The organism is Clostridium sp. CM028, assembly GCF_030585565.1.
Lineage (GTDB): Bacteria > Bacillota > Clostridia > Clostridiales > Clostridiaceae > Clostridium_AD > Clostridium_AD estertheticum_B.
On sequence record NZ_CP077766.1, the window covers coordinates 807,402 to 922,744 of the forward strand.

Genomic DNA, 115,343 nt, shown 5'->3' on the forward strand with positions numbered 1-115,343 from the left:
TTAATTGGTGTCAAGATATAGTTAGCATTTTTAAACATATCTTTAGTTGCAGCCTTGAGCCCTGATTCTTCTTTTCCAGCCATTGGGTGACCACCGATAAAATCTAAATCATCTCTAAGTTCAATCATAATTTCACTTATTAAATTACTCTTAATTCCAGCAGTATCTGTAATAACTGCTCCACTTTTAAATAAGTTCATATTGTTTTTCACAAAATCTATAGTCTTTTGAGGATAAACTGCAAGTATCACAATATCCGAATTACTAAGTGGTATTTCTGGACTTGTATATCCTTTATCAATAATGTTCATTTCCTCAGCTATATCTAAAACATCTTTATCAATGTCAATAGCCCAAATATTTTTAGGTTTTAATTCTCTTAGTGCCATAGCAAAGGAGCCACCTATAAGTCCTAATCCTACAATTGTAATGTTAAAGTCTGTACAATCCAAATTTACCACCTCTTAAACTATTCTATTTTGTGTTTTTGCAATTACTCTTATGGAATTTACAAGATCCTCAAATTTCTCCGGTTTTAATGATTGTTGTCCATCACACAATGCATTGGTAGGATCGTTATGCACCTCAATTTCAAGACCATCTGCACCAACTGCTATAGCTGCTTTCGCAAGTGACTCTACTAACCACCATTTACCAGCGGCATGACTTGGATCTACTATAACTGGCAAGTGACTAAGCCTCTTAAGTACTGGAATTGCACTTAAATCTAAGGTGTTTCTTGTGAAAGTTTCGAAGGTCCTAATACCTCTTTCACATAAAACTACATTTTGATTTCCTTCAGACATTATGTACTCCGCAGACATAAGAAGTTCTTCAATTGTTGCACTCATACCTCTCTTTAAAAGTATTGTCTTATTACATCTTCCTACTTCTTTTAAAAGATCGAAATTTTGCATATTTCTAGCTCCAATTTGAAGTACATCAGCATATTGCGATATTTTATCAACTAGTTCAACACTCATAACTTCAGTTACTATTGGAAGCCCCGTTATTTTTCTTGCTTCTAATAATATTTTTAATCCTTCTTCCTCCATTCCTTGAAATGCGTATGGAGAAGTTCTAGGTTTGTAAGCTCCGCCTCTTAGAAAATTAGCTCCTGCTAGCTTTACATCTTTTGCAATAGTTATCAATTGCTCTTCACTTTCCACAGCACAAGGCCCTGCAATTATCGCTAGTTCTTTTCCACCTATTATTCTGTTATCTACCTTTATTAATGAATCATCAGGATGAAAAAGTCTATTAGCTCTTTTGTAAGGAGCTTGAACTCTCATAACATTATCAACACATTCCTCTGCTTCAATCTGGCCTGCATTTATTGAACTTGTGTCTCCAACAATCCCTAAAATGCAACAGTTTTCTCCCTGTGTAATAAAGATGGCACAACCTAACCCCTCAAGTTTTTTCTTAATATTCATAATCTGTTCTTGTTTTGCAGTTGATTTCATTACGATTACCATTTAAAATTCCTCCTAAAATATTATTTTGATCTTAGTCTTAATAAGTCATTTAACTTATAAAAAATTATAAAAAAAGGAAGACCCCTTATAATGGGTCTTCCTTTTAAAAAAGGAGAACCCCTATAATGAGTCCTCCTTGCGTACAGACTTAGTTTACTTTCTATAAATCAGCATACGCTGGTATCATAGTTTTATTACTAAACTCATTATTTAAAAAAACCATATATTTTTTTTTGCACAAAAAGTAACTAACGCTAAAATAACGATAGCCCCAGCTAAAATAAAAATATACTTTTTTATTGATTTCCTTAATAATGATATTTTTCATAATAATAACACCTCACAAAAGTTTAAATTAATATCTTCAAATTCTTTAATGTTTAAATGATATAACATGTTAACATGTTTGTCAATGGTCTATTTCTCAAAAATTATAGGAACATAAGTTGATAACTAATTACCAACTTATGTTCCTATAAGAAAATCTCATCTTTACTATTCTTCAGATAAACCCCATAATTCTTGTTTTGACGTTGAAATAGCCATTGCTCCTGCGCTAATTGATTCCATTATATCCTTCTTATTTTGAATCAATCCCCCTGCTATAATTGGTACTCTCACTGCACTTCCTATATTTTTAATAATCTTACTTGCAACCCCAGGCATAACCTCTACAGCATCTGGAATTACAGATTGTATATTTCTTATTCCCGTTTCTAAAGCCAAAGAATCTACTGCAAATATTCTCTGTATAGCGCAGAATCCTAGCTTTCTCCCATTTTTTATATTTGTTGCCCTTGTAGTTATAATTCCATAAGGTTCTCCACATTGTTTTAGAAAAAGCAGCCCTGCATAATCTGCCTTTAATCCTTCTATTAAGTCCACGTGAACAAATACTACTTTGCCCGCCTCTTTAAGGTCCTCACATGTTTTCTTTAAATTTATTATGCTCCCATATAAGACAAACACAATATGAACATTACTAAGAATCACTTTTTTTAAATCCTGCTCATTTCGTATGGCTGCAATAACTGGGTTCTCTATTAATAATTGTTCTAGGTTTTCCAATGATGTACCCTCCAAAAATTTATTTAGGTTTATAAGATATAATTAATTAAATACTATCACATTCTCATTTCTCATTCAAGCAAATTCACATCATTCTGTTGTTGTTTCGAAATTATGTATGTTTTTAATTGGGACTTGTACTTCTTTAATTATTATGTTAGTATGTACTTAAATAAGTAAAGGCGGAGAAAAGAGAGCCTTGATGTATGGGTATTTTATACCTATTAATCAAGGTTCTCTTTTTATTTGCATTTAGGAGGTAAAAGGATGTTTGACGTAACTATTATTGGTGCTGGCATCATTGGCTGCTCAGTATCAAGAGAGCTATCTAAATATAATTTAAAAACATGTGTTATTGAAAAATCTAGTGATGTTGCTTCTGGTACAACAAAAGCAAATAGTGCAATAGTACATGCAGGGTATGATGCTAATCCAAGTACTATTAAGGGAAAATTAAACGCAAAAGGTAATGAAATGTATACAAAGCTTGCAAAGGAATTAGATTTCCCATTTAAGAGGAATGGATCATTGGTTCTGTGCTTCGACGAGAAACACATGAATGATCTTAAAGAATTACTAGAACAAGGCGAAAAAAATGGAGTACCTAATTTAGCTATTCTTGATGGAGATCAAGTTAGAGAAATGGAACCTAATGTAACATTGAGCTGTGTCGGTGCCTTATATGCTCCAACAGGAGGAATTGTTTGCCCATATGAAATGACTATTGCTATGGCTGAAAACGCATACACCAATGGCGTGGAATTTGAATTTGGAACTGAGGTCCTTAATATAGAAAAAAAACAAAGTTGTTACGTTATAAAAACTAATAAAGGCGACATTGAAACAAAAGTAGTAATAAATGCAGCCGGTTTATTTTCGGATGAAATTAATAATATGGTAAGCAATAATAAATTTAAAATACTTCCCAAGTTAGGAGAATATGTCTTATTTGATAAAGCTTGCGGAGATTTAGTTACAAAAACTATTTTTCAGCTTCCAACTAAACTTGGAAAAGGAGTTTTAGTTACCCCTACTGTTGATGGTAACCTTCTAATTGGACCTAATGCTGTAGATCAAGATAACAAAACTGATCTTAGTACAACTCGCGAAGGCATCGATGATATCGTTTTAAATGCTCAATTAAGTATCCAAATGCCACTTCCTATGAATATGGTTATAACTTCTTTTGCAGGGAATAGATCAAAATGCGAGGGAAATGATTTTATAATTGGGGAAGCAGAAGACGCTAAGAACTTTATTAATGTAGCAGCAATTGATTCTCCAGGTTTAACTAGTGCTCCAAGTATTGCTGCAATGGTAGCTGATATAGTAACAGAAAAATTAGCACCGCAGGAAAATGTAAAATTCAACCCTATACGAAAAGGTACAAGAAAATTTAGAGAAATGTCAAACGATGAGCGAAAAAAAATAATCAAGGAAATACCTGAATATGGAACAATTGTTTGTAGGTGTGAAACTGTAACAGAAGGTGAAATTATAGACTCTATAAGAAGACCTCTTGGAGCAAAAACACTTGATGGAGTTAAAAGAAGGACAAGAGCTGGAATGGGGAGATGCCAATCGGGCTTTTGTGCAACAAAAGTTGTAGATATTCTTTCAAGAGAACTTAATATACCACGATGCGCCATTACAAAATCAGGCGAAAATTCTATACTGCTCACTGGCAAAAATAAACAATCTTTATAAATTGGAGGAATATATATGCAAGAATATGATTTAATCATAATTGGTGGAGGTCCAGCAGGCCTTGCAGCTGCAGTTTCTGCAAAGGATCAAGGGATAAACAGCATTTTAATTATAGAAAGAGATAATCAATTAGGTGGTATTCTCAATCAATGTATTCATAATGGTTTTGGTCTTCACACATTTAAAGAAGAACTTACTGGTCCTGAGTATTCTCAACGATTTATTGACAAGGTTATTGCACTTAATATCGAGTATAAGTTAAATACCATGGTTCTAGATGTAAATGATAGTAAACAAGTTACTGCTGTAAATACAGAAGATGGTATATTGGAGCTCCAGGCAAAAGCAGTTATACTTGCAATGGGATGCAGAGAAAGACCAAGAGGAGCTTTAAACATACCAGGTGCAAGATGCGCAGGTATTTATACAGCTGGAACAGCTCAAAAATATGTTAATGTTGAGGGTCTAATGCCAGGAAAAGAAGTAGTAATACTTGGTTCTGGAGATATCGGACTTATAATGGCAAGACGAATGACCCTCGAAGGTGCAAATGTAAAGGCTTGTGTAGAACTAATGCCTCATTCAAGTGGACTTAAGAGAAATATTGTACAATGCTTAGACGATTTTAATATTCCTTTAAAATTAAGCCACACTATAACAAATATACATGGGCATGATAGACTTTGCGGAGTTACTATAGCTCAAGTAGATGACCATAGGAAACCAATAAAGGGTACTGAGGAATACATTGCTTGTGATACATTACTTTTATCTGTTGGCCTTCTACCCGAAAATGAACTTTCTAGAAAAGCTAATGTTAAACTTTCCAGAGTTACTGGGGGTCCTGAGGTAGATGAAAGCATGCAGACGAGCATTTCTGGAATATTTACCTGTGGCAATGTGCTTCACGTTCATGATTTAGTAGATAATGTAACCACTGAAAGCTACACTGCTGGTAGAAATGCTTCTGATTATATAAAAGGAATTTACCATGCCGGAAAGAGTATTGAGATCTTCGCGACAGACGGAGTTAGGTATACAGTACCAAGTACTATCAATCCTGAAAATATCGATAACATAATAGATGTTAGATTTAGGGTTGGTGAGGTACATAAATCTGCTTATATATCTGTTTATTTTGATGATGTGCGCGAAATGCATTTAAAGAAAAAGATTCTTACACCAGGCGAAATGGAAAGCGTTAAATTAACTAAAGCAGTTTTTGATAAATATAGTAACTGTAAAAAGATTACCATAAAGGTAGAAAAGGAGTAGTTAACTATGAGTACAAGGGAATTAACATGCATAGGCTGTCCAATAGGTTGTGCTCTTGTGGTAGCGCTTGAGGGCAAAGAAGTTATTAGCGTTAAAGGAAATACCTGTAAGATTGGAGAAACCTACGGCAAGAAAGAATGCACTAATCCAACAAGAGTCGTTACATCCTCTGTTTTAGTTTCAGGTGGGGAAAATGAGATACTTCCTGTTAAAACTGAGAGAGATATTCCAAAGGATATGATTTATGACTGCGTAAGAGCATTAAAAAATGTTATAGTAAAAGCTCCTATTTCTATAGGTGATGTGGTTCTAGAAAACATACTTGACACCGGAGTGAATATTATAGCAACTAAGAACGTTAAAGTGGTCTAATAGTATTACTTTAATAGTATATTAGTAATAGTATATAACCCCTTCTTCTATAAGAGGGGGTTATACACTATAATAAAGAAAAAACTTCAGTGAGAGTATAAATTTCTTTCTGAAGTCGTTGATACTGCCGCTGCGCAGGTGATGATTTAACATTAACAACTAATCCAATAATAATTCACGATATTATATTAATTAATATCGTGTTTCCATAAATCATTAAGTAAACGATTACTATTAAACCGAAAAAGGAGTGTACAAATTATGGCTAAGTATGTAATGGCACTAGATCAAGGAACAACAAGTTCAAGATGCATTTTATTTAACAAAGAAGGACTTATTGCAAGCGTAGCTCAAAAAGAGTTTACACAAATATTTCCGAGTCCAGGTTGGGTTGAGCATGACCCTATGGAAATTTGGGCTACTCAATTAGGTATGGCACAAGAAGCTATGGCTAAAATTGGTGCCACAGCAAAAGATATCTCCGCTATTGGTATTACTAATCAAAGAGAAACTACAGTGGTTTGGAATAAAAATACTGGAGTTCCTGTATACAATGCAATTGTTTGGCAATGTAGAAGAACCGCTGGCATGTGTGATGAATTAAAGACTGTAGGCTTTAATAAAGTAGTACGTGATAAAACTGGACTTATACTTGATGCATATTTTTCTGGAACAAAAGTTAAATGGATACTTGATAATGTTGCTGGTGCTAGAGACGAGGCTGAAAAAGGTAATTTAATATTTGGTACTATTGATACATGGTTAATTTGGAAATTAACAAATGGAAAGGTTCATGTAACAGATTATACAAATGCTTCAAGAACACTTCTATACAACATTCATGAATTGAAATGGGACGATGAAATACTTAGTACTTTAGATATACCTAAATCAATGCTTGCAGAAGTAAAACCATCAAGCTGTGTTTATGGATACACCGATAATTCAATATTTGGTTCTCCAATTGCAATAGCTGGCGCAGCCGGTGATCAGCAAGCTGCCCTGTTTGGACAAACTTGTTATCAATCTGGAACGGCTAAAAATACTTATGGTACTGGTTGCTTCTTATTAATGAACACTGGTGAAAAAGCAGTTGATTCCCACAATGGTTTACTTACAACTATAGCTTACGGCATTAATGGCAAAGTTAACTACGCTCTTGAGGGAAGTGTATTTGTTGCAGGTGCAACTATTCAATGGCTAAGAGATGAATTAAGAATGATAAAGACCGCACCTGAATCAGAAGAGTATGCCTGTGCTGTTGAAGATACAGATGGTGTATATATGGTGCCAGCATTCGTTGGACTTGGTGCTCCATATTGGGATCCATATGCAAGAGGAACAATAGTTGGTTTAACTCGTGGAACTAAGAAAGAACACTTTATACGAGCAGCACTTGAATCCTTAGCTTATCAGACAAATGATGTATTAAAAGCTATGCAAGAAGATTCAGGTATTACACTTAAATCATTAAAGGTGGATGGTGGTGCATGTGCTAATAACTTCTTAATGCAGTTTCAGTCAGATATATTAGATGTTCAAGTTGACAGACCAAAAGTAATTGAAACAACAGCGTTAGGTGCTGCCTATTTAGCAGGCCTGGCAGTTGGATATTGGAAAGATCAAGAGGAAATTGCGAAAAATTGGGCACTATCAAAATCCTTTGAACCAAAAATGAGAGAAGAAAAGAGAGTAGAACTTTTAAAAGGATGGCATAAAGCTATTGGAAGATCAAGAAATTGGTCGAAACAAGGAAAATAAAGCTATAATATGATATGATATGAAATGTATTCAAATATAGATGAAATGCAATACATTTCATCTATAAAGATATTCGAAAATTAGGGGGAAAATAAAATGTCAACAAAACTATTAGCTGAATTTTTTGGTACTATGATACTTATTCTTTTAGGAGACGGTGTAGTTGCAGGCAGTGTACTAAACAAAAGTAAGTCTCAAAATAGCGGATGGATTGTAATTGCATCTGGTTGGGCAATGGCCGTTATGTTGCCAGCGTTCATTTTTGGTGCAATAAGCGGTGCTCACTTTAACCCAGCGCTTACTATTGCTTTAGCTGTTGCTGGAAAATTTTCCTGGGCGCAAGTGCCTGGTTATGTTATAGCCCAAATGTTAGGAGCTATGGCTGGAGCTACACTAGTATGGCTTACATACTTAGAACACTGGAAGGCAACAGATGACCAGGCTGGAAAACTCGCAGTATTTTGTACAGGACCAGCAATTAGAAAGTATTCTTCAAACTTTTTAACTGAAGTAATCGGAACATTTGTATTGGTTTTTGTTATATTAGGTATAGGTGGTGTTACAGCTGCTGCAGGATTACCAACATTTGTTGTTGGAGGATTAATTTTGGGTTTAGGACTTTCTTTAGGTGGACCAACGGGATATGCAATAAATCCAGCAAGAGATTTAGGACCAAGAATTGTTCATGCAATATTACCAATAGCCGGTAAAGGAGATTCTGATTGGGCGTATTCATGGATTCCAGTATTTGCCCCAATAGTTGGAGCAGTACTTGCAGCATTAGTTTGGGTAGCTGTATTTTAGTAAATCATGTAGTCATTAAATTGGAACACATAGATCCTCAATAAACTAAATTAAAAGTTTACATGCAAGCCGTAAGTATTTTCATCTTATGACTTCCATGTAAACTTTTTTATTTGTAAAATATATTAACTTTGTAAGTATAAATTATTTTAGATTAGATTATTTATCAAACTTTGTTAAATAAGCAGATAGCTCTTTTAATCCATTTATTAATATATTTGAATGCGAACAGTATCCTAACCTAGCATGCCCCGGAACATCAAAACGATTGCCTGGAACTAAAAGAACTCCTTTTTCTTTTAAAATATCTATGCAGAATTGTTCAATATCAACAGGTATATCTAATTTTAAAAATGATGTAGAAACATATTTCGGAAACACTAATGAAACGCGAGGTTCATTTTTAATCCATTCCTTAACAATTTCTAAATTCGTATGGATAATTTTTTTATTTCTATCTAGGACTAATTCTTTATTTTTTAATACATGAACAGCTAGATAATCATCAAAAACACCTGCGCAAATCATAGTGTAATCACGATACTTCCTAAATGAATCTGCTAATTCTTTATTGCTAGCAATCCAACCAACACGTATTCCTGGAACTGAATATGTTTTTGATAGACTATTTGTAGAAATCCCTTTATCATATAGGTCTACTATTGATGAAACAGAAATGTCAGAATCTAAAGGTTTATATACTTCATCAACTAAAATGTAAGCACCCACAGCATCCGCAATCTTAACTATTTCTTTTAGAAAGTTATCATCAAAAATAGTCCCAGTAGGATTATTTGCATTATTCAAACAAATCAATTTTGTATTTGGACGCATTAATTTTTTTAATTCATCTAACTTAGGTAGCCAGTCATTATCTTCATAAATTTCCCAAAACTCCACTTCAGCACCAAAAGACTTTGGAATCTCATATAATTGTTGATAGCTAGGATGCATGGCAATCACATGATCATTTGGCTCAATTAATGAATATAAAGCTAATAAATTTGCGCCAGTTGCTCCATTAGTTTGTAGAATATTTTCAGCTGGAACATTTTCATATAATTTACTAACCTCTTTTTTAAACTCTGGGGACCCTTCTATCCATCCATAGTTCATTTTTGTTTTTAATAGTCCATGGAAAAATTCCTCTGGAGTTGTCCCATCTATAGATATTATTTCCTCTAATGAAAATGAAGCTATTGAGCTTCCTGCTATATCATAGATAGCATCATTTTCCCAAACATTTAACCATTCTTCAACGCCAAAATTTGCAATTTTCATATTAAAAACCTCTTTTCAACAATTTAAATTGTAATTTTACTTATTGCTAATAGATAAATAACATATATTGATCCAATAACGATCAAAGAAGTTAATACAAATTGGTTTTTTGTTAGTAATTTCTTTTCACCATTTTCTTTTCTAGCCATTACAAAAAACGCAATCCCAGGAATATAAGCCAAAAGACAAAGCAAAGTATAGTTTATTCCTGAAGCTAGAATTCCCCAAATTTCAAAAATTACTGTAATTAAACCTATGATTATTTGTTTTATTTCACCTTTTTTATGTCTGTCGATATAAGATATTTTAAATTGATACATTCCAACGAATAAATAACATATTAATATTGCAGCAGTACCCATTGAATAAGCAAACTGATATGCTTTATCTGTAAATAATAAAGTGAAAATGAATAATTGAGTTAAAGCCGCCGTGATAATTAATGAAAAAGTAGGCGCACCAGCTTTATTTACTTCACCAAATTTTTTCGGCAGTAGGTTTGCACGTGCCATTAAAAGAGTGGTTTCAGCGGGTAACATTGTCCACGATAACCATGAACCTAAAATAGATATTATTAAACCTATGTTTATGAATGTAGCTCCCCATGGCCCAACAATATCTTTTAAGATATACGCCATTGTAGGAGTTGGTAAATTTACTAGTTGCTCTTTACTCATAAGACCATAAGGAATCATAGAAGCTAAAACATAAATAATTAATAAACCTAATAGTCCTAGTACAGTTGCCCTGCCTGCTTCAGATTTCTTATTAGCACGAGAAGATAACATAGAGGCCCCTTCTATACCGACAAAAACCCACATCATTACCATCATACAACTTTTAACTTGCACGAATATATCTGATATCTTAAAATTAGTAGATATGTTTCCCCAAAAATGATATGTAAATAAATCCACCTTAAAAGCTATAATACCTATTACTATGAATAAAAAGATTGGTATTAATTTAAATAAGGTAACTAGTGTATTTATAACAGCGGCTTCTTCAACTCCTCTATTAACTATGTAAGTAAGTAACCATATAAAAACACTTGCACCGATAATTGATGGTATATTATGACCATTTCCAAAGACGGGAAAGAAGTAGGAAAGTATACTCATAAGCATTGTGGCAAAGGCTACATTGCCAAGCCAAGATGATAACCAGTATCCCCATCCACTAATAAAACCTCCAAATTTTCCAAAACCATCTTCTGCATAGCTGAATATGCCATTTAATTCAGGCTTTTTTAATAATAAATTGTTAAAAGATAACGATAACATTAAAACACCAAAACCAACAATTATCCATGCAATAATTGCAGGTCCTGCTGCAGCACCAGATACTAAATCACTAGATATACTAAATATACCAGCACCTATTGAGGACGTAATAACTAATGCTGTTAGTGAAAACAACCCTAGTTTTTTTGATCTATCAGACATTTTGTAATCTCCTTTTGATTAATGTATTAGCCATATTTTAAATTGGTGAGAGCAATAATATTGCCCTCACCAATTAATTTTATAATTATTTTAGGCTAGTTTCCAAGTGTAGCAACCATAATTGCTTTGATTGTATGCATTCTGTTTTCTGCTTCATCAAATACTATAGAATGTGTACTTTCAAATACTTCATCTGTAACTTCTAAACCTTCAAGACCATATTTTTCAAATATATCTTTACCTACAAGTGTCTTTAAATCATGAAAAGCTGGTAGGCAGTGCATGAATTTAACGTTTTTGTTACCTGTCTTATTAAGCATTTTCATATTAACTTGGTATGGCCTTAATAATTCTATTCTTGATGCCCATACTTCGTCTGCTTCGCCCATAGAAACCCATACGTCTGTGTAGATTACATCTGCACTTTTAACTCCTGCATCAACGCTATCTGTAATGGTAATCTTTCCTCCTGTTTCTTTAGCAATTTCATTACATTTTGAAACTAATGCTGCTTCTGGGAATAAGCTCTTTGGTGATACAATTCTAAAGTCCATACCCATTTTAGCAGCGCCTATCATCAATGCATTTGCCATGTTGTTTCTTCCATCTCCGGCATATACAAACACAATATCGCTTAATGGCTTGTCAAAGTGTTCTTTTATAGTTAAAAAATCTGCAAGAATTTGTGTTGGGTGGTCTTCAGTTGTTAATCCGTTCCAGACAGGAACTCCTGCATATTTTGCTAGTTCTTCAACTATTTCTTGGCCATATCCTCTATATTCTATTCCATCATACATTCTTCCAAGAACTCTAGCTGTATCTGCTACAGATTCCTTTTTACCAATTTGAGTTCCTGTAGGTCCAAGGTAAGTTACATGAGCTCCTTGGTCTAGTGCTCCTACTTCAAAAGCACATCTTGTTCTTGTAGAACTCTTTTCAAATATTAGCGCAATGTTTTTACCTTTTAATTTCTGTTGTTCTGTACCTGCATACTTAGCTCTTTTTAAATCTCTAGCTAAATCTAAAAAGTAGTTTATTTCCTTTGGAGTAAAGTCCATCAAAGTTAAAAAGTTTCTGTTTCTTAAGTTAAACATAATAAATTCCTCCTAATATTGTTGTTTTTATATTGTTTTTATATTGTGTTTATAAGTTGTCTCTATTTAGTGGCATACTCATACATCTTGGGCCGCCTCTTCCTCTTGAAAGTTCGGCACTTGGCATTGTGAGCACTGTTACACCACGTTTTGATAAAATTTCATTTGTAACATAATTTCGTTCATAAGTTATAACTTTTCCTGGTGCAATAGCTAGAGTGTTTGATCCATCATTCCATTGCTCTCTTGCCGCTACAATAGCGTCACCACCACCACATCTTATTAAATCAACTGAAGGCACTTTTAATGCAGATTTTAATACATTTTGTAATATATCTTTTTCTTGCTTAATATTTAATTCTCCATTGACACCTTTTGTAATTTCGAAAACATTAAGTGGTCCTTCTATCTCTGGGTGTATTGTAAATTTATCATAATCAACCATAGTAAATACAGTATCAAGATGCATAAATGCTCTGCTAGATGGAATTTCTAGTACTAATACTTTTTCAAAAGTAGTATGTATTTCAAACAAATTTCTTGCTACAACTTCTATAGCTTCAGGGGAAGTTCTTTGACTGCATCCTATTGCAAGGGTTGTGGCAGATAATATAAGTTCGTCCCCACCTTCGATATTATTTGGGAGGCTTCTATCATACCAAAGTGGCACTTCATTTTGTTTGAAAGAACTATGATATTCATGAATAAATTCTAGGAACAAAGTCTCACGTCTTCTAGCTTCAGTTTGCATAGTATTTATAGTAATCCCATTTCCAATTGAAGCACCTGGATCGCGAGTAAAGTAAAGATTAGGCATAGGATCTAAGTAGAATGGATACTGGGTTCCTATTAATCCTCTTAGAGAATGAATCTCCTTAACAGCTATTTCGTTTTTTCTAACTCCAGCCATAAGTATATCAATCATTTCTCTTGTAGGCTTTGACATTAAATAATCATAAAGAGATTTATATATTTCTTTATTACTAATGTGGCTTTCATGTAAAAACTGTTGTAAAAATATTTTTTTTGTTTGATCCTCATTCAAAGCCTCTGTAACAAGTTCTTCTAAATAAAGAACTTCAACATCGTTTTCTTTTAATATTTTTGCAAATATGTCATGTTCTTTTCGCGCTACTTCTAAATAAGGAATATCATCGAAAAGCAATCTTTCAAGAAGATTTGGTACTAAATTTTCTATTTCTCTACCGGGTCTATGTAGCATTACTTTATTAAGTTTTCCTATTTCAGAAGTTACATTTATAAATGATTCCATTTAACTTGGCCTCCTATTCATTTTTATTTATACTATCATTATAAAGTGTACGATTTTATAAGGGAACCCCATTATTTCACTGTAATTGCATATATATCTTGATTATTAGCTTTGCTCCTGAATTATCACTATATGGTTATGAAAATCTCTATTTTGCGCAATAATACTACATACATCTCCTCTTGATAAGTTAAAACGTCAGATTGTTTGTATATATATTCGCAATTATCTAATTTGCTATGCATAATAATAAAACTAAAGCATAAATATTCATTAAACTTATTTTTGGTTATTTATACTTATAAATGTGTTTAATGATTTTTGTTAATAATTTGTTCATAATTCTGTTAAGATTTTACCATCTTTGTATATGGAAGTCAACCGCAAATTTTTTTTATAAATTAAAAGCTTAGGATTGTTTTCACAATCCTAAGCTTTATTATCATTTATATGTGTACTTATAATTCATTATCTCATTGTAAACAAACGAGGTTCCTGTAAGTAATCTTGAACAATCCTAAGAGATTCACCAAACCTTTGATAGTGAACAATTTCTCTTTCTCGTAGAAACTTCAATGGATCTAATACATCAGGGTCATCTGCCATGTTAATTAGATATTCATAAGTGGCCCTTGCTTTTTGCTCTGCTGCTAAGTTTTCTGTTAGATCTACAATTGGATCCCCTTTCGATTGAAGATAAGAAGCATTAAAGGGTACTCCTGAAGCACTTACAGGGTATACTCCTCTACCATGATCCACATAATAGCCACTCATGCCTCCTTTTTCAATTTCTTCAAGACTGGCACCTTTCATTAGCTGTCTAACCATAGCACCTACCATTTCTAAATGGGCCAATTCTTCCGTACCAATATCAGTACATGTTGTTATAGCTTGAGGCGTAATCATAGAAAAGCGCTGACTCAGATATCTTAATGAGGCACCTAATTCACCATCCGGTCCGCCATATTGAGTAATAATAATTTTCGCCATTGCAGGATTTGGATTTTTAATTTTCACTGGATACTGTAAAAACTTATCGTATGTCCACATAAATTACATATCCCCCCTTTCAAGTTTGAAATTAGCATCAGTTTCCCAAGGCCATGGATTATTTATCCACTGCCATGGATAAGGGCTCAGCGAGTTGTCAGACAACATTCCGTAATTCATCTCATAGCTTTCTCTTAATCCTCTTGATTCCATCACATAAAAATTATATTTTGCAAGAGCCTCTTGATCCATTGGATGGGTATTAAGAAACAAACCTAGGTCATCTTTCATAAATTCTGAAGCAACAATTAGTTTTAAAAGTTCCATTTTAGTCTTCATAAGTTCTCCCCTTTTTACTTGATGCAAATGGACTATTTTTTTTGTTTTCCCCCTCAAACGGACTATAAAGTTCTGGGAAAGCAGTTCCTCTTTTAAGTGCTTCTAAAGGCGCAAAAATCGTGCAAAGTTTTTGGTACGGAACGTAAGCTGCGGCTAATCTAACATTTTCTATTATAGTTTCTTGTGGAATACAATTACTCATTGTTGGGCAGTTTGTTTTTTTTCTCATTTCATTCTGTTCCAATTTAATCCTCCATATAATATTGTTGAGTACATAATATTATATTCACGTATTTAAAAATGTGATAGTTTTCTTTTAATTAATTATTGACTTTTATTGAAATTGTGTATACTATTTATAATGAATGTAAAAACTTCTAACCACCTTAAAATTGGTTAGAAGTTTTTTTAAGGTATACTAATATTAAGGAAGGCAAATAAATGCATTTGCCATGGAGGTAAAAATGGGTACGAATCAAAGTGTTAAAGGTAATTTTATTTACAACAACATAGAGAAAATAGGTAAGAATTTTATGTATAAAAATCTTGAGAGAAGCAATTGTTATAATAGTGATTTTTCAAACTCTAATTTTAATTTTGTAAATTTTAGAGGTGCGCATTTTAAATCATGTGTGTTTTTTGAGTGTACCTTTAAGTGGGCCGAATTTATTGGAACAAATCTAAAAGGCAGTGATTTCAAAAATACTATATTTGAAAATACTATATTTGATTCTGTGAATCTAGACGGTGTTGATTTTAAAGATGCGGAATTTAAAAATACTATATTTTTGTCAACTGATGTTACAAAAGCTAAGAATCTTAGCATTAAAAACTCAGGCATCAAAATTTTTGATGAAATGCCACAATTTGAAATTAGTGAGGACCTTAAAATAGCTATTCTAGATGCAATGAAAAATAAATATGTAAAGGCTGCAAGGGTTCTAGATACAAAAGATGGTGGCATTAACATGATAAATTTAACAATATTATTAGAGAACTTTGATGAGGATACCTTAATTAAAGGATTAAATATCATTAAATCCGATTTAAATTGTGATTTTCACACATTAAGTTATATAATTAAGTTTTTAAAAAACAATATGTAATGTAATTTATAAAAAAATTTACAATGACATCAACGGAAGTAAGGAGTACATAAGATGAATGGGCGATCACACCAAAAAATAGCGATATTATCATATGCTATAGTAGCGACAATACCTTTAATTAATTCAATGCCAATATTCAACAATAAATATATACATGTTCCAATGGGAATAAGCATTATTGGCCTTGGAACTGCCTCTCTGGCGGGATTACTTGTTGATGCAGATAGTCAAAATAGTAAGATAAACCAAATGAACCCACTTTCAGGCACAAGTACTAAAGTAATAAATAATATGGAAAAATCATTAAAGTTATTACTAAAATTATTATTAAGTATTGGACTTGGGGCACTGATTTTGTGGTATTCAAAAACTATTGTACAAGAGTTAACAATGATAAAATATATAGGTAAATATGCTGAGATATTCACATATTTTATGTCTTTCCTTTTTATAGTTTTAGGAATCACCAATGATAGGTATTACAAAAGGATTCCTATCATTGGTTTAGTTTATAAGAAATTATCCGCCACAATTAGTAAAGGAACAAATAATTTCAAAAGGTCGACCATGCTTATAACTTATATTGGTTCGAGTGCAATTTTAGCAATGTATAACGTTACTAATTTAAACGATGCATTTATTTATCTTATTTGTATTTTATTAATTTGTATAGCAATATTCCCACACAGAACATTTTTGCACTCAATAGAAGGCGTTACTATTTTTACTATTTCAGCTTCATATGTATTTAATAAATTAGGCTATGAGTATTTAACGGGGTGTTTTTTCGTTGGATATATAAGTCATATTTATTGGGCTGATATATTTACTAAAGAAGGAGTACCAATACTTTCAATACCCAGGTTTCTTGCGCAGTTATTGAAAAAATTAGGTATTCATAATAAATTTGTTAATATATTAGAAAAAATAGGTAAGTTTAAACTTAAATTCCCACCACATATTACCACAGGCTCTGATACTGGAAATTTATTTGAAGTAATATATATTGTAGTATTATTTGTAGTAGTCGTGATAGGTTTCAATGTTTATGGTGGAGAATTCAGAGTAATATAAGTAAAATATATCCCCTTTTTAAGCACTAGCATGGATTTTGGGATACAATTAAATATATACAGATGGAAAAGTGAGAGGAGAGATTTTATGAAGTTTATTGCTGATTTACATACCCATACTATAGTTAGTGGCCATGCATATAGTACTTTAATGGAGAATGCGAAATATGCTAGTGAGAAAGGTCTTGAGATATTAGGAGTTACAGATCACGGTCCTAATATGCCAGGGGCTCCCGACCCTTGGTATTTTGAAAATTTTAAAGTGCTGCCAAGAGAATTATACGGTGTTAAAATGCTTTACGGATGTGAAGCTAATATAATTGATTATGAAGGTAATCTTGATATACCAGTAAAGCTACAAAATGTTCTTGACATAATGATAGCAAGCATGCATGAACCTCTAATGGAAGGTGAAAAGAGTGCAGACTTAAATACAGCTACTATTTTAAAAGCTATGGATAATCCTTATGTGAATATTTTAGGACATATGGGAAATCCTAAATTCCCTATACATGCGGAAGAAATCGTAAAAAAAGCAAAAGAAAAAAATATACTAATCGAAATAAATAATAGCTCTTTTGTAACTTCAAGAAAAGGCAGTGACAAAAACTGTCTTAAAATTCTAAAACTTTGCAAAGAATTTGGAGTAAGGATTATTGTAAACAGTGATGCTCATTTCTGCTATTCTATAGGAAATTTTAGTGTTGTAGAAAAACTACTTAGAGATATAAATATGCCTGAAGAACTTATTATTAATACTAATAAAAAAATGTTATTATCATTTCTTAAAGAAAAAGGTAAAAATATATAATACAGTAGCTAAAATCATTAAACAGACATAAATAAGACTGTTCAAAAAGTTCTTACCATTTACAGAGATTGGAAGCTTCTAGAAGCTTCCAATCTCTGTTGTTTTTAATCCTCTTTCTTAACTATTAGCATATAATCATTTTTTATAACTCAAAGTTTAACGACATTTCAGAAGGAAAGTCTCCTACTTCTATAAGTGCGGTATTAATCTCCTTCTGAAGTCGTCAATTCATCTTCTTCGATGCTGTGCAGCTCCGCAGGAGTTGATTTAATATATACATATTATTTTATAACCTCATCCTTGCTTTGTTTCTCATCTTCCAAGTCTTCAAAGGCCCTCTCCATTGCAATTCCTACGTCACCTACAGATTCATCAAGTGCTTTATCCAATGTTTGCTTAATTTCATCCCTTTTAGTATTTGTATCTTCTTCAATATCCTCTTCAATATCTTTTGCATTACTAATAATAATATTTTTTATTTCGCCACAACAACTTCGAACGAACAAACCTGCAATAGCTCCTCCAATTGCGACACCTATCACTGCTAAACTTTTAATAGGGCAAACCCTTTGTTTTCTTTTTTTAAATTTATTTTTATTTGATAGTCTGTCTAAAGAATTCATACAATAATCCTCCTAAATATAATAAATATTTTTGCAACATTTATTATATTATTTCCCCATTATTATAAAAAAATTCAATTAATGTATAAGAATAAATATGTAAATATATACACATACTAAAGAAAATGAGGTGCTATAATGAATAAAAAACTAAGTCTTATAATGTTTAGTGGAGAATATGACAAAGCTTTAGCTGGATTAATACTGGCAAATTCAGCTAAAGAATTAGGAATGGAAGTGTCTATGTTTTTCGCCTTTTGGGGTCTGCTTTTATTGAGAAATCCAAATATAAATACAAGTGAAGGTAAGTCTTCGCTGGAGAAACTTATGGGTGCAATGACTCCAAAAGGTCCAGATGAATTACCCCTTTCCACCATGAATTTTAGTGGTTTCGGAAAAAAAATGCTTGAGGCTATGATGAAGGAAGACGGAACACCTACCCTTTCTAAATTTCTAGAAGGTGCTGTAAAAAAAGGTGTTAAGTTTTATGGATGTAAGCTTTCAATGGAAGTTATGGGCCTTAAAAAGGAAGAACTCATTCCAGAACTTGAGGTAATTGAGGCTAAGGACTATCTAAAGGATGCTCTCGAATCAGATATACAATTATTCATATAAGGGTAAGTGCATAAATAAACTGGCACCTATAGGGTAAGCACATAAAAAAGTGTTTACTCTATAGGTGCCAGCTTACTTAGGATTTACTTCCTTATTGCTAGAATAAAACTCCACTAAAGCCATTCTCATGACTGCCCCTGTTTATTTAAAACTTTGGGCTTTGGGCCAATCTAAGAATATTGAAAGTAATCCGCAAACTATCATTAAATAAGAATATATTGAAAAAGGAATAATTTGAATAGGTGATATCTTCCCAATTGTTGCTGCTAATAGCATTTGCCCTGCATAAGGACTTACGCCTTGAAACCCAGCCGAAAATATATCTAAAATACTTGCTGCTCTTATTGGACTAACCCCATATTTCTCTGACAAATCCTTTGCGAGTGGTCCTGCCGTAATAATAGATATTGTATTATTTGTTGTAGTTATATCTAGCACGCTTACTAGTGCAGCTATTCCTATTTCTGCTCCTTTTTTTGTTTTAACTTTAGATGCTAAATTTTCTAGTAGATACTCAATCCCCCCATAATAATGCATAAGGCCAACCAATCCGCCTACTATAATAGATATCAGTGCTAAATCTTCCATCCAGCCCATCCCTCTTTGCAATATTGCAAACATCTCAACTATATTAAAACTACCCATTGCAAGTCCTATTATTGATCCAGTAGCTATACCTATTCCTAAAACAACCATAACATTTAGGCCGATTGCCGCACTAGCAATAATTGATATATATGGAATTATTCTAACTAACGAGTATTCAAGTGCTTGCAACTGAACATTTCCACCAGATAGAAAAGTCAATATTATTACAGTAATAACAAAAGCGGGTAAAATAATTAAACCGTTTGATTTAAATTTATCTCTCATTTTTACTCCTTGCGTTCTTGTAGCTGCAATTGTTGTATCTGAAATAAAAGATAGATTATCCCCAAACATTGCACCACCGACTACAGTTCCTAATACCAAAGGTAATCCCATACCCGTTTGCGATGCTATACCAACTCCTATTGGCGCTAAAGCTGTTATAGTTCCCATTGAAGTGCCCATAGAAAATGATAAAATAGAACAAACTATAAATAAACCTGGTAACATCATATTGGCTGGTAAAACACTTAATCCCATATTTACTATGGAAGTAACAGCACCCATTGCATCTGCAATTGAATAAAAAGCGCCTGCCAATATGAATATAACTACCATTAACATAATAGTAGGTTCTCCAGCCGCTTTCGCAAATATATCAATCTTGTCGGACAACGATGTTTTCTCTCCTTTTTTATCCAATAATAAAGCAAAAGCAGTAGCGAAAACAAATGCTAGCAATAATGGCATACTAGAGAAGTTTCCCGTTAAAATACCAACCCCCATAAACAATATTAAGAAAAATACCAAAGGTAATAATCCTATAAAATTAGTTCTTTTTTCCATTTAATTTTCCTCCTAAGTATAATAATAATTATTCTTTCATGTTAAATCATCGCCTTAGTCTGTTCTAAAGCTTTTGTTTAGATATAACCATTTATTTTGTATATCTTTTTACTATTCTATCATTTAATTTCGTTTATTTCGATGTATTTTGATATATTCCGGTATTTTTTTATGTTTTGTTTAAATAAACACAGCCCTTAATAACTTTTACTATATTAAATATTCATATATTGTTATTATATAGGTATCTCTACCATATACTTGTCAAAAACGAACAAAATCATATGGCGTAATATTAAAGTTTAAGTTTAAGTCTAAAATATTATAGTAAAGGAATCGGTGGAAAATATGAAATCACAATCATTTAAATTTAGGGTAATAATGTTTGCTATTCTTTCTGCTATAGTGATAGGTATAATGGTTAATGCTACAATGAAAAATAACAGTGTGATTGTATCGAGCAATAAAAACGAAGAAATAAAAAAGCAACAATTAAAAGAAAAAGAAAAAGAAAAAGAAAAACAGCAACAGATAAATCAAAAACAAGAAAACTTAGAAAAGGTATGGAAGAAAGGGTATGATGAATTTTTTGATAAAAAATATAAGCAAGCTATTGAAACGGAAAGACAAGTCATAAAAGAAGATCCTACTTTTTATAAAGCATATGCTGTAGAAGGAATTGCCTTAGCTTATAGTGGAAATTTTGAAAAAGGTATGCAGCAAATCAATCAATCATTAAAACTTAACCCTAATTACGGATATGCAAGATTTAATAAAGCACTAGCCAATGAATTATACGAACATTATGATGAAGCTATAACATGGTATAAAAAAGATCTAGAAGTCGAAAAGTTTGAATGGAGCTATTATGGTATAGCTAGTATCTATGGAAGAAAAGGTGATGTTAATAATACCGTAAAATACTTAAAACTAGCTATTGATATTAATCCAAGTGTAAAAAATAATGCAAAGAATGAGGAAGATTTTGATAATGTACGTAACCATATGGAGTTTAAGGAATTAATAGAATAACTTTTCTTTGCCATAATACTAATAATAACCACCGATTAAGATGCTGCTTGCATCTTAACCGATGGTTATTATTACTATTTTACAGTTGACTTTGTAATATCTAAAACATTGAGAACTTCAAAATAAATGCTGCAAATACTATTGATACCATTGAAAGTAATTTAATCAATATGTTTATGGATGGACCTGAGGTATCCTTAAATGGATCTCCTACAGTGTCACCAACAACGGCAGCTTTATGACAATCCGATCCTTTTCCACCTAGGTTTCCGGCTTCAATATGCTTTTTAGCATTATCCCAAGCTCCACCTGAATTTGCCATCATAATAGCAAGTACAAAACCTGTTACAGTTGCTCCTGCTAATAATCCTACTACGCCATTTACACCTAAAAGTAAACCAACTACTATTGGAATAGTAATAGCGAGTAGTGCTGGCATAATCATTTCCCTTTGAGCTGATTTTGTACAGATATCAACACACCTTGCATAATCAGCTTCTGATTTACCTTCCATAAGACCCACTATCTCTTTAAATTGTCTTCTAACTTCTACCACTATAAGTTGTGCTGCCGTGCCGACTGCATCCATGGTGAGTGCTGCAAATATGAAAGGCACCATTCCACCTATAAATAACCCTATAAGAACCTGGGGATTTAATACTGACAAATTAAAAACAAAATCCAAATTTTCTTTTTTTATAATAATTTCTACTTGATCTCTATATGCTGCGATAAGCGCAAGAGCTGTTAGTGCTGCAGAACCTATAGCAAAACCTTTGCCTGTAGCTGCAGTAGTATTGCCTAAAGAATCAAGAGCATCTGTTCTTTCTCGTACTATAGGATCTTGATGAGTCATTTCTGCAATACCACCAGCGTTATCTGCCACAGGACCATACGCATCCGTAGCAAGTGTTATACCTAGTGTGCTAAGCATACCTACTGCGGCTATTCCTACGCCATATAACCCCATATTATAATCTACTGCTCCTCCAGCAAAATAAAAACTAGTTGCTATAGCCACAGCTACTATTACAACTGGAAGAAAAGTAGACATCATTCCAAGTGAAAGACCACCTATTATAACTGTTGCTGCACCGGTTTTTGTTGTTTGTGCTAGTTTTTGGGTAGGCTTGTATGTGTCTGAAGTAAAGTACTCTGTACAAAACCCAATTAAATTACCTGCTATAAGACCACTTAATATTGCAAAGTAAACTCCAATATGATCCCATCCAAGTACATTCCAGACTAGGAAGAATGTAGCTATCCCAATTATTGCAGAACTAACGTAAACACCTCGTCTAAGAGCTGATAAAAGACTTTTTTGCTCAGCTTTCTCCCCTGATTTAACAAAGAAGGTTCCAATAATAGATGCAACTATACCTATAGCTGCTATGATCATAGGAATTGTAACACCTGAAACTCCAAGTCCAGCTGCTACGGCAAGAGCAGCAGTAGCTACTATTGACCCAACATAGGATTCATATAAATCTGCACCCATACCAGCTACATCTCCAACATTGTCTCCAACGTTATCCGCTATAACTGCAGGGTTTCTTGGATCATCCTCAGGAATTCCTGCTTCAAGCTTACCAACAAGGTCTGCACCTACATCTGCTGCTTTAGTAAATATACCGCCACCAACACGTGCAAATAATGCCATTGCACTAGCTCCCATTCCACATGTAATCAGTGCACTTGTTATATTTTGAATTCTTATACCCGCTTCTAAATCTCTATAGAAAAAATCCAATAAGTAATAAAATATACTAACATGAAGAAGTCCAAGACCTACAACGGTAAGTCCCATTACTGCACCGCTTGAAAAAGCAACGTTTAAAGCACTATTAAGACTTTTCCCAGCTGCATGTGTAGTTCTAACATTTGCACGGGTAGCAATTTTCATTCCTATAAAGCCTGAGAGACCTGAGAAGAACCCCCCACTTATAAATGCAAAAGGTGCAAATGGGGTAATAAACCCAAATGATGCAAGTATTCCTAGTATTACAAACATAGCTGCAAAGAAAATAATCACTCCTGTATACTGTCTTTTTAAATATGCATCTGCACCATTTCTAATAGCAGTCGCAATTTTTTTCATCTGCTCGGTTCCTTCATCTTTTTTTAGTACTTTAGCTGCAAGATAACCGGCAAAAGCAAGGGCTAATATGGAACAAGCTGGGGCTAAAATCAATAAATTCATAATAATTCCCTCCCAAGTATTTTAGTAATAGTGTTTCATTATCTTTACAATATTGTCTTATTATACCACAAATTAAGCTTAGTTGAAAGCTTTAAGCTATCATCAATTTTTTCTACTACTTTCCACCAACATTAAATGCTCTAGCAGCTTACTTCTCATAAATCGATTTTTGAAAATCATTCGTACACCTAATTATCATTATAAATAAAAACCCTCAAATCCTTATTTAACAAGTTTTTGAGGGTTGCGAACCTTGAGTATTAATTCCACTTATATAGTTCACTTATTTTAACAAATATACTCTTGCTTCATAAGGTTTAAGGTTAATTTCATCTATGGACTCAGTCTCTACAATATAATTTGAAATTAGAAGATCCTTATGCTCATATTTTATATTGTTGGAAAGAGCAAATTTAGCAATGTTCTCACAGAAATTACATATTACTAAAAGAGTCTCATTTTTTAATTCTCTTTTATATGCATAGATATCTTTGTGGTCCCCCAAAATTAAAGTATATTTTCCATATACTATTATTTCATTATTCTTTCTAAGTCTTATAAGTTTTTTATAATAATTAAAAATAGAGTTTTCATCTTCTAATTGCGATTGCGCATTAACATATTTATAATTTGGATTTACCTTGATCCAAGGAGTTCCATCAGTAAAACCTGCATTTTTTTTATTATTCCACTGAAATGGCGTTCTTGCGTTATCTCTGCCCCTTTTATAAATAGAATTCATAATCTCATCATGACTTTTCTTACCACTTTCAGTAAAATCTCTATATGCATTTAGTGTTTCAATATCTTTGTAATCATTGATGTTATCAAATTTGACATTTGTCATACCTATTTCCTCACCTTGATAAATGTAGGGAGTACCTTGCATCATATGAAGAAAGGTTGCTAACATTTTTGCAGATTCAATTCTATATTTATTGTCATTTCCAAAACGTGAAACCATTCTTGGTTGATCATGGTTATTTAAATAAAGACTATTCCATCCTTTAGCTTCAAGTTCATTTTGCCATTTTGACATAATAGTTTTAAATTCACTCAGCTCAAATTTTGTTTTGCCCCATTTCCCTTCTGGCCCATCTCCTACACTCATATGTTCAAATTGAAACACCATATTTAATTCATTTCTATCTTCATCTACGTATTCGATAGCTTGCGCAGGTGTTACATCTGGCGTTTCGCCAACAGTTATAACATCATACTTGCTTAATACTTCTTTATTCATTTCTTGTAAATAATCATGAACCTTTGGATGATTTTTGCTGAAATTACCTGGATCTGCATAGTTATTATCTCCATTAAGAATACCGTCAGGATAGCTTTGATCTTTTCCAATCATATTAATAACATCCATACGGAAACCATCAATTCCTTTTTCTAGCCACCATTCCATCATACTAAAGATTTCTTTTCTTAAATTTTCGTTCTCCCAATTTAAATCTGGTTGTTTTTTCGAGAATAAGTGTAAATAATACATTTGTGATTGAGGGTCTAATTCCCAAGCAGAACCACTAAAGCACGATCCCCAATTATTGGGAGGCAAGCTATCTTTTGCATCCCTCCAAATGTAATAATCTCTATATTTATTTGTTTTAGATTTCTTACTCTCAATAAACCATTTATGCTCATCAGAACTATGATTTACGACAAGATCCATCATTATCTTAATCTTTCTATCATGAGCTCGTGATAGCAATAAATCAAAATCCTCTATGGTTCCAAATTCTTTCATTATCCCCTGGTAATTACTTATATCATATCCATTATCATCATTAGGTGATTCATAAACAGGCGACAACCATATTACATCAATTCCTAGTTCCTCAAGATAATCAAGTTTTTCTATTATTCCTCTTAAGTCTCCGATTCCGTCGCCATTACTATCTTTAAAACTTCTTGGGTAAATCTGGTAAACTACACTTTCTTTCCACCAATATTTATTCATAAACTCTCCTTCTTTCTATTGTTTTATAACTTCCTTAACATTTGGTAACAATACCTCTATAATATGGCTAGTTTTTGTCTTTAAGTTCCTACCAATTGCAGTTAGTCTATATTAAATTTCCTCTACCACATTTTACCATATAAACGTAAATTAGTATATATTTTTTACTTGCTATAAAAAATATTTCATGAAAATTAAATTTATTTAGATAAAACAATCTTTGATATAGTAGCAACTATTAATAAAAAAGCTCTTGATTTTAATCAAGAGCTTTTACTGAATTTCTTTCTGCTACGCTAAGTACTTCGTTCATACTTCCAGTTCTATAGCCTAACAAATCAAGGGTTACATATTTAAAACCAATACTTTTCAATTTGTTTCCAACTTTATTCATCATTTCAATATTGAAAAATTTATTTCTTTCTTCAACATTAACCTCTACCCTTGCTATATCTCCGTGGTGCCTTACCCTTATCTGTCTGAACCCTAAATCCAATAAAAACTGTTCGGCTTTTTCAACCATACTTAGTTTTTTCACCGTTATCTCATTGCCATATGGAAATCTTGAGGATAGACATGCAAATGCTGGCTTGTCCCAAGTAGGTACACCCAATCTCTTTGACAGTGCTCTTATATCATTTTTCGTAAAGCCAGCATCCTTTAATGGGCTAATAACTTTTAATTCCTTAGCTGCCTTCATTCCCGGTCTGTAATCGGAAGAGTCATCAACATTCGAACCATCTAAAACTGCATTAATGTTATTATCATCAGCAACTTTTCTAATCTTTGAGAAAAGTTCTTTTTTACAAAAATAGCACCTATTAACAGGATTTTTAGCAAATCCTTCAATTTCTAATTCTTCCGAAATTATGACTATATGCTTTGCCCCGATACCTTCAATATATTTAACAGCTTCCTTAAATTCTCTTTCCGGGTATGTTGATGACTTTGCCGTTATTGCTATAACCCTATTCCCCAAAACATCAGCTGCTACCTTTAAAAGAAACGTGCTATCAACACCCCCAGAATACGCTACCGCTACACTTTCTAAATCTTGAAGAATCTCCTTTAACTTTTGAAATTTCAAATCTAATTCCATATTTCGTCCTCCTGTTCTTATAATGCTATTACTATTTACACTAAAAATATATCACTATATTTAATTTACCATAATATCTAAGCAATAGCATCTTTTTCTTTTGGAGTTTCAAGTTTATGTCCTGAGATTTTATTTATTATAACAGCAATTGCTCCATCTCCAGTTATGTTGCAAGCAGTACCAAAACTATCTTGGGCTACATATAGAGCTATCATAAGCGATGTCAATGTTTCATTGAATCCGAGCATACTTTGAAGAAGTCCAAGTGATGCCATAACCGCTCCGCCAGGAACTCCGGGAGCCGCTACCATTGTAACTCCTAATGCTAAAATAAATCCAAAGAAAGTTCCAAAACCATAATTCATACCATTTAACATCATTATTGCAAGAGAACAACTTACCAAAGTTATTGTGCTACCTGAAAGATGTATAGTTGCACAAAGTGGTATTACAAAATCAGCTACTCCATCACTTACCCCATTTTTTTTAGTTTGAGCAAGAGTAACAGGAATAGTTGCTGCAGATGATTGAGTTCCTATAGCTGTTAAATATGCAGGAATCATTTTCTTAATTAATCTGAATGGATTAGCACCTGATATGCTTCCAGCAACTACATATTGAAGAACAATTACTATAATGTGAAGTAAAATAACTAAAATGAATACTTTTGAGAATACCTTTAATATAGATTCAACTTGACCAGCATAAGTCATATTTGCGAAAGTACCCATAATGTATATAGGTAGTAGTGGAATTATTATTCCAGAAATCAGTTTACTTATAATTTCTTGGAATTCCTTCATAACACTCTTTATGGCAGTAGATTTTATTGCAGCAATTCCTATACCTATTGTAAATGCAAGAACTAAAGCAGTCATTACATCCATTAAAGGTAGTATTTTAAATTCAATAAAGGCTTTAGCAAGCCCACTCTCACTACTACCAAAATTTGCGCCTAGTGCTCCAGGTTTTAAAAACATTGGAAGAATAGTAATATTTGCAAAGTATGCTATTGATCCGGCAATTATAGTAGATGCATACGCTATTCCTGCAGTTAAAGCTAGAATTTTACCAGCCCCACTACCAAGATCACCTATACCAGGTACTATAAATCCTATAATTATAAGCGGTATAGCAAAACCTAAAAATTGACCGAATAGTCCATTGAATGTTGCAAAAATCCTAATCCCTGTTCCTGGAAGTATTTTTCCTAAAATGATACCTAATATGATAGCGATAATAAGTCTAGGAAGTAATCCTATTTTTTTCTTTTTTACTGTTTTTTTCATTTATATTCCTCCTTATAAATAAACGCCTTAATTTGACGTTTAAATTTTAATTTTAATAATTACTTTCATAAATAATGCATTTTTGTTATAGCTTCATTATAGTTCTTCTAAGGTTATCACACAACCATTATTTTACTTTTCTTCCTGTTTTTTAAGTTTATATTCATAAGAAAGATAAAGTTCTTCTAGTTTAGTATCCAAATATTTAGGAGCTATTTTAACTTGTGTTATATTCCCAAGCTTATTTAAATCCTCAAAGAATTTTTTGATTCTATTTTCTATCATTTCTATATTACTAAATTTAACCTTTTCAATTATAGAATCACACTCATCATTAAAAATCCTAAGGACTAATTTAATCATATCCTCTGTCATATCTCCAACTAGTTGATTGCCTTCTTTTATACTTCCATTAACAATCCACTGCTTAAATTCTATAGCTTCCTTTGATTTGATCATCTCAATTTGCTTCTCTCTTATATCCTGAAGCATTGTAGAACATTTTTCTGAATTCATTAAATTATATTCAGATTTATAAACTCCAAAACTTTGCATTAAAATATCATCATCTAAATTTATTATTTGAGACTTTAAGCTATCCACACATGTTTTTATATCGTTATATTCTGCATTAAGTTCCTCAATGAATTTTGTTTTAGTTTCAATTAAAACTTCATATTCATTTTATTTCTGTTCAATTTCATTAGCTTTTAGTTTGAACATATCCTCATATTCTTTGCTTTTCATTTCAATAAAGTCATCATACTCTGTTGATTTATCTTCAAGTTCTTTATCTTTTAACTGGATTAAATTATCATACTCTTTACTTTTGTTTTCAATTAATCCATCGTATTCTGTTGATTTGTCTTCAAGTTCTTTACCTTTTAGCTGAATTAGATCATCATATTCTTTACTCTTGTTTTCAATTATGCAATCGTATTCTGCTGATTTATCTTCAAGCTCTTTACATTTCAGCTTAATTAAATCATCATATTCATTCGATTTTTGTTCAAACTCTCTAGACTGATACACAGCTTGATCATTATATTCTGTTTTAAGTTCTAGTATGTCTTTTGCTTTTGTTTTAATTATATTATCATATCCTTCGAGCTCTGCTTCAAGTTCTTTAGTTTTAGATAAAATTTGACTCATTCCCATTTGAGTTGGAGTTAATTTTATATATTTCAAATTTTTATTTTCCTCGATTAGTTTTTCAACCTCAGATTTATATTGCTTCGCATTTAAAGCATCTTTAATAGACGTAAGTATTGCCATTGAAAACCCTCCTATTTCTTTATTAATTTACATTATACCACAAAAAATTCACTCGTAAATATAGTAATAAGTCAAATTTTAGCTCAATAATTACCAAACTATTAATATTTTCCTAATTTTATCCTTATGTATACTGTAGCTCACTACCCTAAATATAAAAAATACACCTATATCTAGGTGCATCATCTTGTTATATAATCTCTTACTTGTCTATACACAACCATAGATAAAATTATTATCCTTTGACAGCACCGTCAGTAAGACCCCCTACCAGATATTTTTGGATAACACCAAACATAATGAATATAGGTATTAAAGCAATAACAGAACCTGCTGTCATCATTCCCCAGTCTATATCATATTTCCCGATAAAAGCATTAATCCCTGTTGGCAGAGTTTTAAGGCCTTCACGGCTTATAAACAGAGTGTTGAAGAATAATTCATTCCATGCTCCCATAAAAGCAAAAACAAAAGTTGCAATAATACCTGGTTTCATTACAGGAAGTATTATTTTTATCAATGCTTGTATTCTTGAACATCCATCAATCATTGCAGCTTCTTCCAAAGTATAAGGTATTTTTTCGAAAAATCCCCTTATCATCATAGTGCAAAAAGGGATGTTCAAAACTATATAAATTATTATTAGTCCCAGCAAATTATTTATAAGGCCTAATTTTGAAAAAAGCATAAATATAGGCACTATAATCGCTGCCACAGGAACCATCTGAGTTGCAAGGAATAGAAAGAGGGTAAGTTTTTTACCTGCAAATTTAAACCTTGCCAGAGAATATCCTGCAAATAGTGATATAATCAAAGTCCCTATTGATGCAGTAGTACCTACAATCACACTATTTTTAAAGTATACTGGAAAGTTTGTAGTTTTTAATATACTTTCATAATTTTTTAAAGTAAAGTGTTTTGGAAAGTATGTTATAGGTATAGTCACTATCTCCTTAACTGACTTTACTGATGTAATAAATATCCAGATGATAGGGGAAGTCATAAAAATAAAGAATGCTACCATTAAAAAGTATGTCAATGCTCTGCTTAATTTATTTTCCTTGTTCATTAAAAATCACCCGCTTTATCAAATTTCGTAATTGCTAGATAAAGTACAGTATATATGAGTAGTATTACTAAAAATATGACACTTATAGCTGACGCCTGACCAAAATCAAGGGCTTTATATGCTTTAAAAATAATATAAGAAGCCAAATTATTTGATGAATTCAAAGGCCCACCATTTGTCATTATATATATAATATCTGCAAAACTAAATATCCATATGACTCTAAGCAGCAAAGTTGTAATGATAGTGGGTTTTATGTATGGCAAAGTTATTTTGAAAAATTTTGCTACTTTTCCTGCACCATCTATTTCTGCAGATTCGTATAAAGTAAACGGTATTGACTGAAGTGCAGCCAAAATCATTATGGTGAAAAATGGTATACCATACCAAATATTTGCCACTATTGTGCTTGGAAGTGCAGTATTTAATTGTGCCAAGAATGAAATAGGCTCTTTTGTTAAATGCAATTTAATAAAAATATCATTTATAACTCCATATTGTCCATTAAGTAGCCATTTCCATATAAGTCCTATTAAAAAGCCAGGTACTGCCCAAGGCGCAAGAACTAAGGCCTGATATAAGCCCCTAAATTTAAATTTTCTATTTAGTAGCAGAGCCAAAATTAGCCCAAATGTAAACTGGAAACTTATCGAACCTGCAACCCACCAGAATGAATTTTTTAAAATCTTCCAAAAATCTTTTTCTGCAAGTATTTCTTTGTAATTTTCAAAGCCATTAAAGTAAATATTGGGATCATTTAGCCTATAATGATAGAAGGAGGTTGCTATCCCCTTTGCAATTGGATATCCAATAAAAACAAACATTAATACTAATCCCGGCATTATATATAAATAAGGCTCAATATTCTTTTTCTTAACACTGTTTATAACCCGTTTTTTTTGTGCTAATGATTTTTTACTGTCCAAACTACTACCTCCTATCAAGAGAAATGGATATTTTCTCCATTTCTCTTTATTTAATACTACTTTTTTTATTGTATTTCGCATTTGCATTTTCTAAATACGTAGATATATTATTCATAGTTTTTTCTGCAGTTTGCTTTTTCAAGAGATATGACTGAAGTTCCTGCCCAGCAATCTTTCCTGTAAATTCTCCCCATTCTGGCAAATATTCAGGAGCGCTGAACAATACTGTATTGGAATCTTCTAAAGTATTTGTATATGCAGAAATATAACCTTTTTTAAACTCAGCGCTATCATTAGGTACTTTTGTTGCAGGAATTACAGAGTTTTTAACACCCCATTTAAGGTTAACTTCAGGGCTCATCATATAAGAAATGAATTTCCAAGAAGCTTCTTTCTTATATGAAGCAGATGGCATTGAGAACCCAATGTATCCTCCTTGTAAATATCTCTTGCCATCAGGACCTACAGGACATAATCCTGTTTCAAATGTTCCTTTGTCCATTTTTGTTTCACATGATTTTATTACTTCAGAGTCCTGTATGATTAGGGCTGTATTACTTGATGTGAATGCATCAACTGTTTCCGCATATCCCCAGTTAAGAGCATCCTTTGGAGCAGCCTTTAGATACATATCAGTGAATTTCTTAAATGTTTCAACGGATTCAGGTTTTCTAAACACACATTTACCATTTTCATCAAAGTAATTTGTAAATCCTCCATTAGTCATAATGAAGTTCGACATAAGGGTCCAGCTTCCCGCTCCTCCTCTGAATGAATATCCATACCTGTTTTTTGATTTATCCGTGATTTTTTCTGCAGTATTAAAGAAATCCTCTGTTGTTTTTGGAACATCAACACCTGCTGCTTTAAACCAATCGTTCCTATAATACATTGCCTGGAAATATAAACTATGAGGAACGACATACAATGTGTCTTTGTATGCTTTACCAAGCTTAAGGCTTTTCTCTGTCAATGTATCCTTTTTGTCCCATTTATTATAATATGGCCCTAAATCTTCAAGCTTTCCGGTTGCACCGATTTCAGAAGCCCAATTTGCAGCCATTTCCATTACATCTGGCAGTTGATTTGCAGCTGACATTGTAATGATTTTATCATGGGCTTGTTCCCATGGCTCAGAGATTAGTTCCACTTTTACATCTTTATTCTTTAATTCAAAATCAGATATAAGCTCTTTTACAAATTTAGTCCTCTCAGGACTGGTTAGAGTCTCCATAAACTGAATAGTTGTTACTTTTGGCTCAGTAGATTTACTGCATCCGATAAAAGACATGGAAGCAATCATAACAAACGCTAAGGTTATTGATAACTTTTTCATTATTCTTCATCCTCTCTTTTCATAAATTTTGATTTCTCCCTCATCATATAAACTTCATGTCTTATAATTTATATTCGAACGCAATAACCAATATAATCTTTTTATATAAATATTTTCTTAAAAATTCATAAATTAGTTTCAAACGTGCATTAAACCTTAATTAACAAAAAAATAAGAGTAAAAAACACTAAAGCTTAAAAACTTTAGTGTTTTTTTTACTCTTATTTGAGTTTTATTTGCTAATTTTCTAAGCTATTTTAAATTTATTAAAAGTTCTCCAGCCTTTACCTGTTGTCCTTCAATAACATTAATTGACTCAACCACTCCTGTTACACTGGCACTTACCCTTGTCTCCATTTTCATAGCCTCCACTGTCATCAATGGTTGATTTTCAGTTATTGTATCTCCTTCTGCTACAAGAATGGCTAAAATAGTTCCTGGTATAGGTGCTCCGATTTCTAAAGGATTTGATGAATCTGCCATTTCTGGTCCTTGGAAATCTTGCAACGCTTTATTGTTTCTATCTTTTATTTTTATTTCGCGTCTATTTCCATCCACCTCGAAAACAAGAACTTTGTTACCCTCTAAATCCAATCTACCAATGTGAAGCAACTTTATCATATAGGTTTTTCCTTCAGCAATTTCGACTTCGCAGGTTTCACCCTCATTGAGCCCGTGGAAATACACATCGCTTCCGATTCTACTTAAATCTCCAAACTCCTTAACATATTTTATATAGCCATCAAATACCTCAGGGTATAATGAATAGCTTAGTACGTCTTTTTTATTTGGAGCAATATTAAATTTCTCTATTAGGTGTTTCTCTATCTTGCTAAAATCCTCATCAGGGAGTAATTCACCCGGTCTACATGTAATTGGCTTCTCACCCTTTAAAACTAATATCTGAAGTTTTTCTGGAAATCCTCCCATTGGTTGACCCATCATGCCTTTAAAGTATGCTACAACGGAATCTGGGAAAGACATATTAGTAGCTTTTTCGTATATATTTTCTGGTGTAAGGTCATTTTGAAGCATAAATATTGCAAAGTCTCCAACCATCTTAGAGGATGGAGTTACCTTTACAATATCCCCTACCATTTCATTTACTTCTTTATACAGTTCTTTAATTTCATTAAATTTATGTGAAAGTCCGAAACTTTCTACTTGTGGTTTGAGATTAGAGTATTGGCCTCCTGGAATTTCATATCGATAAATTTCAGCGGAACCAGAATTCAAATCTGATTTAAATTGGTCATAAACTGGTCTTACTGCATCCCAATAATCTGAAATTTCCTGAATTCCTTTGGGTTCTATCCCAGTATCCCTGTCAGTATTCTTAAGTGCTGCAACAACTGAATTTAAAGCTGGTTGACTTGTAAGCCCTGACATACTGTTAAAAGCAGTGTCTACAATGTCAACGCCTGCTTGAGCCGCCATCAAAACTGTAGCAACTCCATTTCCTGTAGTATCATGGGTATGAAGATGAATAGGCATTCCTACTTCTTGCTTTAGTGCATTTATTAACTTAAACGCAGCATGAGGTTTAAGCAGTGCTGACATATCTTTTATTCCTAAAATATGAGCTCCTGTTTTCTCAATTTCCTTTGCTAGCTTAATATAATAATCCAAATTATATTTATCTTTTTTATCATTTAAGATGTCTCCTGTGTAACAAATACAAGCTTCTGCAACTTTACCACTTTTAATAACTTCATCTATTGAAACTTCCATTCCTTTTAGCCAGTTTAGAGAATCAAAAATTCTGAAAACATCAATGCCTGTATCTGCAGATTCTTTAATAAATTCACGGATTACATTATCAGGATAATTTTTATAGCCTACTGCATTTGCTCCACGTAGTAGCATCTGGAAAAGCACATTAGGAATTTTCGATCGTAGCTGTGTTAATCTTTCCCAGGGCGATTCGTTTAAAAAGCGGTATGCTACATCAAAAGTAGCTCCTCCCCACATCTCAAGGGAAAACAAATCTCCTCCATAAACAGAGGTAGCACTTGCTATTTTTAACATATCCTTCGTTCGCATTCTAGTTGCCATTAAAGATTGATGAGCATCTCTCATTGTGGTGTCTGTTAACAGTAATTTATTTTGATTTTTAATCCAGTTTAAAAGACCTTCCGTACCCTGCATATCTAAAATCTGTTTTGTCCCACTAATTTTATTTGGCATTATAATTTTAGGAACTACCGGCACATCATAAAGCTTTTTAATTCCACTTACTTCATTTACCATTTTGTCTCCAATGAATTTTAACACTCTGCCTTCCTCATCTTCCTTAGGTGCAATGGAAATTAATTCTGGACTTTCTTCAATAAAACTTGTATTACATTCGCCCTTCAAAAAAGTAGGATGATTTAATACATTAATTAGAAAACCTATATTAGTCTTTACTCCTGTAATTCTAGTTTCCTCAACAGCTCTTATAGATTTTCTTATAGCATCTTGAAAAGTTCTAGACCATGATATATTTTTTACCAAAAGGCTATCATAGTAAGGGCTAATTACCGCCCCTGCAAAACCATTACCGCCATCAAGCCTTATTCCAAAGCCAGAACCTGTTCTATATTCTTCTATTTTTCCAGTATCCGGTGCAAAATTATTAGAAGGATCCTCTGTTGTTATCCTGCACTGAATAGAATATCCTCGAAGCACAACATCTTCTTGAGACGAAATTCCTATTTTAGAGGAATTTAAAGCATAATCTTCTGCTATAAGTATTTGGCTTTGAACTATATCAATACCTGTTACCATTTCTGTAACGGTGTGTTCAACTTGAATTCTAGGGTTCATTTCTATAAAATAATGATTCCCATAAGTATCTACTAAGAACTCCAAAGTTCCAGCACTTCTATAATTTACTGATTTAGCTATTTTTAATGCATCATTGCAGATTTCATTTCTTTTTTCTTCTGATATTGAAAAAGCAGGACTGTACTCTACAACCTTTTGATGTCTTCTTTGAATAGAGCAATCTCTTTCAAATAAATGAACAATATTACCAAACTTGTCTCCAAGAACCTGTACTTCTATATGTTTAGACTTTTCAAAATATTTTTCTATAAATAAATGGTCGATACCGAACGCTTTCTTTGCTTCACTTTTAGCACTTCTATAAGCAGAGGCTAATTCGCCTTCATTTCTTACAATTCTCATGCCTCGTCCGCCGCCGCCAGCAACTGCCTTTAACATAATAGGATATCCACATTCCCCTGCGAGTTTCTTTGCAATGTCTACTGTTTCAATTTCTTTTTCATAACCAGGTATCGTAGGAACTCCTAATGATTTTGCCACAATTTTGCATTTAATCTTATCTCCAAGTTTATCCATCATTTCAGCTGTAGGCCCGATAAATTCAATACCTGCTTTTGCACATTTTTTCGCGAATTCAGGGTTCTCTGATAAGAATCCATACCCTGGATGAATTGCATCTACACCTTTTTTAAGCGCAATACTGATTATCTCCTCAATATTTAGATATGCCTCAACAGGACTTCTGCTTTTTCCAATTAAATAAGCTTCGTCTGCCTTAGTTTTAAAAAGTGAATACTTATCTTCATTGGAATAAATCGCCACCGTACGAATCCCAAGTTCATTACAAGCTCTAAAAATTCTTATAGCAATTTCGCCTCTGTTTGCTACTAGTACTCGTTTAAATTTTTTCACATTTGTTACCCCCTGTTTTAGCCTTTAATCTACTTCATTATTCATAAGAATACAGGATTTTTAAAAAAAATGCAATAAATAAAAATGTCATTGATTTATTTTTATTCCAAATTCTAGTTATATCTTTTTATATTTTTAGGTTTCTGTACCTATTATATACTGCCATTATTTCTTGCTTTCGCGGCATGGCTAAATCTCCACTTCCACCTTTTAATTTATCCATGGATATTAACCCATTTTTCTTTATTTTACAAATTATATCATCAACCATACTTTCAAATCTTAAGCCCTTATTCATAATATTTACCTCTGCCCATCTCATAATTGTGCCTATAGCATTTACTTGTTCACTATCAACTATTTGCTCTACAGCTCTTAAATCTATGTCATCTCTGTTTATACACAATATATTGAGCCCCATTGTTTTGATTTTAACTCCCCTTTCTCCTTGTGAAATAGTTCCGGCTTTAACTACTCTGTTAAATGAGATATCTATTTTTAAATTTCTTTCGTTAATTCTTTTTGTAATATGACCACTACTTAGTTTTTTAGCCTTTTTTGTGACGTCCTTGGCCTCATAATTATCAAGCTGCACTACAGAATCCGCTACATCAAAAAAATCTCCAGAGCTTCCTACTACCATTATTGTTGAAATACCTTTCTGGTTATATAAAGATCCCACTATTTCAATAAACGGTGTGATTGGTTCCTTTTCTGTGCAAACTAATTTTTGCATTAAATCATCTCTCATCATGAAATTAGTAGCTGAAGTATCTTCATCTATTAAAAATACCTTAGCGCTGCTTTCTATCCCCTCAATAATACTCGCCGCTTGTGATGTACTCCCACTTGCGTTCTGCGTAGAGAATTCTACAGTGTCTTTCCCGTTAGGTAAGTTACTAATAAATAGTGATATATCCGTTTTAGTGACGCATCTACTATCTTCTGCCCTTACTTTTAAAGCTGATTCATCTGTTATAACAAACTCTCTACCATCACCTTCAATATGATTATAAACTCCAAGCTCTATTGCTTTTAATAATGTTGATTTACCATGATATCCTCCACCTACTATAAGCGTTATACCTTTTTTTATTCCCATTCCGCAAATTTTGCCACGGCTCTTTGTATTAAACTCTACTTCTAATTCCTTTGGTGAGGCAAATACCATGCCAGCTTTTAATGCTTTTGTAGATATTCCACTTTCTCTCGGCAGCATTGATCCATTGGCTACAAATGCAACTAGCCCTCTACTTGCAAGCGACCTTCTTATATGCTCTTGATCTTCTACTAAATTTACTCTGCTTATTAATTTTTCACTATTAATATTTTTATACATTAAAGTCCTCTCTACAATATTTGGTATAACATTATACAAAATTTTCTCAAGCTCTCTTGATAAAACGCTTCTTCCCCTCGCTGGAAATCCAACATAAAACCTTGCTTCTATTTTATCCTCATCTATAATTATTGAAGTTCTATTTAGTATCTCTTGTGGACATTTGCTTATAGCTATTAATCCACTCTTCCCAGATCCAAAAACTTTTACGCAGCACTTATTTATATTAGAATAAAATTCTCTTGTTAAATAATCAGCTACTGCAATATTTTTTATTTTATTATCAAAAGTATCCTTTGGAAATTTAGCAACCCTCTGATTTACTATTACCCTAATTCTTGATGGTGATGCAAAAGGATCACCTTGAACATGATCTATGCAAAGTGCAAAACCCCCAAAATCATACTCTCCCTCTAACTCCTTGTACAACCTATAACTTTTCCCATCAATTCTAGCTAGTTCTTTTTTTAACAACTCCAAACTTTTCATTAAACTCTCCTCTTATTCTTTATAAAATAAATTTCACTTTCTTATAATATAAAAAAGCTACTAAACTATGGATTTTTTGTTTAGTAACTTATAATCTACAATACAATGTCTTATTATTTAATACACCTATATTAATTATACACATCTTTATTTGTTGCATCAATAATCATGTAAAATTCCATAAAAATAGTTATTTTTTTCATAAATTAAAAGGAGGATTATACCCCTCCTTTTTGATTTAAATCTCGTATTCTACTATTTCTTCTATAATATCTCTAAACTTTATAGTTCTATATTTAGTGAAATTAAGCCATTTATTTGCAAAAATATCGTTAATGCCTTTTTCATGGTCAGCGATATAGTCCAATAAATCTTTATCAGCGCCTATATTGATACCAAACCCATTTTCATTAATAGTGACTACGGCCTCATAAGAATACTTATCTATTGAGATAACATCCATTAACTTACCAGCTCTTATTTTAGCAACAATGCTAGCATTTAATACTATTACATCGAAGTTTTCTTTAAAATCATAACTTTCTCCAAGGAAAGGTACATTATCACAAATATTATATTGCACGACTTTTGACAAGTTCTTTTTAACTTCTGCTGTTTTAATATCATAATAATATTCATCAAAACAATTTATTGGAATCTTAATTTCATCTTTAATAAAGCTAGTCACCGTTACTTCATCAGGATCAATAGCGCCTGAAATAATTCCACCACCACTTACATCATAGCCATCCACTATTACAAATCTACCAGTGTTTTGGTTATCTGAAAATTTATCAAAGCATATATTTTCCTTTGTTTTTATAGTAACTTCAGCTACATCATTAGTTTTTGCCTCAAGTGCATTTTCGTAAGTACCTAAAGTAGTTGCATCTATAACTTTATTAAATGATACAATTTCACATTCCACTTCTTGAGTTACAAGCTTTATCTTATATTTCCTACCTTTTACAAAATTGCTTTTCCCCATCCAAAATATATTGGTCTTAAAAATATTTGAGACAATAGGTGTATTTTTTTTATGAGAGATTATTTCTCCTCTTTTATTAAAAAATTCATCTTCAAAAGTAATACCTACCGACATACCTGCACTTACAGTTTTTACATTATCTTTTTCTACAAAATATTCAATAGTTTTAACTTTTGTAGTTTTATTTTCTGGTGAAATAAGAATCTCATCCCCAATATTAAGTGTACCTGCCTCTACTCTTCCTGCAATTATTCTCCTATTATCAAACTTATATACATCTTGTATAGGTAATCTTAGAGGTTTTGCTTCGAGGCCTGTTTCTTGGGTAAATAAATCTAATGCTTCAAGCACAGTTTCCCCCTTATACCAAGATAATTTATCGGATTTTGAAGTTAAATTTTCACCGTAAAATGCTGATATAGGGATATAACTCATAGGGTGTACATTTAGATTATTTAAAAAAGCATTCATTTCATTTTTTATAACATTAAATCTTTCCTGACTATAATCAATAAGATCCATTTTATTAACTACAACGCACACCTGCCTAATCCCTAAAAGAGAAAGTATATAACCATGTCTTTTAGATTGTTCTTGAATTCCTTCTTCCGCATCAATTATTAAAAGTGCAGCTTCAGCGCTAGCTGCCCCTGTAATCATGTTTTTAAGAAATTCTACATGTCCTGGAGCATCTATAATTACATAATCCCGCATGTCTGTATGAAATTGAAGAGAAGTTGTATCGATTGTTATTCCTTGTTTTTGTTCTTCTTCAAAAGCATCTAATAGGTATGCATATTCAAATGGTTTACCTTTTTCTTTAGCAATTTTTTTAACTCTGTCTATTGCACCTTCTGGCAATGATTTTGTATCATAAAGCAATCTTCCAATTACTGTAGACTTGCCGTGATCTACGTGTCCTACCGTAACTATTCTTAATACTTCTCTTGTATTTTCCATTAGTAATAAACCCCTCCCTTACATATACCCATCTTTACGAAGCTTTTGCATTGCGTAAGCATCCTCTTGATCTTGAGCTCTACCTGCGCGTTCACCTGTTGTAGTGTTTTTTAGTTCTTCAATAATTTCATCAATAGTCGTAGCCGTAGAATCTATCTTACCAGTACACTCAGCGCAACCAAGACTTCTATATCTTTTGCCGTCTTTAGCAAAATACAAATCTATAATTGGTATATTTTCTCTCTGTATATAAGCCCATATGTCAATTTCACTCCAATGAAGTATTGGATGAACTCTAATATGATTGCCCTTTGGAAAATCAGTTTTAAATTGATCCCAAAGTTCTGGTGCTTGATTAGTATAATCCCATTCCGAATCCTTATTTCTTTCACTAAATACTCTTTCCTTTGACCGCGAACCTTCCTCATCACTTCTAATTCCTAGAATTAATCCATCAAATTCATACTTTGTAACCACCTGTTGAAGGCCATCTGTTTTTAGTGCCTTGCAGCAATTAAGTCTTCCGCAATGTGGCCCCATACCATTCTTTATAGCTTCCTCATTCGTGTGTACTATAAGGTCAATATTAAACTCTTTAGCAATTTTGTCCCTATATTCAATCATTGCAGGTATTTTATGTTTGGTATCTACATGAATAAAAGGAAAAGGACAATGTCCAAAAAAAGCCTTCTTAGCGAGCCACAACAGTACTGTTGAATCCTTTCCAATTGACCATAACATCCCAAGTCTACCTAATTTTTTATAGGATTCTCTTAATATAAAAATACTTTCTGCTTCTAATGTATCTAAATGATCCATAATTTTACCTCCCTAATATTTGTTAGCCTCTGCTACATTTGTTGTAATAATGATTTCTTCACTATTTGGTTTAAACATGTGCCAATGAAGAAGATTTTTTTCTTTTTTTGTATTTAAATAAGTTCCTTTACCTCCAATATCTGCTCCAAGATAATAATTTATAGCCATAGCAGGACATTCTTTAACGCAAGCACAACATCCCCAACACTCCTGTGGGTATTCTATAAAAGCTTTTGAGTCATTCTTTTTAAATATAAGATTTCCCGGGCAAACGTCCATACATTTTCCGCAACCCACACATTTTTGTGGATCTATTTTAATGCTCATAAACTTCATCTCGCTTTATTAAATTTCTAAAAACAACTTTAACCTTTCCATCTTTATATATTGTGTTGATATATTTAAGTAAACCATCATCTTTATATGGAAAATCCGCATTATCTCCATAGCATTTCCAGCGGGTTTCTTTTCTTTTTAGAAGATGAACTATTAAAACTTTGCAAACATATAACCTATCTATGACTTCAAATATTTGCAAAAGTTCTCGCATGTCCTTGGCCCTCAAATCCTTTGAAAGCACTAAAAGCTCATCTATTTTACCACTTGCAATTCGCAATTTTGAAGAATTAAAAACATAGTTTTTAGATATACCACCTGCATATTCATCCATTACCTTTTGCATAGCCTCTTCAACACCATTTATAGAAAATAAACTGTCATTATCTTCAAGAAAAGTTTCTAATAATTTAGCTTTAGATAAAATTTCTTCTTCCTCTATTAATTTATTTTTCTTGTTTTTTATAAACTCCGTTGCGGCATCAGCTGCAATTTCACCTTCGACAAAACAACCAGTTACATATTTTTTAGGGCTTCCCCCTGCCACATCCCCAGCTGCATATAATCCTGAGATAGTAGTAGCTCGTTTTGCATCCACCCAATAACCGCTAGCAGAGTGACCACCTACTATATAAGGTTCTGTACCTTCTATCTCCAAATTTTCTGTACTAGGCCCCAAACCATCTTCAATCCACTTTAAAGTCTGTGCTGGAGCCATATTAAGATATGCCTTGTAGAGTTCTTCCTCTACTTCCTTTGAAATGCCCTTAGTTTTCAAATAGCAAGGTCCTAAGCCTTTTTTATTTTCCTCTACAGTTGCAAATAATCGTGTAATAGTTAAAGGTCTCCCATAGTTTTGTACATACTCCGTATCGTAGGCATTAATTTGCTTAGCACCAATACCTTGAGCCACAGTGCCTGTAGGTGCTATGGTGTCCTTGCATCTAAGCGCAATAAACCTCATTTCAAAAGATGTCATCTCAGCCCCTGCTCTTATTCCCATTGCATACCCTGCTCCCGTATTAAAAGGTGAATACCACATCTTATGTTTAGAAAATCCAGGATTATTAGGTTTATAAAGGCCTGAAGCTCCACCAGTGGTGCAAATAACTGCCTTTGCATAAATTACATAAAAAATATTTTTTTCTATATGGAAACCATAAGCACCTATAACTACTTCATCTTTAACAATGTAATCTATTATATTTACCTTGTTTAAAACCTTTATGTTTTTCTTTGAGTTAACCTCATTTGCAAGAAGAGGTTTTATATTTTCCCCATTGATTTTAATACTTCTTTTGCCACGAGTAACATATTGGCCCTGTGAATCCTTTAAGATTGCAAGCCCTAGTCCCTCCATATTTTTTGTAACTTTGTTTAAATTTTTAGCAATAGAATATACCAGGTCTTCCCTTATTATTCCCTCAGCTTCATTTTTAACATAATCTACGAAGTCTTCTGGGGTATATCCTTTATTAATATAACCATTGATTGCATTAACTCCTGCCGCTAGACATCCGCTTCTTTTTATATTAGCTTTGTCCACTACTATAATGCTTATGTCTTCTCTCTTAGTTAAAGTAAGTGATGCATAACATCCGGCCGTGCCTCCACCAACAACTAATATATCTGCTACCAAAGTTTTCATTTCTAGCTTCATCTTAACCTCCTAAACTATAGCTTTAAATAATCTAATATTTTATCTACACATTGATCTATAGTTTGCTCTTTTGTATTTATCACAATTTCTGGATTTTCTGGGTTTTCGTAAGGTGAAGTTATTCCTGTAAATTCTTTAATTTCAGCGAGTCTCGCCTTTTTATATAGATTTTTAGGATCTCTTTTCTCACATTCGCCAAGTGGGCAATCTACAAATATTTCAATGAAATCTTCACCAAGAGTTGCTCTTACCATTTCACGGTTTACAATAAGCGGGGATATGAAACAAGCAATAGTTATTAGTCCTGCATCTACAAATAGCTTTCCAATTTCACTAATTCGCCTAATATTTTCACTTCTATCCTCTACAGAAAATCCAAGATCTGAATTTATGCCAAGGCGAATATTATCACCATCCAATAGATAAGTTGATTTTCCTAGATGATTTAATTTTATCTCTAAAGCGTTTGCCACCGTAGACTTACCAGAACCTGATAACCCAGTAAACCATAATAACTTAGATTTTTGTGTAAGTGTGGCTTCTCTATGCCTGCGAGTTACAAACGTATTATGCCAGGTAAGATTTTCTGTACTCATTTAACTTCACCTCCATCAATTTTTAAAAACTAGACCCTATCAAGACCCCAAATATGTCTCATGCTTTTCTCTAATCTTGAAAAAACAAGTTTATCAACTAATAAGCCAAGAATTATTATTACTATCATTACTGCTACAACCTGGCTAATGTCTGCTAAATCTCTTCCTACCATTAGTACTTGACCAAGCCCCTTTGTAGACGAAAGCATTTCCCCAGCCATTAGAGCCCTCCATGCAAAGGACCATCCCTGCTTTAATCCACTAACTATATCCGGCAACGCTGCCGGCAGGATTACCTGAGTATAGATCTTACTACCCTTAGCTCCCATCGTTCTTGCAGCTCTTATATATAAGGGATTAACATTTTTTATTGCATAATTAACTGATATTGCCACCGCAAATGTGGAACCAATTGCAATTACAAAAATAATCGAACTCTCACTAAGCCCAAACCATAAAATCGCAAACGGCAACCAGCAAATACTTGGCAATGTCTGAAGGCCTAAAATTAATCGACCCAGGTTCTCTTCTAAATATTTAAATTTAGCAATTGTGAGCCCAAGAGTAACTCCTATTACTACTGAAATAAAATATCCCACTAGTATTCTCTTTAAACTTGCAACAATGGCTATCCCTATAGTATTATCCTTTATTAGAACTGCCAGAGTCCCAAAAACATCTATAGGTGATGGTAACGTATAAGGCCTCCAAATTCTTAGAATATCAACTCCTACTTTATAAATCGCCTCCCATATTAATATTAGAAGAATATAAAACAGAATTTTCTTCAATATTCCAATCACCATCGTATTCTGCTTTTGCAACCTTCTCCACCTCCTCTTTTAATGCTTTCATTATTTTAGATGTGTAATAAGCAATATCACAACTTTCCATCTGTCTTGGCCTTGCAAGCTCTATAATAAACTCCTGCTTTATTCTACCTGGATTTGCTGCCATCACTACAACTCTATTGGCCAAATAAACTGCCTCTTCTGCGTTGTGAGTAATAAAAATGATGGTTTTTTTTGTATTTACCCATATGCGTTGCAATTCTTGTTGTAACATCATTTTAGTCTGACTATCAAGAGCCGCAAAAGGTTCATCCATTAAAAGTATTTCGCAGTCAAGAGATAGTGCGCGAGCAAGTGCTACTCTCTGCTTCATTCCCCCCGACAGCTCATAAACATAGGAATTCTGGAACTTTGAAAGATGAACCATTTTCAAATAATGTAGTGCCTTCTCGTATCTAACTCCCTTAGTCACACCTGCCATTTTCATTCCAAACTCTACGTTATCAATTACCTTAAGCCATGGGAATAATGCTGCTTCCTGAAACATCACTGTCCTATCTGGTCCCGGCCCAGCTATCTCATTACCATTAAGTATAACCACGCCCTTAGTGGCCTTTTCAAGTCCTGCCAAAATATTTAGCAGTGTTGATTTCCCACAACCAGACGGTCCTAGTATACATACGAAGTCGCCCTTTTTTATCTCTAAATTAAAATTTTCAAGTGTGCTTGTTTTTTTATGTTTTGAAACAAATTCTTTGCTTACGCCCTTAACAATAAGACTCAAATTTATCACCTCTTTTATTTGATTTGATCTTGCCCTTTTTCTTTTAAAACTTTATTCAAAATACTAAGATTAAACAACTCCTTAGTATCTGGCTCTAATTTTAAGAAGCCTGCATGGAGTGAATATTTAACAAAATCAATTACTGAGTCTTTTTCCGGATTATTTGTAATTGTTAATCTCTTAAAAGCAGCATCTAAAACATCATTTGGTATTCCTTTTTTAGTTAATTCAGTAATTTGTTTGTTTACTATTTCCTTAGCATTATCTGGATTTTTATTAATATAATCAGTTACTTCTACATGATTTCTTATAAAATTTTCAACAATTTGTGGATGCTGCTTTAAAAATTCAGTTCTAACAACTACTACAGCAGTAGTATATTTTCCTTTTCTAAATATTTCTTTATAATCTAAAATAATATTTGCTTTCGCCTCTTTAATAAATCTTGAACCCCATGGTTCTGGCACTAAGGCTGCATCTATATCCCCTTTTTGCATCAGAGATAAAATATCCGCATTTGCTGCTTGCCTTACTTCCACGGTTCCACCCTTTGTCGTGTCTTTAAGCCCATTCGCAGATAATATATTTCGAAGTGTTAGATCTTGTGTATTACCAAATTGTGGAACTGCAATTTTCTTGCCACTTAACTCTTTTAGATTTTTAATAATTGTTCCTCTTTTAGATACAAATATTGCTCCTGCGTCGGTTGCCCCTGCAATAATCTGAATGTCGCCTTTGGATTTTGCATATCCATTAATAGCTGGACCAGGCCCTATATATGCTATATCAATAGCTTCTGCAAAAAGTGCTTCTATTTCTGCTGGGCCTGCATTGAATAATTTCCAATCTATCTTATTTTTTCCGCCGACGGCTTTTTGAAAACTTCCCTGTGCGCGTCCTACAAGAGCTTGTGAATGAGTTATGTTTGGAAAATACCCAACTCTAAGATTTACATTATCATTTTCTACTTTTTTAGATGAGCATCCTGCTAATCCCCCAAGTATTAAAACACCTACGAATAATACCATTGAAAATTTAAGACTCTTTGAATTTTTCATTTTATCTCTCCTAATTTAAATCCCCACTTTTAACAATATTTCAAAAGGAAAGTGTCCCTCTTATATATTTTATATAAGTATATATTCCATCCCCTATAATGTCAATAGGTTTACTATGTTTTATTGAAATGTCTTCCACTTCTATAAGTGAATGGATACAATTAAGATACATACTATAACAAATAAGATGCATACTATAACAAATAGAAAACTTCAGTTGGAATATAAATCTCCTCCTGAAGTTGTTAAACCCTTCGAAGCTGCGCTAGTTATAATTTAATTGATAGCAAAGTTTTTTATTCAATACGTAGTTTCAATAACTACGTATTGAATTATTTATATTCATATGATATATTATTATTATTATTATATATAAATTAGCTCAATCAATTTATACGATTATAATTTAATTTCATGGAGGTATATTATGGAAATAAAAGATAGTTATATTTTTATAGCATTTGGTGATTCTATTACAAAGGGAATCATTTATGATGATGAAAGATCTAAATACGCAACTTTAAAAGAAAACTTTACGAGCATCATTGAAAATAAAATAAAAGGCCCAGTATATAATGCTGGTAAATTTGGTAGTACCATTATGAGAGGCGCACGTAAGATGTATAATGATGTCATCAAAAAATCACCTGATATAGTGTTAATAGAATTTGGTGGTAATGACTGTGACTATAACTGGAATGACATCGCTAAAAATCCTGATATGGAATACAGACCTAATACTGATATTTCTATCTTTCGTGAAACACTACTTACAATGATAGACACATTGAAAACTAATCACATATTCCCTATACTTATGACGTTGCCACCACTCGATCCTTTAAAGTATTTTAAATGGATTACAAAAGAAGATTCTACTTCAGAAAAAAATATCTTACAGTGGTTAGGCACGAAGGATAGACTCTTTAATTGGCATAACTCATATAGTAAAATCATTACTGAGATAGCCGCTGAAACTAGCACTGTTCTTATTGATGTACGCACAGAGTTTTTAAAGTACAGCGACTATAGTCAATTTTTATGTAAAGATGGAATACATCCCAATATTGAAGGTCAATCATTAATAGCAAATGTTATATTAAAATTTTTAAAAGAAAACTACAACTTTTTATTACAACATTAAAAATGTTGATACGCTCATAGAACATATATTCAGACGTATCATATAATTCCTTAGCAACAAAGATTGGAAATTAACTTTCAATTTTTGTTGCTTTTGTTATTTTTTAAACACAATTTATTAAGTATAATTTGTTAAATATGATTTTTTTAAAAATGAAACTTGCATTTTCATAAAATCATGGTACAATTTATATAATTCATTTATAAATATAAAGGGGGTAATATCATGAGTAATAGCATTGGTTATCCTGAAAAGCAAGGATTGTATGATCCGGCCTTTGAAAAAGATAATTGTGGCGTTGGCTTTGTAGCAAATATCAGAGGTGAGAAAACCAACGGTATTATAAAAAAAGGGTTAAAAGTTCTTGTGAATTTAACTCATAGAGGTGCAGTGGGTGCAGATCCTAAAACTGGAGATGGTGCAGGTATTTTGGTACAAATTCCTGATGAATTTCTTAGGATTAGCTGTGACAATTTAGGCCTAGAATTACCAATGGCAGGAAGCTACGCCGTAGGAATGATTTTTTTGCCAAAGGAACCTGCATTAAGATTTCAATGTGAAGGAATACTTGAAAGAATTGCCGAAGAAGAAGGACAAAAAATATTAGGTTGGAGATCTGTTCCTATAGATAATAGAAACATTGGAGACACGGCAAAAGGAACAGAGCCAATAATTAGACAGATTTTTTTAGGATCAAATTTTAAAGATCCGACTCTAACAGACGAGCAGCTTCAAGAAGAATTTGAAAGAAGACTTTATATTATAAGAAAAAGAGCAGAAAGAGAAGTAATCAAATTGGTTAATAGAAGCACAGAATATTTCTATATCTGCAGTCTTTCTAGCAGAACAATTGTTTACAAGGGACTTTTACTTGCCGACCAAATAAAAGGATTTTACATCGATTTACAAGACATAAATTTTAAGAGTGCGATTTGCCTTGTTCATCAAAGATATAGTACAAACACCTTTCCAACTTGGGATTTAGCACAACCCTTTAGATATTTGGCTCATAATGGCGAAATAAATACAATTAGAGGAAATAGAAACTGGATGAATGCTCGCGAAGGAGTTTTAAAGTCCAAAGTGTATGGAAAGAACATAAAGAAATTGTTTCCAATTATTAGCCCTAATGGTAGCGATTCAGCTTCCCTGGATAATATGTTAGAACTTTTAAAAATGGATGGAAGATCTCTACCTCATAGCATAATGATGTTGATTCCTGAAGTTTGGATGTCAAATAATGATATGGAAGATTATAAAAAATCTTTTTATGAGTATCATGGTTCGTTAATTGAACCTTGGGACGGTCCTGCTGTTGTTGCATTTACAGATGGTATTCGAATAGGTGCAACACTCGATAGAAATGGACTTAGGCCCGCAAGGTATATAATAACAAAGGATGGCTTTGCTGTTCTTGCATCTGAAGCTGGAGTACTTAAGTTTAAACCAGAGAATATCAAAGAAAAAGGCAAGCTTCAACCAGGAAAGATGTTTTTGATTGATACAAATGAAGGCAGAATAATTGAAGATGAAGAAGTAAAAAAAGCAGTTTGCACAAACAAGCCTTATGGTGAAATGATTTTAAAAAATAAACTTTATCTAGAAGATTTTGATGCTGTAATTAATGACGTTAAAATAGACAAAGATATTTTAAAGGAAAGGCAACAAGCCTTTGGATATTCTCTAGAAGATTTAAGGATTATACTATCTCCTATGGCAAGAGATGGTAAGGAACCCATTGGCTCTATGGGAAATGATACACCACTGGCTGTATTATCTAATAGGCCTCAACTCTTATTTGCTTATTTCAAGCAACTTTTTGCTCAGGTTACCAATCCACCAATAGATCCAATTAGAGAAAAAATGGTAATGTCACTTATGAACTATTTGGGATCTCAAGATAATGTTTTAAATCAAGATCTTACTGATAACCCATTTATAGAAATAAAGAGTCCTATCTTAACTAATTTAGAAGTAGCTAAGATTAAAAATTTAAAAGATAACGCTTTTAAAACTACAACAATTCCCATAACTTTTAAAGCAGATACTGGAATTGAAGGGTTTAAAGATGCCCTAGACAAGCTTTGCAAAAGAACATCTGCAAGAATTGAAGAAGGCTATAATATTATCGTTCTTAGTGATAAATCAGTAGACTCTTATGATGCTGCAATCCCAAGCTTACTTGCATTATCTGCCGTTCAGCAGCACTTAACCCGCAAAAAGACCAGAACCTCTGTTTCTATTATAGTCGAAACAGGAGAAGCTAGAGAAACAATGCATTTTGCCTTATTAATTGGCTATGGGGCAACAGGTGTTAATCCATATCTTGCATTTAAGTCTATTGATAATATTATAAATGATGGCGATATAGAAAATGTTTCTATAGAAAAAGCCCATGAAAACTATATACATGCAATATCACAAGGGCTTCTAAAAATATTATCAAAAATGGGAATTTCAACTATACAGAGTTATCATGGAGCACAAATTTTTGACGCAGTTGGCTTAAGTTCTGATTTACTCCAAAAATATTTTGGTGGAACTTCTTCTAGAATTGGTGGAATTGGTGTAGATACCGTAGCAAGAGAAGTATTAATTAGGCATAAAAATGCCTTCAACAAATTAAGAAAACCTATAGCTGAACTTGATGTAGGAGGGGCATATTCTTGGAGAAAAGGTGGAGAACACCACTTATTTAACCCGGATACAATCTTTAAACTTCAAGTTGCTACAAAATCAAATGATTATAATTTATATAAAGAATATGCAAAAGTGATAAATGAGCAGGACAAGAACTTATGTACAATTAGAGGATTATTTGAACTTAATTATGGGAACGGAATTCCAATAGAAAGTGTTGAACCAATTAGTGAAATAGTAAAACGCTTTTGCTCAGGTGCAATGTCCTTTGGGTCCATCAGCAAGGAAGCCCATGAAACTATGGCTATAGCTATGAATAGGCTTGGTGGAAAAAGCAACACTGGTGAAGGTGGAGAGGATGCCGAAAGATTCAAAGTTGATGAAAATGGTGATTTAAGAAGAAGTGCAATTAAACAAATAGCTTCCGGTAGATTTGGTGTAACTGCTGAATATCTTGTAAATGCAGACGAATTGCAAATAAAAATAGCTCAAGGAGCAAAACCTGGTGAAGGTGGTCAACTACCAGGCAAAAAAGTTGATGCAAATATAGCTAGGCTAAGGCATTCAACCCCTGGGATTGATTTAATTTCCCCACCACCTCATCACGATATATATTCTATTGAAGATTTAGCTCAGCTTATTCATGATCTAAAGAGTGTAAACCCTAGGGCCAGAATAAGTACAAAATTGGTTTCAGAGTTAGGTGTTGGAACCATAGCCGCTGGAGTTGTTAAGGCACATTCAGATGCTATAGTAATAAGTGGTCATGATGGAGGAACAGGTGCTTCCCCACTTTCCTCAATAAAGCATGCGGGGCTACCTTGGGAGCTTGGACTTGCTGAAACCCAGCAGGTATTGCTTTTAAATAATTTAAGAAGCAGAGTAACCGTTCAAACTGATGGTCAGCTTAAAACAGGACGTGATGTTGTTATTGCAGCACTTCTTGGAGCAGAAGAATTTGGGTTTGCAACTACAGCTCTTGTAGTGCTCGGTTGTACTATGCTAAGAAATTGTCACTTGAATACTTGTGATATGGGCATAGCTACGCAAGATCCAGAACTTCGTAAGAATTTCAGGGGAAAACCTGAATACGTGGTGAATTTCTTTACATTTATTGCCAAGGAAATAAGAGAGCATATGGCGAGACTTGGTTTTAGAACTATGAATGAAATGATAGGTAGAGTAGATAAAATTAATCAGAAAAAGGCTATAGACCACTGGAAAGCAAAGGAACTAGATTTATCAAATATTCTATATAAACCTGATATGCCCAAAAGGATTAAGCGGTACTGTGTAATATCACAAGATCACGGGTTAGATACTTCTTTAGATTTCAAGCTTATTGAAATGGCAAAAATATCCCTAGAAAATGGAATGAAAAGCACCTCTAATTTAGAAATTGAAAATGTTAATCGTTCTGTTGGTGCAATGTTAAGTGGAAGAATTGCTATGAAATATGGCGCCGCTGGACTTCCTGACGATACAATAACATTAAATTTTGTTGGGGCAGCAGGTCAGAGTTTTGGAGCCTTTGGTGCTAATGGATTAACATTAAACTTAGTAGGAGATGCAAATGATTATGTTGGCAAAGGATTATCAGGTGCTAAAATAATTGTAAAGACACCAGAAAATTGCAGTTTTATTCAAGACGAAAACTTCATCGCGGGTAATACAATTCTTTATGGAGCGACTTCTGGTAAGTTGTTTATAAACGGATTAGTAGGCGAACGCTTTGCAGTAAGAAATTCAGGAGCCCAGGCTGTAGTTGAAGGAATTGGAGACCACGGTTGTGAATATATGACAGGTGGAATTGTAGTTATTATCGGAAGAACAGGCAGGAACTTTGCAGCCGGAATGAGCGGTGGTATAGCATACGTTATCGACGAAGATGAAACATTAAAATCAAACTGTAATATGGAAATGATAGAGGTAGAATTAATAACTTCAGAACCAGATTTATTACAGCTCCATTCGATAATAAAAGAACATTTTGAAGCAACTAACAGCCATAAAGCAAGTAAAATTCTAAATAACTGGAAAGAATACAAGTTAAAGTTCAAAAAAGTAATACCAACCGCTTACAAAGCAATATTAGAAGGTAAATAGAAGCTATAGAACTGTCTCTCTTTAGGGACGGTTCTCAGTTTTCAATTTTTGGAGGTGTTAAATTTGGGAAAATTGTATGGTTTCAAAGAATTCAAAAGAGAAACTGCAAATAAACGCCCTGTAAAAGATAGAATTAAAGACTCTAAAGAATTATTCATAGAATTTCCAGTTGAAAAACTGCGTCAGCAAGGTGCAAGGTGCATGGAATGTGGTGTTCCTTTTTGTAACTGGAGTTGCCCTCTAGGAAACTTAATTCCAGATTGGAATGACATGGTATATAAAGAAAAATGGGAAAAAGCATATAACAGGTTAACCCTTACAAATAATTTCCCAGAGTTCACTGGCAGGATTTGTCCCGCCCCTTGTGAAGGTTCATGTACATTAGGAGTTAATGGAGACCCTGTTGCAATAAGGGAAATAGAATTAAATATTATAGAAAAAGCATTTTCACAAGGATGGACAAACCCTTTAGAGCCTAGAGTTCGGACTGGTAAAAAGGTCGCTATTGTTGGTTCGGGTCCATCGGGCCTTGCGGCAGCTGCTGAACTTAACTCTGTAGGCCATGATGTAACTGTTTTTGAAAGGGACGATGAAATAGGCGGGCTTTTAAGATATGGCATACCAGATTTTAAATTAGATAAAAGCATAGTTCAAAGAAGAGTGGATTTTATGATTGAGGCAGGAGTTAGCTTTAAAACTAATGTAAATGTCGGAGTTGATTATTCTGTAGACACTCTTTTATCTGAATTTGATGCAGTAGCTTTAACTGGTGGTAGTACAATTCCTAGAGATTTATTAGTTGAAGGCAGAGAATTAAAAGGTGTACATTTTGCTATGGATTATCTAAAACAACAAAATAGAAGAGTTTCAGGCAAAACAATAGAAGCTAGTGAGATAAATGCTAAAGGCAAAGTTGTACTGGTACTCGGAGGCGGAGATACTGGCTCAGATTGTATTGGAACTGCAATAAGGCAAGGAGCTAAGAGCGTATATCAATATGAAATTATGCCAAAGCCCCCTGTAGATAGAGACGACACAATGCCATGGCCTTCATACCCTAGAACACTAAAAACTACTACTTCTCATGAAGAAGGTTGCAACCGCGATTGGAATATTACTACAAGAAAATTCACTGGTGAAGATGGCGAAGTTACTACGCTCCATGCATCTAAAGTTGAGTGGACACGTAATGAAAAAGGTATGCAACAAATGAGTGAAATACCAGGTTCAGAATTTGAGCTCAAAGTTGACTTGGTTATTTTAGCTATGGGTTTCTTGCATCCACAACATGAAGGTATGCTTACGGACTTAGCTTTAGACTTTGATAACCGAGGAAACGTTATTGTAGATGATAATTATATGACTAATTTACAAGGCGTTTTTGCAGCTGGAGATATGAAAAAGGGCCAATCATTAGTTGTTTGGGCAATATATGAAGGTCGCGCAGTTACTAAAAATATTGATAAGTATTTAATGGGGGAAACTTCATTAAGGGGGTAAGAGCAAATAGTACAATCAGTATGAAATCTCTCCTGCGTGATTCGAAATAAGAGCTTGAAACGTGAAATTCCATCAAATAATTCTAATCTTTTGCCAATATAAATTTCTCTAACGCTCACATTCGGCTTACAGCCGGTTCCCTAGCCTTCCTTACAGGAGGCTCACGAGAATTTTATATTGCCAAAAGAAGAATTACTAAATGAATTTTCAATGTTTCTGCTCTTCTTATTTGAAGTCACTTTCGGAGAAAGTTCATACTATATAGTAATTAGCACATCCTATGGTATGTATTTTAATAATATAAAAGATAAGAAGAAGGTTTTATTTAACACAGCCTTCTTCCTATCTTTTATATTTTTCAACCTTTAATAAGATCCACAAATGTTGACTTAACTTTGCATCTTACGAAAAATGTAAGTAACGAGAAAGCATCTATCCTCGTTATTTTCAATTTTCGACTAATGTTTTTTCTGGACTTAATGGTATGTTACTTCTATTATCTAATTTTTTATCCCAGCATTCTTTCTTTTATTTTGTTCCCTTTTTTTTAAAATTGTTCATTACTCGCAAAAATCATTAACAAAACCACTGAAAAACTTGTCCACTCCCATTGAGTTGTAATAATCCCTATCAAATTCAAAAAGCCTACCACATAGTAATCAGAGCAATAATCAAAGTGCCAAATTTCAAATTTTTCTTCATATAACCTTTATCTCCAAATATAAATTATCCTTGCAGCACATAATTAAAGAACAGTTCAAATTAACTGCCCCAGCGGTAGTATTTTCATATTGATTCGTCATAGCTTACACTTATGTATGTATCGTCCTTTTATGATATAAATAACCTATAATAAAATTATAACATATTTTCTATATTATACTTAAGTAATTATTTAATAATCAACATAGAATTAGCACATTCATGAATTGGATAAACTTCGCCTTCTATACACACTCATAATAATGCCTACGGATACCATATTAATAATTCCTAAAGAGCCTCCATAGCTTATAAAAGGAAGTGGAATTCCTATCAAAGGGAATAAATTTAGATTCATTAATATATTTGTTGCGAATTGAACTATAAATATACTAATCAAACCGCTTATAAGTAATCGTCCATAATTATCTCTAACATATTTTGAAACATGTAGAATTCTATATATGAAAGAAACAATAATAGATATAATAACCGCGGCTCCAAGCCACCCAAAAGTATGTACTATATAAATAAAAACAAAGTCTGATTGCATCTCAGGCACTTTTAACAGTGCCTCATTTGCAGAAAACCCATGTCCGAAAATTCCAGATGTATGAGCTATTTCGTACATCTGTACATTCAAGAACCCTACTCCTCTCGCATCCGAGAATGGGTGTAAAAAAGTAAAAAACCTACTTCTTCTATATGGTTCTGATATAATATAATACAGAAAACAAATAGTATTAAGTGCAACAATGTAAATTACATATCTTTTTTTCATATTAGATTTAAGAGCTAAAACTATAAATGTAATAAAATAAATTCCACAGTAACCTAATCCTTGAGCAGCCAGAATTAAAATCATTGGAATAATTAAATACCCTACAGCTTTAATTAAATTCATTTTTTTATTCCAGTCATCGTTATTGAATATACCTGCTAGTGCTATTATAAATACATATAAACTAATTGCTTTAATATCAAATGTAAATCTTCCTACACTGATAAAAGGACTTCCATTTATAGGGTGGCTTATAAAAAATGATAAGGTAAATAATAAGCACATGCCTACAAAGATATGTTTCGAATACTTTTGAAGTTTTTTATAGTCAAAGAAATATAATAATACTATACCTATAGTACCAATAGCAGCATATAATAAGCTGTGCTTAAATAGATAATCACTACTTCTGAATGAATTTTTATATTGCATGAGATACATCAATGCAACACCTATATTAACGAGTAGTATGGTTAAAATTAATGTAATCCAATCCGGAGTTCCCTTATGTGCTATGTTTAGCTGTTTACCTACGGCTTCGCCATCTCCCATGCGTTCAACAGCTCTAATTACTGATTCTTCTTGTACTATTCCTTTTTCAGCATATTCGCCTACAATATCCTCAATATGTGAGGATAGCTCTTGTTTTATTTCTTTATGAGCTCCCTTATACTTTACATAAGAACATACATAATCTATATATTCACTAATTTTAGAATTATCTCCTACGTCCATAATATAGCCCCCCCTAATATTCTATCAACTGTAGAACGGAAAGTTGTCCATTCTTCCTCTTTTGCCTTTAATGATAATCTACCTTCCTCCATTATCCTGTAGTACTTCCTAGGACGTTTTCCAGAACCCTCACCCCAATATGCCACAACTAATCCTTTTGCCTCCAAGGTATGAAGAATTGGATAAAGAGTTCCTTCCTTCAATGTAAACACACCGTTTGATTTTTCTTCCATTTCTTTTATCAATTCATAGCCATACATTGGTTTTTTATCAATTAATTTTAAAATGAGGATTATCGTACTTCCCTTTAACAGTTCCTTGTTTATTGACATGTTATTGCCCCCCTTATATTTTTATGGCATATGATACCATTTATACCTAGTAATCCGATACATTGATATCATAAGTATAACAATAACATTATATTCCAAAATGCCAATATAGAATATAAATGAGAATGAGTATATTTTTAATTATGTTTTAACAATACCTCTTCTATAAGCTACTTCCAAACCCTTCAAAATAAAAACACCTAGAAGAACTTCTTCTAGGTGTTTTTATTTTGTCATATATTACATATCATTACTTTTAGGAATTCATGATTTTCTACCCTTCCATTGCCTGGCAGGGGTCACTCATTTGAATAACTTTCTTTAGAACTAGCACAGTTCTACTAGGTGAATACACTATAATCCCAGGTTTATTCCCCTTATTTCGTAATGTTTTCGCGCTGTATATATAATCTGTTGCAATTCTGTGTTGGCCACCAAATATCGTTTCATCACTATTAAAGATAATCTTATATTCACCCATCTCGCCAGTAGGTAGTTCATATTCTGAGAAAGAAGCAGATGGATTAAAATTAAATAAAAATACTAATTCACCTTTTCTGAAAGCAATCATATTTTGCTTATCATCAGTCCAAAGATTTTGGAGGTCTGTTGCACTTAAAACATTATATGTTTTTAATAAAATTAGCATTTCTTTATCAAAATTTGACAAATATTCATACTTAAGATCTTTATTTTCCATCAGACTCCATTGTCTTCTTGCGTAATTATAACTCCAATTATTACCTTCTCTTGGGAAGTCAATCCATTCCGGGTGACCAAATTCATTCCCCATGAAATTTAAATAGCCTTCACCAGCTAAAGTTATAGTAATAAATCTAATAAGTTTATGAAGTTCTACTGCTCTATTTATTATTAAATTATCATCACTTTTTAGCATGTGAGAATACATTTCCTTTCCGCCTAAACGGAACATTAAGGTCTTGTCACCTACAAGTGCTTGATCATGTGATTCAGAATACCCTATATTCTTTTCCTTAGGCCGTCTATTAGTTAACTCGTGCCACAACTGACACATGCTCCATTTTTCATCTGGCAGTTCTTTTAACAATTTCACCCAAAGATCAGGCACTCCCATAGACAAACGATAATCGAAGCCAATGCCACCAAAATCAACTGGCAGACACATTCCAGGCATTCCGCTCATATCCTCTGCAATAGTTACTGCATTAGGTTTTACTTCTCTTACTAAGTCATTAGCAAATTGAAGGTAAGTAATTGCTTCTATATCCGTATCCATACTAAAGTATTTACTGTAATCCGAGAACACTACTCCAAGCCCTTGGTGGTGATATAACATCGATGACACACCATCAAATCGATAACCATCAAAATGGTATTCCTCTAGCCAAAACTTAATATTCGACAAAAGGAAATGAAGAACTTCTGGCTTCCCATAATTAAAAAGTTTTGTACCCCATGCTGGATGATTCCCCTTAACTCCAGTATGGAAGAATTGATAATCAGTTCCGTCAAACTCATTAATCCCCTCAGCTATATTCTTAATTGAATGAGAGTGTACTAAATCAAGTAATACCGCAATTCCCATAAGGTGGGCAGCATTAACTAATGCTTTAAGCTCTTCAGGGGTTCCAAACCAAGATGAAACAGCAAAAAAATTAGATACTTGATAACCAAAAGAGGCATAATATGGATGTTGCATTACCGCCATAAGCTGCACAGTATTATAACCAGCAGCCTTTATTCTTGGAAGAATATTTTCTGTAAACTCGCTAAAAGTACCCATTCCTTCTTTTTCCTGGGACATACCTACATGAGCCTCATATATAAACAATGGCAATTCGCTATCAACATGAAATTCACTATCCCGCCACTTAAATTCAAAGTCTGGTTGCCAAATTTGTCCTACAAAATCATTAGTAATAGGATCCTGCATCGTCCGCTTAATATAAAGAGGAATTCTATCTCTTGATACACCTTTAGCCACTACCCTTACCTTAACATAGGATAAATGTTTTAGGGCTTGTACCCCTGGCAAAAAAATCTCCCAATTTCCACTTTCTTTTCTTATCAATGGATGTGTTTGAGGATTCCAAGAGTTAAAATCGCCAATTAAATAAAGAGCATCAGCCATAGGGGCCCATTCTCTATAAACCCATCCCCCCTTAATTAAATGGAACCCGTAAAATAAGTCGCCACTCGCAAAAGAGTCAAAGCTTTGATTATTACCAAGTAATTCTTTTTTACAAGATGTATAACGGTCCACTCTAATCCTAATATCACTTTCAAACGGCTTGAGATATGGATCAATCTCTATTATTTTGATGTTTTTATTTTTATAATCCTCCATTTAAAAATTCCTTTCGTATTTGAAATTATTGCAAGTCAAAATATTTATTACTAATATATCTAATTCGACTAAATATTATCAATTCCTTTGTTCTTCAAATAAATAAATAAATAAATAATAAACTCAAAAATAATTATAACGACTTAAATTTAGTCTATTAGTAATGAAATTATTATATCTATTATATTTTTCTCAATTGATATTATCTTGTTTTATAAGGGCGTTTATTATAGCTGAACTAGCTATAAATAATAACCCAGCTTGTGGTGCAATCATTGTAAAGTCAACCAGTCCATGCCCAATTATTACAGCTTGAATACCTGCCAGCATTGGAACTAATCTACAATTCTGTGCATGAAGTATCTTTAAATTTCGGAATAAATTAATTTTCATATAGGTATATATGAGAAGCCCAACAGCTCCAAGTGTTGTCATAATAGTAATCCAGATATTGTGACCGTGGTATAGGGTTGCATAATAATACCCTTTCATGAAGCTTTCTCCATGGTCAGTTATCCCCATAATACCCCAACCCGTAAAAGGCTTAAGTTTTATCATTTTTAAACATCCATCCCATATTCCAAAACGACTATTGAATGAGGTATCGAAATCATGTCCGGTTAAATTTTTAAGCATTTCTGGTGGTACAAAAGTAATTACAGCCGTAATTATAAATATTGTGATAAACAGCCATATATCTTTTTTATTACCTTTAAGTAGATAAAATATAAAAACGCCAAATAATAGCCCCATAAAAGCACCCCGAGATCCCGTTAAACACAATGCAATAACAAAGAGGATTGTCGCTGTCTCATAAAATAATTTTGCAGTTTTTGATTTAATGCTACAAAAATAAATACCTACAAGAATCATTATAGCAAACCAGTTCCCCGCTACATTAGGATTACCAAAGGTGCTATATATTCTACCATTAACTGCTGGCTGAGCTGTACTTTGAAGAAATGCCCCCCAAATATTAAAATTAAAATACTCATATAACACTTTCTCAATAATTCCAAAAATTGCTGAGAACAGAGAAAAAAACACTAAATGCATATATATCTTTTCCACCATATTTTCATTTTTACAATAATTTTGCAAAAAAATACTAACACATAGATATATAAAGAGAGCAAACGATGCAACAATTGATGTAAAACTATAATTTATAACTCCTACTATTAAAGACCAAATAAATAGTAAACAAAGTCCTATATTCCAATAATTTTTATCTATCTTAATTTTTTTAAATAACACCATATATATCATATATAATAATGGTATTATGGTCGTATAAGGAGAAATGATTGTTAATAAAACTAAAATGCCCATAATAAAGCCACCTTCATCTCTAGTATTTTTTTTCGTAAGCATAATGATAAGTGCCCAAGAGAATTACCTTATCATTTTGTAAACTGCAATTCCATTAAGTACTAATATTAACCTTGTCACCTCTTTCTATTATATACTAGCCTTGGTATTATTGTTTACTTTATTAAAAGGGTATATTATTATTCTACAACATATAAGCCCTAAAGCTACACCGACTAAAATATCTGTAGGATATCATTTTTATTATCCCCCTTCCTCCATTATATCTCTTTTCCCATATTGTTTCAAAAAAATAAATGTAGCAAAGGATTACCCTTGCTACTAAAATGGCATAATAAAAGTTTTACCCGTTTTAGGATTTTTAGTTATATATACATCTAATCCGTAAACCTCTTTAATTATATCTTCTGTTAATACTTCCTCTGGAGTTCCATCTTTGTAAACTAAGCAATCATGCATTAGTATCATATGATTGCCATATGCAGCCGCTATGTTCAAATCATGTAGCACAGCAATAATTGTTATGTTTTTATTTTCATTTAATTGTTTTAATTGATTCATCATTTCAATTTGATGATGAATGTCTAGGTGAGAAATAGGCTCATCTAAAAGAATTATTCCTGTTTCTTGGGCAATCGCTCTTGCCACTACCACTCGTTGTCTTTCTCCGCCACTTAATGCATTTATGCTTTTATTTCTAAGACCCCAAGTGTTTGTCATTTTCATAGCTTTCATAGCTATTCCCATATCTTTTTCACTTTCTGAGCAGAATCTAGAAATATGAGGCGTTCTTCCCATAAGAACTATATCTTGTACTGAAATATCGAATTCGATTTCTGTGCTTTGCGGTACCACTGCTATTTTCTTTGCTAAAACCTTTGATTTCATTTGGGCTAAGTCCTTTTCATCAATAAAAACTTCACCTTTTTCAGGTTGCAGTGATTTTGATAATATCCTTAGAAGTGTAGTTTTACCTGAACCATTTGGACCTAGAATAGTGTGAAATTTTCCTCTTTCTATGTTTATACTAATATCCTTTAATACTTCCTGTTCAAAGGAAAAACTTACGTTATTTATCTCTATCAATTACATCGCCTTCTTCTTTGTTCTATATAATAAATATATAAAAAATGGAACTCCAAAAATTGAAGTAATAATTCCTACTGGTATTTCTGATGGAGGCACTACTGCTCTTGCAAGCGTATCGCAAATTATTAAAAATATAGCTCCCCCAAGTGCAGAAAATGGTATAACCACCCTATTATCTGGTCCAAAAATCATTCTAATAGAGTGCGGCACTATAAGACCTACAAATCCAATTATTCCACTTACAGATACGACTGCTGCCACCATCAAAGTACTTATTAAAAGTATATACTTTTTTAATCCATTTACATCTACACCAAGACTTCTAGCACTCTCTTCTCCAAGAACCATGATATTCAGATCTCTTGAAAATGTAAAAATAAATAAAATTGAGGGAACTACTATTATAAACAGTAAAATTACCTCGTGATATCCAGCCGTTGAAAAACTTCCCATCGTCCACATAACTATTTTTTCAATATTATCTCTATTAAAGGTCATCATTAATGAAATAATGGATGATAATAAATAATTTATGGCAACACCCGATAGTAAAAGTGTGGTAACTGGAACTTTAGTACCGACTCTCGCAATATTATAAACCAGAAAAGTAGTTATTATAGCACCTACAAAAGCATTGAATGCCACCATGCTCATCCCTAAAAAATTGATTTCATTAAGAAAAACCATGGTTATAGTGGCCCCAAGTGCAGCCCCTGATGAAACTCCGAGAATAAATGGATCTGCCATTGGATTTTTGAAAATACCCTGAAAAGAGGTACCAACCACTGAAAGTGCTGCTCCTACTAAACAGGATAAAATGATTCTAGGAAGTCTTAACTTTACCAATATGATTGCAGATGTAGGATTAATTCCATCTAAGGATACACTGTTATTTAATATTGGAATTTTGCTTATAATAATTAGGGCTGTCTGTTTTAAAGAAATATCTGCTACCCCAAAATTTGTTGCTACAATCATTACAATTAGGAGTAAAAATACCCCTACTGCAAAAACTCGTCGATAATAACTCTTATTTTCTATAAACGTCATGGTTATTTAACCCCTTTTATTTAAAAAGTTCAGGATGAACTAATTTAGCAATTGATTCAAGTCCTTCTGCAAGTCTCGGTCCCTGCCTAACAATAATGTTTTCATCAATCTCCAATAATTTGCCGTTCTTAACTGCATTCAAATCTTTGTAACCATTGGTAGCTTTTATACCTTTTTTTGAATCATAGAGCTTTGAACAAATTAGCACATCAGGATTCTTTTCTACAAGCTTTTCTACACTGTAGTTCCAACCAACTACGTCGCCCGCAGCATTTTTTCCGCCAGCAATGTCTATCATACTACCTATAAATGTATCTTTTCCTGCTGTAAAATCACCACTCTTGCCAAATCCTGCTACATAGTACACTGTTGGCTTCTTAGCATCCTTAACCTTATCAGTTATTTCTGCAACTTTCCTTTTCATATCTGATACTATTGTCTGGGCTTCCCCACTAGCATTTACAACCTGACCAAGTTTTGACATTGTGTCATACACACCATTAAAATTTTCTTCACCACCAAGCGCTACAACCTTTATATTAAGAGCCTCTAATTTTTTAATAATAGCCTTATCAAAAAGAGCTGATACAATAACTACATCAGGTTTTAATTCAACAATTTTCTCTACACTTGGTTGCAATAAGTCACCAACAGATGTAACCTTAAGGGCCTGAGCTGGGTAATCATCGTAATCACTTCTACCAACTACACTGCTTCCTTTACCAAGTGCATATATTCCCTCTGTTATATTTGGTGCAATTGTAATAATTCTTTTAGGTTCTTTTTCAATGATAACCGTTCTATCATATGAGTCAACTACCTTTAGCGGATATACTACAGCGTTAGTTTCCTTTTTAGTAGTATTAAGCGACCCTTTATTCTCACCTTTGCTGCCACACGCGCTAAATACAACACAAACAAAAACAGCTAAAACTAGACTTATTATACTTTTTCTTTTAAACATAAGTTGCCTCCATAAATTTTAATTTTTTAATTACTTATTTAATTTTAATTGGGATACCACAAACCACCATGTGAACTTCCTGAGCCCTTGATGCAATATACTGATTAACTCTACCCGCAATATCTCTAAAAACCCTTGCCATCTTGTATTCTGGTACAATTCCAGAGCCAATTTCGTTAGTTACAAGAATTATTGTTTTTAAGTTTTTTTCTGCTTCGTCAAGAAATACTGCTACCTCTTGTAAAATCCCTTTTTCCATTGCGCTTATAGCTTGATTATTAAGATCATCGAAATTATCCCCCGCTTCATCAAACATAAGATTTGTAGTCATTATTGTAATACAATCTAATAAAATCGTATCAAACTGCATTTCTTCGTTATAGAATACCTGTTTTAAATTCTTATAGCCTTCAAAGGTATACCAATTAGCTGGTCTTCTTTCTTTATGTTTTTTTACTCTGTCCTTCATTTCATCATCAAACGGAATTGAAGTTGCAATATAAAGTACGTTGCCCTTCTCTTCTTTGGCTAGCTTCTCAGCATATGTACTTTTCCCACTCCTTGCGCCACCTGTTATAAGTATAATTTTTTTCATAGTATGCTCCTTATTATTTTAATAATATGCTCTAATGTAAAAAAATCAGAAAATAAAAAAACCACATCTCAAGGATGTGGAATAATGCAATTAAATTTTTCATATATTGGATAACCCAATATTATTGTTAAATCACGCATTTTTCATCCTCCCTCCGAAGACTAAAATTTCAAGCAATAGGCAGGTTTACTGGCTTTAGCATCATCTTACTCTCCAACCTTCTCAGTTTCCCAATGGTTCTTTGGATTTCATCCTCTAATACAGTAGCGGTGGGCTGCAGTGGTTTTTTAGTCACTTTCCCTTTTAACCCCTGTTACAAGGCACCTAAAACAATATTTAATTTTTATTAAGTTGACTATTTTTATTGTAACATCAAAAAAATATTAAAGCAATGTAAATCATTCTACCTACTTTCTAACGCTATTTCAGTGTTTTATTTAAGTAATATTCCATTACTCCTTTTACAATAGGTACCACATGGTGACTTCCACCTTTCTCTTTAACGTTTTCCATTAACATTGATACTACTATTTTAGGATTAACTGTATCCATACATATAAACCATCCATTTTCTTCTGCAGCTTTATCCTTGTCATCTTTCTTAAGTTCCGCTGTTCCAGTTTTACCCGCGAGAGCTTGCCCATCAACTTTTGCCGCATGTCCTGTACCATTTGGGTTATCGATAACTCCAGTGAGACCATCTTTTACAAATTTTATATTATCCGCGGAAATTGCATTAGCTTTCCATACCTTAGCCTTTACCTTTTCATTCAAACTTTCTAAAGTTGGAGACATAATATTTCCATCGTTAACAACTGCGCTATACGATAGTGCAAGGTGAAGTGGGCTCATAAGGACCTCCCCTTGACCATAACCAGTATCTGCTAATGCTACATCATTCTTAATGTTGTTACCATTGGCTACTTGTGAATTTGCTATTGGATAATTTATTGGAAGCTTTTGACCTATTCCAAAATTGTTGCATCCTTTTATAAATTCCTCTTTACCTATATTAAGAGCTGCCTTTGCGAAATATATGTTATCAGAGTATACAAATGCATCCTGTAAATTCACTGACTCTCTCGGTTCACCAACCCTAGTAACCTTATTGAGTCCCCATGATTTATCCGGTTGCCATTCGTTTCCCGGTATGTTAATAAGTTCACTAGGTTTTATCTTCCCTTGCTCTAACCCAACTGCAGCCGTTATCAGTTTAAATGTAGACCCTGGAGAATATACAGCCTTAAATCTATTATTAAATGGATCCCCTGCTTTTTCCCATTCTGCCTTTTGGGTATTAGAAACATAAGTAGTAATTGCATTTGTATCATATGACGGCGAGCTTACTAAAGCCAATACCTCTCCAGTTTTTGGATTTATTGCTGCACTGGCTCCCGGCTCTTTATTCATCCCTTCATATATTTTCTTCTGTAGTTCACTATCTACTGATAATGTTATATTTTCACCTGCTTTTGATTCTTTTTTAAGAATTACAACCTTATTGTTATTATTTTGTTTTGATATATATATTGTTGCCCCATTTTCACCCTTAAGCTTGTCCTCATAAACCTGTTCAAGACCTGCCTTTCCTATTAAACTAAATGAGTTATACCCTTTACTAGAATTCTTTTGTAGTTCCTCAGCAGTTATCGGCTTTATGTATCCTATAAGCGACCCCAAAGCTTCCCCACCTGGATATACTCTACCTTTAGTCTTGTTCGGGATTACCCCATCAAGCTTCATAACTCCATCTATTTTTACTTTTTCACTACGCAATATGTTAATAATCGGTATAAATTGATCAGAATTTTCATTATCCTTTAGTTTATTTTCTATAACCGAAGCATCAATATCTAGTATCTTAGCCATCTGCGATATATTAGCATCCTTATTTTTAATAAATGTAATGGGTTTTATTCCAATCGTAACAATTAAATCATTTATTGCAAGTGGTTTTTTACTCCTATCATAAATTTCTCCACGTATAGCCACTTCTGGCTCTACCCTAACCTTATCTCCCGCTTCCATACTAGGAAATATCATTTTCTCATTCCAAACTAATGTCCACTGCTTTTTATTGTTAACTTCTTCCTTCACCATAGTAGCCTGGTAGCCTGGCATTTTTAATTGCCCTGCTGCAGTATCCATAACTATAGAAAATGGTATATTTATAGCTTTTTTATTTCCTTCCTTAATTTTATCTTCATTCTCCACATTAATAGATATACTTTTAGCCTCTATTCCACTATAAATAGCATTGTATTTGTCTACAAATTCCTTTTCAGTTATTGTTTCCTTAGTTTTAACTGAAAGCATGCTATACATTGTTTTGAAATCCTGCTTTACCCACTTGTTCTTATATGTATCAAATGTTTTTGTTGCACTATCCACTTTTGTAAAAAAATTAAACATAAATACTGCCATTACTATTAATATAATCCCTATCGTTGTAAAAAGTACTACTTTTAAGTTTTTTTTCGACATTTTTTTACCACCCCTTACTTATTATAACACTTGAACCGTATAATTAAATAGTATGATTTTTAAAAGTTTATTTTTTTGCATATTAAACAAATATATTATAAAATAAATTATATTAACTAGAGAATTAATACCCTCAGGATACTATTTTCAACACATCTTTACCCCTGTTGCTTATAATGTATTTAGTATATAATAACTATTAATTGGTGCAATAAATATTATACTCATTATTAAGGAGGCATTATTATGGATAATAAAGTTTATACTAAAAAAAGTAAAGAAGAACTAAAGAAGATCTTAACTCCAATTCAGTTTGAAGTAAGTCAGGAAAGCAGCACAGAAAAATCTTTTGAAAATGAATTTTGGAATAATAAAGAAGAAGGCATTTATGTAGATATTAATAGTGGAGAGCCCTTATTTACATCTCTTGATAAATTTGATTCAGGTTGTGGGTGGCCTAGTTTTACAAAGCCTGTTGAGGATGCTAACGTTAAAGAAAATAAGGATGCAACCCATGGTATGATGAGAACAGAAGTAAGGAGCAAATATGGTGACAGTCATTTAGGACATTTATTCAACGATGGTCCGATTTCCCAGGGTGGATTAAGATATTGCATAAATAGTGCTTCACTAAAGTTTATACCAATTCATAAGCTCTGCGATGAAGGATATGGAGATTACTTAGAATTATTCAATAAATAAGGAGAGCGTTTCTCGCTCTCCTCCAAAACTGTCGTTACAAGCATACCTATACTTGTAATCCATTAATAGCTACTTGCTGATTATCCAAAGCAAATATCTTATCTTTCCATTTTAAAGTATTTAAAACATATCCTAAGGAGTCTGCATGGTACCTTCCAGCTATTTTTTGATAACCCAATAGCTCATATACTTTATCTGAATCAAAATCCACAGGATATAAGCCGCTTATAGGATCAACGAATCCGTTGATTGGATTCTTTAGCTTTCCGTTTTCGTCGTATATTTCATTTAAATAATCGGCGTCCTTGTTGGATATATCTATAATGTATTTTTGGTTATTTTTCTTACTGATAACTTCAACCTTGTAATTGTCTTTATAAGTAACATCGTATTTGTATTGCTCATTATATACATTAAAGTCAAATAGTAATTTTGCTTCATTGTTAATAAACGAGTAAATGTAATAGTACATTATTCCACCACTACCACCTGTTGCAATACTTATTAAAATATCATCTACACCATCTCCTGTAAAATCCCCCAAAAATAGTGTAGGATTGTATCCTGTATTTTCACTAAGTGGTATACTAGCAAAATCACCTGTTATTCCATCTTGAATTACAAGGACGATATTTTGAGTATATGGACTATCTGGTGTCTTTATACCTGTTAAGTACACAGCATCTGTTATTCCATCACCATTTACATCTCCACTTGCATAACTAACAATGCTCGGATTTATCCTATTATATCTATTATACATAACTGCTCCTTTGCATTATAAGATTTATAAAATATCTTATGAGCCAAGCAATAAATTGTTCCATTTATTGATTTTTATAAGCCTTGTAATTGGGCGAATCTTCGCCAACTAATTTATCTAATTTCCAGTTATATCCCTTGTCAGCATCGTAAACAAGAAAATATAGCGCTACAAAAGAAACGTTTTTGTTTTCATTCTTTTTCTCATCTTTATAAGTAATACTTCCATAAACATATTTTATATTATCTAATCCCTTCTTAGACAATATTTCATTAGATTTAAAGGTCTTCGCTTCTTTAGCTGTTATTTTATGGTTATTAGACCACCAGAAAAATAAATTACTCCCTTCAATTTCGGCATTGGTAATAGAGGGTACTATTATCTCCGTAGGCACATTGTTTATTGTCCCACTATCAACGGTAGTTTTTGACCTGTTTAAAAAAGATATATTGGCGAAAGATATTGAGAAAGTATAATTAGTTGATAATACCAACTTTATTTCTCCCACTATACTTTCCCTCTTAGCATTAACAATTAATGTTCCATTTTGTACATCAAACTTTTTATCAGATATATTAATACTCTTAGTAAATCTATCATTTATAGCAAACCCTTTGCCACCAAAAAAACTTGAATAGGATACTGTTTCTCCCACTCCTTGTTCTTTTATAGTTTCAATAACCTTTTCATCAGAAAAAGTTGGTGATAAGACTAATTTAGATCCCTCTGCGCTGTTTTCTTCAATGTTATCAATTCTCCAAGTTTCATTTTCAAAAACAAGGTTACACTTTATCTTTCCTGTAGAAACCAGAAGTCCACTGTCTATAGAAGCTGTCACCAAAATTTCTTCTTTTTTGTTTTCTAAATCCGGTGTTCTTGAAACCATGCCAAGATTTGTGACATCTTGTCCACCTAATACTTTTGGTATATCTGCAATATTAATACTTAATTTTTTTAATCCAACCCAAAACTTCTTTTCATTCATACCTACCAACGGTTTCAATGAATTAACGCTCTCAACTATAATTTTAGGGCTAATCTTCCATTGATTTTTTCCTTCATCATTATATACTAGAGCCAAAGAAGTCTTTGCCTCAATAGCGCCATTGTTTAAAGTTAAATCTACTTTTATGTCATCCTTGCCCTTATATGTATTCCTACTATTTATCTTAAAGCTTTTCATATCATTTTTGCTTATTTTTATTACTGTTCCTTTAGGAAGAGTTACTACTTTTCCTAGCAAGTCGTCTTTTATTTTCACTTCATCCACTGGTTTAACAATAAAAACTGTGTATGCAAAGACTGCGACTGAGGTAACAACTAATAATGATATTATAGGTATAATTACTTTCCTATGCACAAATGTTTTTTTAAAATAAGCAAAAAACTTATCCCTTTTATCCTTTTTTATGTTTTCCTCAGTTATTGCAGGCATCGCTATCGTCTCCTGATGTTTTTCCTCTTTTTTGTCCGCTCCAACTGTCTTTTCTTTATCCCTGTTATTATTTTTATTAGTAATCCGTTCATCTTCTAAATCTATTTTTTCTTCTATTTTCTCTCCACAATATGGGCAAAATTTTAATCCATTAATATTAGTAAATTCATTCTTACAGCTGTTGCAAACCATTTTCTCCCTCCAAACATTTATATAAAATAAACAATATGTTGTATTTAATATATTATAGCCTGTTTGCATACTATGTTCAAACATATTCACATCACTGACTGTAGATAATATTAAAAACTAATATAAACAGTAAAATAAAAATATAATTTTGACTTACTAATTTTCTTCATATGAAACTGGCACGTTATTTATTCCAAGTTCTTGCGCTGCTGCATATTGATCATGGCCCGATACAATTACAAAGCTTCCTTTTTTAATAACAATAGGTTTGTTAAACTTTTTATTATTCTTCATATAATTTATTGCTTTGTTTTTTGAACGTTTTATTGACAAATCTTCATTTTCATTTACTAACTTTGAAATATCCATTATTTCGTCTGTTCCAATTGGCATTTCGTAATTTAAATCTATTTGACCATTCGCATCTTTTAACAGATTGAATATTTTAATTGATGATGCTTCAACTGAAATAAAAGGGGTTCCCTTGCTATTTACGCACGCTTTTAATTCACCTTTAATTACAAAATAATTTACATCCTTCATACCTATTACTGCATCTCTCCAATAATCTTTTTTGACAATTACTCTATAAATTGAATTCATATCATCATAAGTTCCTATTTTAAATAGTAAATTAACATCTCCATTCTCTAACCTATTTGTTTTTACAGGTAATCCCTTAATTATAATCTCACTCTTATTCATATTTAAACTCTCCTTTTAATTGTATATATTTTAGCTGTTTAATTCCAAAAATAAAACACCTAGAAAGCTCATAGCCCTTTCTAGGTGTTTTTAACTATATTATAATTTAACTTCATATTAGTTTTCACGCAAGTAAATTTACCTATGACTATGTTAGACGTTTTTAGATATTTTTCAACTGTAGAATTTTTTTCATTATAAGCTAACACAGACTTCACCCCATTCGTAAATTCAAAAATTTTATTTGTAAATCTTAACTATTACTTATCACTATTCTTACCTATACATCTATTATATCATTGTATGCATAAAGTTACAATTCAAACCCTACAATTGCAGGAAATAGCATACTTTTAGGGGTTAAACTATTTTTTTATACTACTATTTTCCACTTACTTAACAAAACTTTCCAGTACTTAAATATATTTAAGTGCTGGGATTCTTAACTTAAGTCATCTCCTGCAAAGCTACACAGCTTCTAAAATGACGTTAAAATACAGTTCTAAACTGTTCAATGTGAGTAATTGTATACTCCATACATCCCATACCCATTGCAAAGAATGATACCATTATTATCAGTATTATTGCGCCAAAATCGTATTTCATTGCTTCTTTTTTGTTTATTAAGTAGGCTACAATAATTTCAATTCCTAGTAGAACTAAAACTAGGGGCCACATCGATGCTATTAGTAAATATTTAATACTTGGATTTATTAATCGTAGTAAAAACATTATTCCAAATATAACTAAAACTATTCCAGTAGTAAATGTTCCCACTCTACGTCCCTTAATCATTCATATCACACTCTTTTTTCTTGCCTATAATAAGTTTCGCACCCACAACAATTATTACAATACCTATTATTATCTGAGGGGCCATTCTTGTTACATCATTAATAAGACTATATAGTTCGCCCGACATATTCATACGTCCAAGTAAGGTGTTTATGATGTTGTTCCAAATTAAATAAATGCCTAGAAATACTAGTAATATCCCTGCAATCAAGCTGTGTTTCTTAAACATTCCTTTATCTATTTTCACTAATTCATCAAGAGAAAATAAATAATTATCCTCTAAAAGTAAAAACTCCTCATCCGTTGAATAACGTTTATTCATACAATCGAAAAACGAGTAAAACCAAATCAATGGTAAAACGAATAGTAGTGGCCCTATCGAAAGCCAGCTAGAAAGAAATATTAAAAAGAAAAATGCTGCCATAAGTGATAACCCCATCTTCATAAATCCCATATACATGTGACCTGCGCCAGGTAACATTGAAAAACTAAAGGTTAAAAATTTACTTTTTTCCTTTTTCATTATTAAAAACCTCCAAGTTAATTATTTTTTGCGAGAAATTATTAAGACTTCCATTAATTGCGTTTATAGTACTTAAACTCATAGGGGTTACCTCCAGTGTTTCACTTTTAGAATTGGCAACAAAATTTAATGGATTTGAAAAAACAAACATTAATGCTATACTTGCTGCCATTACTACCCTCATAGAATAAAAGATAAACTGAGTATTGCTTGCTTTTTTCTTATTTATTTTGTTTAGTATTTCCTGCTCAAATCCTAAAGGAGCATCAGTAAGTTCATTATCATCGAAACTATTAGCTAAAGCATCAGCACAGCCTTCACAATGGCAAATATGTTCTGATAATAAAATTAGTTCATTATCACTTAGAGATCCCTCTTTAAGCCCTTTTATTGATATTTTACTTAAGTGTCCGTTTTCTTTAAATAATGTACCACTCACATAAACTCCTCCTTCCATAAAACTTTCAACATCTTTTTGGATCTATAAAGATGTGTTTGCAATGTTTTCAAACTTTGACCTGTGTTTTTTGCCATATCAGAAAGTTTAACATCTTCACAAAAATAGTTTACTGACACCGCCCTATAAGGCTCTTTTAATTTCTTACATAAACTATATATTTTTTCGCTACTATGTTTTTTTAAAAGCGACTCCTCAGGTGTTTCCCCCTTATCCTTTATACCCTCAAAATCTTCATCAGGTATGCTGTGAATTTTTCTTGCAGGACTTTTAAGAAAATCTTTACATTTATTCACTGCAATTGTTGTAAGCCAAGCTTTAAAATTTACCCCATCAAATTTACCAAAGCTTATATATGCAGACAAAAAAGTTTGTTGTGCCAAATCCTCTGCATCAAAGTAATTTTTTGTAAAGGATAGACAAATAGTAATGATTAAACGTTCATATTGTTTTATATAGTTTGCAAACTGTTCTTTTTGAACAACCATCACCCCCTTTTTTGCCCTTACACTTAATATAACGATTGAGAAATAAAAAACACTTCAATTATAACATTTAAAATGTAATGTTATTAAAATTAATGTTACAATTACCATATAAATAAAGTACAATTTAACGACATTTCTGAAGGAACGTCTCCCACTTCTATAAGTGGGAGTTACCTACTATAAGTAGGCGTTACTTACCCTAACAAATAGAAAACTTCAGTGAGAGTATAAATCCCCTTCTGAAGTCGTTAATATACAGCTCCGCAGGAGATGATTTAATAAGCAATAGCTCTGTCAGGCTATCGCAAATGTATTTATATGATGGGAGGTAACAGTATGTTTAAATTAGCACTGAGTTCACTTATAATAGTTCTAGGAATAACACTCATTTTATTAGGAATTTATAATACCCAAAAAAAAATACCCAACAACAAATTCGTAGTTAATACTAATATAGGTTATTCCCTATCCCATCTGCTTCTAATTGATTACTTATGCACTTTTTAATAATTACCTTTAAAGTAGTACCACGTCCAAGGCAATATTCGATACAAAGTGTGCACTAATTATAATAACCCTCATATTATATCAGTAGATATTAATACTATAGGAGTTAGTAATAATGAGTAAAAAAGTATCAATTAACCTGCCAGATCATGTGTATAAATTAGCACTGCGAAAATCTAAATTAACTCATGGAGAAAATAATTTTTCAGGTTATTTACGTGAGTTAGTATGCAAGGAATTTACAGATAATGAACTAGAACATGAACTTTTAAAACTTAATGAACCCCTATGGTTAGGGATTACAAAGACAGCTGAGTATAACTCTACTTGTCAGGTATGTACTAATTCCATTTCTCCTGGAGAATTAATTTGTTATACTGACTTAGGATTTCAAGAAGACTATAAAAATTGGGTTCACAAGAATTGCTGCAGAAAAGATTAATAAGTAGAACTAGAGATGACAATTTAACCTCACTCTAACTTGCTACATACACTGAATCTAATAACGTAAAAAAATAGGCCTTTTGAAGGCCTATTTTTAATAAATAATCTATTTAGCTAAATCTTCTATAGAATTAATGTTCATATATTTAGGAACAACTAACCCTATTTTAGCTCCCTCTAGGTTTGGACCTAGATCTTCAACTTTACCTTTGTAGTCAGCCATATATTTAGCGTGTGTTCCTGGTAACCATGCTGCAACAATAGCATCTACATCTCCAGTAGCTACAGCCGCCCACATAGGACCTGATTCTACTTGCGTAAGTCTAACTTTGTATCCCATATCTTCAAGTACTAATGCAATTACATTAGTAGATGCAATTTCTGTATCCCAAGAAACATAAGCAAGCTTGACTTCCTTACCATCCACTTTTTTTGCACCCGCTGTCCACTTACTTACTTTATCTTTATTGTCAGTAATCCATTGTCTTGCAACTTTCTTTACAACTTCACCCTCGTTAACTTTAAGCATAACAGCTTCCATATCATCAGCTGTCCATGAAAATTGGTCTAAAATTTTATAAGCATCTGGCTTATCTTTTTTTAATCCTAAGCGTGCAATTGTATTTATATTTTCAGCACCACCGAAAGATCCTTTAGGGTCCTTTAAGTATTTCAAATCATATTTACTAAACATCCAGTGAGGTGACCAACCAGTTATTATAATTGGCTCCTTATTTTTAATTGCATCTGAAAGTGCTTGTGTCATAGCAGCACCTGAGCTAGTTTGCACTTTATAATCTAATTTATAGTCTTTAACAGCTTTTTCAGCAGCTTGCACTACGCCCGCGCCCGCATCTATACCTGTAATCTTATAATTTAATTGTTTTTCTATACTTGAATTATCAGTCTTTTTTACTTCGCCACTTTTACTACTACATCCTACAAAAGTCAGAGCTATTAGACTAAATGTTACTATTCCAAATTGTTTCCAATTATTTTTAATCATTAATTTACTTACTCCTTTTATTTTATTTTGAAATGTCGTTAAATCATCTTCTTCGAAGCTGCAATATTAACAACTTCAGAAGGAGATTTACACTCCCAATTATAGAAGTGGAGACTTTCCTTCTGAAATGTCGTTAAAACCTTATGTAGTGTGTTTTTTATTTAGCGCTTGAGTAATACGATCCAATATCATCGCTAATATAACAATAGCTAAACCTGAAGCAAATCCTTGTCCGGCTTCATTTCTTGTAACCGCTCTAAAGACTTCAACACCTAACCCGTCAGCACCAATCATAGAAGCTATAACAACCATAGATAGTGCTAACATAATTGTTTGGTTAACCCCTGCCATAATTGTATTTTTCGCAATCGGAAGTTGAACCTTAAATAATTTTTGTGCAGGAGTTGACCCAAAGGCATCTGCTGCCTCAATAAGTTCTGTTGAAACTTGGCGAATACCAAAATTAGTTAACCTTACAACTGGAGGCATTGCAAATATAACAGATGCAATAATTCCAGGTACCATTCCTATCCCAAAGAAAGAAACAGCTGGTATTAAATAAACAAAAGCAGGCATAGTCTGCATAATGTCTAATATAGGCGTTACTATATCTTGCACCATTCTGCTTTTTGACATCCAAACTCCAAGAGGAATACCAATCAAAATTGATATTGAACTAGATGTCAAAATCAATGAAAGGGTAAGCATGGTTTGTTCCCAATATCCAAGATTTAGGATTAATAGCAACCCCAATAATGCAAATATAGATAAACCCCATTTTTTCTTAGTTATAAATATAGTTAATGCTACGATAATCAGTATAAAAACCACTGGAGGGATAGCTATTAATGCGTCACTTAACCCATTTACAACAGCATTTAGAATATCTTTAATTGGTTCAAAAAACCACTGAGCGTTATCTCTTAACCATGCTACAAGCATGTCAGCCCATTTAACTATTGGTATCGTTGGTATTTGTTTCATCGTTATTCACCTCATTTCCTGCAAGAGCCGCTAATACTGCACCTCGAACTATAATTCCTTTTAATATTTTTTCTTCAACAACAGCTACTGGTACAGGAGAATCGTGTATTATCTCAAACAAATCATTTAATGACAAATCTGGAAGAACTACAGGAACATCCGTAATCATAACATCATAAATATCTTTAGTTCCATTTTTCACTGCTTCAGCTGCCGCATCTGCAGTTACAACTCCTAAGAACTCTTTGTTTTTATTAATAACATAGATACTTGAAATTCCAGCCTGTCTCATACGTTTTAATGCAACTCGTGGACCATGTTTTTCTACATCTATGGTCTCTGGGCGTTTCATAACATGTTGTGCAGAAAAAACCTTGGATCTATCTACATCCTCAACAAACTTTCTAACATATTCATCAGCAGGATTTGTCATAATTTCTTCTGGAGTACCAACCTGCACTATTAATCCATTTTTCATAATTGCTATTCTGTCTCCAATTTTAAGTGCTTCATCTAAGTCATGCGTAATAAATATAATTGTTTTATGCATGGTTGCTTGTAAATCTATAAGCTCATCTTGCATCTCTTTACGGTTTAAAGGATCTAGTGCTGAAAAGGCTTCATCCATTAATAAAATATCTGGATTATTAGCTAGAGCCCTCGCAAGACCTACTCTTTGCTTCATCCCTCCTGATAATTGACTAGGATATTGATCCTCGTATCCTTTAAGCCCTACCAATTGTAATGATTCGAGGGCTTTTTCCTCAATTTCTTTTTTATCCATACCTTGTATTTCTAATCCGAATCCGGCATTCTCCAAAATAGTACGATGGGGAAATAATCCAAATCCTTGAAAAACCATGCTTAGTTTCTTTCTTCTAGTTTCTCTTAATTTATGTTTATCCATTTTCGCCAAATCCTCACCATCCACTAACACACTACCTGCATTTGGCTCGATTAGACGATTAATCAATCTAACAAGGGTGGACTTCCCACTTCCTGACAATCCCATAATGACAAAAATTTCTCCAGAGTGTACTTCAAACGATACCCTATTTACACCTACAGTCATTCCTGTTTCTTTTAAGATATCTGGTTTTGTTTTTCCTTCTTGTAAAAGCTTTATTCCTTGTTTAGGGTTTTTACCAAAAATCTTGGTCAAACCTTTAACTTCAATTTTCAACATTTATTCACCTCTTTGATTATTTAATCTATGTATTATTTGTAAACACATCCCTTTAGATTTAAGCGATATTCTTACATTGTACTAGACCTCGACAGTAAATACAAGTTTTCGACAATCGCATTTCTCCTATTATATTACATATATGCTATTAATAAGGTATTTGCATACTTATTCAACCTCCTGAATTATTAAAAATAATTAACATAAAAAGGTGTTCTTTATAAACACCTTTTTTTGTTGGATCTATTTTGTTATTGTGTTACATTTGTTGTTTTTCTATACAATGTTTTTACATTTAAGTTTTTTAATACTTTTCCATAAGAAGAATGCGGTTAGTGCAGTTGCGATCAAATCTGCACAAGGTTGTGAAAGCCATAATCCATCCAATTTAAAAAATAATGGAAGTATAAGAATAAGTGGAATTAGTACTATGACTTGTCTTAATATGCTTAAAATCATTGAGGTTTTTGCCTCATTTATTGCTTGAAAATAGCTTGCCCCTAAAATTTGAAACCCTAATATAGGTAAAAAGATTAAGTCTATTCTAATTCCACGTGCACCTAGATTTATTAGGTCAGTATTATTACCTACAAATACGCCAATAAGCTGCTTCGCAAATACTTGTACTCCTATAAATCCAATTATAGCAATGCAAGTGCCAAAAGTTATGGCAAGCTTTAAAACCTTTAAAACCCTTGGATACAATTTAGCCCCATAATTATATCCTATTATAGGCTGAATCCCTTGACTTATACCAAATATAGGCATAAAAATAAGCATTGATATACTATTTAATATTCCCATTGCAGCTATTGCAAGATCCCCTCCGTAAGAATAAAGACCTTTATTATATAAAATAATTACAAAACTTGATGCAATTTGCATAGAAAAAGGAGCCATGCCAATAGCAAAAATATCTTTTATAATATGTTTATGCAGCTTTAAATTGGCTTTCTTTATTTTTAGCACGCTTCCACTGCTTTTAGATGTAAAATATTTCAATACTAATATAGTATTAAAAGCTTGAGAAATTATGGTTGCTATTGCAGCACCTTGAATTCCCATATCAAAAACGAATATGAATATTGGATCTAATATAATATTAATAATTGCACCAAATACCATTGTAAGCATTGCCATTTTAGGATTACCCTCTGCTCTAATTATATTATTAATACCAAATCCTATATTTTGAAAAACAGCTCCCATAAGTATGATTTGTATATATGCTTTTGCATAGGGGATACTATTTTCACTTGCTCCAAATAAGATTAGGAGTTTATTTAAAAACAAAACTCCAAGTATACTAATCACTAATGATATTATCGTTATAAGTATAAAGGCATTTCCCAAAATATTATCTGCCGCTTCCTTGTTTTTTTCTCCTAGTTTTATTGATATAACTGCACTAGCACCTATCCCAATAAGCATTCCAAAAGCCATTATAATAACTGATATGGGGAACGTTATAGCAAGTCCTGAAAGTGCATAGGATCCTACCCCTTTAATATGCCCTATATACATTCGATCTACAATGTTATATAACGCATTTACAATCATCCCTGTTATAGCTGGCACCGAAAACTTAACCAGTAGTTTTCCTATACTTTCTGTTCCTAATTCTTTTGTTTGATTCATAAAAACATTCCTCCATACTAAAAATATAAATTTAAAATGTCAGTAAGAAACTTTTACAATTTCCAGTAATTTTATATTATTCTATTTGAGTCACATATGTTTAGATATGCGGCATTAACCATTGATATACCTATTTTCTAGTATAACACATGTTCTACATTTTTTCTTATTCTGCAAGCCTAAATTATTCAATCTACTTCAGGGCTCATTAACAACAAAATATATTGCAGTTTTTATAAATATAGTTTGTAATGTTTATTAGAATACATTTAAATAAACATTAACTTCAAAATTACATTTAATATATTGTCCAAAAATGTGATATAATAATTCTTTATTGTCTTCTCTATATTTAAAAAAATTTGATATGTCTAATTTATTTTAAAATAGAAGACAGAATCATATACGCAAAATTGTTAGGAGTGACAAAACTATGAAAAATACAATATTAACACCTAGTGGAGTAATAAAATTAGAGGAAGAATTATCCTTTCGCACAGGAGAAAAAAGAAGAGAAATAACCGCCGCAATTAAAGAAGCAAAGGGCCATGGCGATTTAAGTGAGAATGCAGAGTATGATGCAGCTAAAGATGAGGAAGCAACCAATAATGATAGAATAATTGCAGTTCAAGAGTTACTTAGGAACTCTACAGTCGTAGATGATTACAGTAGTGACGACCAATTAGGTCTTGGAGGTCAGGCTGATATTAAATTTCTTGACACAGGTGATATTGAGAACATACACCTGGTATCAACAGTAGAGACCAACCCTGATTTAATGAACATAAGTATTGAATCCCCTCTTGGAATGGCAATATATAAAAAGGCACTTGGAGAAAAGTGCTCTGTTATATCTCCTGAAGGCAATTATGAAGTAAGTATAGAAAAAATTTACGAGTAAAAAAATTTAAGCAGAGATCACTCTCTGCTTAAATTTTTTTTATTAATTCTTGTTTTGTAAATTTAAAATTACCCCTTATCATTGCTTTTATGAATTCACATTTCAAACCCTTATTTCAAGGCACGGCGGAGAAACTTCATACGGATGCACGACACCCTTTACTTATTATCCACCATATTTTTTTCTGCTGCCTCTACCATTCTCTTTACCATTTCTCCGCCGACATTACCTGAATTTTTTATTTTATTTACAATATTACTTGGCACATCGCCCATATCTACATTTCTGCTTTCAATATTATCTACTGCCATATCTTGTGCTACTTCCATTTTAAATTTTTGAAGTTTTCCCGCTGCTTCTGGTACTAATGTTCTTTTAGTCATTTTACTACCTCCATATAATTTTATATTGTAAATACCCAAGATATATTGTAATAATTTTGATCTCAACCTTGTATATCTACAACTAGTATTTTTTAAAACGAACTTTTTATTCATTAATTCATCTTTAAAATTTTTATTTAGGTTTATTAATTTTGATTGTGTTTGAAATAAAATAAAGAAGATAACTTTAATTATCTCCTTTTTCTATTATATTTATTTATAATAGTTATCTATTTTTTTATGCGGCTTATCAACTCTACCATTAATGATTTTTATCAGTAGAAGATGTCTTGAAACTTTTTTCAAGCCTATCCACAACTTTAGTATATTTGTCCTTTTCATTTGCTGGAAATTTAAAAATAAAAGTATTTGTTGAAGCTTTTCCTACTACTTTTTTTTGATATACTATTTCGTCACCTTCAGTATAAGATATTACAAACCAACTACCACCTTTAGCTTTATAATACATATTATTATTTTCAATTGCTTTATTGTATATTGAATCAATAGTATCATTTGGTGCATTATTAGTTCCATATACCTGCAAATAAACCTTTCCATCGTCAGATTTAAATATATTACCATTTGCAGTATCATTAACTACTTTAAGATCATTAGGATACATAATTGAATATGAAAATTTTTCATTACTATAACTTTTATATTCATCTTCTTTAAGTTGATTACCCTGAGACTTTGCCTCTAATATTTTTTTAGTCTCGATTGCTTTTAAATCCGATGTTTTTTTTTCCTCCGCCACTTTTGCATCTTCTATTATTTTATCTGCTACTATTTTTGCATCTGCTATTTTTTTATCCGCTACTATTTTCGCATCTGAAATCCTTTTATCCGCTATTTGCTCTGGTGTTCCTGTTGCAGCTTCTGATGATACTTGTGATGGTGGTGTTGAGACTATTCTGTATATACTTACTACTATAACTAATAGTACTATGAGTGATAAGATTACAAGTGCTTTTACTGACTTTTTCATTTGTTTTTTCTCCTCGCATATGCTTTTATAGTGATAACTTTATAATCATAATTATTTAAAAGTTATTTGTTTTTTTTAATAAAAATGCTAAATACAATTGCTATAATAAACCCAATTAAAAACGACACCCAGATTGGCATAATTTAAACCCTCCTTAACCATCACATTAAAAAGGATACAGACTTCATGTCTATACCCTAATCAATTGTAGTCTCTAAACTTTTAAGCTCAGCTTTTTCTATTTTAGATCACTTATGAAATTTGGAAGATCAAAGCAAGATTTTGCAATCTCCTTTGTTAAATAACGAGTTTCAAGAGGCAATTTATTTACGTCCATGTTACTAGGATCATAAACATCTGAAGCCATTGTAAAACTCCATAATCCACCTGGATAAGTTGGAACAAACGCTATATAGGTTTTTACAATTTTAAAGTTATTCTTTAATATCCTTCTTGTATTCTCAATTATATTACGATGAAGCATTGGAGATTCACTTTGACATACCATTACTCCATCAGTTTTTAATGTTCTTTTTACATTTTTATAAAATTCTTCTCCAAACAAATCCTTAGCAGGACCCTCAGGATCTGGTGAATCGACCATGACTATATCATACTTAATATCGGTCTTCTTTACGTATTCAACTCCATCTCCGAATTTAAAATTGATTCTTTTATCAAAACCTGCGCCTCCGCTTATTTCCGGAAGAAATTTTATGCTTTCTTTTGTTACTACTTCGTCGAGCTCAACCATGTCAATTGTCTCAAGTCCTTTATACTTTGATAATTCTCGTACCGCTCCACAGTCTCCTCCACCAATTACCAATACGTTTTGTGGGTTTTTATGTGTGATTACTGGAATATGAGTAATCATTTCATTATATATAAAACCATCTGCTGAAGTAGTCTGCATTGACCCATCAAGCACAAGACATGGACCAAATGCCACAGTATCAATCAAAGCTACCTCTTGATAGGGCGATTTGCTATATGAAAAACATTTATTAATTTTGTAAGTAATTTTCAAACTTTTTTTCTCAACTTCAACTTCCTCAAACCACAGTTCATTATCAATTTTTTTAAAATACTTTGGCAATTCATCCATTTTCATAATAATTCCTCCATTATAATAAATTTAAGCTTGTAAAGATGCAACTCTATTATAGTTAATTCAACAATTACAGCTTTAATGTTTTCTTTTGTATCTCCGAAAGCCACCACTTCAAGTATATCATAGATATTCGAAAGTTCAACTTGGATATGCTAATGATAACCCAACACCACAATATCTTATTCTATTTAAATCTCCATCAACCCATAATAGCTAACTGAAAGTTATCCAATGGTCACTCAAGAAAAAAAGCTGAATATTATAATTAGGTTAATAATATTAATATAATGTTATTTTTTTCTAAAATCCTTTTTAAACCATAATTAAGAAAAAAGAATAACAGAAGATAATTATATTGTTTTGCACAAACTAGATGATGTAGATGTTGCTACTGTGGAGACGAAAATAAATAGAAATCATAAACTAAATGATAAAAAATGCAGTGATAACTCAAAAGAAACAAAAGCCACCTGCATAAAGGTGGCTTTTTATACTATAAATATTAATTATTTATATCGCTGAAACATTCTCACATTTCAACAATTGAAGTAGCATCTTCTTTCGATTTTATTAAAATGTTTGAAATTACAAAAGCTAGTAAAGAAGGTACAAGCCATGAGAATCCTGCACTTGCTAGAGGAATAAATTTAATAAATGCGATGTTATTCCCAAATAAACCATTTACTGTATCTAAAATAGTTATTATTAAAGCCGTGTATACAGTTATAGCAACAATCTTATCATTTTTCACTTTATCACCAAGAAAGGTAATAGCTATTAGAATAATTACAATTGGATATAAAATTTGTAAAATTGGAACTGCCAATATAACTATACTATCAACGCCTTTTGTAGCTATTACTCCACTTACTAACGCCATAGAAATAGCATTAGTCGTGTATGATACTTTACCATTTGAGAGTTCAGTAAAGTATTTTGCTCCACTTGAAAGTAATCCTATAGAAGTTGTTAAGCATGCAAGACTCACAGATAAACTAAGAATAACGCTACCAATACTGCCTAAGTCTAGTTTTACAATTTGTGTAACTAGATTAGTTCTAGCTATATCTTCAGAGAACAAAGTAGATGTTTGAGATCCAAGATACATAAGTCCAGAATATACAAAGGCTAAACCCACTACAGCCACCATAGATGCCTTTATAGTCATCTTCATTATATCCTTTGGATTTTCATAACCCTTTGCTCTAACAGCTGAAAGAATTATTGATGCCAATATAACAGAGCCCATACCGTCCATCGTTTGATAACCTTCTAATAAAGATTTTGAAAATGCACCTTGGTAATATGTATTTACAATTGGTCCAATAGGAAATATTATCCCTTTAAATATAATTATAGCGAGCATTAATAAAAGTGCTGGTGTAAGTATTTTACCTATATTATCAATTATTGAAGAAGGTTTAAGCACGAATGCAAGTGTTATTGCAAAATACAATATAATAGTTATGTTTTGCCCCATAAATGGGAATAAAGGCTGTATTCCAAGTTCGAAAGTCGTTGCGGCTGTTCTTGGAACTGCAAATAAAGGTCCTATAACAAGAATTAAAGCTACACCTGTTATTATTGCAAATTTTGAACCTACTCTATTTGCCATTTTATCGAAAGAACCATTAATTTTAGCACAGGCAATTATTCCAATTAGAGGAAGACCAACTCCTGTAAGGAGGAACCCTATAATAGCTATAATAAACTTGCTTCCTACCGCTTTCCCTAAGTATGGTGGAAAAATTAGGTTTCCTGCACCGAAAAACATTGCAAATAGTGCAAACCCTATAACCAAGGAATGTTTTGTTGAAGTTTTCATTTGTGTATACCTCCAGATGATGAATTTATGTAATTTTAAAAAATAATTAAATCCATACTATTATTTTAAGAATAAGGCTTACCTTATCTTTTTAATTTCTAATTGAGCCATAATGCATGGTAATGCTAGGTTGAACAATAGTTTTCCTATTTTACCGTTTTCAAAATCTGAATTCATGAGAAAATCTCCTTATTAAATTATTTGAATAATAGCATTGTATAACAATGCGTGAATAATAACAACTATGAAAAGTATACCAATGAGCTAACTTCCGTATCACTGCGATGCAATCAATACATTTTTTTGCTGTTGCAATTCCCCTAGGCCATTACCATAACTGCGCATATTTTTTTATTTACAAACAAGCCTTTAAATGCTAAAATTAGTCCATAATTGTTATAAATTGTGAAGTAACAACATTTTTTTACACCTAGTATTAGTTACTGTAAACCTTACAGCATGATAGATTGTAGAATCTAATAAATTAAAAGTAAAAACTTGAAAATTTACATTAGTCAAGTGTATCATTATTTGAATATGTTCTTTTATCATCTAAGGAGAAGTGATTTAATGTATGAGTATTAAAATTAAAATAATTATTAGTTACCTAATATTAATTATACTTACATCAAGTTTTTTAGGTATTTTAATTGGTAAAATATCAAAGGATGCAGTATTTAAAGAAGTTAAAGAAAAAAGTCAAACTGTAACAGAATTAATTAATACTACAATAAGCGTAAGAAATGATTCCATTATAGAAAAGTCTTATAGTAATTTAGATTCTGCTGAGAAGTTATTATATAGTTTTGGTAATATAAATGTAGATAATACCCAAAGTATAAAAGTAGGGGATTATTATTTACCAGTTTTATATGCCGGAACACACAAGCTATCATTAGATACTAAGCTTGTTGATGATATACATAAATCTATAGGTAGCACAGCTTCTATATTTTTATTAAGTAATAATAAATTAATAAGGGTATCTACAACCCGTATTAAAGGCAACCAAAGACTTGAAGGAACATACTACCCTGCTGACTCAGATATTTACAATACAATAATTAATAATCATGAGTATTGGGGCGTAAATTTATCTGAAAATCAAAGTTATTTGTCAAGAATTAAACCATTACTTAATAAAGATAAAAAGGTTGTAGGAGCAATAGCTGTAGGGAATACATTACTTAATGATTATTTAGAAAAAACATTAAATAACTTTAAAATTGGAAAAACAGGTTATGTATACATAATGGATTCTAATGGAAAAGCGATTGTCCATCCTACTGATAAGGGAAAGAATCTAAGCAACTATGAATCAAGTAAAAAAATAATTTCAAATAGAGATGGATTAATTGAATACACATATAAAGGTGTGCATAAATTAGCTTACTCTATCTATTTCGAACCTTGGGATTGGTATATTGTTACCACAGCTAACTATGATGACTTAGCATCGTCAAGTAAATCAATTTTGAATACCACATTATTAAGTGGGTTATTAATGATTTTATTAGGTGGGATTATAGCTGTGTTTATGGCTAACAATTTGGTTAAACCCATTAATAAATTAAAGTCATATATGGAGATTGCGGGCTCAGGCGATTTAACAGTACATTCGGACATAAAAAACAAAGATGAAATAGGGGTATTATCCGATAGTTTTAATAATATGATAACTGAAAATAAACATTTGATAGAAGAATTGGTACAATATGATAAATTAAAAACTGAATTTATTGCCAATATGTCTCATGAATTAAAGACACCGTTAAATATAATTTTTTCTACAGCACAATTATTTTCTGTATATATAAGCAAAGATGTAAATTCAAATAACATGGATAAGTTAAACGAATATACAAATTATATAAAACAAAATTGTTATAGACTGTTACGACTCGTAAATAATATAATTGATATTAGTAAAATTGATTCTAAATTTATGGAGTTAAATTTAAAGAATCAAAATATAATACAAGTTGTTGAGGAAATAACCCTATCGACTATTCCGTATGTGCAAGGCATGTCAAGAATAATTATTTTTGATACGGATATAGAAGAAAAAATTATGGCTTTTGATGAAGAAAAGATGGAGAGGATTTTACTTAATTTAATTTCTAATGCAACTAAATTTACTAGGCCTGGAGATAAAATCGAAGTTTGCGTTTACGATAAAGATAGTCACGTTATACTTTCTGTAAAGGATAATGGCATAGGAATCCCAGAAGATAAGTTATCACAAATTTTTGAAAGGTTTAAGCAAGTGGATCCTTTACTAAGTAGAGCACATGAAGGTAGTGGTATAGGACTTGCTCTAGTTAAATCTTTAGTTGAAATGCATGGTGGTAAAATTAATGTACAAAGTAAGTATCAAGAAGGTACAGAATTTACAATAAGCTTGCCTGTTAATATAGTTGACGGTAATGATAATCCGAATTCAAAAATAGGTTTAATGAATCAAACAAACAGTGAAAAAATACAAATTGAATTTTCCGATATATATAAATAAAAAAGCTGCATTGAATGCAGCTTTTTTATTATACCCTTTACTTTTTCTTTAATATTTGAATTTGTCCTAAAGATCTTTCCTCCCCATCATTCCCAACTCTAGTCATTATGTATATTTCATAAAAATCTCCGCTTACCTCAATATTATTTCTATCTATATACTCAATAAGACTTTTATAATACTTGCTAGTATCATTATAATCATCATCAAAATTTAATGTTATATATTCCCCCTTTGGCAAAGTTATTAAATTATCATCATTTGTAACACACTCGAAACCATTAATTAGCATATTATTATATATTAGTTCATTATATTTTTTTATATCTTCATATGATACAGCAAAAGCAAGTTCTTTAATTGAACTACTATACTTCTGCTCCATCGATACTAATATTTCACTTAGATTTATTTCAAATTCTTCTGTATATCTCTTTGTATTATTATATTTTTTGAATTTTCTTTCCTTGTTATATTTAATAAAAACATCATTAATCCCTTCTTTTAAAGAATTTTTTATACGCTTCTCAAGAAAACTAATATTATTTTTTACTGCGTTTAAATCTTTTATTTTGGTATCTATCATTTCCTTTTGCTTACTTATTATATTAAGTATGGAATCAAATGAAGTATAATTTTCTATTAATTCCTTTATTTCATCTAAAGATAAGCCCATAGCCTTACATTGTTTTATTGAATTAAGTATTACAAAGTGTTTTGCAGAATAATATCTGTATCTGCTCTTCTCGTCTATATATGAAGGTTTTAGTAATCCAATTTTATCATAATATCGTAATGTCTGAACTGATATATTTTGTAACTTTGACATTTCTCCTATTGAAAAGTTTGTCCCCATATTCTCACCTCATTTGTATTTAATATTTCCAAATAATGATGCTATTTTTTATTTTTAATGCATCTTCAAACTATTATTTTCCTTTAAGTTCCACATTTAAATCGGTTAAAACCGCTTGTGTAGAAGTTTTTATGTTTGCAATTAGTTTTATAGTTATAAATGTTAAACTTTCGGATACCATCGCACTTACCCATATTCCATTTATCCCAAACATACTTCCAAATAAAGTTAAGCATATTGGCAAGAAAATAACTGATCTACATACACAACTTATATTTGCATACTTTGGTTTTTCTATAGCTTGATAATACACAAGGGTATTTAAATTTATTCCTACTACAAAATAGCTAAAACTTGCTATTCGAAGGGCCTTATATGCTAACTGCGCTATGTATGGATCTGTTGTGAATATTCCTATAACCTTCTGTCCAAAGATAAAACTTGTTATAACAAAAAAAGCACTTATTAAAATTGATGCTACGCATGTTATTTTAAAGAATCCTATCAATTTCTCAACATCTTTTCTTCCATAGCTGTAACTTAAAAGTGGTTGTACTCCAAGTGTTATTCCATAAAGAACCATATATATATTTGTAGTTAAATAATTTATTATACTATATGCAGAAATTCCTACCTCCCCTACATATTTTGCTAAAGCTATATTATGCAATAACACAATTATTGAATAACTTGCTTGTGCAAAGAATGATGGGAATCCTATAAGTGAAAACTCTTTAATAAGTTCCTTACTAATCTTTACATTCCCAAAAGTTAATTGACCTTCTCCTTTTAAGAAGTGAGGTAATAGCATACATACCGTAACTATTTGACCAAGGCCTGTAGCTATAGCTGCTCCTTTTATTCCAAAACCAAGTTGAAATATAAATATATAATCTAATATTACATTAGTTATTGCACCACTTATTGTAGAAACCATTGCAAGTTTTGGTCTTCCATCGTTCCTAACAAAACTACTAAGAACTATTCCCGTTAAATTAGGAATACAAAACAGTGCATAAAACCTTAAATATTCTACTGATAAACCCTGTAGCCTCTCTGTTGCTCCTAATAACTTTACTATTGGTTCTGTAAATATAACACCAATTACACTTATTACAACACTAATTATTAGCAGAAATTTAAATACTTGTCTAAATATATTTATTGCCTTTTCAGTATTACTTGCTCCAAAATTTTTAGAGACTAGAGCTCCTCCACCTATTGCAAACATAGAAGCTAATCCAAATAACATAACTGTAAATGGTAGCACTATGTTAACTGCTGCTAATGCTGAATCACCAACACCTTGTCCTACGAACATTCCATCAACAACTGTATATAAAGATGAAATAAACATAGCAAGTGCTGATGGAATAGCATATTTCAAAAATCTCTTTGTCATATATATCCACCTTTTTTCATTATTTTCACACTTTCTTATTATAAACTGTATTGTTACTATAGAGTCAACTTCTTTCTAAATAAGCAAAAGTATTACTAAAAAATAGAGCCAACAGATAAATTTTTATCCGCGACTCTATTTTTTATTTTTTTGAATACTACAGAAATAACATTAAAATGTCTAATTTATTATGCTCTATCCCTTTTAGAAAAACGTGTTTAAATAAATTTTTCAGCACTCTTCCAATGTTTTGAAGCTAAATCATACTTTTTAAAGTCTGGTATAGTTCCACCTGTTTCAACTAAAGCTTTTGCTACTTTTTTAAAATCCCTTCTTGTTTCACATTTAAAAGAATTTGATTCCTCTATTGATTCCATTACATCTCCAATTTTTTGCTGAAAGCTATTCATTCTTAAACCTCCTTCTATTTTGATGTGATAGAAAATAACCCTGAATTTTATCTACTGGAGAGTCATTTGATAAACGCTAATGCCTTGATTGTGTAGAACTATCACTTGATTTTATTATTTCTTCTAAAGTAACATCAGTAATGTCACTAGTCATATTAGATATGTTATACATAATAGACATCTCAGTATTTGAAACGCCACTAATTCCTTTATTAGCATCTAATTGATTAATTGATTTTTTTGCTTTTCCTAACTTATTTTTATTCATTAGTATCTCCCTTCCAATACTGAAATTAAACTATATATTACACTATATAGTTTAACCACTTTGTTATAAAGTATAACAGGAAACTAATGAACTCTATTTTAATAGGTTATTAAGTATGAGTCATATATAAAAATCAGTTATAAGTAAATATGTTTCAGCAATAAGTATAAATAGTTTTTTTACACATACTATATTTATAGTAAAATTGGCGGTGAAGAATAAATGAAAATTTTATTTATGACAGTTACCCTAAGATCATCATGGTCGCATTCATTAAAAGAAAAAAGAATGGTTGTAAAAAGCATAGTTCAAAAACTAAAAAACAAGTTTAATATATCAGTAGCAGAAGTAGCTGAGCAGGATATTCATCAAACAATAGTTATCGGTATCGTAGGAATATGTGGAACTTCATCTCAGCTAGATTCTACAATGGAGCATATTATAACTTTTATAGAATCTAATACTGATGCAGAAATAATTGATATTCAGAAAGAGGATATCCAAGGTATGTAGACTTTCTATTGATGCTATAATTAGTCTTGTTGAAAAAAAACTGCATAACATATTCAATGTGAAGAGTTGTTGAATATGTTATGCAAGTGTTTTTTGTATGTGGGTAAAAATCTTTTCCCTTACATTTCTATATCCTTCCAGTTGACATTAAAACTAGTTTTCCAAAGAATTACATTAAATATCAAAAGCGCGACCGCATAAACACCAATATATATCATATTATTTCTAATAGCTACATGGATTCCAGCAAATACTAAAAGCAGCATAATTGTAATTACTGATGGCTTTATAAGCTTACCACTATCCGATGTAGCAAACTTTACACTAAAGGGCATTGCCTTATTTGATGCTTTAAAATACACCAATAATAATATTAAAAGAACTAGAAACATTACTATTAAGTCTAAAATTATTGACGGTCCTTTAAAAATTGTGAACACTATAGATTCTAATATATAGAGTGGTAGTATTAGTTTGAATATAGTTCCTTTTACTGCCCCTTTTAATATTACCCCTGGATTTTCTATTGGCAATACCTTGTATATAAATGCCCCCTTATAATTATCACTATTATTTATAAACGCTGTACAAAAGCAAAGCAAGAATATAGTTATATACATTAACAAATGAATTTTCCCACCATATCCTGTTTTAATATTAGCCATGAATGATTTATCTTGTCCGTTACCCATAAACATAAATAGCACTGGCATAAACACTGCCATTGCAAGCGTTGGATACACCTTAAGCTTCAAGTTTCTCTCTGTAGCTATCATATTTTGAGTAAATTTAAACATACCCTTTTCAATCTTGTCCTTGCAAACAAGTCCTGCTATAAATTCTTTTCTAGTTTCACTTTTGCGGCTTACGGCTCCCCCTCTATCATTTAATTTTTGAAGGTTCTTTTCAAAATAAGGCACTACGCTTTTAATATAAAGCGTCATTAACATAATCGGTCCTGCTATTGCGAGTGCAAATAAAAATATTAGAAAAGGTTGTTTATTCCCATCTATTAGTATACCAAATGGAGATGCAAGCCACATAGATGGAAGTAATGCATGCCACAATTTGGGCATATATTCACTGTTCATATTGGTAGCATCAAAGACTCTTGCAACTAGTTGATATCCAAAAGCAAATACAAACGCTAATAATATTTGAAAATAGTTTATTATATCCTTTAATTTTTCTCCATCAAAAAAATTCAAAACTAAAGTATATAGTAAAGATGTTAAAGCTATAACTAAGAACACTACAAGTATATTGTCTATAAAAAATATCACAGAAAATAAAGCTCCATATTTTACGCTGCCAATAACTAGTGGAATCAAATTTAATGATAGTGATAAACCTATTAAATATATACATATATGAGTAGTCTTTGCTGCATTAAATGTTTTACTATCGATTGGCTTAGGTAGTAATATATTTTTCTCTTTTACATCTAGTAATACTGCTGAAAAATCAGATATCATAAGTGAAATCATCATAAATAGATTTATACCTATTACAACATTCGCAGATTGCATAGATGACATACCACCCGTCATTATTATTAATCCAATAAAAATGCTCATAACTGAATTGAACATCAATAATGATAGATAATTATTCTTGTCCTTACTTTCATCTCTCTTTTTATTATTCCCCATAACAGTACTTACTCTACGACCATCTGTGGTTAATTTTATCTGAAGAATAATTCTCATAGTCTTATAGTTAACGCCTAATTTTTCATATAAAGATTGAAATTTATCCAATATCGCAAGTACGGTGAAATTCTTCATAATTACACCTCGCAAACCAAAGAAACAAATTCTTTAGCAACCTCTGCATGCTCATTAAATCCTGTTAGCTGATTGAATATTTCTTCAAGTGTTCCTTCCTTCTTATTATTCTTAAGCTCTTCAAAACTTCCATCAGCAACTATCTGTCCCTCATTTAAAAGTAATATTCTATCACTTACCTTCTCTACAACATCCATTATATGTGAAGAGTAAAATATGGTTTTTCCGCTCTTTGCAAGACTCTTCATAACCTCTTTAAACACCATTACACTATTAGCATCTAGTCCCCCTAGAGGCTCATCAAAAAATAAAATATCGGGATTATGAATTAAACTACAGATTATAATTAACTTTTGCTTCATACCTTTTGAATATGAGGATATTCTAGAATCTATAGCATCCTCAATTCCAAATAAGCCCATTAGCTTCGTTACTCTCTCGATAAGCTTTTTTTCTTCTAATCCATATATTCCGCCTAAAAAGCTTATATACTCATAAGCAGTTAAGTTTTCATATATATCTGCAAGCTCTGGTACATACCCTATTTTCTTTTTATACTCTATGCTTCCATTACTTATATCTTGTCCTAATATTTCTACTTTTCCCGAGTATCCTTCTAATATCCCAAGCATTATCTTTATAGTTGTACTTTTACCAGCGCCATTAGTCCCTATATATCCGATTATTTGACCTCTAGGAATTTCTAAATTTATTCCGTTAAGCACCTTTTTACTCCCATAGCTCATTTGTAAATCTTTAATTGATATTATACTTTCTAAATTTCCCATCGTACCCTCCCCTTGGATGTATTTTTTATCTGTTTATGTAATTTATTATACTGCTTAATTGGGTAATTTCAACAAGTTTTCACTTGTTACTTGTATGTAAACCTTTTAATTCTTATTTATATAAATCTCTTTAAAATAAGCTTTCCACCTAAAAAAAATAGCACCAGCCTAAGCTGATGCCAACTCTTATAAATAATCTTGATTTCACAAGGTGCTTTCTAATGTTAATGGTTACTCACCTGTTATGTCACTCACCGAACAATTACTACATACTTTTTATTATTACCAGTTAATATATTCCTTAACCTCTGCTTTCTCCCCTAAAGTCACGTCTTTTAAAACCCATTCCTTAAACACTGGATATCCTGTTCTATCAACAATATACCCAATGTGTTCTTTTCCTCCTGGAGCATTTCCATCAATATACTTATCGATATATGAATATGTGTTTTTTATTATTTTGATTATATTTTCCTCGTCCACCCAAGTTATAAAATCTTGAGCCAGCCTAGGATTTTTCTTGCCAGTCCTACCCATTATCACAAGTTTATAATATTTCTCATAACTTCTGCTCCAGCAACTAGTCGGGCATTTACCTATGCATTCTCCACATCCAATACACTTGTCTTGGTTGCGTACTACTTTAAAGTTCTCCATTTTAAGTGCACCAGTAACTCTTTTTTTACAGTTAGTTACGCAAGATTTACAACTGATGCATCTATAAGATTCATATTGGGGCTCTGTCATTCCTATGATCCCAAAATCTTGTATTCTAGCCTTTATACAATCATTAGGACAACCTGTTAAAGCTACTTTCACATGATAGTCATTGGGAAATATTTCCTTTTCAATCCTTTTTGCAAAATCTGTAGTATTGTAATTTGCAAAAGGACAGACATTTGCCCCTATACAGGCTGACACATTTCTAGTACCTGCAGACAAGTATCCTGTATTTTCTGAAATCTGATTTATATCAAGGCCTTCTATAACTGATTGAATCATCTTATTAACTTCTGGTATTTTATCTATATCAATATTAGGTATTTCAAAACCCTGTCTTATAGTTATATGAATATTTCCATCTCCGTAAGTTTCTGCTACCCTTTGCAAAACTTCTAAATGTTTGGCTTCTATATGGCCACCAGGCACCCTTATTCTTATAGCTGTTTTACCTCTTTTTTTAGTTATTCTGTATGCATTTTTCTTCATCAACTTGGTATTTATATCCATTAAATTCTCCCCCTTAATCTACTAGATGAACTGCATCTAAATAGTTAAAAACAGGCCCATCTAAACATATATATGTATCATCAATTTTGCAGTGCCCACATTTCCCAACTCCACAACACATTTTTCGCTCATAAGATACCCATATATTTTTTTCTTTTACTCCTTTTTTTATAAATCCAGCTACTGTAAACTTAAGCATCATTGGTGGTCCTACTACAATAACCTGTACTTCATCCATATTCAGAACTTGAATATCTGCAATATATTTTGTTATGAGTCCTACAGTTCCAGTGTAGCCGTCATCAGCACTGTCTACAGTTAACGTTACACTGATACTCTTTTCCCAAACTTTGAAATTTTCTTTAAATAAGATGTCACTAGGCGACTTAAAACCTGCCATTAAATTAAAGCCCGTACATTCCTTTGGATTTTTAGCAAAATAATCTACTATCCCTTTTACTGGTGCCAGTCCAGTTCCCCCAGCAGCTACAATAACTTCTTTATTTTTATAAAGGTTAACATCAAATCCATTTCCATAAGGCCCTCTTAAAAACAAGGTTCCTCCTACAAAAAAGCTATGAATTACATCCGTAACAGTGCCGACACGTCTAATAGTAAAATCTACATAACCCTCACCTATCTCACTAACGGATATAGGTGATTCTCCAAATTTCGGTATGGATACTTCAAAAAATTGACCCGGCTTTACAACACCTTCGAACTCCATTCTAAATGTATAATCCGTTTCTGTATGCTTACTTATATTAAGTATCTTAGATTTAAAAGGCATGTATATATTTTTCATTTATTCCACCTCATCCATTGCTTTATTTAATTTGTTTACACAATTTGAGAAAGATATATATTCAGGGCATATATCATCACATCTACCACAACCTATACACATATGATATCCGGCTCTCTTTTTAAAATCATATACCTTGTGCATAATTTTGAATCTCATTCTGTCTTTTTTATCCTGTCTAAATCCATGTCCGCCTGCCATATCACTGTATCCGTCTACATGACAAGATGCCCAAACACGCCTTCTTTCTCCCACGTTTTTATTTTCTTTATAGAAAATGTCCTGCGTAGTAAAACAAGAACAAGTACCGCAGACAAAATTACACCTGCCACAAGCAATGCATCTTGAAGAATATTCATCCCACATCTTTGATTTAAAAATTCTTTGATCTAAGTTTTCAGGTATATTAACCTTTACTTCATTAGTCAAAATAAATTCAGGCTCTACCACGACGTTACTAGGTTTATCTATGTTAAAGTACTTCATCAGTTCCTCGGATTTACAATTCACAAAGACCTCATCATCTTGAATTTTAGTGTACATATCATAATCTTCTATCATATTCGATCCCATACTTGCGCAAAAACAATTTTCAAAACTTTCACTACAACCCATAAGTACAAATTTAATTTTATCTCTTAAAACCTTATAATAATAATCTTCATTTCCATTTTTAAGGTAAATTTCATCTAATCTCTTTATAGCATGAATATCACAACTTCTTAAGAATATTAATATTTTCTTCTCATCGCATTTTGGCTCTACGCAATCATTTTCAGTAAAGTAAAATAATGTTTGAGTAATTGGCAATGTTATTTCTTTAGGAGAAAAACTAGATTTTAAATCAAACTCTACTTCCCTTATACTCTTTATTTCCCTATACCTAACAGTATCTGTATCCGCAAAAGTTCCTTTTCCCTTGAGCACTACTGGTGCATACACCTTATATTCATGTCGCAATGTTTCAAGATACTCATCAAACTTCTCTATTTTCAACTTAAAGCCCATAAATGCACACCTTCCATTATAATAAATTTTACCTATTCGCTAAATATTGTTAATTAATTAACTTCATTAGTTAGTTCCTATAAAAATTAAATTTATAACTAACTATGCATATTGTATTTTAAATCATAAAAAAAGTATGTGATTTTCATCACACACCTTTAAAGTATTTGCTTAACTTTTCTCTATTAACTATGAATTTTCTATATTTTATTCTAACCATATCCATGTTTTCAAGCTCTTTTACTGCCCTTGAAATAGTTTCGCGAGAGCTACCTAACATATCTGCTAAATAAGTTATGTTTATTTTAATATCTATTAAAACGCCATCTTCTGTTTCTACACCATAATCTTTAGATAGCTTCCAAAGCTTTGCGGCTACCCTTTTGTCCATTTTAGTAGGAACTGTGTTCTTAATTTGTCTATACACTCTTCTTATTTTTTTACTCATAGAGTTTAATATAATCTCTGTTAGCTTAAAATCCTGTTTCATAATATTTAATAAGTCTACTTTTGATATACTTATAATTTCACTATCTTCAAACCCTTCACAATTAATAGATGTCGTAAAATTGTCAAAATTGACCTCGTTTATAATCTCACCTTTGTTTAGGATATAGATAACCCTCTTTTGACCCTTTTCCGATACTCTGTACATAGTTACCTTTCCCTCTAGCACTATATATATATTATTTGTGATTTCTCTTTCAGCAAATAACATTTGTGATTTTTTCAATTTTTTTACTACAACACTCTCTCTTATTAAATCCAAAGTTTTATCCTCAACACATTTAAATAAAGGAAGGTCTTTTAATTGCCTAAGCGATATTTGTGTCATATTAACTTCTCCTTATGATTTCATTTTATAATCTCATTATAATAAAAATACTAATATTCTTATTATATAGCAATAAATTTTAAAATAAAACAAAAAAAGAAATTATACATTACTTACCTTTATTAATCCTAGCTTTAATAATATATATTTTTATTGTTTTATTTCTCTTTTGCTACGTACCAATATGCTGCTCCAATAAATACAGCTCCACCTACAAAGTTTCCTAGGGTAACCCAAATTAAGTTGTGCGCTAATCCTCCTATAGAAATCGCTGCGGTGTGAGGAATCATTAGTGCCGTTGTAAGCAAAGTCATATTCGCAACACTATGTTCGAACCCTATAGTTATAAATGCAAATAGGCACCAAAAAATCATTATAAGTTTAGCCGTTTCTTCCTTTAATTTAATAGCACACCATACGGCTAAACAGACTAACATATTACAAAGTAACCCTTTTAAAAATAATTCTATGCTTGGCGTTGCCATTTTCCCTTGTGATGTTTTTAAAATAAAAGTTGCTGTGCTACCCTTTGCAAGCCCAGAACCTACAAATATTGCTGCTAGCACTGCTGACCCTATAAAGTTTCCTATAAAACTGTATATCCAAATATTTATTGAATCAAGTAAAGGAACTTTCTTTTCTAGAGACCCTATGGTCATAATCATGTTATTTCCTGTAAAAAGTTCGGAGCCCGCCATTATTACAAGACTTAAGGCAATCCCAAAGGAAGCTCCCATAATAGTTTTCGTTGCCGGTGACTCAGCCGCTGCAAATGATCCTCCAATAGTAAATATCAATAAAATTCCAAATCCCACATAAGCACCAGCTAGGGCCGCTGCAGTGAGGTACCTCATTTTACTTTTCTTTAAAAGTTCAGATTTTTTTACCGCCGATATTGAAACTTTGTTAATTTCTTCACTAAACAAGACATACCACTTCCTTCTATAAAAGATACCCACATTATATCATTACAGAAAAAGAAAATATGTGACTAATATCACATATTTTCTAAAATTATTTTTTACCAACAATCTAACTTCCAGGACGTTAGTTATTAATAAAAAAGAGCACTTAAGGTAATCAATCCTTATGTGCTCTCATTTTAATATAAGATTATTTTTTAGGTCCTTTTTCTAATATTTTTATTCCAAAATCAGGAAAATCAGTAAATAAACCATCTACATCAGCTTCAAAGTAGAATTTTTGCATTAACTCTTCTACACTAGTTACATATTTAGGGATTTCATCTTTTCTAAATGTATATGGATGAACAACAAGATTATGTTTATGTGCATCTTTTACTAAATTAGGATTAATAACTGGTTCTTTATCGTTCTTCCCATTTTCATCTATTATTTGTTGGTACCAAGGTCCAATACCATTTGCATATTCAGCTACTTTTGCTAGTCCTTCATCCGACATCATTTTTTTATAATTTGCCCCTGGACAATCTGCTTCTTCACCAATTAGCTGGACCATTTTCATTTTTGCGCCCATTTCTGTCCTAACTTTTCTTAAGTAAGTTGGATCAAAACATTGTAAATAAATTTTTGATTCAGGCGTATCATATCCATATTTTCTAAGAACTTTTAATACCACAGATCCAATATCTTGTCCATTATCTGTATGAAATTTAGGCTCTTTTAATTCAGGGTAAATTCCTTTTTCTTGACCTGTACTTTTATTCAGCCCTTGTACAAGTTGTATCATTTCTTCTAATGTTGGAACTTCAAAATGAGCACTATTTAAAGGAAATCTATCAGGGAAAACAGGATCCTTAGACCCTTCTTTTGTACGTTCGTGCACGTTAAGTGTTTTAATTTCTCCTAGCGTGAAATCAATTACATAGTAATGTCCATCGCTTCGTTTTCTATTTGGGTAACGCTTTGCTACATCTGTTGTCGTATCTAACATATTATCATGCATTATTACTGGAACACCATCTTTAGATAAACAAACATCACTCTCTATGTAATCTGCCCCTAGTCCATAAGCTAAAGCATAGGACTCTAAAGTATGTTCAGGTAAATATCCAGAAGCACCCCTATGTCCAATCACTATTTTATTGCTTTTATTTTTTGTTGAAACAGTTGTGGTATTACTTGCTACTGGAGGAGACTGTTTAGACTTCTGTCTACATCCTGCGAATAATCCTGCTGTTATGGTAAGTGTACATGCTAGAGCAATTAGTTTTTTTTCGTTCTTCATGTTATATCCCCCTTGTATAATCTAGTTATACGTTTTCAAATCTTGTAGATGTGATAACGTTTTCTGTTAGCTACCAAATTGATTATAACTAAACTAAACGAAGAATTCAAGAAAAAAACAGAAAATTTTCTAGCATTTTCATATTTTATCACTAACTTTAAATTAACAGCGTATTTTACATAAATGTAAAAACAAGTTACCCGACGAATATTTATGAGGGAAGAACAACTGAATTCGCTACATCATCCATTATTTTGCTTTGCATTAATTTGGTTATTATGGTAATATAACATTAAATAATTAAGGGCGGAGAAAAGAGAGCCTTAATGTATGGGTATTTCATACCTATTAATTAAGGTTCTCTTTTTATTCGCATTTAGGAGGTAAGATAATGTTTGACGTAACTATTATTGGCGCTGGTATTGTTGGATGCTCAGTATCAAGAGAACTATCTAAATATAATTTAAAAACATGTGTTATTGAAAAATCTAGTGATGTTGCTTCTGGTACAACAAAAGCAAATAGTGCAATAGTACATGCAGGGTATGATGCTAATCCAAGTACTATTAAGGGAAAATTAAACGCAAAAGGTAATGAAATGTATACAAAGCTTGCAAAGGAATTAGATTTCCCATTTAAGAGGAATGGATCATTGGTTCTGTGCTTCGACGAGAAACACATGAATGATCTTAAAGAATTACTAGAACAAGGCGAAAAAAATGGAGTACCTAATTTAGCTATTCTTGATGGAGATCAAGTTAGAGAAATGGAACCTAATGTAACATTGAGCTGTGTCGGTGCCTTATATGCTCCAACAGGAGGAATTGTTTGCCCATATGAAATGACTATTGCTATGGCTGAAAACGCATACACCAATGGCGTGGAATTTGAATTTGGAACTGAGGTCCTTAATATAGAAAAAAAACAAAGTTGTTACGTTATAAAAACTAATAAAGGCGACATTGAAACAAAAGTAGTAATAAATGCAGCCGGTTTATTTTCGGATGAAATTAATAATATGGTAAGCAATAATAAATTTAAAATACTTCCCAAGTTAGGAGAATATGTCTTATTTGATAAAGCTTGCGGAGATTTAGTTACAAAAACTATTTTTCAGCTTCCAACTAAACTTGGAAAAGGAGTTTTAGTTACCCCTACTGTTGATGGTAACCTTCTAATTGGACCTAATGCTGTAGATCAAGATAACAAAACTGATCTTAGTACAACTCGCGAAGGCATCGATGATATCGTTTTAAATGCTCAATTAAGTATCCAAATGCCACTTCCTATGAATATGGTTATAACTTCTTTTGCAGGGAATAGATCAAAATGCGAGGGAAATGATTTTATAATTGGGGAAGCAGAAGACGCTAAGAACTTTATTAATGTAGCAGCAATTGATTCTCCAGGTTTAACTAGTGCTCCAAGTATTGCTGCAATGGTAGCTGATATAGTAACAGAAAAATTAGCACCGCAGGAAAATGTAAAATTCAACCCTATACGAAAAGGTACAAGAAAATTTAGAGAAATGTCAAACGATGAGCGAAAAAAAATAATCAAGGAAATACCTGAATATGGAACAATTGTTTGTAGGTGTGAAACTGTAACAGAAGGTGAAATTATAGACTCTATAAGAAGACCTCTTGGAGCAAAAACACTTGATGGAGTTAAAAGAAGGACAAGAGCTGGAATGGGGAGATGCCAATCGGGCTTTTGTGCAACAAAAGTTGTAGATATTCTTTCAAGAGAACTTAATATACCACGATGCGCCATTACAAAATCAGGCGAAAATTCTATACTGCTCACTGGCAAAAATAAACAATCTTTATAAATTGGAGGAATATATATGCAAGAATATGATTTAATCATAATTGGTGGAGGTCCAGCAGGCCTTGCAGCTGCAGTTTCTGCAAAGGATCAAGGGATAAACAGCATTTTAATTATAGAAAGAGATAATCAATTAGGTGGTATTCTCAATCAATGTATTCATAATGGTTTTGGTCTTCACACATTTAAAGAAGAACTTACTGGTCCTGAGTATTCTCAACGATTTATTGACAAGGTTATTGCACTTAATATCGAGTATAAGTTAAATACCATGGTTCTAGATGTAAATGATAGTAAACAAGTTACTGCTGTAAATACAGAAGATGGTATATTGGAGCTCCAGGCAAAAGCAGTTATACTTGCAATGGGATGCAGAGAAAGACCAAGAGGAGCTTTAAACATACCAGGTGCAAGATGCGCAGGTATTTATACAGCTGGAACAGCTCAAAAATATGTTAATGTTGAGGGTCTAATGCCAGGAAAAGAAGTAGTAATACTTGGTTCTGGAGATATCGGACTTATAATGGCAAGACGAATGACCCTCGAAGGTGCAAATGTAAAGGCTTGTGTAGAACTAATGCCTCATTCAAGTGGACTTAAGAGAAATATTGTACAATGCTTAGACGATTTTAATATTCCTTTAAAATTAAGCCACACTATAACAAATATACATGGGCATGATAGACTTTGCGGAGTTACTATAGCTCAAGTAGATGACCATAGGAAACCAATAAAGGGTACTGAGGAATACATTGCTTGTGATACATTACTTTTATCTGTTGGCCTTCTACCCGAAAATGAACTTTCTAGAAAAGCTAATGTTAAACTTTCCAGAGTTACTGGGGGTCCTGAGGTAGATGAAAGCATGCAGACGAGCATTTCTGGAATATTTACCTGTGGCAATGTGCTTCACGTTCATGATTTAGTAGATAATGTAACCACTGAAAGCTACACTGCTGGTAGAAATGCTTCTGATTATATAAAAGGAATTTACCATGCCGGAAAGAGTATTGAGATCTTCGCGACAGACGGAGTTAGGTATACAGTACCAAGTACTATCAATCCTGAAAATATCGATAACATAATAGATGTTAGATTTAGGGTTGGTGAGGTACATAAATCTGCTTATATATCTGTTTATTTTGATGATGTGCGCGAAATGCATTTAAAGAAAAAGATTCTTACACCAGGCGAAATGGAAAGCGTTAAATTAACTAAAGCAGTTTTTGATAAATATAGTAACTGTAAAAAGATTACCATAAAGGTAGAAAAGGAGTAGTTAACTATGAGTACAAGGGAATTAACATGCATAGGCTGTCCAATAGGTTGTGCTCTTGTGGTAGCGCTTGAGGGCAAAGAAGTTATTAGCGTTAAAGGAAATACCTGTAAGATTGGAGAAACCTACGGCAAGAAAGAATGCACTAATCCAACAAGAGTCGTTACATCCTCTGTTTTAGTTTCAGGTGGGGAAAATGAGATACTTCCTGTTAAAACTGAGAGAGATATTCCAAAGGATCTGATTTATGACTGCGTAAGAGCATTAAAAAATGTTATAGTAAAAGCTCCTATTTCTATAGGTGATGTGGTTCTAGAAAACGTACTTGACACAGGCGTAAATATTATAGCAACTAAGGATATTGGAGCTGCATAGTGGTATTAACTCAAGGCAGTTAGATGGAGGAAATTCACGGTATTAATAAATGTAATACCGTGTTTCTATAAAATTCAAGTAACCGATTATTAATAAAATTAAAAACGAAAGGATGATGAAAACGTGTGGAATTTATTTAATTTTTTAAAACCTGCTGCACCTATCGAGAGATTACCAAAAGAAAAAATTGACCCAGCTTACAAAAAATATCGTTTACAAGTATTTATAAGTATATATATTGGTTATATGGGTTATTACTTTGTTAGAAGTAACTTTTCATTAGCTAAGATGTATCTCATTCAAGAGGGCTTTACAAAAACACAACTTGGTTTTGTTGCATCTGCGCTAGGAATGGCTTATGGTGTCAGTAAATTTGTTATGGGTAACGTATCAGATCGATCCAATGCGAGGTATTTTTTAGGTATTGGTTTAATTTTGTCTGGTATTACAAATTTATTTTTCCCAATTACCTCAAGTCTTACAATAATGTTTATGTTGATGCTTGTGAATGGTTGGGTTCAAGGTATGGGTTGGCCACCATGTGGAAGAATCATGACCCACTGGTTTTCTGATAAAGAACGTGGAGTTAAAATGTCTATTTGGAATACCGCACATAATGTTGGTGGTGGATTTATAGCTACCATTGCTCTTATTGGTGTTCATATGTTCGGAGGCTGGAAAGGAATTTTCTATTTGCCAGGTATTATTGCAATCGTAATTGGAACTTTGTATATGGTTTTTGCAAAAGATACACCTCAATCTGTAGGACTTCCTCCTATAGAAGAATATAAAAATGATTACCCTGCTGTAAAAGTAGAAAATAGAGAAAAAGAAATGACTGGAAAAGAAATACTATTTAAATATGTACTCAATAATAAATATATATGGTTTATTGCTCTTGCAAATGTGTTTGTATATTTAGTACGATATGGTGTCATTAATTGGGCTCCATTATACTTACAAGAAGTAAAGGGTTTTAATATTAAAGAATCAGCGCTTGCATTTTCTTTATTTGAATATGCCGCAATTCCTGGCACTATACTCATCGGATGGATCAGTGATAAAATATTCCATGGTCGTCGTGCACCAGTAGGCGTAGCTTGCATGGTAGGTGTTACGGTTGGTGTGTTCGTTTATTGGCAATCTTCAAGTATTTTAGCAATAAATATTACCTTAGCTTTAATAGGTGCCTTAATATATGGACCGGTTATGCTTATTGGAGTAAGTGCCTTAGATCTAGTTCCTAAAAAAGCCGCTGGAACTGCTGCTGGATTTACAGGACTCTTTGGATATCTTGGTGGGCAAGTTGCAGCTGAAATTGTACTAGGAATGATTGTAGATAAATACAACTGGGATGGGGGATTCATGCTTCTTATGATTTCTGCTGTACTTGCTATTGTATTTCTATCTCTTACTTGGAACGTACATGATAGGTCAAAACCAGAATCTGAAGATATTACGGCGGTTTAAAATTAATATTGCTTGGCTATAAACATTTGAGCAATAGCAAATAAAATTAAATCTTACATAAAAAAACTATTGATTTAATTTATTTCTTGTATTATGCAATTAAGACTGCATTTGATTAAACTGACATCAGTTAAATTAAATGCAGTCTTTTGTTATGTAATCTTGCATTAACAAAATGCGAATACCATACTCATGTCGAAATAGGCAATTTTCCATAAGGGTATGAAAGTAAAATTTATTTAATAAAAGACGAAAAGTTATTATCTCTATAGATAATAACTTTTCTTATAATAATGTGGAGGACTAAATGAGGAACAAATATCCTTAAGGATGTAGATATGTTCTTTATAATTATATTAACAGTCACTGCCATTTTATGCATAAAAATATCTAAAACTAAATATATTTAATTTAAAGTTTTTATGTTTTCACCATTCGGTTAATTTCAATACAAAATCTGAGTTCAGAACTTCTTTTTATATTGTAAATATAAGAATTAACACTATTTATATTGAGGCTCTTGTTTTTGAATATATTTCTGTCTTCCCTTTAAAATGTCCATTGCAGAATCAAGTTGCTCTGCGATTTGTGTAAAATCATTTTTTGCTTGTTGATCCTCTGTTTCTAGAGAAAAAGTCTTCATTGTAGCAGAAGCACTTTGCATTCCTGCAATTGCTTGTTGCATTTGAGTTCCTACAGTCATAGTTTTCACCTCCCTTCAAATATGTATTTAACCTTTGGGTTTAAATAGTATAGCGCCAATAAATCCAAAAACTATCGCAGCAGAAATCCCCGAACTTCCTGTCTTGAAAATGCCAGTAAATATCCCTATAAATCCTGTTTTTTCAGCATCAATTAGAGCCCCTGTTACTAGAGTATTTCCAAAGCTGCTTATAGGTACAAATGCCCCTGCACCGGCAAGTTTTACTAAAGGATCATATAAACCTAGTCCTCCTAAAATTGCTCCAATTACAACTAGTGTACACGTAGTATGTGCAGGCGTAATCTTTAAAATATCCATTATAAGTTGGCCAATAACGCAAATTAGACCGCCTATTACAAATGCATAAATAAATTTTTCCATAAATAAACTCACACCTCTTTTTTACATTTCAATAGAAACTGCATGAGCAATGCAAGGTATGCTTTCCTTTTGTTGATAGGATATTGGAGACATTAGAGCACCAGTTGCAACTATTAATATTCTCTTTAATTCCCCTCTTCGCATACGGTTAAGAAAATGCCCATAAGTTACAGTAGCAGAACAGCCACAGCCACTACCTCCAGAAAAAACTGGTTGGTCCTTTTTATATATTAAAAGTCCACAGTCTGTAAATATATCTGATGGCATTTCTATACCATGGCTTTTTAATAAACTAATAGCGAGTTTATGCCCTACCTTGCCTAAATCACCAGTAGCAATAAGGTCATAATAGGAGGCATCAACATTTAAATCTCTAAAGTGTGCTTCAATTGTATCTACAGCCGCGGGTGCCATAGCTGCCCCCATGTTAAATGGATCTGAAATTCCCATATCTATTACTCTTCCTATTGTAGTCGAAGTAATCTTAGGTCCAAATCCTTCTTTGCCAAGCACCGCAGCTCCAGCCCCCGTTACTGTCCATTGGGCAGTAGGTGGTTTTTGTCCACCATACTCTGTAGGATATCTATATTGTTTTTCTGCAGCCGCATTATGGCTACTTGCAGATGCTATAACATATTTAGCTGACTTACTTTCTATCAATTGAGCGGCCATGGCTAACCCTTCCATGGAACTAGAACAAGCGCCAAAAATTCCTAAAAAAGGTATCCCTAATGTTCGCGCAGTAAAACTACTGGAAGTAATCTGATTCATCAAGTCTCCACTTATAAAAAAATTTATATCTTCTTTTTTTATACTTGATTTCTTTATCGCTCTTTCACAAGCATGTTCAAGAAGAACTCTTTCCGCCTTTTCATAACTATCCTGTCCAATCCATAAATCTTCATGAATTATATCAAAGTCATCAGCTAAGGCCCCATTACCTTCAAAAGGACCACCAACTGCCGCAGAACCTAATATTGTAGGTTTAGAATTGAAAATCCATGATTGATGTCCTTTAAGCATCTACATCACTCCCAACCATTTTATTGTGATTTTTATCGTAGCAACCACAAAAGCAGAAAAAACTCCATAAACAATGATTGCTCCAGCAAGCCTAAACATATTTCCAGCGACTCCAAGTACATATCCTTCGCTTCTATGCTCAATTGCAGCAGAAGCTATCGAATTAGCAAAACCTGTAATTGGAACAGCAGATCCAGCTCCAGCCCATTGGCCAATGCGGTCGTAAATCCCAAGTCCAGTAAGTAACGCTGAAACAAAGATTAAAACTACTGAAGTCGGACTAACTGCTGTTTTTTCATTAAAATTAAAGTAGGTGATAAAGAACACCTGTAAGCATTGACCAATGGTGCATATGATACCACCTACAAGGAATGCTTTAATACAATTTTTAAAAATAGGTCTTTTAGGTTCTATGCTTTTCACCACTTCACCATATTGCAGTTGAGTTGGCGTTAGTTTTTTCTTTTTCATATTAGACATTATTTCACCCTCTAACGTAATAAATATGGTTTTATTTTTTTCATAACCTTTTCTAGATTTTCAGCATTTTTTAAGTACATAGATTTTGCTTCTTCAGTTTCTGTTTCTAAAGCAAAGGACATAAGGTCCGCCTGACTTTTTTGAATACTGGCATATAGCATTTCTTTAATTTGTGATTTTGGGACTTGAATCAAATCATCAAAAAGATCCAGATATAAATCTCCAGAAGAATCTACTTGACCAATAAAAACATTCTCAATTGCTACTCCTTTGTTTTCTAACTCAGTCTTAAGCCACCCTTTACTCAATCCAATATTGGTAAGACCTTCATTTAACATATTCCCGTCTAAAATAACTGTTTGTGATTCAGCCTTAGACGCAACTTTTATTCCTAAATCATATGAAGTAACAGGCTTTTTATCAGCTTTTAAACTAACATTGATATCTCCTGTTGTTTCCATAACGGCAAATTCAACATCGGCTAAATCAAATGCTTTTTTTGAACGTAATTCTTGTAGAAACTCTTGCCCAGTCATCCTTTCTTTAGCTAGATTATCTTCCATAATTTTACCATTTTTAATTAATACCCTTTCTTTTCCATTTATTACATTGTAAATCCATTTACTTTTCATGGAGGAATAATCTAAGATAATAGGCATCAGTACCCAAACAGCTAGTGCAGTTAGTCCAAAATAAATATTCGTAATTATACCCAATGAAATTAAAGCAACTATAAGAGCAATAATTACATAAGAAATAAACTCAAAAGGCGTAACCTTAAATAAGTTTCTTTTTTTCATAAATCTTGTTAAAACCAGTGTTAAAAAATATAAAATTATCGTGTTGAATAATATTGTTAACCAATTACTCATCATTTCACCTCACTTAGTCACCTTTGTATTGAGGCTCCTGAAACTCTATAGAGCCTACTCTTTTTTCCAAATCTATTTTAATTTTACCTATCTCTTCAAATGCCTCAGTATAAATAGCCCTAGCTTCTTTATTTCGTTCTTGCAATGAATATAATCTTAAAGTAGCTTCAGAACCTTTTAAAGTGGCTAATGTTTGCTTTACCTTAGAGCCAACAGTCATATGGACCTCCTTAATGCTTATCGATTCTTTTTCTCACGCAGTATAACTAACATGCTTTTATTAAAGTTTTATCTTTTTTATTATTCATATATCTTCTCCTATCTTCAATATTTTACTCATTAAACTTTAAATAGTTATTTATTATTACTTAGTTTTATTGAATTGACTATCTTTATGTTATTATGGCCAAAGTTTTCTTTGAAAGATGAAAACAATTGGTATTTGAGATAGTAGAAGAGACAAGGTGGAAACAACATGATTTTAAAAATTTTAAAACACCATAACTGCAATAGTAGAAATTACAAGTGAAAAAGAAGTTAAAAATGAATTGAACAAGTATATTATGTCTCTAAAATATTCAAATAATATTATAGAAGATATTATATATATATAGATAATATTATTGTTAAAGCTATAATCTACAATAAATTATGTGAAGCGAATAGATTAAATATAAAATTCTTATTTAATGTGGCCAATAATACACTAGAAAATAGTCTAAATGATTATGAAATTTCAGATATGCTAAATAATCTATTGGACAATGCTTTTCAAGCTGTCATAAATAGTACTAAGGATAAGGTCTTTATATTAAATATATGTGAAGAAGAAAATTCTAATATTGTAGAAGTTAAAAATAGCGGAATAACAGTAAAGTTTGATAATATAGAACAAATATTTGAAAGAGGTCTTTCTACTAAAGAAGGGGTTAATAGAGGATATGGACTTTACAATATAAAAGAAATAGCTGAAAAAAAAGGCAGTGATGTTCAGCTATTCTTTGAAGACAATTATACTGTTTTTAAAATATTGTTCAAACAAATTATTAGGGGGGAGTAAGTTTTCAAAAAAAATCAAAGCAAGTAGCTGAGTTATGTAGAGTCATAGAAGTTAATTTTGTTACATATCTTCTATGGAAATAGCTCTGACTGGTGAACCATCAGCATTTTTATTTTTAAGTGGCATAATACTTAAGATAAAATACTCACTGCTGATGGAATCTAAATTCACTAGGTTCTCAATAATTATAATGTTCTTTGGCATTAATATTTTATGAACTGCAAATGTGGTTGAGTTTATATCATCAATTGAAATTGCATCAATACCAATACCCTTTAAATTAAATTTCGACAACCAATTGGCTGATTCTTCACTTAAAGAAGGAAAATCCTCAAAGTATTTTTTATAACCCCAGTATTTACTCCATCCTGTTTTTATTATAATGAACTCAACATTTTTTATCTTTTCCTCATAGGACCTTAGGCTATCAACATCTATTAGTTTCATATTTTTATTTGAAAAATCAAGAATAGTAGCATTTCCAATAAAATGTTCTATATCTAAATCATTTAAATAAGGACCATCACTGAGCATATGTGCAGGTGCATCTATATGTGTGCCTGTATGTGAGTGCATAGTGATTTTAGCCTCTTGAAACCCATCCTTTTCCAAAGTATTTGACTTTTCAAAAATCGGTTTCTCAGTTCCTGGAAAAACTGGCATGTCGGAACAAATAATATGTGTTAGATCAGTGACTTTCATAATAGCCCTCCCATAATATCTATGTCGTTAAATCAGCTTCGAAGCTGTTAAACTCTTTTAACCACAGCTTTTCTAACAAGCAAATAAACAAAAACCATTGTTATTATAAATAAACATATGAATGTTAATACAGCCATATAAGAGTTTCTCGTGCTTATCCCAAGTATCTTATCAATAAAAATCATTTCCTTTTCTCCAAGGTTAGGATTATTGCATGAAGCTCTTCCATATATAGTAATAGGTATTAAAGAAACTAAAATTTTCATTATTTTATTACACTTATAATATATCATAGTTATTAATAATCCTATTGCAAACGCTACAATGTAACCAGCAAATAAAAATATAACTGTCCCAAATAGTGTTTGCATGCTATTGCTTTGTATCCATACTGTACCTACACGATAAGACTCGTTATAGACCATATCATACATTGTTGGACTTACCATAAATATATTATACACTCTATTTATTATGACATCCAATATTGACATAGCGAGTCCTATTGATAAAATAGCTATTGCTGCAGCTTTAAAATAATCTACCCTAGTAATATTATTAGCTTGGGCAAAATGAAAATTTTCTTTAAAAAAGTTTAACCCTATCACAAATAAAAATACTACAGATGAAAATTCTAATCCTTTTGTATAACCACTTCCTCCATTTGAAAATTTGTTTGTCATTTCTATACATGTTAATGCACCTATGAAAATAGTGTAATAAATTATTATTGGTTTTAGGCTGCTTTTAATATTGTATTTAGCAAGTTTAAAACTTGTCATTATTTTACCCTCCCGTCAGTAGTCAAATTAATAAATAGTTTTTGTAGTTCAACCTTTGAAACTTCTAAATCTAGCTTTTTCTGTTGCCTTTTTTCATCATCTGCATTTTTTCCTATTATAATAGCTGATTTAAAAGATGCTATTCCATCTACACTTACACAATTTTTATCTTCAATATAAGCATCTATATTTTTATTTAATCCAGAAACGCAGTAGCACCCTTTTAATAGTTCTTCTACACTTTCGTCCTTAATTAATTTCCCATCTTTAATAATAACTACCCGCTCTATTAATTGTGCAACTTCTTCTATAATATGAGTAGATAATACAATAGTCTTAGGATTTTCTATATAACTTTCCATAAGTTCTTTATAAAACATCTCTCTATGATTAGCATCTAATCCTAAAACTGGCTCGTCGAACATTAATATTTCGGCACCTGATGCCATGGTATTTATAATTTTACATATGGAGGAATACCCAGTTGAAAGTTCCTTAATCCTTTTATTTATATTTAGTTCAAACTTTTTACAAAGCTCTAATGCATAAGACCTATCAAAGTTTGGATAAAATTCTTTAGTCCAATTAAATAGCTCTTTTACTTTCATAGACTGTGGATATAAGTTTTGCTCTGTCATAAAATGAATTTTCCCTAGACCATTTCCATCCGAGGGCGAGCTATTATTATCTATAGAAATAGTCCCCTCATTCAAGAAAATTCTTTTGTTTATAACGTTTAAAAGAGTTGTCTTACCTGCACCATTTCTTCCTAATAATCCATAAATTTTATTTTCTTCTAATGTTAATGTAATATTATCTAATGCAAAGGTATCCCCATATTTCTTACTTGCATTTAAAACCTTTATTGTGCCCATATTAAATCCCCCCATCAATCATTTTAATAATATCAGTACTTGAAATATCTAATTTTTTAGCTTCCTCTATTAAGACTAATATATAGCTTTCATAAAAATTTTCTTTTCTTTTTTTCATTAACTTTTCTTTACTTCCAGTTACAACAAACATACCAACGCCCCTTTTTTTATATATAATGCCTTCATCTACAAGTAGATTAAATCCTTTTGCTACTGTAGCTGGATTTATTTTATACTTAACAGATATTTCTGTTGTAGATGGAATTGCAGTTTCTTCCTCAAATACCCCCTTAAGAACATTGTTCTCAATAGCTTTAGCAATCTGCATATATATAGGTAGCTCATTATTAAAATCTAATTTCATATTATCACCTTCTTCACTTACTTAGTTAATTACTTATGTAACTAACTATATAACCAAATGACTCCATTGTCAATAGTAAATTGGTTTATTTTAGGTTGAAACTAATAAGCTCACTTAGAAGATCCCCGGGGATATTAATAAATTACGAATATAATTTGTTTTGCTAATAATACATAAAAGACACAACAATACAGTTTTGTATTATTGTGTCTTTTATGTATTATTCATTTTCTAAATTCTTAAAAGTATCACTATTACAGCAAATACCACAACTACATCTAGTATCACCAAATTGTAGAGAATAAGCTTGTGAAAGTTCGATATTTGATTTAGCTACTCCTTTAGCGAAATCCTCATTACTTTGTGATACCATTGCTAGAGCATTGGCTTTTTCTTGAGTATTTATTATGGCACCAGCAGGAACATATCTATTAGCAGGAATTCTTACCCCATCTGTAACAACAGCTGCCAAATCAATGTAACAGCTATCTTCCACAATAGAATTAAAAACAATAGCGTTAAATCCAACAAAAGTATTATTTCCAATAATACATGGACCATGAACTAAAGCTCCATGAGCAATACTAACTTCATTTCCTATATAAATAGAATATTCTTTTTTATTTACAGAGACTTTCATGTTTTTCAACCCATGTAATATTACTCCATCTTGAATATTAGTTTTAGTTCCAATATAAAATGGTGTTCCTTCATCCGCTCTAAGAGTTGTATTACATCCAATTAATACTTTTGCGTCGATTCTTACATCGCCTATAATGCTCGCGAAAGGGCCTATGAAAGCAGTTTTATCAATACTGGGATACATACTAATAGGATTAAAAGACGTAGGTGGATTACTACTAACAAAATATGAATATACATTAGTTGGGCCTACAGGATTATATCTAACAATTTTATATTTACTCATAATATTTCTCCTAAATATTTGATACTATATTATACGTATCCTTTAGAATAATTGTGATAAAGTATTTTATGATGTAATTAGATATATTTATTTTAACCAAATAAAAAACACTAAGTTTATAACTTAGTGTTTTTTTCTTACCTGGCGACAACCTACTCTTCCACAAGGTCACCCCTGCAGTACCATCGGCGCATTGAAGCTTAACCTTCGTGTTCGGTATGGGAACGGGTGTTACCTTCATGCCATAATCACCAGATTGAGAATATAAATATTCTCTGAAAATTGCACAGTGAATTAGTCTTTTCGCTCACGCTCAAAGCCTCGCTTCTTTCTTACGAAAGAAGTATATCGCATTACTTTTAATTATTTATTTAGGTCAAGCCCTCGACTTATTAGTATTAGTCAGCTGAACATGTTACCATGCTTACACCTCTAACCTATCAACCTGGTGGTCTTCCAGGAGTCTTACTAACTTGTGTTAAAAACACGCATTATGGGAAATCTCATCTCAGGGTGGGCTTCACGCTTAGATGCTTTCAGCGTTTATCCCTTCCAAACATAGCTACCCAGCGATGCCACTGGCGTGACAACTGGTGCACCAGAGGTTTGTCCATCCCGGTCCTCTCGTACTAAGGACAGCTCCCTTCAAATTTCCTACGCCCGCGACGGATAGGGACCGAACTGTCTCACGACGTTCTGAACCCAGCTCGCGTGCCGCTTTAATGGGCGAACAGCCCAACCCTTGGGACCTACTTCAGCCCCAGGATGCGACGAGCCGACATCGAGGTGCCAAACCTCCCCGTCGATGTGGACTCTTGGGGGAGATCAGCCTGTTATCCCCGAGGTAGCTTTTATCCGTTGAGCGATGGCCCTCCCACGAGGTACCACCGGATCACTAAGCCCGACTTTCGTCCCTGCTCCACTTGTAAGTGTCGCAGTCAGGCTCCCTTCTGCCTTTGCACTCTTCGCGCGATTTCCAACCGCGCTGAGGGAACCTTTGGGCGCCTCCGTTACTTTTTTGGAGGCGACCGCCCCAGTCAAACTGCCCACCTAACAATGTCCTGTGACCAGATTCATGGCCTCCAGTTAGAACCTCAGTACTGTCAGGGTGGTATCCCAAGGATGACTCCACACAGGCTGACGCCCATGTTTCTCAGTCTCCCACCTATCCTGTACAGACAATACCGAAATTCAATGCTAAGCTACAGTAAAGCTCTACGGGGTCTTTCCGTCCAATCGCGGGTAGCAAGCATCTTCACTTGCACTACAATTTCGCCGGATGTGTTGTTGAGACAGTGCCCAAATCATTACGCCATTCGTGCGGGTCGGAACTTACCCGACAAGGAATTTCGCTACCTTAGGACCGTTATAGTTACGGCCGCCGTTTACTGGGGCTTAAGTTCATAGCTTCGGCGGGAACGAATTCCCGACTAACTAATCCCCTTAACCTTCCAGCACCGGGCAGGCGTCAGCCCCTATACATCAGCTTTCGCTTTAGCAGAGACCTGTGTTTTTGCTAAACAGTTGCTTGGGCCTATTCTCTGCGACCTACTTACGTAGGCACCCCTTCTCCCGAAGTTACGGGGTCAATTTGCCGAGTTCCTTAACAACAATTCTTCCGATGGTCTTAGGATTCTCTCCTCACCTACCTGTGTCGGTTTGCGGTACGGGCACCAATATCCTCGATAGAGACTTTTCTTGGCAGCGTGGAATCAGATACTTCAGGAATAAATTCCCTTCCCCATCACATCTCAGCGTTAAGAGCAAACGGATTTGCCTGTCTGCTCCGCCTAAATGCTTAGACACACATCCAATAGTGTGCACATCTTATCCTCCTGCGTCATCCCATTTCTAATAACGTCCATTGGTGGTATCGGAATATCAACCGATTGTCCATCACCTACGCCTTTCGGCCTCGGCTTAGGTCCCGACTAACCCTGAGAGGACGAGCCTTCCTCAGGAAACCTTAGGTTTTCGACCGTTAAGATTCTCACTTAACTCTCGCTACTCATGCCAACATTCTCACTTCTGTACCGTCCACCACTCCTTACGGTATGACTTCAGCCAGTACAGAAAGCTCCTCTACCGCGTACACAATTGTGTACACCCATAGCTTCGGTGGTAAGTTTTAGCCCCGGACATCTTCGGCGCAGGATCTCTTGACTAGTGAGCTATTACGCACTCTTTAAATGAGTGGCTGCTTCTGAGCCAACATCCTAGTTGTCTTAGAAATCCCACATCCTTTTCCACTTAACTTACACTTTGGGACCTTAGCTGATGGTCTGGGCTGTTTCCCTTTTGACTACGGATCTTATCATTCGCAGTCTGACTGCCGAAATAAAAGTATATGGCATTCGGAGTTTGATAGGGTTCAGTAACTGTTGTCAGCCCCTAGCCCATTCAGTGCTCTACCTCCATTACTCAATTAATCGACGCTAGCCCTAAAGCTATTTCGAGGAGAACCAGCTATCTCCGAGTTCGATTGGAATTTCTCCGCTATCCACAGCTCATCCCATGGTTTTTCAACACCAACGTGGTTCGGACCTCCACGGAATTTTACTTCCGCTTCATCCTGGCCATGGATAGGTCACCCGGTTTCGGGTCTACGACATGCAACTATGCGCCCTATTCAGACTTGGTTTCCCTTCGGCTCCGTACCTTAAGTACTTAACCTTGCTACATATCGTAACTCGTTGGCTCGTTCTACAAAAAGCACGCCGTCACACATATAAAGTGCTTCGACCGGTTGTAGGCACACGGTTTCAGGTTCTATTTCACTCCCCTTCCGGGGTTCTTTTCACCTTTCCCTCACGGTACTTCTTCACTATCGGTCACTAGGTAGTATTTAGCCTTGGGAGGTGGTCCTCCCAGCTTCCCACAAGGTTTCACGTGTCTCGTGGTACTCTGGATTAGATCTGACTGTTTTTCCTTTTCATTTACAGGCCTATTACCTTCTGCGGAGCAGCTTTCCAGCTATCTTCAATTAAGGAATTGCAGTATTTATGATCTATCCTCAACCCCCAGATCAAAGACCTGGGTTTGGGCTCTTTCCCTTTCGCTCGCCGCTACTTAGGAAATCGATGTTTCTTTCTCTTCCTCCGGGTACTTAGATGTTTCAGTTCCCCGGGTCTACCTCTGCATACCTATTTATTCAGTATGCAGTACATAGTTGTTACTATGTGGGTTCCCCCATTCGGAAATCTTTGGATCACAGGCTATTTGCGCCTACCCAAAGCTTATCGCAGCTTAACGCGTCCTTCTTCGGCTCCTAGTGCCAAGGCATTCGCCATGCGCCCTTTGTAGCTTGACCTTGATTCTGTCTATTTACATAGACGGTTATATTAATTTTGCGAAATTGTATTAAATTAATTTATAAACTACTTGCGTAGTTTTAATTTTTTTAAAACAACTTTTTTCACTGTGCAATTTTCAAAGAACATTTTAAGAAAAACTATTCATTATCTAACTCCTAAGAGTTAGATAAAATTAGTCTCTCAAAATTAAACAGAGAACTAGGTACGATTAATTACAATAGATATTTTTGAAGAACAAATTAATATTCTTCTATTGCATCGACCGAAGTCAATACATCTACTCCCTAGAAAGGAGGTGATCCAGCCGCAGGTTCTCCTACGGCTACCTTGTTACGACTTCACCCCAATCATCAATCCCACCTTCGGCCGCTGGCTCCATAAACACCTAAGTGTTAGGTTACCTCACGGACTTCGGGTGTTACCAACTCTCATGGTGTGACGGGCGGTGTGTACAAGGCCCGGGAACGTATTCACCGCGACATGCTGATTCGCGATTACTAGCAACTCCGGCTTCATGTAGGCGAGTTGCAGCCTACAATCCGAACTGGGATGAGTTTTTGAGTTTGGCTCCACCTTGCGGTCTTGCATCTCTTTGTACTCACCATTGTAGCACGTGTGTAGCCCTAGACATAAGGGGCATGATGATTTGACGTCATCCCCACCTTCCTCCCGGTTAACCCGGGCAGTCTCACTAGAGTGCTCAACTTAATGGTAGCAACTAATGATAAGGGTTGCGCTCGTTGCGGGACTTAACCCAACATCTCACGACACGAGCTGACGACAACCATGCACCACCTGTCACCCTGTCCCGAAGGACTTCGCCCATCTCTGGGTTATGCAGGGGATGTCAAGTCTAGGTAAGGTTCTTCGCGTTGCTTCGAATTAAACCACATGCTCCGCTGCTTGTGCGGGCCCCCGTCAATTCCTTTGAGTTTTAATCTTGCGATCGTACTCCCCAGGCGGAATACTTAATGTGTTAACGGCGGCACCGAGGTTCGACCCCCGACACCTAGTATTCATCGTTTACGGCGTGGACTACCAGGGTATCTAATCCTGTTTGCTCCCCACGCTTTCATGCCTCAGCGTCAGTTACAGTCCAGTAAGTCGCCTTCGCCACTGGTGTTCTTCCTAATCTCTACGCATTTCACCGCTACACTAGGAATTCCACTTACCTCTCCTGCACTCTAGACACCCAGTTTCAAATGCAGCACCCAAGTTAAGCTCGGGT

102 protein-coding genes, 3 rRNA genes and 1 riboswitch (2 of these 106 cut by a window edge) are annotated in these 115,343 nt (G+C 32.8%); of the genes, 23 read left to right on the forward strand and 82 right to left on the reverse strand.

The features are described 5' to 3' along the window. The 3 genes from KTC94_RS03905 to KTC94_RS03915 all read right to left on the reverse strand — a co-directional run. Window positions 1-452 carry the 5' portion of a prephenate dehydrogenase gene (locus KTC94_RS03905; RefSeq protein WP_216304051.1) on the reverse strand. 409 nt of this gene lie to the left of the window's left edge, so the window shows 452 of its 861 coding nt (coding positions 1-452); it begins with the start codon at window positions 450-452; its stop codon lies beyond the left edge, outside the window. Between the two features lie 12 nt (window positions 453-464). Next, window positions 465-1,478, reverse strand: a complete 1,014-nt coding sequence (aroF, locus tag KTC94_RS03910) for a 3-deoxy-7-phosphoheptulonate synthase (RefSeq protein ID WP_216304052.1) — start codon at window positions 1,476-1,478, stop codon at window positions 465-467. 495 nt (window positions 1,479-1,973) lie between these two features. Then, window positions 1,974-2,546, reverse strand: a complete 573-nt coding sequence (locus tag KTC94_RS03915) for a glycerol-3-phosphate responsive antiterminator (protein WP_165414344.1) — start codon at window positions 2,544-2,546, stop codon at window positions 1,974-1,976. A 267-nt stretch (window positions 2,547-2,813) separates the two neighbouring features. Between KTC94_RS03915 and KTC94_RS03920 the strand changes: the two genes are divergently transcribed. From KTC94_RS03920 to KTC94_RS03940, 5 genes are all read left to right on the forward strand, one after another. Continuing rightward, the gene (locus tag KTC94_RS03920) at window positions 2,814-4,253 is read left to right on the forward strand and encodes an NAD(P)/FAD-dependent oxidoreductase (protein WP_165415054.1); all 1,440 of its coding nucleotides are present in this window, start codon (window positions 2,814-2,816) and stop codon (window positions 4,251-4,253) included. Between the two features lie 15 nt (window positions 4,254-4,268). After that, complete coding sequence (locus KTC94_RS03925; RefSeq protein WP_304518689.1) at window positions 4,269-5,528, forward strand: NAD(P)/FAD-dependent oxidoreductase; 1,260 nt, start codon at window positions 4,269-4,271, stop codon at window positions 5,526-5,528. Between the two features lie 6 nt (window positions 5,529-5,534). Further along, window positions 5,535-5,900, forward strand: a complete 366-nt coding sequence (locus KTC94_RS03930) for a DUF1667 domain-containing protein (RefSeq protein WP_268064155.1) — start codon at window positions 5,535-5,537, stop codon at window positions 5,898-5,900. A gap of 261 nt (window positions 5,901-6,161) precedes the next feature. Next, on the forward strand, window positions 6,162-7,661 hold the full coding sequence (glpK, locus tag KTC94_RS03935; RefSeq protein WP_220320571.1) for a glycerol kinase GlpK: 1,500 nt from the start codon (window positions 6,162-6,164) through the stop codon (window positions 7,659-7,661). 96 nt (window positions 7,662-7,757) lie between these two features. Then, window positions 7,758-8,465, forward strand: coding sequence for an MIP/aquaporin family protein (locus KTC94_RS03940; protein ID WP_216304577.1), 708 nt, complete (start codon window positions 7,758-7,760; stop codon window positions 8,463-8,465). A 159-nt stretch (window positions 8,466-8,624) separates the two neighbouring features. Here KTC94_RS03940 and KTC94_RS03945 read toward each other — a convergent pair whose 3' ends face one another. The 7 genes from KTC94_RS03945 to KTC94_RS03975 form a co-directional block, all read right to left on the reverse strand. Beyond that, window positions 8,625-9,746, reverse strand: coding sequence for an aminotransferase (locus tag KTC94_RS03945; RefSeq protein WP_220320572.1), 1,122 nt, complete (start codon window positions 9,744-9,746; stop codon window positions 8,625-8,627). A gap of 23 nt (window positions 9,747-9,769) precedes the next feature. Continuing rightward, window positions 9,770-11,191, reverse strand: coding sequence for an arginine-ornithine antiporter (gene arcD / locus KTC94_RS03950; protein ID WP_216304575.1), 1,422 nt, complete (start codon window positions 11,189-11,191; stop codon window positions 9,770-9,772). 95 nt (window positions 11,192-11,286) lie between these two features. Continuing rightward, a complete protein-coding gene (gene argF / locus KTC94_RS03955; RefSeq protein WP_304518690.1) occupies window positions 11,287-12,285 on the reverse strand; it encodes an ornithine carbamoyltransferase in 999 nt (332 codons plus the stop codon). Window positions 12,286-12,334: 49 nt separating this feature from the next. Then, window positions 12,335-13,558, reverse strand: coding sequence for an arginine deiminase (gene arcA / locus KTC94_RS03960; RefSeq protein ID WP_216304573.1), 1,224 nt, complete (start codon window positions 13,556-13,558; stop codon window positions 12,335-12,337). Between the two features lie 468 nt (window positions 13,559-14,026). Continuing rightward, window positions 14,027-14,608 (reverse strand): manganese catalase family protein, encoded by a 582-nt coding sequence (locus tag KTC94_RS03965; protein ID WP_165414511.1) that lies wholly within the window; start codon window positions 14,606-14,608, stop codon window positions 14,027-14,029. Between the two features lie 3 nt (window positions 14,609-14,611). Further along, complete coding sequence (locus KTC94_RS03970) at window positions 14,612-14,887, reverse strand: spore coat protein CotJB (protein ID WP_165414510.1); 276 nt, start codon at window positions 14,885-14,887, stop codon at window positions 14,612-14,614. After that, the gene (locus tag KTC94_RS03975) at window positions 14,877-15,131 is read right to left on the reverse strand and encodes a spore coat associated protein CotJA (protein WP_253198299.1); all 255 of its coding nucleotides are present in this window, start codon (window positions 15,129-15,131) and stop codon (window positions 14,877-14,879) included. The genes KTC94_RS03970 and KTC94_RS03975 overlap by 11 nt, the downstream gene beginning before the upstream one ends. Window positions 15,132-15,351: 220 nt before the next feature. On the opposite strand from KTC94_RS03975, the gene KTC94_RS03980 reads away from it, so the two are divergent. From KTC94_RS03980 to KTC94_RS03990, 3 genes are all read left to right on the forward strand, one after another. Next, the gene (locus tag KTC94_RS03980) at window positions 15,352-15,993 is read left to right on the forward strand and encodes a pentapeptide repeat-containing protein (RefSeq protein ID WP_220320288.1); all 642 of its coding nucleotides are present in this window, start codon (window positions 15,352-15,354) and stop codon (window positions 15,991-15,993) included. A 54-nt stretch (window positions 15,994-16,047) separates the two neighbouring features. Further along, window positions 16,048-17,070, forward strand: a complete 1,023-nt coding sequence (locus tag KTC94_RS03985; protein WP_216304427.1) for a metal-dependent hydrolase — start codon at window positions 16,048-16,050, stop codon at window positions 17,068-17,070. Window positions 17,071-17,157: 87 nt separating this feature from the next. Next, window positions 17,158-17,880: a phosphatase gene (locus tag KTC94_RS03990; RefSeq protein WP_216304426.1), complete on the forward strand. Its 723-nt coding sequence runs from the start codon at window positions 17,158-17,160 to the stop codon at window positions 17,878-17,880. Window positions 17,881-18,161: 281 nt separating this feature from the next. On the opposite strand, the gene KTC94_RS03995 is transcribed toward KTC94_RS03990, so the two are convergent. Next, window positions 18,162-18,503 carry a hypothetical protein gene (locus KTC94_RS03995; protein WP_220286876.1) on the reverse strand — a complete coding sequence of 114 codons (342 nt, stop codon included), beginning with the start codon at window positions 18,501-18,503 and terminating at the stop codon, window positions 18,162-18,164. Between the two features lie 138 nt (window positions 18,504-18,641). Between KTC94_RS03995 and KTC94_RS04000 the strand changes: the two genes are divergently transcribed. Beyond that, on the forward strand, window positions 18,642-19,118 hold the full coding sequence (locus KTC94_RS04000) for a DsrE/DsrF/DrsH-like family protein (RefSeq protein ID WP_220286877.1): 477 nt from the start codon (window positions 18,642-18,644) through the stop codon (window positions 19,116-19,118). 141 nt (window positions 19,119-19,259) lie between these two features. Here KTC94_RS04000 and KTC94_RS04005 read toward each other — a convergent pair whose 3' ends face one another. Further along, window positions 19,260-20,552, reverse strand: coding sequence for a Na+/H+ antiporter NhaC family protein (locus KTC94_RS04005; RefSeq protein ID WP_216304424.1), 1,293 nt, complete (start codon window positions 20,550-20,552; stop codon window positions 19,260-19,262). A 348-nt stretch (window positions 20,553-20,900) separates the two neighbouring features. Between KTC94_RS04005 and KTC94_RS04010 the strand changes: the two genes are divergently transcribed. Beyond that, on the forward strand, window positions 20,901-21,584 hold the full coding sequence (locus tag KTC94_RS04010; RefSeq protein ID WP_216304423.1) for a tetratricopeptide repeat protein: 684 nt from the start codon (window positions 20,901-20,903) through the stop codon (window positions 21,582-21,584). Window positions 21,585-21,684: 100 nt separating this feature from the next. Here KTC94_RS04010 and KTC94_RS04015 read toward each other — a convergent pair whose 3' ends face one another. The 19 genes from KTC94_RS04015 to KTC94_RS04105 all read right to left on the reverse strand — a co-directional run bounded on the left by KTC94_RS04015 (window position 21,685) and on the right by KTC94_RS04105 (window position 46,242). Continuing rightward, entirely contained in the window at window positions 21,685-23,784 is a 2,100-nt protein-coding gene (locus KTC94_RS04015; protein ID WP_216304422.1) for a sodium-translocating pyrophosphatase, read from the reverse strand. Between the two features lie 283 nt (window positions 23,785-24,067). Further along, window positions 24,068-25,747, reverse strand: a complete 1,680-nt coding sequence (locus tag KTC94_RS04020; protein ID WP_220320289.1) for an alpha-glucosidase — start codon at window positions 25,745-25,747, stop codon at window positions 24,068-24,070. A 259-nt stretch (window positions 25,748-26,006) separates the two neighbouring features. Continuing rightward, window positions 26,007-26,846 carry an ATP-dependent sacrificial sulfur transferase LarE gene (larE, locus tag KTC94_RS04025; protein WP_220320290.1) on the reverse strand — a complete coding sequence of 280 codons (840 nt, stop codon included), beginning with the start codon at window positions 26,844-26,846 and terminating at the stop codon, window positions 26,007-26,009. Window positions 26,847-26,923: 77 nt separating this feature from the next. Further along, window positions 26,924-28,135: a dicarboxylate/amino acid:cation symporter gene (locus KTC94_RS04030; protein ID WP_216304418.1), complete on the reverse strand. Its 1,212-nt coding sequence runs from the start codon at window positions 28,133-28,135 to the stop codon at window positions 26,924-26,926. Between the two features lie 132 nt (window positions 28,136-28,267). Next, window positions 28,268-28,690 (reverse strand): DUF4041 domain-containing protein, encoded by a 423-nt coding sequence (locus tag KTC94_RS04035; RefSeq protein ID WP_220320291.1) that lies wholly within the window; start codon window positions 28,688-28,690, stop codon window positions 28,268-28,270. 129 nt (window positions 28,691-28,819) lie between these two features. After that, window positions 28,820-29,410: a hypothetical protein gene (locus KTC94_RS04040; RefSeq protein ID WP_220320292.1), complete on the reverse strand. Its 591-nt coding sequence runs from the start codon at window positions 29,408-29,410 to the stop codon at window positions 28,820-28,822. A 235-nt stretch (window positions 29,411-29,645) separates the two neighbouring features. After that, the gene (locus tag KTC94_RS04045; protein ID WP_216303655.1) at window positions 29,646-30,479 is read right to left on the reverse strand and encodes a carbohydrate ABC transporter permease; all 834 of its coding nucleotides are present in this window, start codon (window positions 30,477-30,479) and stop codon (window positions 29,646-29,648) included. Further along, window positions 30,479-31,405 carry a carbohydrate ABC transporter permease gene (locus tag KTC94_RS04050; RefSeq protein WP_258876444.1) on the reverse strand — a complete coding sequence of 309 codons (927 nt, stop codon included), beginning with the start codon at window positions 31,403-31,405 and terminating at the stop codon, window positions 30,479-30,481. The genes KTC94_RS04045 and KTC94_RS04050 overlap by 1 nt, the downstream gene beginning before the upstream one ends. A gap of 46 nt (window positions 31,406-31,451) precedes the next feature. Next, window positions 31,452-32,741 (reverse strand): sugar ABC transporter substrate-binding protein, encoded by a 1,290-nt coding sequence (locus KTC94_RS04055; protein WP_220320293.1) that lies wholly within the window; start codon window positions 32,739-32,741, stop codon window positions 31,452-31,454. Between the two features lie 252 nt (window positions 32,742-32,993). Then, entirely contained in the window at window positions 32,994-36,422 is a 3,429-nt protein-coding gene (locus tag KTC94_RS04060; protein ID WP_220320294.1) for a pyruvate carboxylase, read from the reverse strand. A 127-nt stretch (window positions 36,423-36,549) separates the two neighbouring features. Next, window positions 36,550-38,250, reverse strand: coding sequence for an ABC-ATPase domain-containing protein (locus KTC94_RS04065; RefSeq protein WP_220320295.1), 1,701 nt, complete (start codon window positions 38,248-38,250; stop codon window positions 36,550-36,552). A gap of 238 nt (window positions 38,251-38,488) precedes the next feature. Next, complete coding sequence (locus tag KTC94_RS04070; RefSeq protein WP_220286882.1) at window positions 38,489-40,198, reverse strand: sulfate adenylyltransferase subunit 1; 1,710 nt, start codon at window positions 40,196-40,198, stop codon at window positions 38,489-38,491. A gap of 18 nt (window positions 40,199-40,216) precedes the next feature. Further along, a complete protein-coding gene (gene cysD, locus KTC94_RS04075) occupies window positions 40,217-41,017 on the reverse strand; it encodes a sulfate adenylyltransferase subunit CysD (RefSeq protein WP_220286883.1) in 801 nt (266 codons plus the stop codon). A 12-nt stretch (window positions 41,018-41,029) separates the two neighbouring features. After that, the gene (locus KTC94_RS04080) at window positions 41,030-41,344 is read right to left on the reverse strand and encodes a ferredoxin family protein (protein ID WP_216303661.1); all 315 of its coding nucleotides are present in this window, start codon (window positions 41,342-41,344) and stop codon (window positions 41,030-41,032) included. Continuing rightward, a complete protein-coding gene (locus KTC94_RS04085) occupies window positions 41,334-43,013 on the reverse strand; it encodes an adenylyl-sulfate reductase subunit alpha (protein WP_216303662.1) in 1,680 nt (559 codons plus the stop codon). The genes KTC94_RS04080 and KTC94_RS04085 overlap by 11 nt, the downstream gene beginning before the upstream one ends. 14 nt (window positions 43,014-43,027) lie before the next feature. Next, window positions 43,028-43,609, reverse strand: coding sequence for an adenylyl-sulfate kinase (cysC, locus tag KTC94_RS04090; RefSeq protein WP_220286884.1), 582 nt, complete (start codon window positions 43,607-43,609; stop codon window positions 43,028-43,030). Between the two features lie 29 nt (window positions 43,610-43,638). Continuing rightward, window positions 43,639-44,415: an ABC transporter permease gene (locus tag KTC94_RS04095; protein ID WP_220320309.1), complete on the reverse strand. Its 777-nt coding sequence runs from the start codon at window positions 44,413-44,415 to the stop codon at window positions 43,639-43,641. Beyond that, window positions 44,345-45,184, reverse strand: a complete 840-nt coding sequence (locus tag KTC94_RS04100) for an ABC transporter ATP-binding protein (protein WP_220320296.1) — start codon at window positions 45,182-45,184, stop codon at window positions 44,345-44,347. Before KTC94_RS04100 ends, KTC94_RS04095 begins: the two co-directional genes overlap by 71 nt. A 14-nt stretch (window positions 45,185-45,198) precedes the next feature. Continuing rightward, entirely contained in the window at window positions 45,199-46,242 is a 1,044-nt protein-coding gene (locus KTC94_RS04105) for an aliphatic sulfonate ABC transporter substrate-binding protein (protein WP_220320297.1), read from the reverse strand. Between the two features lie 427 nt (window positions 46,243-46,669). Here KTC94_RS04105 and KTC94_RS04110 point away from each other — a divergent pair, with 427 nt between their 5' ends. The 3 genes from KTC94_RS04110 (at window position 46,670) to KTC94_RS04120 (ending at window position 53,632) form a co-directional block, all read left to right on the forward strand. Further along, window positions 46,670-47,386: an SGNH/GDSL hydrolase family protein gene (locus KTC94_RS04110; protein ID WP_165414043.1), complete on the forward strand. Its 717-nt coding sequence runs from the start codon at window positions 46,670-46,672 to the stop codon at window positions 47,384-47,386. Window positions 47,387-47,611: 225 nt separating this feature from the next. After that, the gene (gltB, locus tag KTC94_RS04115; RefSeq protein ID WP_220320298.1) at window positions 47,612-52,132 is read left to right on the forward strand and encodes a glutamate synthase large subunit; all 4,521 of its coding nucleotides are present in this window, start codon (window positions 47,612-47,614) and stop codon (window positions 52,130-52,132) included. A gap of 63 nt (window positions 52,133-52,195) precedes the next feature. After that, a complete protein-coding gene (locus tag KTC94_RS04120; protein ID WP_216303667.1) occupies window positions 52,196-53,632 on the forward strand; it encodes a glutamate synthase subunit beta in 1,437 nt (478 codons plus the stop codon). A gap of 922 nt (window positions 53,633-54,554) precedes the next feature. On the opposite strand, the gene KTC94_RS04125 is transcribed toward KTC94_RS04120, so the two are convergent. The 9 genes from KTC94_RS04125 to KTC94_RS04165 form a co-directional block, all read right to left on the reverse strand. After that, on the reverse strand, window positions 54,555-55,850 hold the full coding sequence (locus tag KTC94_RS04125) for an FtsW/RodA/SpoVE family cell cycle protein (RefSeq protein ID WP_220320299.1): 1,296 nt from the start codon (window positions 55,848-55,850) through the stop codon (window positions 54,555-54,557). Beyond that, window positions 55,841-56,182, reverse strand: a complete 342-nt coding sequence (locus tag KTC94_RS04130; protein WP_220320300.1) for a PadR family transcriptional regulator — start codon at window positions 56,180-56,182, stop codon at window positions 55,841-55,843. The genes KTC94_RS04125 and KTC94_RS04130 overlap by 10 nt, the downstream gene beginning before the upstream one ends. 274 nt (window positions 56,183-56,456) lie before the next feature. Then, on the reverse strand, window positions 56,457-58,511 hold the full coding sequence (locus KTC94_RS04135) for an alpha-amylase family glycosyl hydrolase (RefSeq protein WP_220286888.1): 2,055 nt from the start codon (window positions 58,509-58,511) through the stop codon (window positions 56,457-56,459). 192 nt (window positions 58,512-58,703) lie between these two features. Continuing rightward, window positions 58,704-59,843: an O-antigen ligase family protein gene (locus KTC94_RS04140; RefSeq protein ID WP_216303672.1), complete on the reverse strand. Its 1,140-nt coding sequence runs from the start codon at window positions 59,841-59,843 to the stop codon at window positions 58,704-58,706. A 321-nt stretch (window positions 59,844-60,164) separates the two neighbouring features. Beyond that, complete coding sequence (locus tag KTC94_RS04145) at window positions 60,165-60,929, reverse strand: ABC transporter ATP-binding protein (RefSeq protein WP_216303673.1); 765 nt, start codon at window positions 60,927-60,929, stop codon at window positions 60,165-60,167. Then, entirely contained in the window at window positions 60,930-61,982 is a 1,053-nt protein-coding gene (locus KTC94_RS04150; protein ID WP_165414031.1) for an iron ABC transporter permease, read from the reverse strand. Between the two features lie 16 nt (window positions 61,983-61,998). Further along, window positions 61,999-62,946 carry an ABC transporter substrate-binding protein gene (locus tag KTC94_RS04155; protein WP_220320301.1) on the reverse strand — a complete coding sequence of 316 codons (948 nt, stop codon included), beginning with the start codon at window positions 62,944-62,946 and terminating at the stop codon, window positions 61,999-62,001. A gap of 34 nt (window positions 62,947-62,980) precedes the next feature. After that, entirely contained in the window at window positions 62,981-63,541 is a 561-nt protein-coding gene (gene cobU, locus KTC94_RS04160) for a bifunctional adenosylcobinamide kinase/adenosylcobinamide-phosphate guanylyltransferase (RefSeq protein WP_165414029.1), read from the reverse strand. Window positions 63,542-63,702: 161 nt separating this feature from the next. Next, window positions 63,703-63,884, reverse strand: a riboswitch (cobalamin riboswitch). A gap of 77 nt (window positions 63,885-63,961) precedes the next feature. Then, entirely contained in the window at window positions 63,962-66,025 is a 2,064-nt protein-coding gene (locus KTC94_RS04165) for a penicillin-binding transpeptidase domain-containing protein (RefSeq protein WP_220320302.1), read from the reverse strand. Between the two features lie 246 nt (window positions 66,026-66,271). On the opposite strand from KTC94_RS04165, the gene msrB reads away from it, so the two are divergent. Next, window positions 66,272-66,727 (forward strand): peptide-methionine (R)-S-oxide reductase MsrB, encoded by a 456-nt coding sequence (gene msrB, locus KTC94_RS04170; RefSeq protein WP_220286891.1) that lies wholly within the window; start codon window positions 66,272-66,274, stop codon window positions 66,725-66,727. 46 nt (window positions 66,728-66,773) lie between these two features. Here the strand turns inward: msrB and KTC94_RS04175 are convergent, their stop codons facing one another. The 8 genes from KTC94_RS04175 to KTC94_RS04210 all read right to left on the reverse strand — a co-directional run bounded on the left by KTC94_RS04175 (window position 66,774) and on the right by KTC94_RS04210 (window position 72,088). Next, window positions 66,774-67,490 carry an FG-GAP-like repeat-containing protein gene (locus KTC94_RS04175; protein WP_216303677.1) on the reverse strand — a complete coding sequence of 239 codons (717 nt, stop codon included), beginning with the start codon at window positions 67,488-67,490 and terminating at the stop codon, window positions 66,774-66,776. 64 nt (window positions 67,491-67,554) lie between these two features. Beyond that, a complete protein-coding gene (locus KTC94_RS04180; RefSeq protein WP_216303678.1) occupies window positions 67,555-69,117 on the reverse strand; it encodes a hypothetical protein in 1,563 nt (520 codons plus the stop codon). A 156-nt stretch (window positions 69,118-69,273) separates the two neighbouring features. Continuing rightward, entirely contained in the window at window positions 69,274-69,822 is a 549-nt protein-coding gene (locus KTC94_RS04185) for a hypothetical protein (protein ID WP_165414791.1), read from the reverse strand. Window positions 69,823-69,902: 80 nt separating this feature from the next. Next, window positions 69,903-70,031, reverse strand: a complete 129-nt coding sequence (locus KTC94_RS04190) for a hypothetical protein (protein ID WP_258280698.1) — start codon at window positions 70,029-70,031, stop codon at window positions 69,903-69,905. 280 nt (window positions 70,032-70,311) lie between these two features. Beyond that, window positions 70,312-70,617, reverse strand: a complete 306-nt coding sequence (locus tag KTC94_RS04195; RefSeq protein WP_216303679.1) for a LiaI-LiaF-like domain-containing protein — start codon at window positions 70,615-70,617, stop codon at window positions 70,312-70,314. Continuing rightward, window positions 70,610-71,140, reverse strand: coding sequence for a hypothetical protein (locus tag KTC94_RS04200; RefSeq protein ID WP_216303680.1), 531 nt, complete (start codon window positions 71,138-71,140; stop codon window positions 70,610-70,612). Before KTC94_RS04200 ends, KTC94_RS04195 begins: the two co-directional genes overlap by 8 nt. After that, window positions 71,121-71,579, reverse strand: a complete 459-nt coding sequence (locus KTC94_RS04205; RefSeq protein ID WP_220286892.1) for a hypothetical protein — start codon at window positions 71,577-71,579, stop codon at window positions 71,121-71,123. The genes KTC94_RS04200 and KTC94_RS04205 overlap by 20 nt, the downstream gene beginning before the upstream one ends. Continuing rightward, window positions 71,576-72,088, reverse strand: coding sequence for an RNA polymerase sigma factor (locus KTC94_RS04210; protein WP_216303682.1), 513 nt, complete (start codon window positions 72,086-72,088; stop codon window positions 71,576-71,578). Before KTC94_RS04210 ends, KTC94_RS04205 begins: the two co-directional genes overlap by 4 nt. Window positions 72,089-72,707: 619 nt before the next feature. Here KTC94_RS04210 and KTC94_RS04215 point away from each other — a divergent pair. Beyond that, the gene (locus KTC94_RS04215; RefSeq protein ID WP_216303683.1) at window positions 72,708-73,034 is read left to right on the forward strand and encodes a hypothetical protein; all 327 of its coding nucleotides are present in this window, start codon (window positions 72,708-72,710) and stop codon (window positions 73,032-73,034) included. A 108-nt stretch (window positions 73,035-73,142) separates the two neighbouring features. Here KTC94_RS04215 and KTC94_RS04220 read toward each other — a convergent pair whose 3' ends face one another. The 4 genes from KTC94_RS04220 to KTC94_RS04235 all read right to left on the reverse strand — a co-directional run bounded on the left by KTC94_RS04220 (window position 73,143) and on the right by KTC94_RS04235 (window position 77,850). Then, complete coding sequence (locus KTC94_RS04220) at window positions 73,143-74,042, reverse strand: glycine betaine ABC transporter substrate-binding protein (RefSeq protein ID WP_216303684.1); 900 nt, start codon at window positions 74,040-74,042, stop codon at window positions 73,143-73,145. 141 nt (window positions 74,043-74,183) lie between these two features. Then, window positions 74,184-75,026, reverse strand: a complete 843-nt coding sequence (locus KTC94_RS04225) for a proline/glycine betaine ABC transporter permease (protein WP_216303685.1) — start codon at window positions 75,024-75,026, stop codon at window positions 74,184-74,186. Further along, the gene (locus KTC94_RS04230) at window positions 74,995-76,212 is read right to left on the reverse strand and encodes a glycine betaine/L-proline ABC transporter ATP-binding protein (RefSeq protein ID WP_216303686.1); all 1,218 of its coding nucleotides are present in this window, start codon (window positions 76,210-76,212) and stop codon (window positions 74,995-74,997) included. The genes KTC94_RS04225 and KTC94_RS04230 overlap by 32 nt, the downstream gene beginning before the upstream one ends. A gap of 276 nt (window positions 76,213-76,488) precedes the next feature. Next, window positions 76,489-77,850 (reverse strand): MATE family efflux transporter, encoded by a 1,362-nt coding sequence (locus KTC94_RS04235; protein WP_216303687.1) that lies wholly within the window; start codon window positions 77,848-77,850, stop codon window positions 76,489-76,491. A 433-nt stretch (window positions 77,851-78,283) separates the two neighbouring features. Between KTC94_RS04235 and KTC94_RS04240 the strand changes: the two genes are divergently transcribed. Continuing rightward, window positions 78,284-78,751, forward strand: coding sequence for a GreA/GreB family elongation factor (locus KTC94_RS04240; RefSeq protein ID WP_216303688.1), 468 nt, complete (start codon window positions 78,284-78,286; stop codon window positions 78,749-78,751). A 158-nt stretch (window positions 78,752-78,909) separates the two neighbouring features. Here KTC94_RS04240 and KTC94_RS04245 read toward each other — a convergent pair whose 3' ends face one another. The 4 genes from KTC94_RS04245 to brnQ form a co-directional block, all read right to left on the reverse strand. After that, window positions 78,910-79,134, reverse strand: a complete 225-nt coding sequence (locus tag KTC94_RS04245) for an alpha/beta-type small acid-soluble spore protein (RefSeq protein ID WP_165414532.1) — start codon at window positions 79,132-79,134, stop codon at window positions 78,910-78,912. A gap of 262 nt (window positions 79,135-79,396) precedes the next feature. Further along, the gene (locus KTC94_RS04250) at window positions 79,397-80,125 is read right to left on the reverse strand and encodes a hypothetical protein (protein ID WP_220286894.1); all 729 of its coding nucleotides are present in this window, start codon (window positions 80,123-80,125) and stop codon (window positions 79,397-79,399) included. 238 nt (window positions 80,126-80,363) lie between these two features. Further along, window positions 80,364-81,236, reverse strand: a complete 873-nt coding sequence (speE, locus tag KTC94_RS04255; protein WP_165414534.1) for a polyamine aminopropyltransferase — start codon at window positions 81,234-81,236, stop codon at window positions 80,364-80,366. Window positions 81,237-81,765: 529 nt separating this feature from the next. Further along, window positions 81,766-83,061: a branched-chain amino acid transport system II carrier protein gene (brnQ, locus tag KTC94_RS04260; protein WP_216304388.1), complete on the reverse strand. Its 1,296-nt coding sequence runs from the start codon at window positions 83,059-83,061 to the stop codon at window positions 81,766-81,768. A gap of 574 nt (window positions 83,062-83,635) precedes the next feature. On the opposite strand from brnQ, the gene KTC94_RS04265 reads away from it, so the two are divergent. Continuing rightward, on the forward strand, window positions 83,636-85,573 hold the full coding sequence (locus KTC94_RS04265; protein WP_216304386.1) for a Cache 3/Cache 2 fusion domain-containing protein: 1,938 nt from the start codon (window positions 83,636-83,638) through the stop codon (window positions 85,571-85,573). 37 nt (window positions 85,574-85,610) lie between these two features. Here KTC94_RS04265 and KTC94_RS04270 read toward each other — a convergent pair whose 3' ends face one another. From KTC94_RS04270 to KTC94_RS04285, 4 genes are all read right to left on the reverse strand, one after another. Then, on the reverse strand, window positions 85,611-86,429 hold the full coding sequence (locus KTC94_RS04270; RefSeq protein ID WP_216304385.1) for a MerR family transcriptional regulator: 819 nt from the start codon (window positions 86,427-86,429) through the stop codon (window positions 85,611-85,613). Between the two features lie 73 nt (window positions 86,430-86,502). After that, entirely contained in the window at window positions 86,503-87,831 is a 1,329-nt protein-coding gene (locus tag KTC94_RS04275; protein WP_220320303.1) for an MATE family efflux transporter, read from the reverse strand. Window positions 87,832-88,049: 218 nt separating this feature from the next. After that, on the reverse strand, window positions 88,050-88,241 hold the full coding sequence (locus tag KTC94_RS04280; RefSeq protein ID WP_216304383.1) for a hypothetical protein: 192 nt from the start codon (window positions 88,239-88,241) through the stop codon (window positions 88,050-88,052). 76 nt (window positions 88,242-88,317) lie between these two features. Further along, a complete protein-coding gene (locus KTC94_RS04285; RefSeq protein WP_220320304.1) occupies window positions 88,318-88,509 on the reverse strand; it encodes a hypothetical protein in 192 nt (63 codons plus the stop codon). Between the two features lie 222 nt (window positions 88,510-88,731). Between KTC94_RS04285 and KTC94_RS04290 the strand changes: the two genes are divergently transcribed. After that, a complete protein-coding gene (locus tag KTC94_RS04290; protein ID WP_220320305.1) occupies window positions 88,732-89,022 on the forward strand; it encodes a DUF503 domain-containing protein in 291 nt (96 codons plus the stop codon). A 119-nt stretch (window positions 89,023-89,141) separates the two neighbouring features. Here the strand turns inward: KTC94_RS04290 and KTC94_RS04295 are convergent, their stop codons facing one another. The 8 genes from KTC94_RS04295 to glpQ form a co-directional block, all read right to left on the reverse strand. Continuing rightward, window positions 89,142-90,809 carry a hypothetical protein gene (locus tag KTC94_RS04295; protein ID WP_220320306.1) on the reverse strand — a complete coding sequence of 556 codons (1,668 nt, stop codon included), beginning with the start codon at window positions 90,807-90,809 and terminating at the stop codon, window positions 89,142-89,144. Window positions 90,810-90,811: 2 nt separating this feature from the next. Next, entirely contained in the window at window positions 90,812-91,597 is a 786-nt protein-coding gene (locus tag KTC94_RS04300) for an ABC transporter ATP-binding protein (protein ID WP_216304379.1), read from the reverse strand. Between the two features lie 282 nt (window positions 91,598-91,879). After that, window positions 91,880-92,827, reverse strand: coding sequence for a sulfite reductase subunit C (gene asrC / locus KTC94_RS04305; RefSeq protein ID WP_220286900.1), 948 nt, complete (start codon window positions 92,825-92,827; stop codon window positions 91,880-91,882). 13 nt (window positions 92,828-92,840) lie between these two features. Beyond that, complete coding sequence (asrB, locus tag KTC94_RS04310; protein ID WP_165414447.1) at window positions 92,841-93,632, reverse strand: anaerobic sulfite reductase subunit AsrB; 792 nt, start codon at window positions 93,630-93,632, stop codon at window positions 92,841-92,843. Further along, on the reverse strand, window positions 93,633-94,640 hold the full coding sequence (asrA, locus tag KTC94_RS04315) for an anaerobic sulfite reductase subunit AsrA (protein WP_220320307.1): 1,008 nt from the start codon (window positions 94,638-94,640) through the stop codon (window positions 93,633-93,635). A 148-nt stretch (window positions 94,641-94,788) separates the two neighbouring features. Then, window positions 94,789-95,475, reverse strand: a complete 687-nt coding sequence (locus KTC94_RS04320) for a Crp/Fnr family transcriptional regulator (protein WP_165414445.1) — start codon at window positions 95,473-95,475, stop codon at window positions 94,789-94,791. Window positions 95,476-95,633: 158 nt separating this feature from the next. Next, window positions 95,634-96,401 carry a formate/nitrite transporter family protein gene (locus KTC94_RS04325; RefSeq protein ID WP_216304374.1) on the reverse strand — a complete coding sequence of 256 codons (768 nt, stop codon included), beginning with the start codon at window positions 96,399-96,401 and terminating at the stop codon, window positions 95,634-95,636. Between the two features lie 187 nt (window positions 96,402-96,588). Then, the gene (gene glpQ / locus KTC94_RS04330) at window positions 96,589-97,683 is read right to left on the reverse strand and encodes a glycerophosphodiester phosphodiesterase (protein WP_165414443.1); all 1,095 of its coding nucleotides are present in this window, start codon (window positions 97,681-97,683) and stop codon (window positions 96,589-96,591) included. A 391-nt stretch (window positions 97,684-98,074) separates the two neighbouring features. On the opposite strand from glpQ, the gene KTC94_RS04335 reads away from it, so the two are divergent. The 4 genes from KTC94_RS04335 (at window position 98,075) to glpT (ending at window position 102,631) form a co-directional block, all read left to right on the forward strand. Beyond that, window positions 98,075-99,514 carry an NAD(P)/FAD-dependent oxidoreductase gene (locus tag KTC94_RS04335; RefSeq protein ID WP_268064157.1) on the forward strand — a complete coding sequence of 480 codons (1,440 nt, stop codon included), beginning with the start codon at window positions 98,075-98,077 and terminating at the stop codon, window positions 99,512-99,514. A 15-nt stretch (window positions 99,515-99,529) separates the two neighbouring features. Next, window positions 99,530-100,789, forward strand: coding sequence for an NAD(P)/FAD-dependent oxidoreductase (locus KTC94_RS04340; protein ID WP_304518689.1), 1,260 nt, complete (start codon window positions 99,530-99,532; stop codon window positions 100,787-100,789). A 6-nt stretch (window positions 100,790-100,795) separates the two neighbouring features. After that, on the forward strand, window positions 100,796-101,161 hold the full coding sequence (locus tag KTC94_RS04345; protein ID WP_220287838.1) for a DUF1667 domain-containing protein: 366 nt from the start codon (window positions 100,796-100,798) through the stop codon (window positions 101,159-101,161). 123 nt (window positions 101,162-101,284) lie between these two features. Next, window positions 101,285-102,631 (forward strand): glycerol-3-phosphate transporter, encoded by a 1,347-nt coding sequence (gene glpT, locus KTC94_RS04350; RefSeq protein WP_216304554.1) that lies wholly within the window; start codon window positions 101,285-101,287, stop codon window positions 102,629-102,631. 502 nt (window positions 102,632-103,133) lie between these two features. Here the strand turns inward: glpT and KTC94_RS04355 are convergent. The 6 genes from KTC94_RS04355 to KTC94_RS04380 are packed head-to-tail and all read right to left on the reverse strand — an operon-like array spanning window position 103,134 to window position 106,310. After that, on the reverse strand, window positions 103,134-103,334 hold the full coding sequence (locus KTC94_RS04355) for a DUF1657 domain-containing protein (protein WP_165414803.1): 201 nt from the start codon (window positions 103,332-103,334) through the stop codon (window positions 103,134-103,136). 27 nt (window positions 103,335-103,361) lie between these two features. Continuing rightward, window positions 103,362-103,715, reverse strand: coding sequence for a stage V sporulation protein AE (spoVAE, locus tag KTC94_RS04360; protein ID WP_216304555.1), 354 nt, complete (start codon window positions 103,713-103,715; stop codon window positions 103,362-103,364). A 21-nt stretch (window positions 103,716-103,736) separates the two neighbouring features. Continuing rightward, on the reverse strand, window positions 103,737-104,738 hold the full coding sequence (gene spoVAD, locus KTC94_RS04365) for a stage V sporulation protein AD (RefSeq protein ID WP_220287833.1): 1,002 nt from the start codon (window positions 104,736-104,738) through the stop codon (window positions 103,737-103,739). Next, window positions 104,739-105,218 carry a stage V sporulation protein AC gene (gene spoVAC / locus KTC94_RS04370; protein WP_220320553.1) on the reverse strand — a complete coding sequence of 160 codons (480 nt, stop codon included), beginning with the start codon at window positions 105,216-105,218 and terminating at the stop codon, window positions 104,739-104,741. Between the two features lie 11 nt (window positions 105,219-105,229). Then, window positions 105,230-106,090, reverse strand: coding sequence for a DUF421 domain-containing protein (locus tag KTC94_RS04375; protein WP_220287836.1), 861 nt, complete (start codon window positions 106,088-106,090; stop codon window positions 105,230-105,232). A gap of 13 nt (window positions 106,091-106,103) precedes the next feature. Further along, window positions 106,104-106,310 carry a DUF1657 domain-containing protein gene (locus tag KTC94_RS04380; protein ID WP_216304559.1) on the reverse strand — a complete coding sequence of 69 codons (207 nt, stop codon included), beginning with the start codon at window positions 106,308-106,310 and terminating at the stop codon, window positions 106,104-106,106. 471 nt (window positions 106,311-106,781) lie between these two features. Between KTC94_RS04380 and KTC94_RS04385 the strand changes: the two genes are divergently transcribed. After that, entirely contained in the window at window positions 106,782-107,150 is a 369-nt protein-coding gene (locus KTC94_RS04385; protein WP_304518693.1) for a GHKL domain-containing protein, read from the forward strand. Between the two features lie 60 nt (window positions 107,151-107,210). On the opposite strand, the gene KTC94_RS04390 is transcribed toward KTC94_RS04385, so the two are convergent. From KTC94_RS04390 to KTC94_RS04425, 8 genes are all read right to left on the reverse strand, one after another. After that, the gene (locus KTC94_RS04390) at window positions 107,211-107,852 is read right to left on the reverse strand and encodes a cyclase family protein (protein ID WP_220287855.1); all 642 of its coding nucleotides are present in this window, start codon (window positions 107,850-107,852) and stop codon (window positions 107,211-107,213) included. Between the two features lie 47 nt (window positions 107,853-107,899). Beyond that, window positions 107,900-108,634, reverse strand: coding sequence for a hypothetical protein (locus tag KTC94_RS04395; protein WP_220287853.1), 735 nt, complete (start codon window positions 108,632-108,634; stop codon window positions 107,900-107,902). After that, a complete protein-coding gene (locus KTC94_RS04400) occupies window positions 108,634-109,509 on the reverse strand; it encodes an ABC transporter ATP-binding protein (protein ID WP_220287851.1) in 876 nt (291 codons plus the stop codon). Before KTC94_RS04400 ends, KTC94_RS04395 begins: the two co-directional genes overlap by 1 nt. Window position 109,510: 1 nt before the next feature. Continuing rightward, window positions 109,511-109,873 carry a GntR family transcriptional regulator gene (locus KTC94_RS04405; RefSeq protein WP_216304564.1) on the reverse strand — a complete coding sequence of 121 codons (363 nt, stop codon included), beginning with the start codon at window positions 109,871-109,873 and terminating at the stop codon, window positions 109,511-109,513. A 220-nt stretch (window positions 109,874-110,093) separates the two neighbouring features. Next, complete coding sequence (locus tag KTC94_RS04410; RefSeq protein ID WP_216304565.1) at window positions 110,094-110,801, reverse strand: carbonate dehydratase; 708 nt, start codon at window positions 110,799-110,801, stop codon at window positions 110,094-110,096. A gap of 139 nt (window positions 110,802-110,940) precedes the next feature. Then, window positions 110,941-111,057 (reverse strand): 5S ribosomal RNA (gene rrf, locus KTC94_RS04415). 116 nt (window positions 111,058-111,173) lie between these two features. Further along, window positions 111,174-114,111 (reverse strand): 23S ribosomal RNA (locus tag KTC94_RS04420). A gap of 292 nt (window positions 114,112-114,403) precedes the next feature. Next, window positions 114,404-115,343 (reverse strand): 16S ribosomal RNA (locus KTC94_RS04425); it runs 592 nt beyond the window's last position. Together the 16S, 23S and 5S rRNA genes form the textbook arrangement of a ribosomal RNA operon.

What these genes read in the sequence shown, in the direction of transcription:
- KTC94_RS03925 (WP_304518689.1), top strand. Translation starts at nt 4,269, where the DNA reads ATGCAAGAATATGATTTAATCATAATTGGTGGAGGTCCAGCAGGCCTT.
- speE (WP_165414534.1), bottom strand. Translation starts at nt 81,236, where the DNA reads ATGAAAATGGATGAATTGCCAAAGTATTTTAAAAAAATTGATAATGAA.
- spoVAE (WP_216304555.1), bottom strand. Translation starts at nt 103,715, where the DNA reads ATGGAAAAATTTATTTATGCATTTGTAATAGGCGGTCTAATTTGCGTT.
- KTC94_RS04095 (WP_220320309.1), bottom strand. Translation starts at nt 44,415, where the DNA reads ATGGTGATTGGAATATTGAAGAAAATTCTGTTTTATATTCTTCTAATA.
- KTC94_RS04295 (WP_220320306.1), bottom strand. Translation starts at nt 90,809, where the DNA reads ATGAAGAATTTCACCGTACTTGCGATATTGGATAAATTTCAATCTTTA.
- KTC94_RS04230 (WP_216303686.1), bottom strand. Translation starts at nt 76,212, where the DNA reads ATGTTGAAAATTGAAGTTAAAGGTTTGACCAAGATTTTTGGTAAAAAC.
- KTC94_RS04395 (WP_220287853.1), bottom strand. Translation starts at nt 108,634, where the DNA reads ATGACAAGTTTTAAACTTGCTAAATACAATATTAAAAGCAGCCTAAAA.
- arcD (WP_216304575.1), bottom strand. Translation starts at nt 11,191, where the DNA reads ATGTCTGATAGATCAAAAAAACTAGGGTTGTTTTCACTAACAGCATTA.
- spoVAC (WP_220320553.1), bottom strand. Translation starts at nt 105,218, where the DNA reads ATGTCTAATATGAAAAAGAAAAAACTAACGCCAACTCAACTGCAATAT.
- KTC94_RS04020 (WP_220320289.1), bottom strand. Translation starts at nt 25,747, where the DNA reads ATGAATAAATATTGGTGGAAAGAAAGTGTAGTTTACCAGATTTACCCA.
- KTC94_RS04110 (WP_165414043.1), top strand. Translation starts at nt 46,670, where the DNA reads ATGGAAATAAAAGATAGTTATATTTTTATAGCATTTGGTGATTCTATT.
- KTC94_RS04005 (WP_216304424.1), bottom strand. Translation starts at nt 20,552, where the DNA reads ATGGAAAAAAGAACTAATTTTATAGGATTATTACCTTTGGTATTTTTC.
- KTC94_RS03995 (WP_220286876.1), bottom strand. Translation starts at nt 18,503, where the DNA reads ATGAATTCTTTAGACAGACTATCAAATAAAAATAAATTTAAAAAAAGA.
- KTC94_RS04335 (WP_268064157.1), top strand. Translation starts at nt 98,075, where the DNA reads ATGTTTGACGTAACTATTATTGGCGCTGGTATTGTTGGATGCTCAGTA.
- KTC94_RS03965 (WP_165414511.1), bottom strand. Translation starts at nt 14,608, where the DNA reads ATGTGGACATACGATAAGTTTTTACAGTATCCAGTGAAAATTAAAAAT.
- aroF (WP_216304052.1), bottom strand. Translation starts at nt 1,478, where the DNA reads ATGGTAATCGTAATGAAATCAACTGCAAAACAAGAACAGATTATGAAT.
- cysD (WP_220286883.1), bottom strand. Translation starts at nt 41,017, where the DNA reads ATGGATCATTTAGATACATTAGAAGCAGAAAGTATTTTTATATTAAGA.
- KTC94_RS04390 (WP_220287855.1), bottom strand. Translation starts at nt 107,852, where the DNA reads ATGAAAGTCACTGATCTAACACATATTATTTGTTCCGACATGCCAGTT.
- KTC94_RS04150 (WP_165414031.1), bottom strand. Translation starts at nt 61,982, where the DNA reads ATGACGTTTATAGAAAATAAGAGTTATTATCGACGAGTTTTTGCAGTA.
- KTC94_RS04225 (WP_216303685.1), bottom strand. Translation starts at nt 75,026, where the DNA reads ATGAAACAAATACCAACGATACCAATAGTTAAATGGGCTGACATGCTT.
- KTC94_RS04140 (WP_216303672.1), bottom strand. Translation starts at nt 59,843, where the DNA reads ATGGGCATTTTAGTTTTATTAACAATCATTTCTCCTTATACGACCATA.
- KTC94_RS04200 (WP_216303680.1), bottom strand. Translation starts at nt 71,140, where the DNA reads ATGAAAAAGGAAAAAAGTAAATTTTTAACCTTTAGTTTTTCAATGTTA.
- KTC94_RS03970 (WP_165414510.1), bottom strand. Translation starts at nt 14,887, where the DNA reads ATGAAGACTAAAATGGAACTTTTAAAACTAATTGTTGCTTCAGAATTT.
- glpK (WP_220320571.1), top strand. Translation starts at nt 6,162, where the DNA reads ATGGCTAAGTATGTAATGGCACTAGATCAAGGAACAACAAGTTCAAGA.
- KTC94_RS04000 (WP_220286877.1), top strand. Translation starts at nt 18,642, where the DNA reads ATGAATAAAAAACTAAGTCTTATAATGTTTAGTGGAGAATATGACAAA.
- KTC94_RS04400 (WP_220287851.1), bottom strand. Translation starts at nt 109,509, where the DNA reads ATGGGCACAATAAAGGTTTTAAATGCAAGTAAGAAATATGGGGATACC.
- KTC94_RS04215 (WP_216303683.1), top strand. Translation starts at nt 72,708, where the DNA reads ATGAGTAAAAAAGTATCAATTAACCTGCCAGATCATGTGTATAAATTA.
- KTC94_RS04300 (WP_216304379.1), bottom strand. Translation starts at nt 91,597, where the DNA reads ATGGGAAATTTAGAAAGTATAATATCAATTAAAGATTTACAAATGAGC.
- brnQ (WP_216304388.1), bottom strand. Translation starts at nt 83,061, where the DNA reads ATGAAAACTTCAACAAAACATTCCTTGGTTATAGGGTTTGCACTATTT.
- KTC94_RS04320 (WP_165414445.1), bottom strand. Translation starts at nt 95,475, where the DNA reads ATGACACAAATATCGCTTAGGCAATTAAAAGACCTTCCTTTATTTAAA.
- KTC94_RS04240 (WP_216303688.1), top strand. Translation starts at nt 78,284, where the DNA reads ATGAAAAATACAATATTAACACCTAGTGGAGTAATAAAATTAGAGGAA.
- KTC94_RS04080 (WP_216303661.1), bottom strand. Translation starts at nt 41,344, where the DNA reads ATGAGCATTAAAATAGATCCACAAAAATGTGTGGGTTGCGGAAAATGT.
- KTC94_RS03990 (WP_216304426.1), top strand. Translation starts at nt 17,158, where the DNA reads ATGAAGTTTATTGCTGATTTACATACCCATACTATAGTTAGTGGCCAT.
- KTC94_RS04165 (WP_220320302.1), bottom strand. Translation starts at nt 66,025, where the DNA reads ATGTCGAAAAAAAACTTAAAAGTAGTACTTTTTACAACGATAGGGATT.
- KTC94_RS04030 (WP_216304418.1), bottom strand. Translation starts at nt 28,135, where the DNA reads ATGAAAAAAACAGTAAAAAAGAAAAAAATAGGATTACTTCCTAGACTT.
- KTC94_RS04375 (WP_220287836.1), bottom strand. Translation starts at nt 106,090, where the DNA reads ATGAGTAATTGGTTAACAATATTATTCAACACGATAATTTTATATTTT.
- KTC94_RS04355 (WP_165414803.1), bottom strand. Translation starts at nt 103,334, where the DNA reads ATGACTGTAGGAACTCAAATGCAACAAGCAATTGCAGGAATGCAAAGT.
- KTC94_RS04085 (WP_216303662.1), bottom strand. Translation starts at nt 43,013, where the DNA reads ATGAAGCTAGAAATGAAAACTTTGGTAGCAGATATATTAGTTGTTGGT.
- KTC94_RS04245 (WP_165414532.1), bottom strand. Translation starts at nt 79,134, where the DNA reads ATGACTAAAAGAACATTAGTACCAGAAGCAGCGGGAAAACTTCAAAAA.
- KTC94_RS04250 (WP_220286894.1), bottom strand. Translation starts at nt 80,125, where the DNA reads ATGAAAAAGTCAGTAAAAGCACTTGTAATCTTATCACTCATAGTACTA.
- KTC94_RS04055 (WP_220320293.1), bottom strand. Translation starts at nt 32,741, where the DNA reads ATGAAAAAGTTATCAATAACCTTAGCGTTTGTTATGATTGCTTCCATG.
- KTC94_RS04410 (WP_216304565.1), bottom strand. Translation starts at nt 110,801, where the DNA reads ATGAGTAAATATAAAATTGTTAGATATAATCCTGTAGGCCCAACTAAT.
- msrB (WP_220286891.1), top strand. Translation starts at nt 66,272, where the DNA reads ATGGATAATAAAGTTTATACTAAAAAAAGTAAAGAAGAACTAAAGAAG.
- larE (WP_220320290.1), bottom strand. Translation starts at nt 26,846, where the DNA reads ATGGAATTAGATTTGAAATTTCAAAAGTTAAAGGAGATTCTTCAAGAT.
- KTC94_RS03980 (WP_220320288.1), top strand. Translation starts at nt 15,352, where the DNA reads ATGGGTACGAATCAAAGTGTTAAAGGTAATTTTATTTACAACAACATA.
- KTC94_RS04125 (WP_220320299.1), bottom strand. Translation starts at nt 55,850, where the DNA reads ATGGACGTAGGAGATAATTCTAAAATTAGTGAATATATAGATTATGTA.
- KTC94_RS04035 (WP_220320291.1), bottom strand. Translation starts at nt 28,690, where the DNA reads ATGCAAAGTTTTGGAGTTTATAAATCTGAATATAATTTAATGAATTCA.
- KTC94_RS04405 (WP_216304564.1), bottom strand. Translation starts at nt 109,873, where the DNA reads ATGAAATTAGATTTTAATAATGAGCTACCTATATATATGCAGATTGCT.
- gltB (WP_220320298.1), top strand. Translation starts at nt 47,612, where the DNA reads ATGAGTAATAGCATTGGTTATCCTGAAAAGCAAGGATTGTATGATCCG.
- KTC94_RS04135 (WP_220286888.1), bottom strand. Translation starts at nt 58,511, where the DNA reads ATGGAGGATTATAAAAATAAAAACATCAAAATAATAGAGATTGATCCA.
- KTC94_RS04180 (WP_216303678.1), bottom strand. Translation starts at nt 69,117, where the DNA reads ATGGTTTGCAACAGCTGTAAGAATGAATTTACTAATATTAATGGATTA.
- KTC94_RS03945 (WP_220320572.1), bottom strand. Translation starts at nt 9,746, where the DNA reads ATGAAAATTGCAAATTTTGGCGTTGAAGAATGGTTAAATGTTTGGGAA.
- spoVAD (WP_220287833.1), bottom strand. Translation starts at nt 104,738, where the DNA reads ATGCTTAAAGGACATCAATCATGGATTTTCAATTCTAAACCTACAATA.
- KTC94_RS04195 (WP_216303679.1), bottom strand. Translation starts at nt 70,617, where the DNA reads ATGATTAAGGGACGTAGAGTGGGAACATTTACTACTGGAATAGTTTTA.
- KTC94_RS04185 (WP_165414791.1), bottom strand. Translation starts at nt 69,822, where the DNA reads ATGAATAAGAGTGAGATTATAATTAAGGGATTACCTGTAAAAACAAAT.
- KTC94_RS03930 (WP_268064155.1), top strand. Translation starts at nt 5,535, where the DNA reads ATGAGTACAAGGGAATTAACATGCATAGGCTGTCCAATAGGTTGTGCT.
- KTC94_RS04010 (WP_216304423.1), top strand. Translation starts at nt 20,901, where the DNA reads ATGAAATCACAATCATTTAAATTTAGGGTAATAATGTTTGCTATTCTT.
- asrC (WP_220286900.1), bottom strand. Translation starts at nt 92,827, where the DNA reads ATGGATATAAATACCAAGTTGATGAAGAAAAATGCATACAGAATAACT.
- KTC94_RS04015 (WP_216304422.1), bottom strand. Translation starts at nt 23,784, where the DNA reads ATGAATTTATTGATTTTAGCCCCAGCTTGTTCCATATTAGCCCTTGCT.
- KTC94_RS03940 (WP_216304577.1), top strand. Translation starts at nt 7,758, where the DNA reads ATGTCAACAAAACTATTAGCTGAATTTTTTGGTACTATGATACTTATT.
- KTC94_RS03920 (WP_165415054.1), top strand. Translation starts at nt 2,814, where the DNA reads ATGTTTGACGTAACTATTATTGGTGCTGGCATCATTGGCTGCTCAGTA.
- glpQ (WP_165414443.1), bottom strand. Translation starts at nt 97,683, where the DNA reads ATGAAGAACGAAAAAAAACTAATTGCTCTAGCATGTACACTTACCATA.
- KTC94_RS04280 (WP_216304383.1), bottom strand. Translation starts at nt 88,241, where the DNA reads ATGAATAGCTTTCAGCAAAAAATTGGAGATGTAATGGAATCAATAGAG.
- KTC94_RS04175 (WP_216303677.1), bottom strand. Translation starts at nt 67,490, where the DNA reads ATGTATAATAGATATAATAGGATAAATCCGAGCATTGTTAGTTATGCA.
- KTC94_RS04270 (WP_216304385.1), bottom strand. Translation starts at nt 86,429, where the DNA reads ATGGGGACAAACTTTTCAATAGGAGAAATGTCAAAGTTACAAAATATA.
- KTC94_RS04065 (WP_220320295.1), bottom strand. Translation starts at nt 38,250, where the DNA reads ATGAAAAGTTTGGAGTTGTTAAAAAAAGAACTAGCTAGAATTGATGGG.
- KTC94_RS04040 (WP_220320292.1), bottom strand. Translation starts at nt 29,410, where the DNA reads ATGGCAATACTTACGTCTATTAAAGATGCTTTAAATGCGAAGCAATAT.
- KTC94_RS04265 (WP_216304386.1), top strand. Translation starts at nt 83,636, where the DNA reads ATGAGTATTAAAATTAAAATAATTATTAGTTACCTAATATTAATTATA.
- KTC94_RS04290 (WP_220320305.1), top strand. Translation starts at nt 88,732, where the DNA reads ATGAAAATTTTATTTATGACAGTTACCCTAAGATCATCATGGTCGCAT.
- cysC (WP_220286884.1), bottom strand. Translation starts at nt 43,609, where the DNA reads ATGAGTACAGAAAATCTTACCTGGCATAATACGTTTGTAACTCGCAGG.
- KTC94_RS04380 (WP_216304559.1), bottom strand. Translation starts at nt 106,310, where the DNA reads ATGACTGTTGGCTCTAAGGTAAAGCAAACATTAGCCACTTTAAAAGGT.
- asrA (WP_220320307.1), bottom strand. Translation starts at nt 94,640, where the DNA reads ATGGGCTTTAAGTTGAAAATAGAGAAGTTTGATGAGTATCTTGAAACA.
- KTC94_RS04130 (WP_220320300.1), bottom strand. Translation starts at nt 56,182, where the DNA reads ATGTCAATAAACAAGGAACTGTTAAAGGGAAGTACGATAATCCTCATT.
- KTC94_RS03985 (WP_216304427.1), top strand. Translation starts at nt 16,048, where the DNA reads ATGAATGGGCGATCACACCAAAAAATAGCGATATTATCATATGCTATA.
- cobU (WP_165414029.1), bottom strand. Translation starts at nt 63,541, where the DNA reads ATGAAAAAAATTATACTTATAACAGGTGGCGCAAGGAGTGGGAAAAGT.
- KTC94_RS04155 (WP_220320301.1), bottom strand. Translation starts at nt 62,946, where the DNA reads ATGTTTAAAAGAAAAAGTATAATAAGTCTAGTTTTAGCTGTTTTTGTT.
- asrB (WP_165414447.1), bottom strand. Translation starts at nt 93,632, where the DNA reads ATGAAAAATATATACATGCCTTTTAAATCTAAGATACTTAATATAAGT.
- arcA (WP_216304573.1), bottom strand. Translation starts at nt 13,558, where the DNA reads ATGGAATCATTTATAAATGTAACTTCTGAAATAGGAAAACTTAATAAA.
- KTC94_RS04275 (WP_220320303.1), bottom strand. Translation starts at nt 87,831, where the DNA reads ATGACAAAGAGATTTTTGAAATATGCTATTCCATCAGCACTTGCTATG.
- KTC94_RS04220 (WP_216303684.1), bottom strand. Translation starts at nt 74,042, where the DNA reads ATGATTAAAAATAATTGGAAACAATTTGGAATAGTAACATTTAGTCTA.
- KTC94_RS04045 (WP_216303655.1), bottom strand. Translation starts at nt 30,479, where the DNA reads ATGAACAAGGAAAATAAATTAAGCAGAGCATTGACATACTTTTTAATG.
- KTC94_RS04345 (WP_220287838.1), top strand. Translation starts at nt 100,796, where the DNA reads ATGAGTACAAGGGAATTAACATGCATAGGCTGTCCAATAGGTTGTGCT.
- KTC94_RS04105 (WP_220320297.1), bottom strand. Translation starts at nt 46,242, where the DNA reads ATGAAAAATTCAAAGAGTCTTAAATTTTCAATGGTATTATTCGTAGGT.
- argF (WP_304518690.1), bottom strand. Translation starts at nt 12,285, where the DNA reads ATGTTTAACTTAAGAAACAGAAACTTTTTAACTTTGATGGACTTTACT.
- KTC94_RS04070 (WP_220286882.1), bottom strand. Translation starts at nt 40,198, where the DNA reads ATGGAAAATACAAGAGAAGTATTAAGAATAGTTACGGTAGGACACGTA.
- KTC94_RS04285 (WP_220320304.1), bottom strand. Translation starts at nt 88,509, where the DNA reads ATGAATAAAAATAAGTTAGGAAAAGCAAAAAAATCAATTAATCAATTA.
- KTC94_RS04340 (WP_304518689.1), top strand. Translation starts at nt 99,530, where the DNA reads ATGCAAGAATATGATTTAATCATAATTGGTGGAGGTCCAGCAGGCCTT.
- KTC94_RS04235 (WP_216303687.1), bottom strand. Translation starts at nt 77,850, where the DNA reads ATGAATCAAACAAAAGAATTAGGAACAGAAAGTATAGGAAAACTACTG.